Here is a 115,343-nt window from a genome sequence, read left to right on the forward strand (position 1 = left end):
AAACGAAAAGGGATTATCCACTGTTTTGCTTGCTGAAAATGCCGAAGGATATCAGAATCTCCTGTCCCTATCCAGTAAAATCAAAGGTGAACACGAAAGAGTTACAGCCGATACATTGAAGACCCATGGCAGCCATTTAACGGCCATTGTTAACTTTCAAAGCTTGGTTGCTCATCTATCCAATAAAGAGTCCCGTTTAAGCGAGCGTTTAGAGAGGATAAGCAGGGAGATCAGTCATACTTTTTTAGGGGTGTCTTATGACGGAGAAAATATCGAGGCAGTAAAGAATATTATTAAATTATCTGAGGAAACAGCGATTCCGAACGTAGTCAGTGAACCTGTCAAGTCACTGGAAGCAAAAGATTACTTGTCATTGAAGGTGTTAGATGCAATAAAAAATCAGACTACGCTGGATTCCGATGAGCAGCCGGGGGAGAGGCCTTTCTTCTTTTTACAGGAGCCGCGCAATGTAGTTGGAAAATACAAGCAGATCAGTTTGGGTGACGCACTGGATAGCACTGTGAGAATTGCTGAATCGATCGATTTGAATTTAAGCTGGGAAAGTGTCCTTCCGCGATTTGATACACCAGACGGGAAAACATCCCCCCATTACCTTAGAGAAATAGTTTATTCTCATTTAGAAAAGAAATTGCCCGGCCATTCTGAAATATATGACCATCGAATCGAGAAAGAACTCGACGTGATCATCAAAATGGGCTTTGCTGATTATTTTCTGATCGTTTGGGATCTGATGAAGTACGCACACAGTAAGGCGATCGTGACAGGAGCGGGCAGAGGTTCGGCTGCGGGGTCCCTGGTTTCTTATGTTCTGAACATCACTGATGTCGATCCTGTGGCTTATGACTTGCTTTTTGACCGATTCCTGAACGAAGAGAGATACACGATGCCAGATATCGATTTAGACTTTCCAGATGATAAACGAGACAGTATCTTAAAATACGTCTTGCGCAAGTATGGCAGAGAACATGTCGCCCAGATAGCCACCTTTGGAACCTTTGCTGCCAAAATGGCGGTACGGGACACCGGCCGAGTCTTTGGTTTGTCAGCGGATGAGCTGAAAAAGTGGTCCGATGCCATTCCAAGTTCGCTGGGGATCACCCTGAAGAAAGCATATAGAGAGTCCGAAACACTGCGGAATCTGGTAAATGTGAGCGATGCTCATAAAGCATTATTTAAAACAGCTCTCAACCTAGAAGGATTACCCAGACACGTCTCCACTCATGCTGCCGGGGTCGTCATTTCAAGAGACCCACTGGTTCAAACGGCGCCACTGATGGAGGGAAATGGCGCCATGCCTCTCACTCAGTATACGATGAATGATGTCGAAACAGTCGGTCTTTTAAAAATGGACTTTCTGGGACTTAAAAATCTGTCGATATTGGCGGATTGCCTGAAAAATGTACCGGAACTGAGAGGCTCTGTAAAAGATAAACTTGCGGCTATCCCTCTGGATGACCAGAAGACACTGGAATTATTCAGAAGGGGAGATACAAACGGTATTTTTCAATTTGAATCAAGAGGTATACGCAATGTGCTGAGGAAGCTGAAACCGACAGATTTTGAAGACATTGTGGCAGTCAACGCCTTGTACCGACCAGGTCCTATGGAACAAATCGATGTGTATATCAGAAGAAAAAATGGACAGGAAAAAATCGAATATATCCACGAGGATCTACAGGAAATACTTGAAGTCACAAATGGCGTCATGATTTATCAGGAGCAGGTCATGAAAGTGGCTTCTAAAATAGCGGGATACAGCTTGTCAGAAGCAGATATACTAAGACGGGCTATCTCTAAAAAAATCAAAACAGAGATAGATGCAGGCCGCAAGCAGTTTGTTGCAGGCGCCAAACGTCGAGGTTACAGCGAAGATAGCGCCAACCGTATTTATGCACATATCGAGCGTTTCGCTGATTATGGCTTTAATCGTTCACACGCAGTGTCTTATTCTAAACTGGCATTTCAGCTCGCTTATTTTAAAGCCAATTTCCCAGCCGCTTTTTTTGTTTCACTCATGCGGGCTTCAGCAAACAATAAAGATAAATTAAACACCTATCTTTTAGAGGCGAAGCAGAGGCATATTGAACTTGTTCATCCAGATATCAATCAAAGTGGTGATAATTTTAAAGCGGAGAACGGTAAGATCTGTTTCGGATTGAACGCGATCAAGGGTATGCGAAAAGATTTTGTTCAGCACATTTTATTTGTAAGAAGAAAACATGGTGGATTCAGGGATCTGCTTTCATTCATCAACCATATAGATAAAAGATGGAGAAAAGAGCAGTATGTCTTGCCTCTGATTTATGCAGGCAGTTTTGACAACCTCCAGTACAACCGTCGTACATTGGTTGAGTCGCTGGAATCGATACTCAACAGCGTGAATATGAGTAACGGGAATATCGAACTGTTTGAATCCCTTGCGCCCAAAATCCAGGTTAAAGAGGAATATACTTTGGAAGAACGACTGAAACAGGAGTTTGAAGTGACGGGCGTTTATCTTTCCGGACATCCGACGGATAAATTTATGGATACGAGAGACAGCAAGCAGATGATTTATATCACTGATTCTGTCCAGAATAAAAGTCAGACATATATTGTTTCTATTCAGGAAATAAAGAAAATTCAGACAAAGAGAGGCGAACCGATGGCGTTCCTGGAAGTGACTGATGCTTCTGGCGAAGCGACCTGTGTACTTTTTCCTGATATTTATCGAAGATACTCTAAAGTACTCCAGAAGAACAGGATATTTTCAGTCAAAGGGAAAGCTGAGTTCAAAAAAAATAAATGGAACATTCTCGTCTCTCAAATGCAGGATCCTGAAACCCTATCTAAAAGAGTTCAAAAGCATCTGTACTTGAGATTTGAAAAACTTGATCAGCAAAGAGAAGTTTTTAGTAAAATCTTAGAAATCCTGGAAAAAGATCAGGGAGATACCGAAGTGATCATTTATGATCAGTCGATGGACAGAAAAGAAAAACTGAAACCACGGTATAAATTTAACAGTCACACGACGAGTATCGATGCACTCAAAGGATTCCTGGGTGAAAACAATGTGATTTTTAAATAATTATAAAAATTTCGCTGTATATCCGTATTTTATAAGACAATCAGACGAAAAAGTGATAAGATAAGATATGGGTGTAATAAAAATGATGATTTAAAGTTTTCTTGAGTAAGGAGAAAAGTTTTCTTTGCTCAAGGTGTTTTACATATCTTTACCGGGTTATCGGGTAAGTGTGGAAAGAAAAATTGCATTGAAGGTGGATATAAGATGAAAAGAATTGGAGTTCTTACAAGTGGAGGAGATGCTCCGGGAATGAACGCTGCTATTCGAGCAGTTGTCCGAAAGGCACTTCATGAAGGCATGGAAGTTTATGGCGTGAATTATGGTTTTGCCGGACTTGTTGCTGGAGATATTAGAAAACTGACGAGAAGAGATGTAGGAGATATGATAGGACGCGGAGGAACATTCCTTTATTCCGCTCGTTACCCTCAATTTGCTACAGAAGAAGGTCAGCTAAAAGGCATCGAACAACTAAAACGTTTTGGCATCGAAGGGTTAGTAGTTATCGGTGGGGATGGATCATATCGTGGAGCTTATGCCCTGACTAAACACGGTTACCCTTGTGTGGGGGTGCCGGGTACGATCGATAACGATATTCCGGGCACAGATTATACGATCGGATTTGATACGAGTATCAATACGGTACTGGAAGCTCTGGACAGAATCAGGGATACCGCGACATCGCATATTCGTACGTTCGTTATTGAAGTCATGGGTAGAGATGCCGGAGACATTGCGTTATGGTCGGGTGTAGCCAGCGGGGCAGAACAAATCATCATTCCGGAGAAAGACTTCGACATTACAGAGGTTGCAGATAATATTCGAGAAGGTCGGGAAAAAGGTAAAAAACATTCGATCATCGTTCTGGCGGAAGGCGTCATGGACGGGCAGGAATTTGCTGAAAAACTGGATGCGATCGATAACTTCCACGTCAGAGTTACTGTTTTAGGCCATGTACAAAGGGGCGGCTCTCCAACGGCTAGAGATAGAGTGCTGGCTTCTCAGTTCGGTGCCAAGGCAGTCGAGGCACTTAAAGAAGGACGCGGCGGAGTTTGTGTTGGCTTAGACAGAGAAGAATATGTGGTCAGAGATATTGTCGAAACATTAGATAATATAAGACATAAACCTAACCTGGATCTGTATAAGCTGAATGAAGAAATTTCAAATTGATCAGCGCTTTACGCGTGTAAACTTTAAATCATCATTATATGGGTAAATTATATAAAAAATAAATTTATAGGAGAGTTAACGTATGAAAAAAACAAAAATTGTTTGTACCATAGGTCCGGCTAGTGAATCATTAGATACACTAGTGAAATTAATCGAAGCAGGGATGAATGTTGCACGCTTGAACTTCTCTCACGGCGACCACGCAGAGCACTTGGCTCGCATTGAAAACATCCGTAAAGCTTCTGAAAAAACAGGAAAAATGGTCGGGATCATGCTTGACACTAAAGGGCCTGAAATCAGAACCCACAATATGAAAGATGGTGCGATCACTTTAACCAAAGGAGATACGGTACGTATTTCCATGTCAGAAGTTGAAGGAACGAAAGAGAAATTCTCAGTCACTTATACAGATTTGATCAATGATGTAACCCCCGGTTCAAGCATCCTGCTTGACGATGGTCTGATCAACCTGCAGGTAACAGACCTTGAACACGATAAAGGTGAAATCGTGACTGTAGCTCAGAACACAGGTGTGCTGAAAAACAAAAAAGGTGTTAACGTACCTGGTGTCTCAGTTAACTTGCCTGGTCTGACAGAAAAAGACCGCTCAGATATCCAATTTGGTTTGGATAACAACGTTGACTTTATTGCAGCTTCTTTCGTGAGACGTCCTTCAGACGTTCTGGAAATCACTGAGATCCTCGAAAAACAGGATAAGATGCATGTTCAAATCATTCCTAAAATCGAAAACCAGGAAGGTGTCGACAACCTTGAAGAAATCCTGGCGATTGCTGACGGTTTGATGGTCGCCCGTGGTGATTTAGGTGTGGAGATCCCGACCGAGGACGTGCCGATTGTTCAGAAACGTATGATTTCTTTATGTAACAATGCCGGCAAGCCCGTTATCACAGCTACTCAAATGCTTGATTCCATGCAGGTCAATCCTCGTCCGACAAGAGCTGAAGCATCAGACGTTGCCAATGCTATATTTGACGGAACAGACGCGATCATGCTTTCTGGTGAAACAGCAGCTGGGGACTACCCTGTTGAATCAGTACAGACAATGTACAACATTGCGATGCGTACTGAATCTTCATTGGTCAATCAGGATGCTTTTGCTCTTAAAGCTTATGACCAGAACGACATGACAGAAGCCATCGGACAAGCTGTAGGTCACACAGCTAAGAATCTGAATATTCATACGATCGTTGCTGCAACTGAATCAGGACATACTGCACGTATGATTTCTAAATTCAGACCAAAGGCAGATATCCTGGCTGTGACATTCAGCGAAGAAACGGCAAGAGGTCTGGCTCTGCAATGGGGAGTACAGCCAACTGTATCAGAAAAACCTACATCCACGGATGATATGTTCAACTTGGCTACTCAAACAACAGTTGAAAAAGGCTTTGCTAAAGAAGGCGACCTGATCATCATTACTGCCGGCGTACCCGTTGGTGAACGCGGAACGACAAACGTTATGAAGATCCAGCTGATCGGCTCTAAATTGACAAGCGGACAAGGTGTCGGCTCTGAATCAGTTATCGGTAAAGCAATCGTGGCTGAAACAGCTGACGAAGCGATTGAGCGTGCGATCGAAGGCGGCATTTTAGTTGTGAAGAGCACAGATAAAGATTATCTTCCGGCAATCGAAAAATCTGCTGCAATCGTAGTAGAGCAGGGCGGATTGACATCACATGCAGCCGTGATCGGTATTGCTATGGGAATCCCTGTGATCGTTTCTGCTGAAAATGCAACAGAACTGATCGAACAAGATGAATTGATTACAGTAGATGCTCGTCGTGGTATTATCTACCGTGGCGCAACTACAGCAATCTGATCCATCTATTAAACTAGATAAATAAGTTATAAATGAGACAATGGTTGATAGAATTCGTAGGATTGATGTTCTTGAGCATCTTCGAAATGACATTCAATCATTGTCTCATTTTTTTGTTATACTTAAACACTTAAAAAAGGAGATAAACATGAATAAAGATCTGGCAACAGTCATAACAGCTATCGTTACAGATAAAAACGATAAAGAATCATTTGTACAAAAGAATGGCATCACCTATAAAGTTATATCAGGTGATGAGGTTTCCGTGGGGGATACATTAAAAGGATTTGTTTATGTCGACAAACAGGATCAGGCAGTCTTCACAACGGATCTTCCTGAAATCAATAAAGAAACTTTCGGCTGGGGAACAGTCGTAAAAGTGAATAGAAAACTGGGGGTCTTTGTAGATGTCGGCTGGCAGGACAAAGATGTCGTCGTGTCTATGGATGATCTGCCTGCTGAAGGCAGAATCTGGCCAAAAGAGGGAGACAAGCTTTACCTCTCGATAAAAGTGGATGACAAGAATCGTATCTGGGGAGATCTGGCGGACGAAGAAAAATTCTTCGAAGATTATGTAGAGGGCACCAAACAGATGCATAACCAGGATGTCACAGGTATCGTTTTTCATCTTAAAAAAAGCGGCACGTATGTCCTTACAGAAGATAAACACATTCTGTTCGTGCACCCAAGTGAACGCGACGAAGAACCAAGGCTTGGGCAAACCGTATCAGGCCGGATCATCGGGCTAAGAGAAGATGGAGTCTTATACGCTTCGATGCACCCTAGAGCACATGAAGTCATTGAAGAGGACGCACTTATGCTGCTTGAGATGCTTAAACGCTCTGAGGATGGTCGTATTCCTTTCCATAACAAAACGGAACCTGAGCTCATAAAAAAACAGTTTGGTATCAGCAAGGGGCAGTTTAAACGTGCCGTCGGCAGACTAATGAAAAAAGGATTGGTTTCTCAGGATGAAGAAGGAACAAAATTGATCAAGGATCCCGAAGACGAACAATAATTAGGTTGAGACTTTGGCGAGATTCTTTTATACTTATTCTAATGAGGAATAGAGATAAAAGAATCTAGATAAGAATCAATTTAATCTAAGGGAGTTCAGCATGAAAAAATTAGACTCTTCATTTAAAGTAATAAAAAAGAAATTGCATGAGGCAGGGTTCAAACTGACACCTCAAAGAGAGTTGACTGTTGAGGTGCTGCTTGAAAAGGAAAAAGATCACCTGAGTGCCGAAGAAGTGTACCTCTTGGTGAAGGCAAAAAATACCGGAATCGGTCTTGCTACTGTTTACCGCACGCTTGAGATCCTGACAGAACTCCAGATCATCAATAAGCTGACTTTTCAGGATGGGATCGCTCGCTATGATCTCAACATGAATGAGGACAAACATCAGCACCATCACTTATTGTGTCTGAAGTGCGGGAAGATAGAAGAAGTGAAAAATGATATGCTCCTGGAAATAGAGATGGAAATCGAGAAGGAATACCATTTTATAGTAAAAGATCACCGGCTTACGTTTCATGGCATATGCAATGAGTGTGCCAGTAATCAATTAAATTAATGAGGCTGATCGTATGATAAATCGCGAACCGTTCGATGACTACCTCGTGTTTCTGAAAATCGAAAAGGGCTTATCCGTTAATACCGTCAGCAGTTATCGAAGAGATATCGAACAGTACATCAGTTATCTCGATGGTAATGAAATTCAGTCGTGGAAGGAGATAGACCGCTATCTCCTTCTCGCTTTTTTCAGTGACCAGAAGAAAATGCTTAAAGCAGATAATACGATCATCCGAATGTTTTCAAGTATCAGAAAATTTCATCAGTACTTAAAGCAGGAAGGCTATACGCAGGAAGATCCGATGCTGTACGTAAAGACACCAAAGAAAGCAGACGCCTTACCTAAAATCGTATCCATGCAGCAGATCGATCAGCTGCTCCAGGCCCCGGATACTACTAAACCATTGGGGATAAGGGATCGGGCGATACTTGAAGTGATGTATGCGACGGGCCTGCGGATAACCGAATTGATCGAATTGACGACCAACGACATACACCTGTCAATGAAGCTCATTCAAATCGTCGGTAAAGGAAACAAGGAACGGCTTATCCCCATCGGTGACATGGGCTGCAAGTGGCTGGACTATTACATGACCACGAGCAGACCGAAACTGCTTGAAAAAGCGAAGCAGGAGACTGCTGTCATTTTTTTGAATTCTCGTGGAAGCCCTTTAAGCAGGCAGGGTGTCTGGAAAAACATTAAAAAACTTGCACTGAAAGCCGGGCTCAAGAAATCGATCACTCCACATACACTGAGACATTCATTTGCGACACATTTACTTGAGAATGGGGCGGATTTGAGAGTAGTGCAGGAACTCTTAGGTCATGCCAACGTTTCGACGACTCAGATCTACACACACATAACGAAGCACAGACTTAAAGATGTCTACACGACCTATCATCCACGGGCATAGGCATGATAATGAGTGTAATCTAAAAATATTATCATAAAAGCGCTAAACACCGCGTCATTCTTGCATTCTTAGGAAGAAACATATATTCTGAAAGTATGAGAAAATAAAAGGAGGAAGTTTTTTATGAATTTTGATCGTGTTCATTTGATCGTTTTAGATTCAGTAGGTATCGGTGAAGCTCCCGATGCTAAAGAGTTCGATGATGAAGGTGCCCATACTCTCGGCCATATCGCGGAAGAGGCAGGTTTGAACGTGCCGCACATGCAGTCCTTAGGTTTAGGTAACATCGCACCTTTAAAAGGGATCGACCCGGTCGATTCTACTAAAGGCTACTACACAAAACTGGAAGAAAAATCTGTTGGAAAAGATACCATGACAGGCCACTGGGAATTAATGGGTCTGCATATCAAAACCCCATTCAGAGTCTTTCCTGACGGTTTTCCGGATGACTTGATCAAGCAGATCGAAGAACATACGGGAAGAAAGGTCGTCGGCAACAAGCCTGCATCTGGTACGAAGATCATAGAGGAACTCGGTGAACACCAGATGGAAACCGGAGACCTGATCGTTTATACGTCTGCCGACCCTGTGCTGCAGATCGCCGCTCACGAAGATGTGATTCCTCTGGAAGAGCTGTATGAAATCTGTGAATATGTCAGAGACATCACCAAAGATGAACCTTACATGATCGGTCGTATCATTGCCCGTCCATACGTGGGCGAACCTGGAGATTTCACGCGTACTAGCAACCGTCACGACTATGCATTAAGTCCTTTCGGCGATACAGTGCTGGATTTCCTGAAAGAAGATGGCAAAGATGTCATCGCGGTCGGTAAAATCAATGATATCTTTAATGGTAAAGGCATCACTGAATCCGTTCGGACCAAATCCAACATGGATGGTGTAGATCAGCTGCTGAAGGTCATGAAGAAAGATTTCAATGGCGTGAGCTTCACTAACCTCGTTGATTTTGATGCATTATACGGACATCGCAGAAATGTTGAGGGCTATAGAGATGCATTGGAAGCTTTCGACTCCCGCTTACCGGAACTTTATGATGCACTGGAAGAAAATGATCTGCTGATCATTACAGCTGACCACGGAAATGACCCGACAGCTACCGGGACGGATCATACGAGAGAATATGTTCCTGTTATGATCTATTCTCCAAAATTTGAAAAGGGAGAAGAATTGCCTCAAGGCCTGTTTGCAGATATCAGTGCAACGATTGCTGAAAACTTCAATGTCAAGGATACCGGTTTCGGCGACAGCTTCCTGGGCAAATTAAAATAGACTGTTAAAAGGAGAAAAATGAATGACTGAAAAATATACTGAAGCAATTGAAAAAGCATCTTCATTCCTGAAATCCAAAGGGGTTGAAAAACCTGAAGTAGGACTGATCTTGGGTTCAGGTCTCGGAGAACTGGCAAACGAAGCGGAAAATGCTGTCGTTGTTCCTTATGAAGATATTCCTGAATTCCCTGTTTCCACTGTTGAAGGTCACGCCGGCCAGCTGGTTTACGGCGACCTCGGAGGGAAAAAAGTTCTGGCTATGCAAGGGCGTTTTCACTACTACGAAGGTTACTCCATGCAGGAAGTCACGTTCCCGGTCAGAGTAATGAAGGCTCTTGGAGTTGGCTCACTGGTCGTTACCAATGCTGCCGGCGGAGTAAACGAGGATTTTACCCCAGGCGACTTGATGATCATTACCGATCATATCAATATGATCGGTGTGAATCCGCTGCACGGACCAAACGAAAACGAACTGGGACCGAGATTTACGGACATGAGCAGTGCCTACAATAAAGAATATCAGCGTCTTATTGAAGAGGCTGCTTCTGAACAGGATATCAACGTTCAAAAAGGTGTGTACATGGGCTTGTCAGGTCCGACATATGAAACACCCGCTGAAGTCCGCATGGTGCGTACCCTCGGCGGAGATGCTGTCGGGATGTCCACTGTCCCTGAAGTGATCGTCGCTAATCATGCCGGCCTTAAAGTTGCAGGTATTTCCTGCATCACCAACTATGCGGCAGGCATGCAGGAAAACTTGAATCACGACGAAGTGGTAGAAGTTACGACACGCGTAAGAGAAACATTCAAATCATTAGTAAAATCAGTGATTTCGAAACTTTAGTACAGCTTGAGTTAAGAATATCGGGAGAAAGGGCGAAAGTTTAGAAGCTTTCGCTCTTTCTCTGTCTGCATATCAGTATCTGTTTGATTTTTGAGAGATAAGTAGGTATGATTATCATGAATGATTTTCTTTCGTTGTACACAACTAATTTAAAAAGAAATGTGGGAAATGATGAATAAACAGACATACAATAAACGATTGATGAGCAATATGAGTGTTAATGGTCAGAATCATTTAGTCATTGATGGTGTGGATACAGTGGATATCGTCAATAAATACGGTACGCCTGTCAATGTTTATGATATCTCTTTGATCAAGCAGAAAATCAGTGCATTTAAAGAAGCCTTTAAAAACTATGAAAATAAAACACAGGTCGCTTACGCAAGTAAAGCGTTCTCTTCACTCGCACTTTATGAAATGCTGGCTAAGGAGGATGTCTCTCTTGATGTAGTATCCGGAGGCGAACTCTTTCTGGCTCTAAAAGCCGGATTTCCAAAGGAACGCATTCATTTCCATGGAAACAATAAATCCTATGAAGAACTGGAAGCTGCTATTTCCGAGCAAATCGGCTGCATAGTGATCGATAATTTCTACGAGATCGGTATGATTAAAGAGCTTACAGACAAATGCGATACAAAAGTGGATGTTCTGATTCGTGTGACTCCCGGGGTCGAGGCCCACACGCATGAATATATCACGACAGGACAGGCAGATTCCAAGTTCGGTTTTGATTTGACTTCAGGTCAGGTCGAAACAGCTATCAAGCAGATCAAGTCCATTGAACGAATCAATATGATCGGTCTCCATGCCCATATCGGCTCTCAGATCTTTGAAGTCGATGGGTATCAGGTAGTTATTGAAAAGCTGATAAGCAAGGCTAAAGAATGGAAAAATGCCTATAACTTCGATTTAGACGTCCTCAATGTAGGTGGAGGATTCGGGATACGCTATACGGATGAAGATGCTCCCCTTCCGCTGGAGGAGTATGCAAAGGCTATTATGAGTGCTGTCAGAAAGCATGCTGAATTAAACGATATGGAACTGCCGGAGATCTGGATCGAACCGGGAAGAAGTATCGTCGGCGAAGCAGGTACGAGCCTGTACACCATTGGAACGCAAAAAACGATCCCTTCGATCAGAAAATATGTTTCTGTGGATGGAGGAATGGCAGATAATATCAGACCAGCCTTATATCAGGCTGAGTATACAGGCGTATTGGCAAACAGAGTCAACGAAGAGGAAGAGGAAAAAGTCTCCATTGCCGGTAAAGCTTGTGAAAGTGGGGATATGCTGATCTGGGATATCACCTTGCCTCAACCGGATCAGAATGATATCTTGGCTGTTTTCAGTACAGGTGCCTATGGCTATTCAATGGCCAGCAACTACAATCGCCTGCCTAGACCAGCGGTGGTATTTGTAGAAAACGGGAAAGACTTTTTAGCGATTCGGAGAGAAACAGTTCAGGATTACCTGAAACTGGAAAACAGTATTGAAAACTGGAAGTAAAATAGGAGGGCTCTTATGCTCATCAGATATAAAGCTGATTATCAGAAAATAACGATGGGATTACTGTCCTACGTTCCTGATTTAAAAGAGACAGCTCGTTTGACAAAAGAAATGGAATGGTATAATCAGGAAGACAACAGACAGCTTTTTTTATGGAAAAGTGAAGAAACTGGTGATTTAGCCGGTGTTATTGGTATAGAAGAGGATGAAGAAATCGTTCTCTTGAGACATATTGCGGTAAACCCTTCCTATCGTGAAGAAGGGATGGCGTACCGGATGCTGACGGCACTGTCAAAAATGTATGCTTCGAAACGGGTTGTGGGTACGCTTGAAACAGCCTCTATCGTTACGAAGTGGCAAAAAGGAACAGATCGTCAATAAACCAACAAAGTAGGAATCCGAATGAGCGAAAAATGGAAAGTAAACTTGGATATTTTTGAAGGTCCACTTGATTTGCTGCTTCATTTGATCAATAAACTGGAGATAGATATTTACGATATTCCCATTAAAGAAATAACAGAGCAGTATTTAAACTACATTCATGCCATGCAGATGCTCCGGCTGGATGTCGCAGGGGAATATCTTGTCATGGCGGCGACCCTGATGTCGATAAAGAGTCAGCTGCTGCTTCCAAGAAACGAATCGTGGGAAGATCAAGGCGAAGAGTATGCAGTTGAAGAAGACTCCATTGAAAATCTTCAGCAGAAACTTCTCGAATATCGCAAGATAAAATACGCATCGACGAAACTAAATGAGAACAGGAAAAATAGAGAACAGCACTATTCAAAACCTCACGAAGATTTGACACATTTTCAGCAGTTTATACCTATGCAAGCGGGAGAACTTGAGCTGAGAGATCTGATCGGAGCTTTTGGTGAAATGTGCAGAAGAAAAGAATGGCTCGAACCGGCTCCCAGTACCATCGATCTCGAAGAAGTCACCGTGGACGAGAAAATCGAATGGCTGGACAAACGTATGTTGAAGAGCAGCCAGGCCATTCCTTTCAGACTGCTGTTCACCAGACCGACTAAAAGAGAGTATGTCGTGACCTTTCTGGCCCTGCTGGAGATGATGAAAGACAATCGGATCATTATTAAGCAGTCTGAAAGCTTTGGTGAGATCTATTTATCTCGTGTACAGCAGGAAAAGAAAGGACTGAATGAGCAGGATGAATGAGATTGCTACATATGAGGCTTTATTATTTGTAGCCGGTGAAGAGGGGATGAGCCTGAAGGATCTGGCTCAGTTGACTAAATCGACTCCTGAGCACGTCAGGTTCTGCCTTGACCAGTTATCTGAACGATATATGAAAGATGAGAACAGTGGTCTGAAACTGATCGAAACAGCAGAAACTTATCGGCTGGTCACCAAAAAGGAAATGTCAGGCGTCATTGAACTGTATGCGCAGTCCCCGTTGACGAAGAAATTAAGCAAGGCTTCTGTTGAAACATTGGCAGTCATAGCTTATAAGCAGCCGATCACCCGTATGGAGATCGAAGATATCAGAGGCGTGCAATTATCTTCCAGCCTGCAGAAACTGAAATTAAGAAATCTGATTCATGAAGTAGGACGGGTGGAAGCACCAGGACGTCCGGTACTCTATGGTACGACCGACTATTTTTTGGATTATTTTGGATTGAATGATTTAACAGAATTGCCGGAACTTGAAGTCGAGGAAAAAATGGAAAACCAGCGTTTATTTGAGGAAGAATTAGAATTTTAAAGGAGATTATTATGGAACGTCTACAAAAAGTTATGGCACATGCAGGAATCGCTTCTCGCAGGGGTTCAGAAAAATTGATCAAAGAAGGCCGTGTACAAGTGAACGGCAAAGTTGTCACCGAGATGGGGCTGAATGTAAGTCATGCTGATACAATAGCAGTAGACGGTGTTCCGATCACAAAAGAAGAAAAACTGTATTTTATTTTGAATAAACCTAGAGGCGTTATTTCCAGTGCTGATGATCCTAAAGGCAGAAAAACAGTTGTCGACTTTTTCTCTCACATCGATCAGCGTATATATCCTGTGGGTCGTCTGGATTATGACACGACCGGTGTGCTTTTGTTAACAAATGATGGGGAATTGACCAATCAGCTGACTCATCCCAAGTATGGGATAGAAAAAACGTACATTGCCAAAGTCGAGGGACTCATCAACAAGTCTGCTATTTCAAAACTCGAAAAAGGCCTGAAGATCGATGACTATAAGACCCGTCCGGCCAAAGCTCGGATCCTGGATATCGATGCTAAAAAAAATAAAAGCATGGTCGAACTGACTATCCATGAGGGTAAAAATCATCAAGTCAAGAAAATGCTTAAAGCGGTGGGACATCCTGTCGAAAAGCTGAACCGTGACCGGTATGGCTTCCTGACAACTGAAGGGCTGCAGTCGGGTGAATGGCGCGAACTGAAAACTTTTGAAGTGAATAAACTGAAACAACTTGTAAAAGAAAACTCTTAAAAGCGAATATATTGGCGGAAACAAGTCGCATTCGTTATAATAGTTGTAGATGATCTTTGCTGAACAGATAAGATACTAGCAATGACTAAAGTATGAATTAGAGGAGTGTCTAAACGTGACCGAAGAGACTAATCAAGACAACAAAAAGAAATTGCTAGTAGTTGATGATGAAGACAGAATCAGAAGACTACTAAAAATGTATTTAGAAAAAGCTGATTACAGCATTGAAGAAGCTGAGAATGGACAGAAAGCTTTGGATATGGCACTTGAAAACGATTATGATCTGATCCTTTTGGATGTCATGATGCCTGAAATGGACGGGCTTGAAGTTGCGGAAGAAATCAGAAAAGAAAAAGAAACCCCGATCATGATGCTGACGGCCAAAGGAGAAGAATTAAACCGTATTCAGGGTTTCGAAGCTGGCGTGGATGATTATATCGTCAAGCCTTTCAGTCCAAGAGAAATCGTTCTGCGCGTGGCTGCAATTATCAAACGGACAAAAAGCGAGTCGCCCAGTGGAGCAAACGGAGATGTTTCAGACACATTGACACTTCCTCATTTAGAAATCGATAATGATTCTAGAAGGGTCACAGCAGACGGAAAAGCTGTGAACCTGACACCTAAAGAGTATGATCTTCTTCATTACCTGATGTCTTCACCGGATCAGATATTCGGACGTGAACAGTTACTGCGAGAAGTGTGGAAGTATGAATTCTTTGGTGATTTGAGGACCGTGGACACACATATCAAGCGTCTGAGAGAAAAACTGAAAAAAGAATCGGAAGTCGCATCTAAAATGATTGAAACAGTTTGGGGATTGGGTTATAAACTGAATTCATATCCAGACGAAGAGGAGTAATCGTATGAAGATAAATGTAGTGGCAATCAGGATCTGGCTCATTACGTTTGGGATTACGTTATTGTCTTTCGTCTTCACCACTGTGTTTTACGGTGTTTTCTATTCTCAAGAGATCAAAGAAAACTATATGGATGAATATGAACAGATCATAGAAAATGTGGAACGCCTGGCAATTGCGGATCCGCATTTTTTATTGGAAAATATTGAGCCCATCAATGATTTTCATTCACAAGTCAATTTTGCCTTGTTACTAGAGGATACTTACACCCCAAACGACGATGAGTGGGTTTTACCATTTGATGAACAGGAACAGGAAATGATCGCAGACGAACCAAGTATCATGGATGTTATTGATTCCAGTGAACACGTTCATATGCGTTCAGATCAAAATAACGCATACGACGCAAATATCCCTTATGTCTTCCACATACAGCCCACGGTCATCGATGGCGAAGAGGCACTACTTTATTCCTGGGCAAACTTGTCTTTTCTCGTAACATTAGAAAGACGAATCAGTTACCTGTTGACCGGACTGATTCTTGCCCATCTTTTTGCGGCTTTCTATTACTATGTCTATCTTAAACGACATGTTTCAGAGCCGATCAATGCAATGACCAATATCGCTTTCGATTTTGCCCGTGATGATTTCAGCCATCAGTTGCCGATCTCCGGACGGGACGACTTGTCTGAACTTGCGATGGCGATGAATAAGATGGGACATTCTCTTGAAACGAACCGGATGGTCGTGAAACAGGAAAAAGAATTATTATCACATATTCTGGACAATATCGAGACCGGGATCCTCTATTACGATTCGGATAAAACTCTTTTATTATCCAATCCTGTCGGGGATGTATTCCTGACACAATATCAGATCGAAGAATCTAATTTTTCGGATCAGGATGAATTCGTCGATGTGGAAGAAAAACTGGATGAGGTCATTAGAATGAAAACACCGGTCGAATTTACCATTGAGATGGAAGAAACATATTATGTCGTAACCGTTCTGCCTTTACTGGAAAGAGAGAGCAACGATCTTAGAGGGCTAGTCGTTTCTGCAAAAGATTTGACCAAGGAACACCGTCTGGATAGGATGAGAGTCGATTTCATCAATAACATTTCTCATGAATTACGTACGCCTTTAGTCATGGTCCAGGGCTATAGTGAAGCCATACTCGATGATGTAGCAGAAAGCACTGAAGAGAAAAAAGAAATGGCCCAGATCATTCGAGACGAATCTCAGCGTATGAACCGGATGGTGAATGAGATGCTGGATCTGTCACGGATGGAAGCCGGCTATATCGAGCTTCAGAAGACTGAAGTCAATATGAACAGCTATCTGCGCAATCTTCTGTTCCGGTTCGATAACATGGCGAGTGATGCAGAAGTCTCGCTCCAGATGGAAGCACCGAAAGAAACGATCCACCAGATGCTGGACAAAGATAAAATGGACCAGGTCTTTGTGAACCTGATCAATAATGCGATCAGACATACCAGCATGACAGAGAAAGCCGAAAAAATCGTCACTCTGCAGCTGCTTAAAGAAGAAGAACTGGAGGAAGTGGTGATGATCGTTAAAGATACCGGGACAGGAATACCGGAAGGTGATCTGCCGTACATTTTTGACCGGTTTTTCAAAGCGGATAAATCCCGTAACAATTATTCGTCAAACGCCAAGGGGACAGGTATCGGTCTGTCACTAGTCAAGAACATTGTTGAAGCTCATGGCGGCTTTATTGAAGTGGAATCAGAATTTAAACAGGGGTCTGCCTTTATTATTCACATCCCTATGACTGATGAAGAATAAACAGCAGAGCGTCAGGCATGTGAATTTTAACACTTGACTCTTCCTGGTATTCCATTATAATAAGTATTGAAAATAAAATATTTTGATTCATCTTCAGGGGCAGGGCGAAAATCCCTACCGGTGGTATAGTCCACGAGCGAGTAAAATTGCTGAACTGGTGTAATTCCAGTACCGACAGTATAGTCTGGATAAAGAAGATGGAGCTTTTTGACTGAATATAAATCTGTCTACAGCTCTGTTTGTCTCCTGAAATATGGAGACAAACAGAGTTTTTTGTTTTCTTCATTTTTCTGGAAGCAGCAGCGGGACAGTGGTATTCAGAGAAGTTCACCCTCAGTAGGATGAATCCTTTTAGGAGGATTTATTATGTCAAACAGTAAGACGAAAAAATTAGTAGGTATCGCCGTGTTAGCATCATTAGCCTGGGTGATTTCTATGTTAGCTTTTCCGGTACTGCCGGGTTCCCCCTTTTTAAAAGTGGATTTCAGTGATTTAGCTGTACTATTCGGCATGTATGTCTATGGACCTGCAGCCGGTATAACGATTGCGTTTATACGCTCACTCTTATCTTATGCACAAAAGGGTGGAGAGATGGGATTCCCTATCGGTGATACGGCAGCTTTTATCGCATCCGTGTCATTTACACTCCCGATCTATATGATCCTGGTAAAATACGGTTCATCCCTGAAAAATAAAATAGCAGGAATTTTCTCATCGACGTTATCCTTGACAGTCATGATGTCGGTGCTGAACTGGCTAGTTATTGCACCTGCCTATATGGCTGTCATGGGATTCGATGTCGGTCCTATGCGTACGTATTTACTGTTAGCCGTGGTTCCCTTTAATCTGATCAAAGGTGTACTGGTGGGACTTGTCTTTTACGTCGCATTCAGTAAAATGAAACCTTGGCTGGATAAAACGAAGAAAAAATTCAAAAAAAAGCGAGCGCCTGGAATGGTCGCTAATGAAACACGTTAAGCTGAATTGACCTTTATAAAAGCGAAGGACCTTATCTGGTAAAATCAAGATAGGGTCCTTCGTTTTTTTGTTTCGGCAAAAGCTATAATTCGTGCGAAGTGAACCATGATTTAATGATATAATGGGGCTAATACACAAGTAGGAACAGGGAGGTGGAACACGAGTGAATGCTGATTTTTTTGCCGGATTCATAGTAAGTCTATTTAACGAAAAAACATCGGTGACGACTAAACAGCTAAGTCTGATTGCTGCTGGCAAGCGCACGCCCTCTGTTTTGTTCAATGTTGAAAAAAACAATCTCTATACGCTGTTTGGTCTTTTCCCGGAGGTTTCTTTGAAGGGATGGGAGCGGGTCGGGCAGACTCTGTTAGACTACAGGCTAGTTAAGTCGACCGAAGACGCTCTGTCTCTGACGGAAAAAGGGTTTAAAGCCAGAGAATCATTTATCACTGATTTCCCGGTGAATAACGGACTTGAACAACTGCGATACTCTACAACTAAGCCTCTCTACTGGAATCGTATGATTTTTACGACCCAAGTTTTTTCAGAGTACAGTTATAAGAATAAACAGTATGTTCCTTACCTCTCATCACTAGAAGATCAGCGTAACATGAAAAAGTGGCTGGTGGAACAGGGGAGGCCAATGGATGAGCTGGCTCAAGAATGGTTTAGGGAACTGAAAGCCTTGTTTCAGTCGTTGCCGGCAAAGGAAGCAGATTTTATCGCTGGGCATTTTTCCGGTCATCATGTCAGTGGCAGTACCAGCCGCCAGCTCCAAGAACGCTACGGATTAAGCAAAGAACACTATACTGTTTTTATTGATCAGCTCAGCTACAAGATAGTTCAGCATGATAATAAGCGGTTCCCTCTGCTTTTATCTCTCTGGAACAGGACGCATCTGGATTGTGATGAAGGATTGAGTCACAGTGCAAGATTATCCAGACGAATGCTTGAAAGAGGAAAAGGGATAGATGAAGTTGCCGTGGAAAGAAAGTTGAAAGCCAATACGATCAGAGAACACATCCTTGAATGTGTTCTGATCACCGATTGGCCGCATTTTAAGCAGTATATCCGGCCTGATCATTATACTGCCTGTCATACTTTAATTGGAGCAGATCCGGCAGTAAGCTATGCTGAAGCAAAAAATGAAATCACTGATCTAGATTTCTTTACTTTTCGTTTGATTGAAATAGAAAGGATGCGACGTCATGGATGACTTACTTGAAAAACAGATGTATGACATGCTCGAATCCAAGTTCGGTTTTTCTTCGTTCAGACCTGGCCAGAAAGAGGCGATCAAAGCAGCCCTGACTGGAAGAGATTCGCTTGTGATGCTGCCAACAGGCACTGGGAAATCCCTCTGTTATCAGCTGCCGTCATATTTCATGACCGGTGCTACTCTTATAGTGTCTCCCCTGCTTTCTCTGATGGAAGATCAAGTCGAAACGATGAAAAAGAATGGGGAAAAGTCGGTCGTTGCTCTCAACAGTTTTATGTCTCAGAAAGAAAAAAAGCTGGTCATGAATTCATTAAATACCTATAAATTTATTTTCATGTCCCCGGAAATGCTGCAGCAGGAAAGAGTTCTGACCCGATTGAAGCAGGTGTCTATTTCACTGCTTGTGGTGGATGAAGCCCACTGTATTTCCCAGTGGGGAATGGATTTCCGCCCTGATTATTTGAGACTTGGAGATTTGAAAAACCAGCTGTCCAGCCCTTTGACGATGGCTTTGACAGCGACTGCAGTGGAAGCCGTCAGACAGGAGATCATCCGAAATTTAAATTTGAATGGAGATGTCAAAGAGGTGATCTATTCCGTCAATCGTCCGACAATACAGTTAAGGGTTGAACAATGTGTGGGAGATAAAGACAGCAAGCTCTTTCATGCGATCAACACATTCGGACGATCAGGTATCATCTACTTCTCCAGTAAAAAAATCGCTGATAAGGTCGCAACACGCATACGGGAAACAACTGGTTTTAGTGCTGAAAGCTATCACAGTGACATTGAAGCAAAAGACAAGAAAAAAATCCAGGCGCAATTTCTGACGAATGAACTGGATATCATCTGTGCAACGAGTGCCTTCGGGATGGGGATCGACAAGCCGGATATCCGTTATGTGATCCATTATCATATGCCCGCAAACCCCGAAATGTATCTGCAGGAAATCGGACGTGCCAGCCGTGACCAACAAGGCGGGATCGCGCTGCTCTTATATGAGGCAGGAGATGAACATCTTCAGAACAGGTTGCAGGAAGAATCCTTGCCGGAGGAAGAAGAACTGAGGTATGCTTACAGACATCCAAAAGCCCTGGAAGCGTTGAAGGATGACAGCAAATCCAGACTTGCCCGTTACTTTGTCAGCCGGAAAACAGCAATCAATGAGGCGCTGGAACGCATCGAAGAACGAAAACGGTATAAAAAGCAGCAGCTGAGAATAATGGTTCAGTATGCATCCACAGAAAGTTGCAAACGGGAAATGCTTTTGAACTATTTTAACGAAGAGCTGCAAGAGCGACAGAACGCCTGTTGTTCGAGTTGTGAATCGAAATTACCCCTACCGTACAATAAGCAGCGGGCTCCTATCCATAAGAAACTGGAGGGGGAACAGACTTGGGAAGTGATTTTGAACAAATTATTTAATTTTAATTTGCAGCCTAAAAAGTAGCCGTATCTATGCTATAATAAATATCGAATCGTATGAGAGGAGTCACATTATGGGGAAAAAAGATCGTCGATCCATGGAAGAGCTTTGGTCAAAACGCTTTGACGAAGAAACTGAAATGAATCAGGAAGAGCCGCTGTCAAGAAAAGCTAAACGCGAAAGAGAAAAAGGTATTTCTCCTATATTAACTGTTACCCTGATATTTATGGCATTACTTATCATTCTGCCGACGTCTGCGTATCTCTGGTGGTCAAGCAGAGACGGCTTGTCGGAAGAACCGGCAAGTCCTTCAGTCGAGCAGGTGGCTGAAAACAGTCAGGATGAAGAAACAGCAGATGCACAAGATGCTGGAGAGAGAAATAACGAAGGAACAGAATCCGACGGTAATTTTTCTGCAGATTCAGCATCAGAGGAAACAGCAGATGCTGATAATGAATCCGGTGAAACATCGGGTGAAACCGCCTCTGGAACGGAGGACGCCTCAGCTGCTGAAACAGTTACAGATGAAAGTGGTATAGAAGCTGACGCCGAAGAAAACATACAGGAACAGGAACAGGCAAACGGCAATGAAGCATCCAATACAGAAAACAGTGCTGAAACAGCTTCTGAATCAGCTGTCGACCCAGCGTCAGAACCCGTACAAGATGCCGACTACTATACTGTTGAAGCTGGAGACAACATGTACCGTATTGCACTTAATCATGGTATGAGCACTCAGGAATTGATGCAGCTGAATGGTGTTCAGGATGAAACAGTGTATGTAGGACAAAAACTGCGCGTTAACTAATTAGATAATGAAAGTGTGGATAAAATGGAAAATAAATCATTAACCATTGCTATAGACGGACCGGCTTCATCAGGCAAAAGTACAGTAGCTAAACGGATCGCTGCTGACTTAGGTCTGATTTATGTGGACACAGGTGCGATGTATCGTGCATTGACATTTGAAGCGTTGAAAAACAATGTGAATATAAAGGACCAGAATGCTCTGGTCGACTTGCTGGATAAAACAGTGATCACGTTTGAACCGGATGAGAAAGGCCAGTCTGTATTTTCAAACGGCGTGGATGTCACGTATGACATTAGAGATAATAACGTCACCAACACGGTCTCAGTCGTTGCCGCACACTCCAAAGTCCGACACTTGATGGTCAAACGTCAGCAGGACATGGCTCAGGATAACGGGGTCGTTATGGATGGCCGCGATATCGGCACAGTGGTATTGCCGAATGCCGACCTGAAAATTTTTTTAGTGGCCAGTGTCAAGGAACGTGCTGAACGCCGTCACAAAGAAAACAAGGAAAAAGGGATATTTTCTGATCTTGATCAATTGAAGAAAGACATTGCTGAAAGAGATTATAAAGACTCCACGCGCGACTCGTCTCCTTTGAAGCAGGCAGCTGATGCTGTCAGGATCGATACGACAAAAATGACGATCGAAGAAGTGGTCAATACAATAAAAAGTCTGATAAAAAAAGCTTGATTTTAAGGATTTGCACAAGATAGTATGTTTTAGTGGAAATTATTTTATATATTCGGTACAATTAAAGATGTAGGAATTATTGGTTTTGGGAGGCAAATATTATGACAGAAGAAAATAGAAACGAAGTAGAGAACACAGAGGTGACAGAAGAGGAAGCAGTCGAAACTGCAAATGAGCAGGTACAGGTGAATACACCTGGCGACACCTCTCCGCAAGATGTCATGGCTGAAAATGAAGAAGCAGACGTTCAGCCTGCAGTTGAAACGGATAATGCTGCATCTGAATCAATGTCAGACGTGATGAACGCTGTTGACGATATCACTCCTGGTGATCTTGTCAAAGGTGAAGTCCTGACTATTGATAAGGATAAGCAGGTCATTGTCGGTTTAGAAGGTGGACAGGAAGGTGTTATTCCACCGCGTGAGCTGGCAACTGAACGTTTTGATCATCCTTCTGATGTTGTCTCTATTGGAGATACAATTGATGTAGTTGTTTTAAGAGATGTTAAAGATAAAGAACAAGGCAGCTTCATTTTATCTAAAAAACGCGTCGACCAGCGTAAAGTCTGGGAAGAGCTTCAGCAGAAATACGATAACGATGAAATCATCGAAGCAACGGTTTCACGTGTCGTTAAGGGCGGTCTGACCGTTGATTTAGGCGTAAGAGGTTTCGTACCCGCTTCACAGATCGATACGCACTTTGTCAGTGACTTGAATCAGTTTGAAGGCAACACCTATAACTTCAAGATCATTGAAATCGATCCTAAAGAACGCCAGCTCATTCTTTCCCGTAAAGTCCTTCTTGAAAAAGAGCAGGCTGCCGAAAGAGAAGAAGCTCTTGAGAATCTTGAAGAAGGGTCAGTTGTCGAAGGTGAAGTGGTTCGCCTGACTAATTTCGGTGCTTTCGTAAATGTCGGAGGCGTTGACGGCCTGGTTCACATTTCTGAAATCGCTCATGAGCGTATCGATTCCCCTAAAGATAAATTATCTAAAGGCGATAAGGTAAACGTTAAGGTGCTTAAAGTAGATAAAGAACAGGAACGTGTTTCACTATCTATTAAAGAAACGTTACCTGGACCTTGGGACAATCTTGAAGAAGAAATGCCGGCAGGTACAGTAACTAAAGGAACGGTCAAGCGTGTCACAGATTTTGGTGCGTTCGTTGAAGTTAAACCGGGAGTTGAAGGTCTTGTTCACATTTCTGAAATGGCACACAAACATGTGGAAACCCCACATGAGGTGGTAGCTAAAGATGAAGAGATAGAAGTGAAGGTCTTGAGTGTCAATCCTGAAGAAGAACGTATTTCTCTAAGTATCAAAGCGCTGGAAGAAAATACGGAAGAACCAGCAGAAACTAAAAAACCAAAAGAAACGTCAAATAAACAGGCAAAAAATAAACCTGAAATCAAGCAGCCATCATTGCGTGATGACGAAGACGAAGGTGCATTCACATTAGGTGATCAGATCGGCGATCAGCTTTCAGGCTTCGTGGCTGATGATGACGAAGAGTAATAAATAAAAGGGTATATTTTACCGCACCCAACTGTATTTAGGTATGATGCCTAGTTCAGTTGGGTGTCCTGTTTTTACTGAGTATTTAAGAATTGAGAAAGAAGGTGTTTGAGTAGTGAAACCAACTGTAGCAATCGTAGGTAGACCAAATGTAGGGAAATCTACGATTTTTAACCGCGTTGTAGGGGAACGGATATCTATCGTAGAAGATACCTCCGGCGTAACGAGAGATCGGATTTATGCCGATGCCGAATGGCTCGGTCGCGACTTTGCTTTAATAGACACTGGCGGCATCACTTTGGAAGACGAGCCGCTGAACGTCGAAATCAGACAGCAGGCACAAATCGCCATAGAAGAAGCTGATGTGATCATCATGATGACAAGCGTTAAAGAAGGCGTCACATATGAAGACCAGCAGATTGCGCCGATCTTATTTAAGTCAGGCAAACCTGTCATTCTGGCAGTCAATAAAGCAGATAATCCTGAACTGAGAAACGATGTGTACGAGTTTTATTCTTTAGGCCTTGGAGATCCGTATCCCATATCAGGGTCTCATGGTCTGGGACTTGGAGATGTTCTGGATGAAGTCATCAAGCACTTCCCGACTGACAATGAAAGTGATTACGATGAATCAACGATCAAGTTCAGTGTGATCGGACGTCCGAATGTAGGAAAATCAAGTCTGGTCAATGCCATAATCGGTGAGGAACGTGTGATCGTTTCCAACATTGCAGGAACGACACGTGAAGCTGTCGACACACGTTTTCAGACTAAAGAAGGCCGGGACTTTGTTGTCATAGATACTGCCGGAATGCGTAAAAAAGGCAAGATCTATGAAACGACTGAAAAGTACAGCGTTTTAAGAGCCCTTAGAGCCATTGAACGTTCCGATGTCGTCTTATGTGTCATCAATGCCGAAGAAGGTATCAGAGAGCAGGATAAGCGTGTATTCGGCTACGCACACGAAGCCGGTAAAGGGATCATACTTGTTGTGAATAAATGGGATACCGTTGAAAAAGAAACAAATACCATGAAAGAATTCGAACAGGATGTCAGAGATGAATTCCAGTATCTCAGTTATGCACCCATCGTGTTTGTTTCCGCACTGACGAAGAAACGTCTGCATTTGTTGCCTGAACGAATCGAAGAAGTATTCATGAACCGGAATCTGCGTATACAGTCATCGATCCTCAACGATGTGGTAATGGACGCTGTAGCGACCAATCCGACACCGACAGATAAAGGCCGACGTCTGAAAATCTACTATACGACACAGGTGTCTGTGTCACCGCCTACATTCATTATTTTCGTCAATGATCCGGATCTGCTCCATTTCTCCTATGCACGCTTCCTGGAAAACAGATTCAGAGATACGTTTAATTTTGAAGGAACACCCATTCGGATCATTCCTCGCAGACGAAAATAGAAAGAATAGAAAATCCTTAAAAGTCAACTATATTTTCTTCTGTAATTTAGCTATAATTTTAAGAGAATGGGATAAAAGCATTGCAGTATCAAGGATTCTATGGTATCTTTTTAAATGAAATGTCATAACAGACTATTTCACCCAAGTGCATTTTTTATAAAAGAGAGTGCAGTAAGATCGCACGTTAATTCATTAAATTGGCATGCATCGATCTTCTTTTGAGGAGGTGAAAGATAACGATGGCAAATAAAGCAGAATTAATCGAAAAAGTAGCATCTTCAGCTGACCTTACTAAAAAGGATGCAACAGCTGCAGTAGAAGCAGTTTTCGAATCAATCAAAGATACATTAGCTGACGGTGAAAAAGTACAAATCATTGGTTTTGGTAACTTTGAAGTACGCGACCGCGCAGCACGTAAAGGACGTAATCCTCAAACTGGGGAAGAAATCCAGATCCCTGCAACTAAAGTTCCAGCATTCAAAGCTGGTAAAGCTTTAAAAGATGCAGTTAAATCATAAAAGTACCATACTTTTTAATTGTCGAGATCAGCTGATCTCGACTTTTTTTTGTATAAAATCACAGGTGCAGTGCATGTGTTTTCAAGGTCATGTAAACGGTAGACGAGGAAAGATGGTCGAGGCTCAGACTTATGAGGCATTTGTCGGTGTTACTCAGTGAATTCTAAGGGACTTTTTTTAAAAGAGAAATTAATTGACAATTAAATAAGATGTACGTAGTCTTAATATTGAAGAAGATCAAACACTATCTGAAAGGATGATGAATGGACAATGTCCTCCAATCGAAAAGAGGAAATTAAGAACGAGGCAAAAGAGAGAAACGTCAGGTTTTTGAGGTTAATGTTTACGGATATAGACGGGGTCATTAAGAATGTCGAAGTCCCTATCAGTCAGCTGGATAAAGTCATGGACAACGAAATGGCGTTTGACGGTTCTTCCATAGACGGTTTTGTGGAAATCGATCAAAGTGATATGAAACTGCATCCGGATCTGGATACATGGCTGATTTTCCCTTGGGAACTCGATTCAAGTGACGGCCGTATTGCCCGTTTTATCTGTGATGTTTATATGCCTACCGGCGAACCCTTTGATGGGGATCCACGAAGCAATTTGAAACGTGTCTTGAATGAAATGGAACATATGGGATTCACTGAGTTCAATTTAGGACCGGAACCCGAATTCTTCCTGTTTAAATTAGACGAACACGGTAATCCAAGCAAAAATCTGAATGACCATGGCGGATATTTTGACCTGGCGCCAACTGATTTGGCAGAAAACTGCCGCAGAGACATCGTTTTGGAACTTGAGGCACTGGGTTTTGAAATCGAGGCCAGTCATCACGAAGCCGCACCGGGACAGCATGAGATCGACTGGAAATATGCAGATGCCGTAGAAGCCTGTGATAATATCCAGACGTTCAAGCTGATCGTCAAAACGGTTGCCAGAAAACACGGCCTCCATGCCACGTTCATGCCCAAACCGATTGAAGAAATCAGCGGCTCGGGCATGCATTTCAATATGTCTTTATTCAAAGACGGAAAGAATGCCTTTTTCGATGAAAGCAATGAAGATGGTCTGAGTACGACGGCCTATCAGTTTATTGCAGGTCTATTGGATCATGCCCAAGCCTATACAGCTATATGCAACCCGATCATCAACTCGTATAAACGTCTCACGCCCGGATTTGAGGCGCCTGTGTACGTTGCCTGGTCTGGAACGAATAGAACCCCTCTGATCCGCGTACCGGCCTCTAGAGGACAATCTACACGGGTTGAGCTCCGAAGTGTTGATCCGACAGCCAATCCTTATTTAGCTCTGGCTGTGCTCTTGAAAGCAGGGATGAAAGGGATAGCGGAAGCTAAGAGTGCCCCTAGTCCAGTGAATCAGAATATTTATAACATGAATCAGTTTGAACGGGATGAAAATCAGATCCAGTCACTGCCTAAGACACTTGTTGAAGCACTTGAAGCTTTGAAAGGGGACGAGACCATCAAAGATGCCATTGGTCATCATATCTTTGAACGTTTTGTGGCTGCCAAAGAAGCAGACTGGAGAAAATATTCCACAGCTGTTTCTCAGTATGAAATGGACCGTTATTTCAAACTATATTAAGTGACTACAATATAAATGAAAATCAGCTCTCTGAAAGCAGTTTTCTATGCTGCTTTCAGAGGGTTTTTATTATTCGAAGATCGATCGAGAAAATCGATCGTTTTTTCTTGCACTCTAAAAACAAAAGTGGTATTATTCAAAAGTACTTATTAACAAAGGAATAATAAGCTTTAAAATAATATTGGTATATACGGGGAGAGATTATGATGAATGAAATAACTAGAGAGAAAATCGTTGCAGACGTTAAAAAGGAGAATGTCCGTTTTTTAAGACTGATGTTCACAGATATCCTTGGGATCATTAAAAATGTTGAAGTGCCGGTTAGTCAGATCGAGAAAGTACTGGATGGAAAAATGATGTTTGATGGATCCTCGATCGAAGGATTTGTCCGTATCCATGAATCAGATATGTATTTGAAACCGGATCTGGAAACCTGGCTTGTTTTTCCATGGGAAGTTGAAACAACAAAGAGTGGTCGAGTGGCACGATTGATCTGCGATATTGTAAATCCGGATGGTTCACCTTTCTCTGGTGACCCGCGCACAAACCTGAAGAGAATGATGAAGGAAGCCAAAGAAATGGGCTTTACTTCATTCAATCTCGGACCGGAACCTGAATTCTTCTTGTTCAAACTGAATGAAAATCATGAAATCACTGAAAACCTGAACGATCGAGGCGGCTATTTCGATCTGGCACCTACCGATTTAGCTGAAAACTGTCGTCGTGATATCGTGCTGGAACTGGAAGATTTAGGCTTTGAAATCGAAGCGAGTCATCATGAAGTCGCACCTGGCCAGCATGAGATCGACTGGAAGTATGCCGATGCGGTGGAGGCTTGTGATAATATCCAGACGTTCAAACTGATCGTCAAGACTGTCGCCCGTAAGTATGGTCTGCACGCGACCTTCATGGCGAAGCCTTTATTCGGTATCAACGGATCAGGGATGCACTGTAATATGTCATTGTTTAAAGGGGAGAAGAACGCATTTTATGATGAATCGGATGAAAGAGAGCTGAGCGACACAGCCTATCAATTTCTGGCGGGCCTGCTGCATCACGCACCGGCATATACAGCGATAACTAATCCAACGGTTAACTCATATAAGCGGCTTGTACCCGGTTATGAAGCACCTGTATATATCGCCTGGTCTGGAAGTAACCGTACACCGATGATCAGGATTCCGGCTTCAAGAGGTTTGTCTACAAGGCTGGAAGTACGTTCCGTCGATCCGACAGCTAATCCGTATCTGGCATTGGCAGTTATGCTGAAAGCAGGGCTTGATGGGGTGAAGAACGAATGGATGCCGCCAGAAGAAACCTGTGATAACATTTATGAAATGAATGACTATGAACTGGAAGAACATGGTATCAGGTCTCTGCCTACGAGTTTATATAGTGCCTTAAAAGTGCTGGAAAATGATGAGACTATCCAGTCAGCATTAGGCAATCACATTTACAAAAACTTTTACCAGTCAAAAATGGTGGAGTGGGATGCTTATAAAGCGTCTATCAGTCAATGGGAGAAAGACAACTATCTGCATTTATATTAAATAAAACTAAAAAACATGATCCTTTTTCTAGAGGATCATGTTTTTTAATTGCTAAGACCCGCTCTTAAGGATTACAATACAAAATATAATGATTAATTTTGGGGTGGTAGAATGAAACTATATACTGGTAGAGGAGACTACGGCAATACGAATCTGATAGGTGGTCAAACGGTCAAAAAAACAGATGAAAGAGTGGAGGCTTATGGCAGCATTGATGAACTGAATGCTCACGTTGGCATGCTTGCAAGTCTGGTCAATGACGAATGGTCCGAGTCCATGAATCATCATAAAGCATTCCTGAATCGTATTCAGCATAATCTGTTCGATATCGGCAGCATCCTCGCGGATAAAGGAAACAAGATGGGGATGGTGCTTGATCTTTCGGAAATCAAGGCTATCGAGCAGGAAATCGATGAACTGACAGAACACGTCAGTGAAATCAAGTATTTTATCTTACCGGGAGGAGCAAAGCAGTCCTCTCAGGCCCATGTTGCACGAACAGTGACACGCCGGGTAGAACGAACAGTTTTGAGGTTGAATGAAGAAGAACCTGTGGCGGAGCCTACCTTGATTTACCTTAACCGTTTGTCCGATTACTTTTTCGTATTAGCCAGATATCTGAATAAGCTTGCTGAAAAAGAAGAAGTGTATTACACAAAAACCGGGGAAGTCTTCCACAATGATGAACGTCCAAAAAAGAAAGACGAAAAGTAGTTAAACACAGGTTCGGATAAAAATCCGAAACCTGTGTTTAATTAGATAGAATGAGTAAACTCGACTAATAAGCGCTGCTTTCACATCAGATGTATATAAACAGAAAAGAGAGGATGAGATAAAAGTCTCATCCTCTCTTTTCTGTTATGATCAATGACGTTCTGGGAGGGATTCGAACCCCCGACCGTTCGCTTAGAAGGCGAATGCTCTATCCAGCTGAGCTACCAGAACAATTTTACCAACAGAATTTATTATATAGTGATTTTTTGAAAAAGTCAATAAGAATTTTTTGATCGTAAAAAAGTACTGTAAAGTCAGAATGTGAATCTATCGGCTCAAAAATGTTATATTATTCCAATCAGACCTGTTTTTCGCTATAATATGGAGGACTAGATAATTAAAGGAGAATGAGAAATGGATTGGTTTATTACTTTGCATCCGGTACTGCAGGCCTTGCTGGCCACAATATTTACCTGGGCAGTTACAGCACTTGGTGCATCTTTAGTCTTTTTAAAGAAAGACATGAACAAAAACACGTTGACTGCTATGCTTGGTTTTGCGGCCGGCGTCATGATTGCGGCCAGTTTCTGGTCACTGCTTGCTCCGGCCATTGAGCTGGCTGAAGCGACAGACGTTCCCGGCTGGATCCCGGCTGTTGTTGGATTCTTAGCGGGAGGTGTTTTTCTGTTCATCACAGATAAACTGCTGCCCCATCTGCATCCGAGTCTGAATGGTGACAATGGAAAAAAAGAAGGGATCGAAACAGATTTGCGTCGCAGTGTCCTTCTCGTTTTAGCTATCACCCTGCACAATATACCTGAAGGACTTGCCGTAGGGGTAGCATTTGGTGCTGCTGCTGCCGGGTTTCCGGCTTCTACGGTGGCCAGTGCTATTGCTCTGGCAGTAGGTATCGGTTTGCAGAACTTCCCAGAAGGCGCCTCGGTATCGCTTCCTTTACGCAGAGAAGGGTTCAGCCGTTTTAAAGCCTTTGCATACGGCCAGGCATCAGGGATCGTTGAACCGTTTGCCGGCGTCATGGGTGCGGCTCTGGTTTTGTCGATGCGTCCGCTCCTGCCGTATGCCTTATCGTTTGCCGCAGGCGCTATGATTTATGTTGTGGTTGAAGAACTGATTCCCGAAGCAAAAGTTGAACGGCATAATGATATCGGGACAATAGGGGCAATGATCGGTTTTACAGTCATGATGTTTCTAGACGTCGCTTTAGGCTGATAAACGGCTGCTTCAGTTGTTATAGTTGGTGACCGCTCATCAACTCTGTTAAAATTATAGTGAAGAACAGCAATTCATAGGAGGAATCAGAATGAAATTTTTAAAGGCTCAGCAGCAGATAGGCAATATGGTGTCGGATGTTGAAAGATTCATTCAAGAAGGAACTTACTCAAAGGATGAGCTGGTACTTATCTGTACAGAGGAACATCGATCGAACTGCGAAGCGATGGTCGAGATCGATGTGGAAACGGTCAACACAGATAACTTGGATACGGAGAATGCTCATCCGCTTGGAAAATATCATCTGGAAGAGAAAGACCTGACTGTATACGATGATATGATTGCCAGAGGCGGTTTTATCCTTTTAGCTAAAGATGCCTCTGCACCTTCACACCGGAATAACAAGAACTCTATGCTGAAGAGGAATCAGTCAGAGGAGACGGACGATTCCCATACAAAAGAAATAAAGAATACCTCTGATGGATCAGACATGTCTTCACCCGAAGATGTCACACCACCCGGATTTGGCGTGGATTTCAATCCAGCTCAGTCCGATGCCGAGACGCATGAAGACGTTTTTAACCCTGAAGATCCGGATCCTGATCATCACCGAAGATAAGCAAACTAGGGACTGCGTGCAGATTTTTCAAGTATGCAGTCTCTTTACTTTTTTACATTGAAATAAAGCGGAAAATTAGATATACTAGAAGTTGTAAGTACGAGAGTTACCCAAGTCCGGCTGAAGGGGACGGACTCGAAATCCGTTAGGCGGCTTTGTGCTGTGCGAGGGTTCGAATCCCTCACTCTCGGTATACAGTTGAAAGGAATGATGATATGGCTAAGAGAGACTGGTTTACGATACCGAATCTTCTATCTTATTTCAGGCTTATCCTCATTCCTTTTTTCGTTTATTATTATGTCATTGCGGAAACGCAGGCGGATTATATGCTGGCGACAGGGATCCTGCTGCTTTCAGGTATTACAGATGCGGCAGATGGTTTCATTGCCAGGAAATTCAATCAGGGCACAAAAATCGGACAGCTGCTTGATCCAATAGCAGATAAGCTGACACAGATCGCGGTCGTCAGCGTATTGATGCTGAAGTGGCGGGTCTTCATTTTTCTGTTCAGTTTATTCCTGATCAAAGAAACGTATATGACTGTTCAGAACATTCGATTATATCGGAAAAGTAAAAGACTTGACGGGGCAGAATGGTATGGGAAGATCGCTACCATCGTCTTTTATCTGACGATGTTTATTGCCGTCTTTTTCCCTAATTTATCAGATGTGACCGTGACATCGTTAGTTGTTCTTGCCAGTGCCTATCAGCTGCTTGCTTTTTTCTACTATGCCAGACTCTTTAATCATATGCATAAAGAATAAAAGGATCTGATAGTTATTTTTATCACCTCTCATTTATGGTAAAATAAAATGTGCTGATCCTCTGATAAGTGGAGCCAGTAACAGAACGGTTTAAAAATTTGTCAACATACAAAGGTGATAAAAAGATGACTATGAATCAAGATGAACTGAAAGCACTAACGATACTCTTAAAAGCATCTTCGAGCGTTGAGAAAGTTGTCAAAAGAGACATGTCTTCTTACGGGCTCAATGCGACAGAATTTACGGTGCTGGAACTCCTTTACAGTAAAGGAAGACAACCCATACAGAGAATCGGTCAGCAGGTCCTGCTTGCTTCAAGCAGCATCACTTATGTGATCGATCGTCTGGAAGAAAAGACATTTGTCAAGCGCGTCGCTGATGAAAGCGATAGACGGGTCACCTTCTGTGAACTAACTGCTGAAGGGGAACAGCTGATGAAGGAGATCTTTCCCAAACATGCAGACAAAATCGCTGAGATTTTTGAGTCCTGCACTACCGAAGAGGTTCTTGCCTTACAGTCTATACTGAAAAAAATAGGATATAAAGCGGCTGACTTATTGAAGTAAGTATCAGTCGCTTTTTCTTTTTTTGCGCATTTTCGATCCCGGACATGGGTTTAGTCGATAAACCCTTTTTTTTATGGTATAATGATTAAAGGTATATAAAAACTTTATGAAAGAATTGAGGGATGAAAGTGGCAAAAGTCGAAATAACCGCTGAAGTTCAAGAACTAGTGGAAACAGAACTTCGAAAAGGCGCCAGCAATTCCCGTATTGCTAATCTACTGGATTTGCCTTACAAAGAAGCAGTTGAAATCATAGATACGATCAAAGAGAATCTCCGACCAGATGTGGGGGATGAGATCATCTTTACTTTCCGGGAAGAACCGATGGAAGGTAAGATCGAAAAACTGTTGACGAACAGTGCGATAGTAAAGATCAACTGGACACATTCAGCTGAACGTATGCATGATTTGGTTGAAGAAAAGACGGTTGTTAATTTTAAAGATATCGAAGGATTCAAGAGTCAGATCAACGAAGAAGAACCAGAAGAATAAACCTTGCGATAAGCCATTACAGTGATGGCTTATTTTTTTGGAATCTTTTCTTGACAGGAGGTAAAATCTAAGTTAGTATTTTGAATGTCAAATAGTTTGATGTTCAAACAATATTTGAGACTTAAGATTTGGAGGGGTTGATGTGGATCAACGAATAGACGAAGTCAATGGATACTTAGTATCTATTTTCAATGATGTCCTTATGATCGAAGAACGAACATTACAAATGAGTCAATTCAAAGATGTCTCAATCAAAGAAATGCATACGATAGATGCGATCGGCATGTACCAGGAGCATACCACAAGTGAAGTCGCAAAAAAACTCGGGGTCACCGTGGGGACCTTGACTGTTTCTGTCAACAACTTGGTAAGAAAAGGGTACGTTAATCGGGTGAGAAGTGAAACAGACCGCCGAGTCGTTCAACTGGCTTTGACTAAGCGAGGGCGGCTGCTTTATCGGCTGCATGATAAATTCCATCGTGACATGGTCAAAGAAACGATCAATGAGATGGGTGAAAAAGAATCTGAAGTACTCATGCACGGGTTAAAAAATCTACATGGGTTCTTGGAGCGTACAAAGGAGCAGTTACCAGACTAATGAAAACCTTTGGAGTGACGATCCACTCAACAGGCAGATATGTTCCTGACAATGAGGTCTATAACGAGACACTGACTCATTGGATGGAGACGTCTGATGAATGGATCAGAAAAAGAACCGGAATCAGAAAAAGACACCTTTCAAAAGGAGAGGATACGAGCGATTTATGTATCCGCGCCAGTCAGGCTGCTCTTGCAAATCAAAAAGTAGATGCCAGTCAGATCGGTCTCGTCATCGTGGCAACCATGACACCTGACAGTCAGTCGCCGTCTGTTGCGAGTAAAGTCCAGGCAGCCATTAAAGCGGAGAATGCGGTCGCCTTTGACTTGAGTGCCGCCTGTTCAGGCTTTATATACGGTCTGTCTGCAGCAGAAAAAATGCTGCGACATATGGCCTGTCCCTATGCACTAGTGATCGGCGGAGAAGTCATGTCAAAAACACTGAATTGGAGCGATCGTAAAACATCGGTCCTGTTCGGAGACGGTGCAGGAGCTGTCCTTTTAAAAAGAGAAGTGGGTACAGAGGCTTTCATTGCTGAAGATCTACATACAGACGGTGAAAAAGGGAGTGCCCTGGTCTCAGGGGAACAGGAAGTGGCCAATCCCGTCTGTGCAAGAGATGATAAAAACGGCTATCTGACGATGGACGGCCGGGCTATTTTCAATTTTGTGACCAAATCGATTCCTAAAAGTATCACGCAAGCAGTGGAAAAAGGATCGACTGACCTTGAAGAAGTGGATTTTTTCCTGCTTCATCAAGCTAATGCAAGGATCATAGAAATCGTTGCAAAAAAATTAGGAAGACCACTGTCTAAATTTCCGATGAATATCGAAAATTACGGCAACACCTCTGCTGCCAGTTTACCTATCCTGCTGGACGAATCGATTGAAAACGGGACGATCAGACTGGGCAGCGGACAAAAAATCGTGTTAAGCGCGTTCGGCGGGGGATTGACCTGGGGAACGCTGTTAATAAAAATATAAAAATCAAACAACATAAATGGAGGAAATTAAAATGACAACATTCGAACAAATACAGGAAATCATCGTGGACCAGTTAGACAAAGAAGAAAGCGAAGTACAATTGGATACAAACTTCAGAGATGAACTTGAAGCAGACAGCCTGGACCTATTCCAGATCATCAACGATATCGAAGATGAATTCGACATCAAAATCGAATCTGAAGAAGGTTTGAACACTGTTAAAGATCTCGTTGAATACGTCGAAAAACAACAAGAAGCTTAATAATTCTGGAAGGAGCTCCTAGATGACTCAATCATTAATAGAACAGATAGGGATCGATTATCCTATCATACAAGGAGCCATGTCATGGGTAGCCACACCGAGTCTTGCAGCAGCCGTCTCGAATGCCGGTGGTTTAGGTATGCTGGGTTCAGGTCATGAGCCGAGTGAAGTGATACGAAAAGCAATCAAAGAAACGAAGGAAATGACAGATAAGCCTTTTGGCGTCAATGTCCTGCTCTTGTCTCCCTACGTGGATGATGTGGTGGATGTCGTGTGTGAGGAAAATATAAAAGTCGTCACTACAGGCGCTGGCACACCAGGTAAATACATGAAACGGTTCAAAGAAGCCGGAGTCACCGTTATTCCAGTCGTTGCTTCTGTCGCCTTAGCCCGCCGTATGGAAAAAGAAGGTGCGGATGCCATTATCTGTGAAGGAATGGAAGCCGGCGGTCATATCGGTAAACTGACAACCATGACTCTGGTTCCCCAAGTGGTCGATGCTGTAGATATTCCGGTCATCGTAGCTGGCGGAATCGCAGATGGACGCGGAATGGCAGCAGCGATGTTTCTTGGAGCTGCAGCCGTCCAGTTAGGCACCCGGTTTGTTGTGGCACATGAAAGTATCGCACATGATACATTCAAGCAGCGTATCATCAAAGCACGTGACATCGATACGGTCGTTACCGGACAGATCACCGGACATCCAGTCAGGGTTTTAAGGAATAAACTGACTAGAGAATACCTGAAAGTTGAAAAGGAAATGTCGAGTGATGAACATCCTGACTTCTCACGTCTGGAAGCATTAGCTAAAGGGGCATTGAGGAAAGCGGTGGTAGAAGGTGACAAGCACGGCGGATCCTTTATGGCCGGTCAAATTGCCGGACTAGTGAACAAAGAACAGAGCTGTCATGACATCATTCAGGAACTGATGAGTGAATATGATGAACTGGTCAGCCATCCGAAAATTTTTTAAGTTAATACTTTGATATTCAAACTAATTAGAAATGAGCTCATCAGCATGAATTTGACTAACAGAACAGGAGCGATAGCTTGAAAACAGCATTTTTATTCAGCGGACAAGGTGCACAATACAATGAGATGGGGAAAGACTTCTATGAGGAGTACAGTGAAGTCAGAGAAATCTTTGATTCAGCAAGTAAACAGCTGGATACGGACTTAGCTGAAATATGCTTCAACAGTGATGCCCGACTTAGTGAAACACCTTATACACAGCCGGCTATATTGACTGTCAGCTATGCGATCGAACATATCCTGAAAAAGTCTCTGGACATCATGCCGGATGCTGTCGCGGGATTGAGTTTAGGGGAGTATACCGCACTTGTATCATCGGGCGCTTTAAGTTTCGAAGAAGCGGTGCTGCTGGTGCACCAGCGCGGATCCTTGATGGAGAAAGCTGTCCCGACTGGAGAAGGGGCAATGGCCGCCATCCTTGGTCTCGAAGCTGAGACGCTGATTAAGATATGTGACGAAGTATCGAAAGAGTCCTATGTGGCCATCGCCAACTTCAATACACCAGACCAGCTGGTAATATCCGGCAAGGCTAAAGGTGTCAAGAAAGCCATGGCAAAAGCAGTGGATAGTGGCGCGAAAAGAGCCATCCCACTTAATGTGAGCGGACCTTTTCATACTGAACTTTTGGAACCGGCAGGACGGGCATTTAAAAAAAGTCTCGAAAAAGTCGATTTTAAAGCATTCACTGTCCCTGTGTATTCCAATGTGACGGCAGATCTTTATCCGGATACTGAAGCGATCAGTCCCCTTCTAACCCGACAGATCTCATCACCGGTGAAGTTCGAACAGATGGTCAGCCAGATGATTTCTGATGGGGTAACGACCTTTATCGAAGTGGGACCGGGGAAAACGCTGCGTTCATTTGTTAAAAGCATCGATAAAAGCGTAACAGTCAAGAACATAGAAAAAGTCAAACAAATAGAGACGATCAGAAAAGTAATACAGTCTTAAAGGAGTCGAGTATGGACAATAAAAAAGTTGTCATTGTAACAGGGAGTTCAAGAGGCATAGGCAAGGCGATCGCGTCCTCGTTTTTAAAACAGGGACATACGGTCATCGTCAATGGTCGCAGCGAATTCAGCGCTGAACTGATGGACTATTTTAACGGTCTCGGCGGCAAGGTCCATCCGATCGTCGGTGACATCAGCGACGAGTCGTTTGTCAAACAGATGATCAAAGAAACGAAAAAGACATTCAAGAGAATCGATGTCCTTGTGAATAATGCCGGACGCACCAAAGACAATCTGCTTATCCGCATGACAGAAGAGGATTTTGATTCTACGCTGACCGTCAACCTGAAAGGGACCTTCTTTACCGCAAGAGAAGCGGCAAAAATCATGCTGAAACAGCGTTCAGGACATATCATCAATATTTCAAGTGTTGTCGGTACAGTCGGCAATGTCGGCCAGGCGAATTATGCAGCAAGTAAGGCGGGGGTCATCGGCTTCACTAAATCTATTGCAAAAGAACTCGCCCCACGCGGCGTCGTGGCCAATGCGATCGCACCTGGATTTATCGAATCGGACATGACTGAAAGCTTAACAGATGATGTCAAGGAACAGGCTTTACAGTCCATCCCACTTAAACGATTGGGTGAAGCAGAAGAAGTTGCGGATTTAGTGAACTTTTTAAGCGACCAGAAATACATCACCGGTCAAGTTTTGCATGTTGACGGTGGAATGGTCATGAACGGTTAAATCTAGGAGGATATAAATGGAAAGAGTTGTCGTTACTGGGCTAGGGGCTATTACGCCACTAGGAAACTCAGCTGAAGAATTTTGGACAGGATTAAAGACAGGCAGAAACGGTATTGTGCCATTGACTAAATTTGACGGGGAAGCGATCAATGTCAGTGTCGGCGGTGAAGTGAAAGACTTTGTGGCCAAGGAATTAATGGACAGAAAACTGGCCAAACGTATGGATCCCTTTTCACAGTATGGCGTCGCAGCGGCCCTTGAAGCCATGAGAGATAGTGGATTGAACGAGTATGCCTTTGATGCTGACCGCTTAGGTGTCATCGTCGGATCAGGTATCGGTGGCCTGCAGGCTATGCAGAGTCAGATCATTAAAATGCATAAAAAGGGACTGGATAGAGTTGAACCTCTTTTTGTGCCTAAAGCCATCGGAAACATGGTCGCCGGAAACATTTCTATAGCAACAGGTGCCAAAGGGCCTAATTTATCTATCGTGACGGCATGTGCTTCAGGGAATAACTCCATTGGAGAAGCTTTCAGACAGATCAAACACGGTTATGCAGATTATATGCTGGCCGGCGGATCCGAGGCGAGCATGAACGAGATCGGCATGTCAGGATTTGCCGCATTGAACGCCTTATCGACAAGCAATGATCCTGATGCCGCATCAATGCCATTTGATAAAAATCGTCATGGATTCGTTATGGGAGAAGGCGCAGGGGTCATCGTCCTTGAAAGTCTGACATCTGCCAAAGAGCGGGGAGCGCATATTTATGCCGAGATCGTCGGCTATGGTGCCACTGGAGACAGTTTCCATATGACTGCACCGACACCAGACGGCGAAGGAGCCGCCAAAGCGATGAAGCTGGCAATGAAAGAAGCTGGAATCGATCCAGAAGATGTCGGCTACATCAATGCTCACGGCACATCCACACCGGCTAATGATTCTGCAGAAACGAGTGCGATCAAGTTAGCTCTTGGAGAAGCAGCATCCAAAGCGGTAGCTGTATCCAGTACGAAAAGCATGACGGGTCACTTGCTGGGTGGAGCAGGTGCAATAGAGGCTATTGCCACTGTGATGTCTCTGCAGGAAAGCATCTTGCCTCCAACTATCAATACAAAAGAACTGGATGAAAACTGTGATCTGGATTACATTCTTGGCGAAGCCCGTGAAAAAGATTATCAGTTTGCCTTAAACAACTCTCTTGGTTTTGGCGGACACAACGCTGTGACCTGCTTTAAAAAATGGAGTGACGCTGAATGAATAACGAAGAAATCAAAGAACTGATCCATCTGATCGATCAGTCGAGCCTGACGCATTTTGAATTTGAGAATGCATCGGCCTCATTGACGCTCAGCAAGCGTGAATCCGGATCTGACAGTCAGAAAATCGAATCATCCAGATCCGATGATCAGTCTGCATTCACTAAACCAGAAAGCCCTAAGCAGCAATCAAATAGAGTGGAAGTAGAAGCTGATTCAGTTGATGCAGTGAATGCGGAAGACGAACACTTTCATCTGATCAACTCACCGATCGTCGGTACGAGTTACCGGTCCAGTTCACCGGACTCTCCACCTTTTATCAAAGTTGGGGATACCGTTGAAGAAGGACAGACTATTCTGATCATAGAAGCCATGAAAGTGATGAACGAGATCAAAAGTGATGTCCAGGGGACGGTAGAAGAAATACTTGTCGAAGACGGACAGGCGATCGAATTTGATCAGACCCTCGTAAAAATCAAAGCGAAGTAAAAAGGAGAATATAATGACAACAATGAATATTGCGGAGATTCAGGAACTGATCCCGAATCGTTATCCCATCTATTATATCGACAAAGTGACAGAACTGATCCCTGGAGAACATGTGACGGCAATTAAAAATGTCACGATCAACGAAGAATTTTTCCAAGGCCATTTCCCTGGAGAACCTGTCATGCCGGGCGTATTGATCGTAGAAAGTTTGGCTCAAGCCGGATCGATCCCTTTGCTGAAACTGGATCGGTTCAAATCTCAGACAGCTTATCTGGGCGGACTGAACAAAGTCAAGTTTAGAAAAAAAGTACAGCCGGGTGATGTCCTGGAACTGAAAGTGGACATCGTTAAGCTGAAAGACTATGCTGGTATTGGAAAAGGCGTGGCATACGTGGACGGCAAGAAAGTATGTGAAGCAGAACTGACATTCATTATCGGAAGATGATCTATTAGACGCTTAAAAATGTATAAGGAAGGTATGTGCATGTTTCAAAAAATACTTATAGCCAATCGAGGAGAAATCGCTGTCCGGATCATTCGGGCATGTCAGGAACTAAATATAAAAACGGTGGCTGTATACTCAACGGCGGATAAGGATGCTCTTCATATGCAGCTGGCAGATGAAGCAGTATGCATAGGCCCTTCTAAAGCAAACGAATCCTACTTGAATATACATAATATTCTAAGTGCAGCGGTTTTGACTGGCGCCGAAGCGATCCATCCGGGATTTGGTTTTCTTTCGGAGAACAGTACGTTTGCGGCCATGTGTGAAGAGGTCAACGTGGCGTTCATCGGTCCAAAAAAAGAAGTCATCGATCAGATGGGCAACAAATCCAACGCTCGGGATATGATGAAAAAAGCGGATGTACCGGTCGTTCCGGGAAGCGACCATGCAATCACCGATTTTAAAGATGTCAAGGCAATGGTCGATGAAATCGGGATGCCTGTCATTATCAAAGCTGTGGCTGGAGGCGGCGGGAAAGGGATGCGTATGGTCTTTGATGAAAAAGATCTTGAAGCAAAGTTCCTCCAGGCTCAGTCAGAATCGAAAGCGGCCTTTGATGATGACCGAATGTATGTCGAACGAATCATCACACCAGCGAAACATATCGAAGTACAGATATTAGCTGATCACTATGGTCATGTCATCCACCTCGGCGAACGTGACTGTTCTCTACAGCGTAATCACCAGAAAATACTGGAAGAAGCACCAAGTCCGACGTTATCTGAAGAAACCCGCGAGCGAATCTGTCAGAGTGCTGTAGAAGCAGCTGTAACAGTGGGGTATGAAAATGCCGGAACAATCGAATTCCTTGTGGATACGGATGAAAATTTTTATTTTATGGAAATGAACACCCGGATTCAAGTAGAACATCCAATCACTGAGATGATCACGGCTGTAGATATCGTGAAAGAGCAGATCAGGATCGCATCCGGCGAACGTCTTTCCATCTCACAAGAAGATGTGACGTTAACGGGACATGCGATAGAATGCCGGATCAACGCTGAAAATCCATTGTTCAATTTCGCGCCGTCGCCAGGCAGTATAGACTTTCTGAACATCCCCTCTGGCGGCTTAGGTCTGCGTGTGGATACAGCAATGTTTGCCGGATCTGTGATCCCGCCGCATTATGATGCGATGGTAGCCAAAGTCATCACCCACGGAAACACAAGGGATGAAGCAGTCAATAAGATGAACCGCGCCCTGAATGAAATGGTGATCGAAGGGATCCAGACAAATCTGGATTTTCATATCGATCTGCTTCGTGATGAGCACTTTAGAGACGGTCGATACACCACGGATACACTTTCAGGAGTCATTATTCCCGACTGGCTGAAACGCAAGGAGGCTAATGGATGAGGTTATTCAAGAAGCGGCCTTATATATCCCTGCAGAAGACTGAGGCACAGAATGGTCCGCAGGTGCCGGATGGGATGTTTGAAAAATGCCCAAACTGTCAGAAGCCGATTTACGTTAAATCCTTAGGTAAAGCGCGACGGTGCCCGAATTGTCAGTATACTTTCCGGATCAGTGCACAGGAAAGACTAGCCATTACCGTGGACACTTATTCATTCAATGAATGGGATGAAGAAGTCACGACAGACAATCCGCTTGAGTTCCCGGACTATGAAAATAAAATAGTCAAGACCCAGATCAGAACGGGTCTGCGTGAAGCAGTCATGACGGGAGAAGCGCGTATAGGTGGACATGAAACGGCTATCGGTATCATGGATTCACATTTCATAATGGGAAGCATGGGGCAGGCTGTCGGTGAGAAAATCACCCGCTTGTTTGAACGAGCGGCTGAAAAAGATCTGCCGGTCGTGCTTTTTACTGCTTCAGGCGGCGCCCGCATGCAGGAAGGGATATTCTCACTGATGCAGATGGCCAAGACAAGTGCAGCGATAAAACGCTTCTCTGACAAAGGGCTGTTTTACCTGACAATACTTACTGATCCGACCACGGGCGGTGTGACCGCGAGCTTCGCCATGGAGGGCGATATTATTCTGGCTGAACCAGGCGCCCTTGTGGGATTTGCCGGCAAGCGTGTCATCGAACAGACAATCAAAGCTTCTTTGCCGGATGATTTTCAACTGGCAGAAACCGTTATGAAAAACGGGTTTATCGATCAGATCATCGAAAGAGAAAAACTTAAGCAAGTCATCGCCGAGCTTATCGCTATGCATACCTACCCAAAAGAAAAAGAAGGTGATCTTGATGAGTAAGGCAATGGACATCGTCAATCAGGCACGTAAAACGGACCGGCTCAGCATGAAGGATATAACGACTGGATTAGTTGAAGGCTTTATTGAACTGCATGGTGACCGACTCTATAAAGATGATGAAGCGATCATCGGCGGTATTGGCAGGATCAACGGCATGCCAGTCACGGTCATCGGAAATGAGAAAGGGAAGGACGTCAATGAAAGTGTCAGACGTAATTTCGGTTCTCCGCATCCCGAAGGATACCGCAAGTCTTTGAGGCTGATGAAGCAGGCCGAAAAATTCGATCGTCCCATCGTAAACTTCATCAATACATCCGGTGCTTACTGTGGCGTTGAAGCTGAAGAACGGGGGCAGGGCGAAGCCATTGCCCACAACCTTTTTGAAATGAGCAGCCTGAGCGTTCCAGTCCTCTCTATCATCATGGGAGAAGGCGGCAGTGGCGGGGCACTCGCTTTAGCCCTGGCAGATGAAGTGTGGATGATGGAATTTTCTATCTATTCCATCCTATCTCCGGAAGGATTTGCTTCTATCCTGTGGAAAGATGCCAAACGATCATCTGAAGCAGCGGGTTTGATGAAGCTGACGTCTTATGATTTAAAAGAACTCGGGATCGTTGAAAAAGTCATCAATGAAAAAAACAAAAATCAGTGGATCGATAAGCAACTGCTGATGAAACAGATAAAAAATGATATCACAGAAAAACTGAATGACCTTAAAGCACTGCCAGTAGAGGAATTACTTGAAAACAGATACCAGAGGTTCAGACACTTCTAAGCAATGGGAAAGCATCCTCCTGTTGCTTTTTTTCGTCTCTTCAAGAATAAGGTATGATACACTAGTGAAGAGGTGAGAGATAACATGGGAGAACAGATAGAATTTCCGAAAAATTTCAATATGTACATGTCACAAGTCATGGAGCACTTAAGGCAGGGAAGTGTTGTAGAGGCTATTGACTTTATGAAAAAAGCCTACACTATTGAAGACGAAGACAGCTTGAATGTCCTGCTGGTTTCATCCCTTTTACAGGCGGGAGAGTATAAAGAAGCACTTCAGTTTGCCGATGAGAAGAAGAGGTTTTATACTTCGGATGAAAAAAGACTGCTTATTTATGTTGAGGTGCTGCTGGAAAACAACCAGATCCTTCAGGCTGAGAAACATATAAAAAACAAGCTGAAGAGTCAGGCAGCCAAGTATACCGATTCCTGGGATCGCCTGGACAGCCAGCTTACTGAAATAAAAAAGGTACAGGAAGATAACAAGCGCAAAGAAGAAGAAAGCATAGTTAGACAGCTTTATTCCTTAGCGTCGCTGAATACACTTGAACAGTTTGCTGCGATGAAAGGTCTCTATACTTTGCCTAATGACAGACTGAAACAGCTCGCTCCCCAACTGCTGGTCAATCCTTATGTTCATCCGCTAGTCAGGGCGACGCTGTTTTCTCTGCTGGCAGAAAGAGAGGTGGATGGCACATACCAGTATCTCTGGTTCGATAAGATCAAAGATGTAAAACCTAAAGACACATTACCTGTAGAGCAAAATCCGACAGGTAAACTGTTAGCCGATGAACTGGATGACCGTCTGTTTCAAAATCCGTCGCTCTATCAGCTGGCGAAAAATGAAGTCGATACGCTCCTGCTCATGCTGTATCCGTTTGAGGATAAAGTCATCATACCTGGTGAAGAAAAAGCTTGGCTCAGTTCTATACTCATGACGATCGATCCGACTTTTGAAGCAGGAAAAAGGAAAGAAAATGAAAAATTCGGGCATATCTTACGCTGGGTCGAAAAAATCCACAGTGAATTGCTTAGATTTGAGTAACGACAGTTTACATCTGTGCTTAAATATTGTATGATATGTAAGTATGTTTAATTAATATGTTTAATAAAACGATCGTATCTGGAAGAGGTTTTCTCTGGATACATCCTTTTATAACGTTTAAAATAAAAACAATGTCGGAGGTTAATAGTAATGGAAACAAATTTTGAAAAAACCGGGCCAACTACTGGTCGTTTAGAATTTACAATTGATCAGGAAACTGTGAAAAACGGGTTGGACAAGACCTTTAAAAAAGTTCAGAAAAACCTTAATGTGCCTGGGTTCCGTAAAGGACGGGTCCCGCGCCGTATCTTCAATCAAATGTATGGTGAAGCAGCTTTATACGAAGACACATTAAATGATCTTCTGCCTGCTGCCTATTCTAAAGCTATCGATGAAGTTGACGCAGAACCAGTGGCTCAGCCAAACATCGATATCAAATCAGTAGGTAAAAACCAGGACTGGGAACTCGTTGCTGAATTGACACTGAAACCTGATGTTGAATTAGGTCAGTACAAAGACCTGGATGTTGTCAAACAAGACAGAGAAGTAACAGAAGAAGAAGTTGAAGAAAGCATCGAAAGACGTCGTCAAGGCATGGCAGAACTTGTCATCAAAGAAGACGCTGCAGAAGAAGGCGACACAGTCGTCATCGACTACGAAGGCTTTAAAGGCGAAGAAGCATTTGAAGGCGGCAAAGGTGAGAACCATTCACTAGAGCTGGGGTCAAATTCTTTCATTCCCGGATTTGAAGAGCAGTTAGTCGGCGTTAAAGCCGGCGACGAAAAAGAAGTCAATTTGACATTCCCTGAAGAGTATCATTCAGATGAATTAGCTGGACAGGAAGCTACTTTCAAAGTCAAAGTACATGAAGTCAAATCTAAAGAACTGCCTGACTTAGATGATGAATTCGTTAAAGACCTTGATGAAGATGTTGAAACTGTGGACGAGTTAAGAGAGAAAGTCCGCAAAGAGCTCAAAGAGCGTAAAGAAACAGCCGCCAATGATGCGCGCGACGATGAAGCAATCAGAAAAGCTGTAGAAAACGCAAAAATCGAAGAAATCCCACATGAAATGGCTCACGAAGAAGTGCACCGTCAAATGGAAATGTTCCTGAACAACCTGAAACAGCAAGGTATATCAGCTGATATGTACTACCAGATGACAGGCTCTACTGAAGCTGACCTGCACAAGCAGTTCGAAGGCGAAGCTGAATTCAACGTTCGCACAAACTTAGTGCTGGAAGCAATCGTTGAAGAAGAAAACCTTGAAGCAACAGACGAAGACATGGAAAAAGAAATTTCTGAATTAGCTGAACAATATAATATGGACGTTGAGCAAGTACGCAATGTTCTTTCTCCACAACTTTTAAATAGAGACATTTCATTGAAAAAAGCCATTGATTTAATTACATCAACAGCTAATGAAACTTTAGAATCTAAAGAAGATTCTGACTCTGAATAATTTTTTAAATAAAATGGGGGATGCTGATAAAGCATTCCCGTTTTTCTTAATAAGAACGAAAAATCAAGGAATAAACTGGAAACGAGGTGACCAAAACAATGTTTGATGATGAAGAACAAAACGGCAATATTTCATGTTCTTTTTGCGGAAAATCACAAGACCAAGTGAAGAAAATCGTCGCTGGTCCCGGAGTGTATATCTGTAATGAGTGTGTGGATCTCTGCCAGGAAATCATGGAAGAAGAGTTCAGTAAGCAATCGTTTGAAGGCGACATGACTGTACCCAAGCCATTCGAAATCAGAGAGATTTTAAATGAGTACATTATTGGTCAGGAGTCTGCCAAGAAAACGTTATCTGTAGCGGTATATAATCATTACAAGCGTATCAACAGCATGGTTGAAGCGGAGGATGATGACATCGAACTGCAGAAAAGCAATATTTGTCTGATCGGTCCAACTGGGTCCGGTAAGACCTATCTGGCTCAGACACTTGCACGTTTATTGAATGTGCCGTTTGCTATCGCAGATGCGACGAACCTGACGGAAGCTGGTTATGTCGGTGAAGATGTCGAAAATATCCTGCTGAAACTCCTGCAGTCTGCCGATTATGATGTGGAAAGAGCCCAGCACGGAATTATTTATGTGGATGAGATCGATAAAATAGCCCGTAAATCAGAAAACGTCTCGATCACACGTGACGTAAGTGGTGAAGGGGTCCAACAGGCGCTCTTGAAGATTTTAGAAGGCACGACAGCCAGCGTTCCTCCTCAAGGCGGACGTAAGCACCCGCATCAGGAACTGATCCAGATCGATACGACGAATATCCTGTTTATCGTCGGCGGCGCTTTTGACGGGATCGAAACGATCGTTAAAAACCGTTTAGGTGATAAAGTCATCGGTTTCGGAGCTTCAACTCAACGTAAGGACGCTGAAGATAAAGGCAGCATCATGCAGCAGATCATTCCAGAGGATCTCCTGAAATATGGACTGATCCCAGAGTTTATCGGCCGTCTGCCGATCACTGCTGTTCTTGATAAACTTGATGAAGACGATTTAGTTGAAATCCTGACTAAACCGAAGAATTCTCTCGTCAAGCAGTACAAGAAACTGCTTAAAATCGATGATGTCGAGTTGGAATTTGAAGAAGATGCCCTGCGCAGCATAGGCAGAAAAGCTATCGAACGAGACACCGGTGCACGTGGACTACGTTCCATCATAGAGAGCATCATGATGGATATCATGTTTGAAGTACCGAGCCGATCAGAAATCAAGAAAGTCCGCATTACAGAAGAAACAGTCGAAACGAAGAAACACCCTGTTTTCTATAACGAAGACGGAGAAATGGTCAGTTAAGTGACTAGCCTAGAATGAAAAATCCCTGCTTTTCCGATCTAACCGGAGAAGCAGGGATTTTTCATGGCTCAGCTGTAAAAATAGGATAAATCACTGGCTATGGTCGGGTACGCAAAGACAATATCCGACAGCTCGTCAGTTTTCACTTTTTTATTGATAAGTATACTGAAGTAGTTGATCAATTCATCTGCTTCGCTGTTCAGGCAGGTCGCTCCCACTAGCTGACCAGATCCGTTGTCCGTGATGATCTTGGCTTTGGATACTGGTTCGTTTTTCCGCTTGTAACTGAACCAGCTGGACGCATCGATTTCAGAAAGCTCATACTTGTTATCATCAGCTTGTGCCTCTGCCACCGTTACACCGACCTGAGCGAGCTTAGGGCTCGTAAAGACGATGGTGGGGATATTGGGGTAACTGAGTGGTTCATTCAGTCTGCCTGCTAAGAGCGAGACGATATAGCTCGCCTCCAGGCTTGAAACTGGGGTCAGTTTAGGCTGTTTTTTAGACAGCACATCGCCTAATGCATACATAGCAGCGTTACTTGTCTGAAGGTAGTCGTTTACCTTGATCCCTTTATCATCATAGTCGACTCCGGCTTTTTCCAAGTTCAGTTTATCGATGCTCGCTACCCGACCAGTCGTCCCAAAGACCAGGTCTGTGCGGAGTGAAAAGTTGTTGTCCCCGGTCAGCAGATACCCGTCCGCATCTTTACTGATCTCAGTAACATTAGTATCTAAATGGAAGGTGATGCCTTTGTCTTCCAGCTGATCCATAACTTCTTTCACAAAAGTCTGATCATACTCTTTAAGCGGCGTGGAGTTATACTGGATGACATGTACTTTTGCGCCGGCTGCAGAAGCGATTGCCGCAAATTCAAAGGCAATATAACCGGCGCCAATAAATGTGATGGTTTCCGGCATGTCAGGCAAAGACAGAAAGTCATCACTCGTGAGGAAATGTTCGTTTCCCGGTATATCCAAAATAAACGGATGCGCGCCTGTTGCAATAATGAAACGTTCAGCTTCCAGTACGTCTTCATTGACCTTGAGAGACGTTTCGTTTATGAATGAGGCCGTTCCCATATAGACATCTGCGCCGGCAGACTTCAGACTTTCTTTACTCTGTTCAGGTACAGGATCCGTGAACGTCTTTTTGAACGCCATCAGATCCGGCCAGTCGACTGAAGGTGCATCAGTGATTCCTTTTCCTTTCATCTGTGCCGCCATGGTCTGAGCCTCTACTGCAGAAACGAGCACCTTTTTCGGGTCACAGCCGCGATTTGGACACGTTCCTCCCCAAAGATCGTTTTCAATGACCGCTACCTTTTTTTGAGCAGAGGCGAGACCGGAAGCGGCGGCTTTACCAGCTACGCCACTGCCGATTACAACGATATCATATGTCTTTTTCACCTTATCATCTCCTTGATTGTAGTTGAATGAAGGGGCTCCATGAAAAGCTAGGTTAGTCTAAAAAGCGTCCGATGCACTGACCGGATAGTAAGTTGTGTCTAGTCTAGTGTCTTATATGAGTGACCTTTGTACAGAGACCTGATATGAAAAAGACACGAACTGTCATCATTTGATAAGGGAGAGTGATCTTTCTCTCGACTAACTCTTTTAAATTAAACCCTTATTTTTTGTTGACGGACGCATCATAAATGGATTCGACCGCTTTTCTCAACGCCTCATTGAATTCCTCATCGGACTGGTCGACACGCAGGTCCTGGGCTAAAGCTCTTGAAAAGCTGGCGATAACACCGTCATTATTTTTAAGTTTCTCGTTAGCTTCTTTCCGAGTATATCCGCCTGACAGGGCAACGACTCGAACCACACGAGGGTGTTCGGTGGCTTCCTTGTAGAGATTTGGTGTCTCTGGAAGGGTCAGTTTCAGCATGACTTTTTCATCTTCAGCCAATGTGTCGAGATGCTTCATGATCTCGTTTTTCAAGATGCTTTCGGCTTCTTCTTTTTCTTCACTGTGGATATTCACTTCCGGTTCAACGATAGGGACCAGGCCGGCATCGGTGATTTCTTTGGCAAATTTGAACTGCTGATCCACGATGTCTCTGATTCCTTCAGGGTTTGCTTCATGTATCACTGAACGCATTTTAGTTCCGAAGATATGGCGTTCGTTGGCACGATCAAGCATATCTTTCAGGTTCGGGATAGGTTTCATCATCTGAACACCCCTGGATTTTTCAGCCAGTCCGTTGTCTACCTTAAGGAAAGGGGCGATCCCTTTGTCTTCCGCCAGATAGTCAGCAGTGTATTTACCTTCAATTTTACTGTCCATGGTCTGCTTGAACAGGATGGCCCCCAATATATGTTCCGAGTCGAAGGCGAGGGCCGTTATGATACGCGTTCTCATTTCATGGACAAGGTCGAACATCTCATCTTCCGAAGAATAGGCATCTTCCATGACGCCGTATGCAGCCAGTGCTTTTGGTGTGCTGCCGCCACTCTGGTCCAAAGCTGCTATGAACCCTTTACCGTTTGACATATTATTGAATTGATTCTCTTTCATTTTATTCGCTCCTTTAATTTTTTTTGCATCTCTGCAATTGCTGAAAGAAAAATATCCTGATTTCAGTTTATCACTAGTCATAAAAAACGTGTAGTAAAGCACATTCAGCTATCATAAAACGGTGATAAATCCACGCGGAAATTTTATCCGTATCTGAACATATAATACTGCCAAACTAAGAAAGTATGGAGCAAGCTGTGAATTTATGACATTAATATGTAACAGAATACATATTTGTAATCGATATTTAATATTTATCTTTATGTTTTTTGAAAATGTGGTATACTAACAAGTGATTTATTAAACGATTCGAGGAGAGATGACAATGAATAGCAATAAAATAGATTATGCTGAAATAACAATAAGTGCAGTTTCTCCTACTCAATATCCGGAAGATGGCTTACCAGAAATCGTATTAGCAGGACGTTCCAACGTCGGAAAATCATCATTCATCAATACAATGGTCAATCGAAAAAAGCTTGCACGAACTTCCGGAAAACCCGGGAAAACTAGAACCCTGAATTTTTTCAATATTGAAAATGAACTCTTTTTTGTCGATGTTCCCGGTTATGGTTACGCTAAAGCGTCAAACGCAGAACAGGAAAAATGGGGACGGATGATGGAGGATTACTTCTCAACGCGTGAAGAACTGGTGCTTGGAATACTGCTCGTTGATTTCAGACACGAACCATCAGAACACGATGTCTTAATGTATGATTTTTACAAACATTATGATGTGCCGGTGTTTGTCGTGGCTACAAAATCAGATAAAATAAAAAAATCCAAATACAATAAGCATGAGAGTTTGATCAGGAAAACACTCAAGATCAGTTCTGAAGACCAATTCTTCACGTTTTCTTCATTTACAAGAGAAGGAAGACAAGAGGTCTGGGATGCTATTCTGGCATATATTTCAAAGGATGAGAAGGCATGAAACTGATTATGTATGGCGTGAACCGGGATACGGTTTCTGCTGATGACATTCACAAATATGGTCTAAACGAACCGATGCGGAGATGTCATTTGAATGACATCAGTCGATTTGATGGAGTGTCTGAGGTCGTGCTGCTCACGTCCGACAATAGAAATGAATATTATCTATATATCGATGAACAGAATTTCAGACATGGGGATCTGCTGAGGTATTTGTCTTCTCATACCGGTAAGTGTCTAGAGGAAATCATTTTGGAGACATACAGCAAATTCAATGATGATGTGGTAAAACATCTGCTCGGTTTGACAAGCGCTGCGAACAGAGAGGCAGAATCATTGAGTGTCCTTGAACAGGCATTTGATGAAAGCTGTCAAAACGGAACTGTCGGCGATGTCCTGACCGATCTCTTCAAGGAAGCGATCACATTTTCACTTTCGCTGTTTGACAAAAGAGCATTATACCCTCTGGTAAGCGGCTATGAAACAAAGACCATTAAGTCCATGGAACAGTATTATCCTATAAACGAAGATATGGATTTCCTCATTATTGGGAGCAATGAAAGTATCAACCAGATGTCCAAATACATTATAGGAAAAACACAAGCCTATATGACTTTTCTGGAAAAAAACGAAAAGTCCAAAGCAATGGTCGCCAACATAAAAAAGTGGATGGCGCTCACCGATCAGACTGTATGGGCAAAGGGCATTCAATCCGTCGATTTAAGCCAGCTGGTCTATCGTTTATCAAAGGCCGATATTGTTATCATAGGCCCGTCGATACAAAATGCCTGGCTTTCAAATGAGCTGCTGGATGATATGTCCGAAATGAGACCGACAGCAAAAAAACAGCTGATCATTGACCTATGTGGCTCGCAGGATGAAACACTTTTTTCTGACTATCCCAACCTCAGTTATATTCAAATCGATGATACCCTGGCAGAGGAATATTCTTTAGAAAAGATCGAAGAAGCAAAGGCCCAGTACGAGGAGTATTTGACTAGCCAGACGAACGATTTCATGGGAAAATTCAATCGCATAAACGAAGAGAAGGTCAGCGTATTACCTTTGAAAGAGCAGGCCAGTCATAATGTCAGCTACATTAAAAAAATTAGTTATAAAGTATAGGAAGAGTCCGTTGATGACTCTTCTTTTTTCGTAGTAAATCAAATTAGATATCACCTGTCATTTAGTGTAAAATGAATAGATGACAGATAAGTGTTTTTTTAGGAAGAAGGGATATAAGTGTCTATGTTTTTGGATCAAGTAAAAGTTAATGTGAAAGCTGGCAATGGCGGAGACGGCATGGTAGCTTTCAGACGTGAAAAATATGTACCTGACGGTGGCCCCGCAGGTGGTGACGGTGGCGAAGGTGGAGATGTCGTTTTCATCGTTGATGAAGGATTAAGAACGCTGATGGATTTCCGATACAATCGACATTTTAAAGCAGAACATGGAGAGAATGGTATGTCTAAAGGCATGCACGGTAGAGGAGCAAAAGATCTGTTCGTTAAAGTTCCTCCTGGTACGGTCGTTAAAGATGCCGTCACGGGAACGCTGTACGCGGATCTGACAGAACATGAACAGAAGGCAATCATAGCGAAAGGCGGACGTGGAGGCCGAGGTAATATCAGATTTGCTTCTCCAAGAAACCCTGCACCGGAAATAGCTGAAAACGGCGAACCCGGAGAAGAAAAAGAAATCGAATTAGAATTGAAGGTGTTGGCAGATGTTGGTCTGATCGGTTTCCCTTCTGTAGGAAAATCGACATTACTTTCAGTTGTATCTGCGGCGCGTCCAAAAATCGGTGCGTACCACTTCACGACCCTCGTTCCTAATCTTGGGATGGTGAAAACTGAAGACGGTCGAAGCTTCGTCCTCGCTGACATGCCTGGATTGATAGAAGGTGCTTCTCAAGGTGTCGGGCTGGGAATCGAATTTCTCCGTCATATCGAACGTACCCGTGTCCTTCTGCATGTCATCGATATGAGCGGTGTAGAAGGAAGAGATCCTGTTGAAGATTACTATACCATCAATCAGGAACTTGAAGAATACGATCTGAAACTGCGCGAAAGACCCCAGTTAGTGATCGCCAATAAAATGGACATGCCGGACTCTGAAGAGAATCTGGCAAACTTCAGAAAAGCACTTAAGAAAAACGATGAGGATATTGAAATCTTTGAAGTATCCGCACTGACTCAAACGGGGTTGAATGCCGTCATGTCTCGCACAGCCGAGCTGCTGGAAACAACACCCCAGTTCCCTCTATATGAAGAAGAGACCGAGAAAGAGGAAAGAGTCCTTTATAAATTCATACCTGAAAATAAAGAATATGCCATTACCAGGGAACCGGACGGGACATGGGTGATATCTGGTGACAAAGTGGAAAAACTTTATCAGATGACCAATTTCCAGTTCGATGAATCTGTGATGCGTTTTGCCCGTCAGCTTAGAGGAATGGGTATCGATCAGGCACTTAGAGATCGCGGAGCCCGCAATGGCGATACCGTAAGAATCGATAATTTTGAATTTGATTTTGTAGAATAAAGAGAGTAAAGGAATGTTTTATGGAATTATTATTTTTGGGCACAGGGTCAGGCGTTCCTGCCAAACATAGAAACCTGTCAAGTACAGTACTGAAATTGCTTGATGAAAGAAACAGCATGTGGCTGTTTGACTGTGGTGAATCCACTCAGCATCAGATTTTGAACACAACGGTCAAACCACGGAAAATCGAAAAGATATTCATCACCCATATGCATGGTGATCATATTTTTGGCTTGCCGGGCCTTTTAAGCAGCCGTGCGTTTCAAGGTGGAGACACTCCGTTAACGATATACGGACCTAAAGGGATAAAACAGTACGTGACCATGACATTAAAGCTGTCCCAGTCTCATTTAAGATATGGCATACGCTTTGTTGAGATCGAGAAGGACGGCTTGTTATTTGAAGATGAACAGTTTGTTGTTACAACTAAACGGTTGCATCATGGCATTCCTTCCTACGGTTACCGGATCGTCGAGAAGGACAGGGAAGGAGAACTTATAGCCGATAAATTACAGGCCATGGGTGTTCCTTTTGGTCCCTTGTTCGGCAGACTAAAAAAAGGTGAGACCATCGTTCTGGATAATGGGCAGGAGATCAGTGGAAAAGATTTTATAGGTCCTAAACAAAAAGGACGGATCGTCACTATTCTCGGTGATACTAAATACAGCGAACACAGCATAGAACTGGCAAAAAATGCAGATGTACTGGTACACGAAAGTACGTTTATGCATAAAGATAAAGAACTGGCGCACAGTTACAATCATTCGACTAATCTTGAAGCCGTAATGGTGGCTAAAAAAGCCGGTGCATCTAAACTGCTCCTGACGCATATCAGTGCCCGGTATCTTTACGCTGAAAGTAAACTGATGGAGAAAACCGCACAGGAGAAATTTTCAAATACCTTTGTCATGAATGACTTTACTGAAGTTTCTATTCCATTAAAGAAAGAAGAGGGATAAGATGTATTCAATAAAAAATAAAATAGTCTGGATAACAGGCGCTTCCTCAGGTATTGGCGAAGCCCTCGCCTATGGGTTAGCTGAAAAAGGCGCCATTCTCATACTTAGTGCCAGACGGGCAGAAGAACTGGAACGTGTGAAACAGTCCTGTGTAAGAAAATACGGGGCACAGGTGATTGTCTGTCCACTGGACGTTTCAGACCGAAGCGAGATCGACCGTGTGATGAACATCCTTTATTCCAAGCTGGATAAGATCGATGTGCTCATCAACAATGCAGGCTATGGACATACTGAGAACTTTATCGATTATGATTTTTCCAAGGTCGAAAATATGTTTAAAGTCAATGTCCTGGGTCTGATGTACATGTCTCAGCAGGTGGCCGCTAAAATGGTAGAGCATCGTTCAGGGCATATCATCAATATTGCCTCGATCGCGGGTAAAATCGCCACACCTAAATCAGCTGTCTACTCGTCTTCGAAATTTGCAGTGATCGGTTTCAGTGATGCCTTAAGACTGGAACTCAAACAGCATAATATTAAAGTGACGACGATAAATCCGGGGCCTGTGGACACTGCTTTCTTTGATACCTTCGATCCGGAGGGCAGTTATCTTGAAAGAGTTGAGCCGTTTGTCCTGACCCCGGAGAAAGTAGCTGAAAAGACGATAGCTGTCATAGGGACGAATAAGAGAGAAGTCAATATACCGAAAATGCTGGAGGCGTCTTCAAAATTCTATTCTCTCTTTCCTGTGCTTGGTGATTTTTTTGTCGAACACGTCTTTGACAAAAAATGATATATATATCAATGTAACATCCGAATGATATGTGTTATTCTATTAATATAAAGTGGTGTATTGGAGGAGAATAAAATGAAAAAACAATGGAGTATGGTTGGTGCTATCATATTGTTTTTAGGGATCGCTTTTTTATCTGTATTAAATGTTGATCCTGTACCTGTCAATTTCGGATTTGCTGAAGTGGAATGGCCGTTGATTATCATTATTTTCGCATCGGTGTTACTGGGGGCATTAATCGCTACTTTACTGTCGACGTACCGGGCATTCAAGGACCAGCGTGAACAAAAACATCAGAAATCAGCTGAAAAATCAGATGCCGGACCTAGTTCAAGAGCAGGTATGATGCGATCAGAGAAGAGCAGCAAGGATAGATCGAATGATGAAAAGTCTGATTCAGATACCAAGTCGCAGAACGATGACATATTGTAAGACAGTAAATTATGGTAGGGGGAAAAAGCATGAACGAAAACAAAATTGCTATTTTAACTGATTCGGGTTCAGATGTACCTCAGGAGATCAAAGAAAAATATGATGTGAAAGTCATTCCTTTGAAAATCATCTTCAGCGATGGGGAATATATCGATAAAAAAACCATCACTGCACAGGAAGTGTACGATCGCATGGAAGAGGAAATTCCAAAAACATCTTTGCCTGATGGTGAAATGATCAAGGAAATGTTTGATGAAATAAAAGCGGAAGGCTATGAAAAAGTGGTCGCTGTGACGATCTCCAGTGGGTTAAGCGGTACGAATAATATGGTAAGAGTTGTTGCGGAACAATACAAAGGTTTAGACATCTTCGTGCTGGACACCAAAAATATAGGTATCGGTTCTGGTTTTTCTGTCGCTGAAGCGGCCATACAGGCCAACAGTGGTGTGGACTGGGAAACGCTGAAAACGAACCTTAAAGAAGGTGTGGATAAAGCTAAAATCTTTTTCCATGTCCCGACACTGGAATATCTGCAGAAAGGTGGAAGAATCGGACTGGTTCAGTCTGTTGTCGGAAGCTTGATGAATCTTAAACCTATTATTACATGTAATGATGAAGGAATCTATCATACTGTAGCTAAAGTAAGAGGGAAATCAAAATCAGTGAAGAAAACACTTGAACTCGTTCAGGAGTTTGCTGAAGGGTCTCAAAAATATAATTTAGCTATTGCGTATGGCGGCGAGTCTGCACGCAAAGAAGCTGAATCGATCAGAGAAGAAATGAAAGAGATATTACCACACTATGAACGTTTCTACTATGACCAGGTAAGCCCTGCCCTAGGCGTCCATACAGGTCCTGGACTTATCGGGATAGGGGTACAGATCCTCGACTGATCTTCCCAAAATGAAATGAAGTCAAGACACAATGAAGTCTATTCTTTCTTGTGTCTTTTTTTTTGTTATAATAAAGGTCTGTGAGTAAGACGAGGAGTGACAGAATGCAAAATAAAGTGACTATATGGAAACTGAATGAAGAAACAGCTGAAGTGAGGCGGGATCAGCTGGCCGCTGAACTGGGCAAATCCAGGACTTTTGCAGAGTTATGTTTGAAAAGAGGTTTGGACACGAAAGAAGCCGTCGACAGTTTTATTACACCCAGTCTGGATTTGATTGGAGATCCGTTTTTATTTCACGATATGGAAAAAGCAGTGGAACGTATTATGGCTGCCGTATCCGGTAGTGAAAAAATAACGATTTACGGCGATTATGATGCAGATGGTGTAACGAGTACGGCCATCCTCTACGAAGCCATAGAACTGCTCGGCGGACAGGTCGATTATTTTATTCCCAATCGATTCAAAGAAGGCTACGGTCCGAATATCGAAGCGTTCGATCTGCTTATCGATAGCGGCACCCAACTGATCGTGACGGTCGACAATGGTGTTTCCGGGCACGAGGCAATTTCACATGCACGGTCCAGAGGGGTGGATGTCATTGTGAGTGACCACCATGAATGTCCAGAAGTGCTTCCGGAAGCATATGCGATCATACATCCAAGACATCCTGAGAAACACTATTCGACACCAGATCTGTCCGGAGCCGGTGTCAGTATGAAACTGGCTCATGCACTGCTCGGGGAGAACCCGACAGAATTTCTCGAATTAGCTGCTATCGGGACCATTGCGGATCTGGTCTCTTTGACAGGAGAAAACAGAGCCATTGCTTATTACGGTCTGAATGTGCTGAAGCAGACACAGCGCCTTGGACTGATAGCTTTAATGCAATCTGGAAACATCAAACCTGAAGCAGTGAATGAAGAAACAGTAGGGTTTCAGCTTGCCCCTCCAATCAATGCGGTGGGACGGCTAGGGGATGCCTCGGTGGTAGTAGACTTACTGACCACCTTTGATGAAGAAAAGGCATTTAAGCTGAGTAAAGAAATCTTGTCAAAAAATGACGAGCGGAAAGCTATCGTGGAAACGATCACTAAAGAGGCGCTGATCATGGCTGAAGAGAAAAAAGACCAGGCAATGATGGTCCTGGCTCAGAAAAATTGGCATGAGGGTGTTTTAGGTATCGTTGCAAGCAAGATTACCGAAAAATTCCACAAGCCGGTGCTCGTTTTGACAATCAATGAAGCTGAAGATAAGGTCAAAGGTTCAGGCCGGAGTATAGATGGGTTCAATCTTTATGAGTGCGTCAACGCATTCAGGGATAAACTTCAGAGCTTCGGCGGCCACGAGATGGCTTGTGGACTGAGCCTCGACCGGAGCTATCTGTCAGAATTTTCAGTAGAAGTTAATAGAAAAGCTGAAGCATTGTCAGATTCACTTAAAAGCGAAAAAATCTTTCGGATTGAAACGGCGATCGAATGGACCGAGATCGATACTCAAGTCGTTGAAGAAATCAATCTGCTCAGACCATTTGGACAGGATAATCCGAAACCGCTTGTGAAAATCGCCGCAGTTCATCCTGAAAACACGAAAAAAATAGGTGCCAACCAGACCCATTTCAAAGCTACATTGCAGAGAGACGACAAACAATTGGATATGATCGCCTTTAATCGTGCGCAGTGGTCCGATATCCTAAAATCTTCACCAGAAATAGACATTATCGGATATTTATCTATCAATGAGTGGAACGGTTTCAGAAAAGTACAGCTGCAGGCTCTTGACTATAAATCCCGAGAACCTCTGGTCATCGATCAGCGAAAAAGCGTGATACAGGAGGAAATGTTCAAAACATCGAATGTCCATTTCATCTTTTTCCAGAAAGCCGTTGCCAGAAAATGGATACCCCGGATCGATGCAGAGTCCACACATCAGGTAGCGGCCAGGGAAACAGAACTAAAAGCACTTCCTTCCGGTATACCGGTCATTATCGTAGATACTCCAGAAAATGTGGAAGATTTTAAAACGATATATGAGACTTATCAGGCGCATCCGCTCTACCTATATTTTCATTCGCCTCATGAGTATTATCTGAAAGGGATGCCGAAAAAACATCATTTTCAGAAACTATACAAATGGCTGATGAAAAAACAGGAGGTCGTGCTGTCTAAAGACACGAAACAAATGGTACGAAACATGAATTTAGATAAAGACACATTAAAATTCATGTTAATGGTGTTTTTAGAGAATGAATTTGTTACAATGGAAGATGGGAAGTTAAGTTTAGTGTCGAATCCTAGTAAAAAACAATTGGAAGATACGCTGACTTATAAAAAAAGACTGAAACAGATAGAAGCTGAAGAAGTTCTTGTCTACAGTTCTTTTAAAGAGTTGCTTGCTTACCTTAAAAAATAGAGATGAACGATTCAAACGATGGAGGAAGACAAATGGATTTTAAGAAATATATTGCTGATGTTCCTGATTTTCCGGAAAAAGGTATCGTGTTTAGAGATATTTCGCCATTAATGGCAGATGGGGAAGCATATAAAGCCGCTACTGACAAAATTGTCGAATACGCTAAGGACAAAGGTGTTGAAATGATCGTTGGACCTGAAGCGAGAGGCTTCATCGTCGGCTGCCCTGTTGCTTACGAAATGCAGATAGGCTTTTCACCCTGCAGAAAAAAAGGGAAACTGCCAAGAGAAACGATCGAAGTAAGCTACGGTCTTGAGTATGGATCAGATATTCTGCAGCTGCATAAAGATTCGATCAAACCTGGCCAGAAAGTATTGATTACAGATGATTTGTTAGCTACTGGCGGAACGATCGCTGCAACGATCAAACTTGTAGAGAAACTGGGCGGCATAGTTGTCGGCGCAGCATTCTTCATCGAACTGGAAGAGCTGAAAGGCCGCGACAAAATCAAGGGTTACGATATTTTCACGTTGATGAAATATTAATAAGCATTCTGACATTTTCAGGTAAAGACCACGCTAGTGGTCTTTACCTGTTTTTTTATAGGGGTACAGTAAGGATGAATAACCTTTTGATAGGCGCTTACGGTAAAAGTCTGAACCGAAAAAGCTTTTGCTTTTCAGCTGATTCGGTAAGTACGATTTGGAATACGGAAAGAACTTACCGAAGTGGACCTCTATTTGACACTTTGAAATTTATCCTTCCAACCTACTTACCGAATTGAGCCTTCTTTCGGTAAGTAGGTTAATGTCAAATAAACCTATCGACCGAATAACACCCTCATTCGACAGTTAGAAAGAAATCGAAACGGCTTACCTGCCGAAGTTTGCTTTATTCGTCACTTAGGAAAGCGAGACCTGAACCTAATCGTCTAATGCAGCGGGAGCGATCAAGAGTGGCTGAGTGGAAATAGCTTGAACAGCCCTGCAGGATATGCAGGCTGTCTAAGGTATAAACGGTAAAGCACCGACTTATGATAAAGTTGACGACGAACTGGTTTTCAAGTCACCTTTCCGAGAGGAATCGATAGTGAAACACGAAAGAGGCCGGGACAGAAATGTCCCGGCCTCTTTCGTGTCATATGATATATTTCTTTAAAAAATGTGACTTCTGTATAATGAAACAACTTTTCCGAGTATTTTAACATCATTAAGTATAATAGGATCCATCGTTTCATTTTCTGGTTGTAATCTGATATGGCCGTCTTCTTTATAGAATCGTTTGCAGGTAGCCTCATCTTCATCCGTCATAGCAATGACGATATCACCGTTATTGGCAGCTTCCTGTTTTCTTACAATGACCTGATCACCATCTAAGATTCCGACATCCATCATACTGTCGCCGCGAATGGTCAGCATAAATAGATTCCCTTTTTCAATCTCGAGATCATTGGGGATAGGGAAGTAATCCGTTGCTTCCTCAATTGCCAGGATAGGCTCCCCAGCTGTAACGATCCCCAGTAGAGGGATTTTATCCTCGTCCAGGTCGATACCCAGTTTATCCAGTCCTAAAGGAGTAAATTCGATGGCTCGCGGTTTAGAAGGGTCACGCAGGATAAAGCCGTTTTTTTCAAGTCTGGCCAGGTGTCCGTGCACTGTAGAGGTAGATGATAGTGCTGTTGCTTCACCGATCTCCCGAACAGTAGGTGGATAACCTTTCTTTTTTACTTGCTTATAGATGAAATTCAGAATCTCCAGCTGTTTCTCACCTTTACGCCCTCTTGTCGTCATACTAAAACCCTCTCTGTTATTTGTTCAGTATATGGAACAACCGTTCTATATTTTACTAAAGTATAGCATAGTATATACTTCGAATCAAACGAATGTTCGAAAAACAGACACTGATCAACACCCGCATGAGTGAAATCGTTGGTTGTCTCTTAATTTGATAAATAAATGAGAATTTTGTCTATAACTATCACTTTTTTGTCAACAATGGTATGATAGATAATGTGAGAAATAAATGACTTAAATGGTGTAAGGAGGATAACATGCTTGAGAAACAAAAGCTCGACCGCATCAATGAATTAGTAAGAAAAGAGCGCAATGACGGCTTGACTGATGAAGAAAAGCAGGAACAAAAAGGTTTGAGAGAAGAGTACATCAAAGCGTTCCGTTCCGGAATGAGAAACCATATAGAAGGTATGAAAATAGTGGATCCTGACGGTAACGATGTGACACCTGATAAAGTTAAGGAAATTCAGAGGGATAAAGGTCTTCACGATCGCAACTAAGTCCTCTATCTTTCATTTCAATTGGTAGGGTTCACATTGAAATGAAAGCGTAATGATAGTACACTAAACAAGGTAATTTTAAATTCTAAACAAACGGAAGGAATGAAGTTCATTGTTCGATAAAACTGATCAGATGGCGGTCGATACGATTCGCACATTAAGTATCGATGGCGTACAGAAAGCAAATTCAGGGCACCCGGGGTTACCTATGGGAGCTGCACCAATGGCGTATACATTGTGGACGCGTCACTTAAATGTCAATCCCAAAAATCCAAGATGGTTCGACCGTGACCGTTTCGTATTGAGTGCAGGACATGGTTCTATGATGCTGTACAGTTTACTGCATTTATCCGGATACGATGTCAGCATCGATGATCTTAAAAATTTCCGTCAGCTGGATGGCAATACACCAGGACACCCTGAAGTACATGTCACAGATGGCGTGGAAGCAACGACTGGACCGCTTGGACAAGGGGTCGCTAACGCTGTAGGTATGGCAATGGCAGAAGCACACTTGTCAGCAACGTACAACAAAGAAGGACACTCTATCGTAGACCACTATACGTATGCGCTATGTGGAGACGGCGACCTTCAGGAAGGCGTATCACAAGAAGCAGCGTCTCTTGCCGGACACCTTAAATTAGGTAAACTGGTCATGTTGTACGATTCCAATGACATTCAGCTGGACGGTCCAACATCTAAAGCGTTCACTGAAGATGTCGGCAAACGTTTTGAAGCGTATGGCTGGGAACATATCTTAGTTGAAGATGGCAACGATCTTGATGCTATCGACAAAGCGATCACAAAAGCAAAAGAATCAGCAGACAAACCAACCTTGATCGAAATCAAAACAGTTATCGGTTTCGGAGCGCCTAACGCTGGAACACACAATGTCCACGGTGCACCTTTGGGACCTGAAGGCGTTGAAGCAGCTAAAAAAGCTTACGGATGGGAAGGCGAAGATTTCTACGTACCTGAAGAAGTATCAAAACGCTTTAAAGAGCACATGATCGATAAAGGCGAAAAACTTGAATCCGAATGGAACAAAAAACTTGAAGACTATCGCAATACCCATTCAGATCTAGCTGCCCAGTTTGAAGATTCATTGTCTGGTAAATTACCAGAGAACTGGGATAAAGAGCTGCCAGTCTTTTCAGAAGGAGACGGAGCTGCCGCTACACGTTCAACAAGTGGTCAAGTACTGAACGCGATCGCTAAAGCTGTTCCTAACTTATGGGGCGGATCTGCTGACCTGTCTGGATCTAACAAAACAACCATCGACGGTGTGGAAGAGTTCCAGGCCGGACAATATGAAGGACGCAACATCTGGTACGGTGTACGTGAATTTGCCATGGCTGCTGCCTTAAATGGTATCATGCTGCACGGAGGGACTAAATCTTACGTTTCAACATTCTTCGTATTTACTGACTACTTGAGACCGGCTGTCCGTTTAGCTGCCTTATCAGAAATCCCAGCTATTTATGTCATGACACATGACTCTATTGCTGTAGGTGAAGATGGTCCGACACACGAGCCTGTCGAACAGCTGTCAAGTTTCCGTGGTATGCATAACCTGACTGTTCTGAGACCGGCAGATGGCAACGAAGTAGCGGCTGCCTGGGAAGTTGCATTGACTTCACAAAGCAGACCCACAATGCTTGTGTTGACACGTCAGAACCTTCCAGTCCTTTCCGGTTCCAAAGAACTGGCGAGAGAGAACGTGAAAAAAGGTGCCTATGTTCTGTCACCAGCTGACAAAGAAACACCGGACGGTATACTGATCGCGACAGGATCTGAAGTTTCATTGGCAATGGACGCGCAAAAAGAGTTGAAAGCTCAAGGCAAAGATGTATCAGTCGTCTCCATGCCAAGTTTCGACTTGTTCGAAGATCAGTCTGATGAATATAAAGAGTCAGTTCTTCCAAGTGCTGTGAAAAATCGTTTAGCAATCGAAATGGGTTCATCATTCGGCTGGCATAAATATGTCAAAGATGCCGGTAAAGTGATGGCTATCGATAAATTCGGTGCCAGCGGTAACGGCGAAGCAGTTGTTGAAGCGTATGGCTTTACACCTGAGAACGTTGTGAACACTTATCTTTCATTAAACAGCTAATCTGTTCAAATACTGATCGATAATTTGAGGAACTTCCTTTCAATGGCTTAATTGAAAGGAAGTTTTTTTAGTCACCATCTCGCTGATTATTCTTATTATATCCACGAAATTGAGTTTATAGGTTTATTTTTCCACGTTAATTGTGTAAAATAGTTCAGTGAGCAGTTTTATTGAAAGGTATAAAACAGGCGAGAGGAGTGAAAAATTATGGAATTATGGTTAGCAATATTATTAATTATACTGGCATTGATCGGTGGACTTGCTGGTGGATTCTTCATTGCAAGAAAATATATGATGGACTACTTTGAGAAAAATCCTCCTATTGATGAGAACATGCTGCGCATGATGATGATGCAGATGGGTCAGAAACCTTCTGAAAGAAAAATCAACCAGATGATGAGCCAGATGAAGACGCAACAGAAAAGTAAGAGTGCAAAAAAGAAAAAGAAATAGTGTGGAATTGACGGACAGACAGCCTGTCCGTTCAACTTTGACACAATATGACATATTGTCACATTGAGAAAATGTCAAAGGAAAATGTAAATCGTGGGAGATTAGAATTATGGATATATTTAAACGATTAGGATGGTTTTTCAAGCAAGAGAAAAAGTCCTATTTAATAGGGGTCGCAGGCTTATTAATCGTCGCTGTGCTGCAGCTGATACCGCCCCGGATCATCGGGATCGTGGTAGATGAGATCGAGACAGACGTCTTGACTGAACAATCACTGCTTCAGTGGCTGCTTGTTTTAGCATCTACAGCTGTGCTGCAATATTTATTGCGCTACATGTGGCGTGTGAATATATGGGGAAATGCCGCCAAGCTGGAACAGATCGTCAGAAAGCAGTTATACGATCATTTTACAAATATGGATAATACATTTTTTCAGAAGTACAGAGCCGGCGATTTGATGGCTCATGCCACAAACGACTTACGGGGTTTGCGTATGGTGGCAGGTGGGGGTGTCCTGACCATGGCGGATGCCATCAGCGTAGGGCTGACCACCCTCCTGGCGATGCTGTTCGTCGTCGACTGGCGTCTGACGCTGATCGCCGTCATTCCATTGCCCTTTCTGGCGCTGACTTCACGGGTTTTAGGTCAGCGGCTGCATCTGCGGTTTAGAGATGCACAAGCTGCCTTTTCTCAATTGAATGATAAAGTGCAAGAGAGTATTCAGGGGATAAAAGTTATGAAAACCTTTGGACAGGAAAAGGAAGATGTAGAGAAATTCGAAAATCAGACGGATAATGTCGTTATGAAAAATAAATCAGTCTACAAAATCGATTCGCTTTTTGATCCGGCCATCACACTGATCATGGGGATTTCCTATGTCCTGACAATTATAGTCGGGGGATTACTGATTATGGGAGACGAAATTTCTATCGGAGATTTTGTCACGTTCATCAATTATATCGGTATGCTGGTCTGGCCGATGTTCGCTATCGGGCGTCTGTTCAACATCATTGAACGCGGATCGGCAAGCTACGACCGTATCGAGAATCTCTTGAGAGAAGACAGTGCGATCAGTGAAAGACAAGGAGCGATCGACGAACCCATTTCAGGGAGACTTGCCTTCGATATCGAAGTATTCAGTTATCCGGATGACGAAATGGTCGCTCTGCATCATGTGTCATTCGATATCGAACAGGGCCAGACTTTAGGAATAGTCGGTAAAACCGGTGCCGGTAAAACGTCGATCATGAAACTGCTTCTGCGTGAATACGATAACTACAAAGGAACGATCCGTTATGGTGGTTACGATATCAAGGACTATACGCTCGACGCCCTTTTGAAACAGATCGGTTATGTGCCGCAGGATAACTATCTCTTCTCGACAACGATCAGAGAAAACATCCGTTTCGCTGATCCGACGCTGTCGCAGGAGGCTGTCGAGGCAGCTGCTAAACTGGCAGATATTCATGACGATATTATGGAACTTCCAAACGGGTATGATACTGAAGTAGGGGAACGAGGCGTGTCGCTTTCCGGCGGTCAGAAGCAGCGTATCTCTATTGCCCGTGCGATCCTCATCAGCCCTGAGCTCATGATTCTGGATGATTCCTTATCCGCTGTAGATGCCAAAACGGAGGAGTCGATTTTATCTGGACTGAAAGAGATCAGGGAAGGTCAGACAACGATCATTGCCGCTCACAGGATCAGTTCCGTCATGCACGCTGAAGAAATCATCGTTATCGAAGACGGTACGATCATCGAAAGAGGGACGCACAGCGAACTGCTTGATCAGGGTGGCTGGTATAGTGAAATGTATGCACAGCAGCAGCTGGAACGTAAACTGGAAGGGGTGGATGACTAATGATGGAACAGAAAGAATTATCAGTTAGACGATCCATACCTTTCAAAGAGCAGATGCATATCTTGAAACGCATCATGACATTCGGCCGGCCTTATAAGAAACAGTTTGCCATTGCGATTTTTTTCAGTATTGCTCTGGCTATTTCAACGGCTGCTTTACCGCGTATCATTCAACTGTTCATCGATAATCACTTGACTACAGGTGACTTGTCACTTGAAATCATTCTGATGTTTGCAGGACTGCACTTTGGCGTCACACTCGTAAGGATGACTGTCTGGTATCTGGAACTGTATCTTTTCAATATGGCTTCAGAGAAAACGGTCCAGAACATACGGAATCAGCTGTTTGAAAAGCTGCATACACTTGGGATGCGTTTCTTTGACCAGACTTCAACGGGCTGGCTCATTACGCGGGTCACCAATGACACGGAAGCGATGAAAGATTTCTGGAATGTCTTTTTGAATATCATGCAGGGTGTCTTCGGTGTTGTCATTTCATTGGGGGCCATGTTCCTTCTGGATGTGACGGTCACCTTTTGGATACTGATCTTTGCACCAGTATTGCTTATTGTGATACGCGTGTATCAGGTCTACAGCTCCAAAACCTACAGCGAAATGAAATCGAAACTGAGTTTGCTGAATACGAAACTGGCTGAGACCATCAATGGCATTTCGATCATTCAGCAGTTCCGTCAGGAGAAACGTCTTCAGAAGGAATTCGAAGAGACAAACAAGTCCTACTTTGATTCGCGTTTTTCAATGACGAAGATCAATGCCCTGCTTTTGAGTCCAGTCATCAATCTGCTGTACACATTATCCGTCGTCGTTATCCTGACGATATTCGGTCTAGAGGCTTTGACAGGACCGGTCGAAGTCGGTATTATTTATGCGTTCACGACTTACGCCAATAACTTTTTCCGACCGCTGACGCGGCTGATGGACAGCATGAGTCTGTTCCAGGACGGTATCGTTTCAAGCAGCCGGATCTTGACAGTTATGGATAATGAACAATATGCGCCGGCTCAGCTGGATAAGGAAGACGCACATATCGAAGAAGGCAAGATCGAGTTTAAAAATGTATCCTTCTCTTATGATGGCAAGAACAACGTATTGAAAAATATTTCCTTCACAGTTAACCCAGGTGAGACCATTGCTCTGGTCGGCCATACCGGGAGCGGGAAATCATCTATCATTAATGTGCTGATGCGTTTTTATGATTTCCAGGAAGGCGAAGTCCTTATCGACGGCAGATCGATCAAAGATTTCCCAATGCGGGAACTTCGTCAGCGTACAGGGCTCGTCCTTCAGGATTCCTTCCTTTTCTACGGGACGATCAAAGACAATATTCGGTTGCTGAATGAATCGATCACCGATAGAGAGATCATTGAGGCGGCCCGCTTCGTTCAGGCAGATAAATTTATCGAAGAACTCCCGGGACAGTATGACGCGAAAGTGGTTGAGCGGGGAGCCAGTTTCTCAAGCGGTCAGAAGCAGCTGATTTCATTTGCCAGCACGATCGTCAGAGATCCGAAGATCCTTATACTGGATGAAGCGACAGCCAATATTGATACAGAAACCGAGGCACTCATTCAGGAAGGTCTGCAGCGAATGAGAAAAGGGCGGACAACGGTTGCGATCGCTCACAGACTGTCGACGATCAGAGATGCCGACCAGATTTTAGTACTGGATAACGGGCACATCATTGAACGCGGCACGCACGATGAACTTATCGATCGCGGGGGACAATACAAAGATATGTACGAACTTCAAAACCTTGGGCTGCAGACACAATAAACGAAATAAAGTGAAAAGCAGCGGGATTTCATCTGAGGATGAATATTCCGCTGCTTTTTTAAAATTTTGCGAGTCAAATAGCGAGGTCAGCTATATTTCCTCGTTGAGCTTGTCATTATGCGCTGAAAATGTCAAAGTCATGGTCAAAAAAATAATGAGCTGGTCATGCAGAGAGAGGGTAGAGAGGGTCACGGTCAAATCAAAGAAGATACGCTAGGTGAAATCGATGTTTTAAGAAGGAGGTGTCCACTCGTGGTGAGCATTCTCAGTGAGTACGACATTTTGATTCCCAAACTGTTCACTCAGCAAGACTGCTGTAGATGAGTACGACATTCGGAGAAGAAAAGTGTCCACTCATGGTCCAGATGCATAGCGAGTAAGACATCCGACGGTGAAAAATGTCCACTGGGGAGTGAAGCCGTTAGTGAGTGCAACATTTTGAGAAGAAAAGTGCTCACTCACCCACAAGAAATTATATGAGTGATACATTTCGGATGAAATACTGCTGACTCACATCGAGAAAAAGGCGTGAGTGAACAATACCGTCGTAAATAGAAGGAAACACTGGGGTTAAGCACAATTACCGTTTCATTATTTCAGTATAAATGAACGTCTATAATGAAACAGGCTGACGCAGAAGCGCCAGCCTGTTCTGATCTTATTCAATTAAAACACGAAATCATTTATAGCATTCTAGTTATGATCGAGTTCGTCAAAAGCCTGCTGGATTTTTTCTGAGTAATAAGCATTTGTGTCTTTGACGCCTTCGACTTTGCGTTCGACATAAAAGGGTTCACCGATACGCACAACAGCTCTTTTACGTTTGATCAGGTCGCTGAAAGTGAGTGGGCCACTGTATACAGCAGGGACGATCGGCTTCTTGCTGAATTTGGCAATGGTCACTGCGCCGCCTTTCAATTCGGTCGAATGCCGAGTTCCGCTTGGGAAGATAAGCAGGCCTAAATCTGTTTCTTTCAGAGATTTGACAGGTGTTTTAATGGCGCTTGGGCCGGGATTGTCTCTGTCGACTGGAAAAGCATTCATATGTGTAATGATCCAGCTGAAAATCGGGTTCTTGAATAATTCTTTTTTAGCCATGACACTGAATTGCTTGGGTGTCGTCGCCAGTACAAGATATATCGGATCGATCCACGAACGGTGAGGAGCGATTAAAATGTAATTTTCATCCTGCGGGAGATTCTCTTTACCAATAATTTTAGGTTTTCCGTTTAGTATCCATGCCAATACGAGTCCGATACTTCGTACAACTGAGAAAAACATAATCGTCACTTCCTTTTCATACTTCTTCTAATAGTATGCGACAGGTTTGACGAATTAGCAAGATTTTTTTAGTACTTTATTGCATTTATCCGATTTGTGTTGTATACTTAATGGCGGTGCATAGCGCACTGATTTCACACCTTGATCGATGTCTTGAATGGTGCTCTGTATGCCATGGAGTGTTCAGGCAGATGACGTCAGGGGAGGAAAATACAAAAACCAAATGGAGGAATGACAAATGGCAGTAGTATCAATGAAACAATTATTAGAATCAGGGGTACATTTCGGACACCAGACTAGACGCTGGAACCCCAAAATGAAACCTTACATCTTTACAGAAAGAAATGGTATTTACATCATCGACTTGCAGAAAACTGTTAAGCTGATCGACAAAGCTTACAACTATGTACGCGAAGTTGCAGAAGATGGCGGAACTGTTCTTTTTGTAGGAACTAAAAAACAAGCTCAAGACGCAATCAAAGAAGAAGCAGTAAGAGCTGGCGCTTTCTACATCAACCACCGTTGGTTGGGTGGAACGTTGACTAACTGGGACACGATTCAAAGACGTATCCGTCGCTTGAAAGAACTGGAAAAAATGGAAGAAGACGGAACATTCGAAGTCTTACCTAAAAAAGAAGTCGGTCTATTGATCAAAGAACGTGACCGCTTAGACAAATTCTTAGGCGGGATCAAAGATATGCCTGGCAAACCAGATGTCTTGTTCGTCGTAGACCCACGCAAAGAGCACATTGCAGTTAAAGAAGCTCAAAAACTGAACATTCCTATCGTTGCGATGGTAGATACAAACTGTGATCCAGATGATATCGATGTAATCATCCCTTCAAACGACGATGCTATCCGTGCGGTTAAATTATTAACTAAAACAATGGCAGACGCTGTTATCGAAGGTAACCAGGGAGAAGAAGGCTTTGAAGAAGAAGCTAAATCTGATTCTTTAGATGAAATCGTTGAAGTTGTAGAAGGCGACAACGAATAATTTAAAACTTACGGGTTAGAATCATAATCTACTGAGGAGGAAGAAAAATAGTGGTAAATATTAAAGCAGCTCAAGTAAAAGAATTACGTGATAAAACAGGCGTAGGTATGATGGATGCGAAAAAAGCATTAGTAGAAACTGATGGTGATATGGACGCAGCTGTTGACTACCTGAGAGAAAAAGGCGTTTCTAAAGCAGCTAAAAAAGCAGACCGTATTGCGGCTGAAGGCTTGGCAAACATTCACGTTGAAGGTAATGTTGCGGCAATCGCTGAAATCAACTCTGAAACAGACTTCGTTTCTAAAAACGACAAATTCCAGAACCTTGTTAAAGGTATCACTAAAACAGTAGCACAGAACAATCCTGCTTCTGTTGAAGATGCTTTGCAACTTGAAATGAATGGCGAAACGATCCAGGACACGATCACTGAAGCAACAACAACGATCGGTGAGAAAATCACCTTCCGTCGTTTTGCAGTAGTTGAAAAAACAGACAATGATGTGTTTGGTGACTACGAACACATGGGTGGACGTATCACTGTGCTGACTGTACTAGAAGGCGCTGACGAAGAAGTGGCACGTAACGTTGCTATGCACGTTGCAGCGATCAACCCTAAATACATCACACGTGAAGATGTGGCTCAAGAAGACAGAGACCACGAATTAAGCGTGTTGACTGAACAAGCTAAAAATGAAGGCAAACCAGCAAACATCGTTGAGAAAATGGTTCAGGGACGTTTGAACAAATGGTTAGCTGAAGTAAGCTTGGTGGATCAGCCTTACGTTAAAAACCCAGACTTGACTGTGGGAGAATACTTGAAAGAGAATAACTCTTCAATCAAGTCATTCATCCGCTACGAAGTCGGAGAAGGCATTGAAAAACGTTCTGAAGATTTCGCTGCTGAAGTTCAAAGTCAATTAGGTAAAAAATAAGAAGAGTAAAGCAGGGATAGTCGACTATCCCTGCTTTTTTTAGAGTAATAACCGTACGATTGTAAGATTTATTAATGACGCTACCTGTTAATTATGGTAAAATTGTTGTGTATGAATGATGGAGGGAAAGATTTTATGGATGAGCCGAAATACAAACGCATTATATTGAAACTAAGTGGTGAAGCACTTGCTGGTGATACCGGATTCGGTATACAGCCACCAACCATTCACGAAATTTGTCAGGAAATTAAAGAGGTACATGAACTGGGGATCGAGATCGCTATCGTTGTAGGTGGCGGTAATATCTGGCGTGGTCATGTCGGTGCAGAAATGGGCATGGAACGTGCGCAGGCAGATTATATGGGAATGATCGCGACGATCATGAACGGACTGGCACTGCAGGATTCACTTGAGAACATCGGTGTACCTACACGTGTGCAGACTTCGATCGAAATGCGTCAGGTTGCAGAACCGTACATCAGAAGAAAAGCAATCAGACACCTGGAAAAAGGCAGAGTCGTCATTTTTGCCGGAGGAACAGGCAGTCCTTATTTCTCAACGGATACCACTGCGGCACTTAGAGCAGCCGAAATGCAGGCTGATGTCATCATGATGGCTAAAAACAATGTGGACGGTGTTTATTCTGCAGATCCGAACATTGACGTAGATGCAGTCAAGTACGAAGAACTGACTTATCTGGACATTATAAATAAATCTCTGCAGGTCATGGATACCACGGCTTCATCATTAAGTATGGACAATGATATCCCTCTAGTCGTATTCAAATTGAATGAAAAAGGAAATATCAAGCGCGTTGTTCTAGGTGATACGATCGGGACAACTGTTAGGAGGAAAAAGTAATGACACAGGAAATTTTAAAAGAGACACAGGCGCGTATGAAGCAATCCGAGCAGGCTTATGTGAGAGAGTTAGGTTCGATCAGAGCCGGACGTGCGAATCCAAGTTTGCTGAATCGTGTGAATGTTGAGTATTACGGGGCTCCGACGCCCCTGAACCAGCTGGCACAGATCTCTGTACCTGAACCGCGTGTGCTTTTGATCACACCTTATGATAAAAGTGCTTTAGGTAACATTGAAAAAGCGATCAACCAGTCGGACATTGGTATTCCACCTTCAAATGACGGGAATGTCATCAGACTGGTCGTTCCTGCCCTGACTGAAGAGCGTCGCAGAGACATCGCCAAGCAAGTGGGTAAAGAAGCTGAGAATGCAAAGATTGCTGTACGTAATATTCGTCGTGATGCAATGGATTCTCTTAAAAAAGCTGAAAAATCCGGGGACTTGACTGAAGATGACTTGCGTCAGTATGAAGAAGAAGTTCAGAAACTGACAGATGCAAGTGTTAAAGCCATAGACAAGTTATCCTCAGAAAAAGAAAAAGAAATCATCGAAGGTTAAAAAAGTAAGGAGAGTAGCACAGGGAAACTTATCAGAATGCCCTTTTCAGGTGTCATTCTCTAAGTTTGTGAGCTTACTCTCCTTTTTCTTCATATTGATCATAGTTTATCGATGATGTATTTATTGACCAGACGGGTAACTGCGGTAGTTATAACTATACTGATCACGTATTTACTTAAACGTTTCATGCGGGGCTCCTCCCTTGATAATCTTTATTAAATGATAATAAGTCTACATACAGTATAGCAAACAAGCCCTTTCTGATAAACTATTAGGATCGGGGCACGTGATTCTTATAGATAATTTAATGGTAATTCCTGCTTTTTTTTACTACAATAGAAGAGATGTCACAGACTTTAGGAGGTAGGGTGCAGTTAATCTATGCACCGATTATTATGAGTGAACAAGAACACAATATTCCGGATCACGTCGCAGTCATCATGGATGGCAATGGTCGATGGGCCCAGAATCAGGGGAAACCCAGAAAGTTTGGACATGAAGAAGGTATGGAAGCGATACGGAGAGTCACGATGCGTGCGAGTGAACGAGGAGTCAAGGTCCTCACATTGTATGCTTTTTCGACAGAAAACTGGAAAAGACCTCCTCAGGAAGTTCATTTTCTCATGCAGCTGCCGATCCGCTTTTTTGACCGTTTTGTACCTGAACTTCAGAGAAAAAATGTCAAAGTGAATATGATAGGCTTTGAAGAGAAAGTTCCTCATTCCACTAAGAAAGCGATCAGCCGGGCAATGGATCAGACAAAAAACAATACCGGAATGGTGCTGAACTTTGCCTTCAATTACGGTGGACGGGCTGAAATCGTCGAAGCGACACAGGCTCTGTGCCAAAAGGTCTTGAATAAGGAAATCGCCTGCAGTGACATTTCTGAAGCCCGTATCGAAGAACATTTATTTACCCAGTCGATCACGCCATACCAGAATGTCGACTTGCTCATCAGAAGCAGTGGTGAACAGAGATTGAGTAATTTCCTGCTTTGGCAGAACGCATACAGTGAATTTTATTTCACTGAATTACTGTGGCCAGATTTCAATGCAGAGATTTTTGATCAGGCTATTCTGGAATATCAGAAAAGACAAAGACGATACGGAGCACTTTAACATACAGAAAGCTGAGGATTGCATATGTTTACTAGAGTCATTACAGCTCTCATTGCTGTAGCACTGTTTGTACCACTGATTTGGATAGGATCGTGGCCACTGGTTATCGGAATGACCTTACTGGCTGTCATTGGTCTTTCAGAATTTCTTGATATGAAAAAAATAAAAATGTCTTCAACCCCTGCGGTGCTTTCTTTGGTCGGCGTAGCCCTTATGGTCCTCTCTGTTTATTTCCCGATCCTCTTTGCAGTGGAAGTCTTCTCGCGGATCATCATCCTAACAATGGTGCTGCTCTTTATATATTCACTTGCTTTTCAGGAAACGACCACGAAAGATATCGGAGAGATGATCCTGATGATGATTTATATCGGGATAGGCTTTTATGCTTTCGTCTCGCTGAGAATGAATAACGTGTCTCTGCTTATTCTGATCTTGCTGGATATTTGGGCCACGGACTCCGGAGCCTACCTGATCGGTCGGAAAATAGGTAAAACCAAGCTGGCTCCAGCGATTTCTCCCAATAAAACGGTGGAAGGCGCACTGGGCGGTACGGTATTGGCATCAGCGCTGGTATTCGGTTTTCTGCTGTACTTTCCGCAGTCAGAGTCTCTCTTTGCGACCTTCTTACTGATGGTCGTCATATCCATTACAGGTCAAGTTGGGGATCTGCTTGAATCCAAGATAAAAAGAGAGTACGATACAAAAGATTCCGGCACGATCTTACCCGGTCATGGAGGCATACTCGATCGCTTCGACAGTTTGCTCCTTGTTTTAAATGTGTTGTTTATTCTAGGCGTAGTATGATCTATAAAGGAGTTTTGATATGATTCAAAATATTTTAGCATTTATATTGGTTTTTGGAATCATCGTAGTGGTGCATGAGTTCGGACACTTTTATTTTGCCAAACGAGCCGGCATTCTGGTGCGGGAATTTGCGATCGGATTCGGACCTAAACTGTTTTATCACAGAAAAGGAGAAACGACCTATACTGTACGCATGCTGCCAGTCGGCGGGTATGTGCGGATGGCAGGATATGAAGAAGAAGCCGATTTGAGACCTGGGATGGCCGTTCAGCTATCTCTGGACTCAAATGACAATGTGAAAAAAATAGATATTCAGGGGTCTGAGGAGACTGTTGATTCTATACCTGTTGAAGTCTCATCTTTTGACTTTGATGAAAAAATGTATCTGACCGGACGCGTCGGGATGGATACAGAAGAAACCACCTTCAATGTCAACCGGGATGCTCTGCTGGTTGAAAAAGACGGTACTTTACTGCAAATCGCTCCTAAAGACCGCCAGTTTCAGAGTGCCTCACTGCCGAACCGCATGCTGACGAACTTTGCCGGCCCTCTAAACAACTTTATATTAGCCATATTGGCCTTCACACTTCTTGCTTTCGTGCAGGGTGGCGTACGCTCGGATGAAGCGCGATTCGGAAACGTGGAAGAAAACACGCCGGCGGCTGAAGCTGGGGTCGAAACAGGCGACCGCGTCTTGTCGATCGACGGCCAGGACGTCGATTCCTGGAACGAAATGGTCCTGATCATTCAGGATAATCCGAATGAGGAACTCACCTTTACACTGGAAACCGAAGAAGGTGATGTCTATGAAGAGACGATCGTGCCTTCAGGCGTAGAAGTTGAAGGGGACACCATTGGAAGAATCGGTGTAGAAGCCTACATGGAAAACGACTTCGGGGCCAAGCTGACTTATGGCTTCACTGAGACCTTCTTTATCATCAGCCAGATCTTTACGCTGCTTGCTTCCTTCTTTACCGGAGGCTTCAGTGTCGATCAGCTCGGCGGTCCTGTTGCGATTTATGCCACGACGGAACAGGTCGTCCAGGCTGGAACGATCGGTCTGATCAGCTGGCTGGGCTTTTTAAGTGTCAATTTAGGTATAATGAATCTTCTGCCGATACCGGCTTTAGACGGCGGCAAGTTGTTACTCAATATCATCGAAGGCGTACGTAAAAAGCCTTTGAGTCAGGAAAAAGAGGGGTATATCACACTAGTGGGCGTATTGTTCCTGCTTATCCTCATGCTGCTTGTCACATGGAACGATATACAAACATTCTTTTTAAATTAATCATTGAAGGAGTTATCAGTTTATAATGAAGCAGTCAAAATTATTTGCACCGACGTTAAGAGATGTTCCAAATGATGCTGAAGTCATCAGTCATCAGTTACTATTACGGGCGGGGTATATCCGTCAGCTGTCCTCCGGCATCTACAGTTATCTGCCGCTGGCTAACCGTGTGCTGGAAAAAATTAAAACGATCATTCGGGAAGAGCTCGACGCCATCGACGGTTCTGAAATGCTGCTGCCGGCTTTACTGCCTGCAGACTTATGGAAGGAATCTGGACGTTATGAGACGTATGGCGAAGACCTGATCAAATTAAAGGACAGACATGACAGAGATTTCATTCTGGGTCCGACCCATGAAGAGACCTTTGCCAAACTGATCAGCGAAGAGATCAAGTCGTACAAAAAACTCCCGCTGCTTTTATATCAGTTCCAGACAAAGTACCGCGATGAAAAGCGCCCGCGCTTTGGTCTGATGCGAGGAAGGGAATTCATCATGAAGGATGCCTATACCTTCCACGACAGCTATGAAAGCCTTGCTGATTCATACGATGCGATAGCTCAGGCGTATACCAATTCATTCAACAGACTCGGCTTGGATTTCCGTGCGATTATCGGTGATGCGGGAGCGATGGGCGGAAGAGATTCGATTGAATTCATGGCTTTGGCTGACGCCGGTGAAGACACCGTCGTTTATTCCGATTCAACCGATTATGCTGCGAATCTGGAAATGGCTGCCAGTTACTACAAAAAGTCACCCAAAACAGATGTCCAGCTGGAACTTAAAGAAGTGGATACACCGGATACAAAAACGATCGAAGACGTTTCTGATTACCTGAAAGTGGCTAAGGATAAGATCTTTAAAAGTGTGTTGTATATGGCTGATAAGGAAACGCCTGTTTTAGCCATCGTCCCTGGGGACCAGGAAGTCAATGAGGTCAAACTGCGCATTGCTCTCGATGCTGAAGAAGTCGAACCGGCTACCGAAGAAGACATCGAAAGTAAATTTAAAACATATCCTGGCTACGTCGGACCTGTAGGCTTGGTTAAAGATGTTAAGATCGTTGCGGATCTTCATGTACAGGACATCGTCAATGGCGTCACAGGAGCTAATAAAGCAGACAAGCACTATACGAACGTCAACACGGACAGAGATTTCACGGTAGATACTTATGCGGACATCCGTGTAGTTAAAGAAGGCGATCCGGCTCCCGACAACAAAGGGACGCTGCGTTTCACAAAAGGAATCGAGATCGGACATATCTTTAAACTTGGGACACGTTACAGCGATGCGATGAATGCGACTGTCCTGGATAATAATGGCAGACAGACATCAGTCATTATGGGAAGCTACGGTATCGGCGTGAGCCGTCTGCTGTCTGCGATCGCCGAACAGTATGCGGATGATAAAGGTCTTGTATGGCCCGCTGCGGTTGCGCCGTTTGATGTGCATGTCATCCCTGTTCAGGTCAAGAAAGCAGAACAGATGGACTTAGCCCGCAGGCTGTATCAAGAGTTCGAAGATCGCGGCTATTCTGTACTGATCGATGACCGCAAAGAGCGTCCGGGCGTTAAGTTTACGGATGCTGAACTGATCGGGATCCCGGTACAGATCACTGTAGGTAAAAAAGCCTCAGAAGGTATCGTTGAAGTGACGATCAGAAAAACTGGGGAGATGGTCGAAACAAAAGTGGATGATCTATTCCATACTGTTGAGATCCTGACTTCCAATATGGACCAGAAATAAGCAAGAAGAGAACTGAGGCATTTTATGTCTCAGTTCTCTATGCTATTACCTTAAGACGAGCGAAGACTTTAGAAAGAAGGATTGAATGTGAGCTTAAGTAAACAGGAATTATTTCAAACCCTCTTGAAACAAATCGGTTTTTCTCCTTCTCCAGAGGAAGCGGAGTGGCTTAGAGAAGGGGAAGTTGAATCCGTTACCGTATATAAAAAAGAGAGAAAATGGCACATTACCTTAAAATTGATGAACATTTTACCTTTTTCTCTCTTTTTGTCTCTGAAAAATGCATTAAAAGCTTCTTTTGACGTTTTGTCGGAGATCGAATTGACCATTCAGACAGAAGATCCGGTGGTCACTGAAGAAAAGGTTCAGCATTACTGGAAATATGCCTGTCACCTGAGTGGGGTGGACTCCCCTATCTGTAACCGGACGTTGGCGGAGAACTATCCGACGCAAGACGGCAATCACTGGGTCTTACTGATCGATCAGGAACTGGCCAAAGAAAAATATGAAACGGACTTTCTGCCTAAGATTTCACAGAGCTACCACCAGCTCGGGTTCCCGAAGCAGTTTAAAATCCTGCCTGTAGTCGATTCCCATGCTCACGAGGAGAAAGTAGAGAAATTCAAGCTCCAGAAAGAAGAAGACGACCAGATCATGGCACAGGAATACACGCGTTTAGTAGAAAAAGCTGAAAAGAAAAAAGAAGAAAATAAAGAGACCAAAGCAGAAGGTCCGATAAAACTGGGAAGACCGATCCCGGCTAATGAAGAAATCAAACAGATGATAGCGATCGAAGAGGAAGAGCGTCGCGTCACTCTCGAAGGATATGTCTTTGATTCGGAAGTCAGAGAACTGCGCTCAGGACGCAAACTGCTTATTTTCAAGATAACAGACTATTCTTCGTCGTTCTCATGCAAACGATTTTCCAACAACGAACAGGACGAAGCCATGTTCGAACGGATCAAACCCGGAACATGGGTGAAAGTCAGGGGAAGCATTCAGGAAGATACCTTTATGCGAGATCTGGTTATGAATGTTCAGGACATCACTCAGACTTTTCATGCGAGCCGAAAAGATACATATCCGGAAGATAAAAAACGGGTAGAACTGCATGCACACACGAATATGAGTCAGATGGATGCCACACCTAGTGCCACGGATCTTGTCAAGCAGGCGGCTGAATGGGGACATAAAGCCATTGCGATAACAGATCATGCTGTCGCCCAGTCGTATCCTGAAGCCCATGCAGCCGGCAGCAAGAATAATGTCAAGATCATTTATGGCGTGGAAGCCAATCTTGTGGATGATGGCGTACCCATTGCCTATAACGAATCAGACGATGACCTGCATGAAGCCACCTATGTCGTGTTTGACGTGGAGACCACAGGCCTGTCAGCCATCTATGACAATATTATCGAGCTGGCCGCTGTGAAGATGCATAAAGGGAATGTGGTGGAAGAATTCCAGGAATTCATCGATCCCGGTCACCGTTTATCGAATACGACCATCAATCTGACAGGGATCACGGATGAAATGGTCCGTGGATCGAAGTCGGAAAAAGACGTATTGGAACAGTTCAGGGCCTTTTCAGAAGGCAGTATCCTCGTTGCCCATAACGCGACCTTTGATATGGGCTTTTTGAACACCGCTTATAAAAAGCATGATATGCCGATGTCTGAACTGCCGGTCATCGATACCCTTGAATTTTCGCGCTTCATCAATCCGTCCTTCAAGAGTCACCGTCTGAACACATTGGCCAAAAAGTTCAAAGTGAATCTGGAACAGCACCACCGGGCCATTTATGATTCGCAGACCACGGGACAGCTGCTCTGGATCTTTGTAAAGATGGCGAACAAAGAGTATAACATTGAACGCCACAGTGAACTGAACCAATATATGGGCGGGGGAGATGCCTATAAAAAGTCACGCCCCAGTCATGTGACGATCTGGGCGAAGGATCAGGCCGGACTCAAAAACCTGTTCAAACTCATTTCCGGGTCGCTCGTCGATTATTTCTACCGGATCCCTCGCGTACCGCGCTCCTTTTTGGACAAATACAGAGAAGGTCTGATCGTGGGGTCCGGCTGTGCTCAGGGCGAAGTGTTTGAGGCTATGATGCAGCGTGGATATGAAGAGGCCAAAAAGAAAGCTGATTATTATGACTACCTTGAAATCATGCCTAAAGAAGCGTACTTGAATCTCATCAACCGCGAACTGGTCAGAAATAAAGATGATCTGGAAGACATCATTACAAATATCGTGAAGTTGGGTAAGGAACTGGACAAGAAGGTCATTGCGACCGGAAACGTGCACTTCGTGAATCCGGAAGACGGTGTCTACCGGGATATCCTGCTGGAAACACAGAATAAATCGCATGTCAGCCAGCATAAGAATCCGCCGGTCTATTTCCGGACCACGGATGAAATGATGGAAAGTCTGGCCTTTTTAGGCGAAGAAACAGCTGAAGAAGTGGTGATCACCAATCCGAATGCCCTTGTCGACAGTGTCGCAGATGACATCACTCCTGTAAAACAGGACCTGTACACACCAAAAATGGAAGGGTCCGAAGAAGAGATCCGTAAAATGAGTTACGATAAAGCGCATGAGCTGTACGGTGAGTCTTTACCTGAGATCATTGAAGCCAGGATCGAAAAAGAACTCGACAGTATCATCGGAAACGGGTTCTCGGTCATCTATCTGATTTCTCAGAAGCTGGTGCATAAAAGTGTGGAGGATGGCTATCTGGTTGGTTCCAGGGGGTCAGTCGGTTCCAGCCTTGTCGCTACGTTGACTGGGATAACAGAAGTCAATCCCATGCCGCCGCATTACCGCTGTACCGAGTGTAAGCACTCCGAATTCTTTACGAACGGCGAATACGGCTCCGGTTTTGATCTGCCAGAAAAGGCCTGCCCGAAATGTGAGACGTCTTTATACAGAGACGGTCAGGATATTCCCTTTGAAACGTTCCTGGGCTTCAATGGCGATAAAGTCCCCGATATCGATCTGAACTTCTCGGGTGAATACCAGGCGAGAGCCCACTTGTATACGAAAGAACTGTTTGGTGAAGAGTATGTTTACCGTGCCGGAACGATCGGTACTATCGCAGACCGGACAGCATTCGGGTTCGTCAAAGGCTACGAACGCGATCATCAGCTGAATTACCGTTCGGCAGAGGTCGACCGTCTCTCCAAAGGACTGACAGGCGTCAAACGAACGACCGGCCAGCATCCGGGGGGGATCATCGTTATTCCTGATTACATGGATGTCTATGATTTTTCCCCTATCCAGTATCCGGCCGATGATCAGGAAGCCGAGTGGAAAACGACCCACTTCGACTTTCACTCGATCCACGACAACGTTCTGAAACTGGATATCCTGGGTCACGATGATCCCAGCATGATCCGCATGCTCCAGGACTTATCAGGGATAGATCCTCTGGACATCCCTGTCAATGACCCGGATGTCATGAAACTCTTCAGTGGCACAGAGGTTTTAGGCGTCACAGAAGAGCAGATTTATTCGAAAACCGGAACGCTGGGTGTGCCTGAATTCGGTACCCGCTTCGTCCGGCAGATGCTGGAACAGACGAAACCGACCACCTTTGCAGAATTGCTTCAGATTTCAGGACTGTCCCACGGTACCGACGTTTGGCTCGGGAATGCGGAAGAACTGATCAGACAGCACAACATCCCCTTGTCAGAAGTTATCGGCTGTCGTGATGATATTATGATCTATCTGCAGCACAAGGGACTGGAAGACGGTCTGGCCTTTCAGATCATGGAATACGTCAGAAAGGGTCGCGGGATCCCTGACGACTGGCAGAAAGAAATGCGCAATAACGACGTACCGGAATGGTATATCGCTTCCTGTCTGAAGATCAAGTATATGTTCCCTAAAGCCCACGCGGCTGCGTATATCCTTATGGCCCTGCGCGTCGCTTACTTTAAAGTCCATCATCCGCTTTATTATTACGCCGCTTACTTTTCTATCCGCGCGAGCGACTTCGATCTGGAAGCCATGGCCAAAGGAAAGGAAAGCATCAAGGCGCGTATGAAAGAAATAACGGATAAGGGGATGGATGCCTCGACGAAAGAGAAGAACCTGCTGACGGTGCTTGAAATAGCGAATGAAATGGTAGAACGCGGTTTCTCATTCAAGATGGTCGATATCGATGAATCAGATGCCAAAGACTTTCTGATCCAGGATGATGCCCTGCTGGCACCGTTTCGAGCAGTGCCTTCACTTGGAGGAAGTGTAGCCAATGCGATCGTCGAAGCCAGAAAAGACGGCCCATTCTTATCTAAAGAAGACTTATCCAGAAGAGGGAAAGTGTCTAAGACTGTTATGGAATATCTGGATACAAATCAGGCGCTCGCTGGGCTGCCGGATGAAAATCAATTATCCTTATTTGATTTGTAAAGAGAAAGTGTCTAAGTTGCGACAGCGTTGTATCTGTGGTACACTGTTAAGGAATCGAGCGAGATAGACTGAGGAAAGAGTGAGCGAATCCGCTCACTCTTTTTCACAGCCTTTATTAAACAATGAAAATAACCGGACAATATGTCTGAGAGGAGTGAAGACGTCATTGAATACAGTGGAAAAAGTGAAAGAATTGTCCCAGCCTGTGGCAGCAGACCTTGGGTATGAACTGGTCGATGTCGAATATGTAAAAGAAGGTAAGAACTGGTTCTTGCGTTTATACATCGATAAGGCAAACGGCGTAGATCTGGATGATTGTGCTCTGTTCAGTGAAAAAATCGGAGAAAAACTGGATGCGATCGAACCGGATCCTATCCCTCACGCTTATTATCTGGAGGTATCTTCTCCAGGGGCTGAAAGACCGCTTCGTTCAGATGAAGAAATGAAAAATGCAGTCGGTCAGTATATCCATGTCAAGTTACATGGCGAAATAAACGGTCAAAATGCCTATGAAGGCACACTCAAAGAGTGGTACGATGATTATATCGTCCTGACCGTCAAAGACAAGACCAGACGTAAAGATTTGGAGATCGAAAAGAAACACATCGCTAAGGCTCGATTAGCTATCGAATTTTAAATTCTCAATACGTCTAGAAATGAGTAAAAGGAGTAAAAATATGAGTAAAGAATTAATATCTGCTCTTGAAACTTTAGAAAAAGAAAAGGGTATTTCTAAAGAGGTTGTTATCGATGCGCTGGAAGCTGCACTTGTATCAGCGTATAAACGCAACTACGGAACATCTCAGAACGTTGAAGTCGATTTCAATGATAAAAAAGGGTCGATCACGGTTTATCAAGTCAAGGAAGTCGTTGAAGATGTATATGACTCACAACTTGAAATCAGCCTGGAAGAAGCGCGTGAGCGTAAAAAAGCGTATGAAGTCGGAGATAAAATCAAATTCGAAGTCACTCCTAAGAACTTCGGGCGCATTGCTGCTCAGACAGCTAAGCAGGTCATCATGCAGCGCATGCGAGAAGCAGAACGTTCGATTATCTACAATGAGTACATCCAGTATGAAGATGATCTGATGACGGGGACAGTAGAAAGACAAGACAACAAATTTATCTACATCAATTTAGGTAAAGTCGAAGCTGTGCTTTCCAAGCGCGATCAGATTGAAAACGAAACCTATGACACGCATGACCGTATCAAAGTGTATGTAAGCAAAGTGGAGAATTCAACTAAGGGCCCTCAGGTGTTTGTCAGCCGCACACATCCTAATCTTATCAAGCGATTGTTTGAACAGGAGGTGCCGGAGATATATGATGGTATCGTTGAAATCGTATCGATCGCCCGCGAAGCCGGCGACCGTTCCAAGATCGCTGTCTTCTCACGGGATGAGAACGTTGACCCGGTCGGCACATGTGTCGGTCCCAGAGGGTCACGTGTACAGGCTATCGTGAATGAACTGAATGGCGAAAACATGGATATCGTTGAATGGGACAAAGACCCTTCAGTATACATCAAGAATGCTTTGAATCCTGCTCAGGTCGTTGATGTTCAGTTTGACGAAGACCAGCACTCCTGTGTCATCGTTGTTCCGGATTACCAGCTTTCACTAGCTATCGGCAAGCGTGGTCAAAATGTGCGTCTGGCAGCGAAACTGACCGGCTTCAAGATCGATATCAAGTCTGAATCTGACATGGCTGCTCTGGCAGAAGAGTCAGAGGATCTGAAGGACGATTCCTTCTTTGAAGCATTGAATGAAAACGATGCGGATGCAGCAAATGACCTCGAAGCGATTTCAGAGGCCTCTTCACTGTTTGAGGAAGACGATTCAACAGATGTGGAAGCCTTTAACGATGACAGCGTATCAGATGATGCCGATTCAACAGTGTTAGCTGAGGACAGTAATGAGATGGACAGACAGCCTGGAGAACCAGTCATGGAAACTGACTTTCAGACGGGCGAACTGAATCCAAACGATACTGAAGACTTGATCGAATTCGCAGAAGAAAGAGACGGTATGGGCGAAGAAGAAGGCTATGAAGCGTCAATGGAAGAAGTGGAAGAAGCGACTTTCTCAGAAGACGACGAGGCGACACCGACAAGTGGCGGACAAGGCGAGCCGCCGTTTACTGATAACGAGGAACGACGATTCCCGGAAAATCAGGAAACGACCTTCTCGGATGATGAAAATATTGGAAAATAAAACAATGTTGAATAAGGTGAGGGATTATGCAGAAGCGTAAGATACCTATGAGGAGATGTGTTGTCTCCGGCGAAATGAAACCAAAGAAAGACATGGTTCGTATCGTTAGAAATAAAGAAGGCGAGGTCTCGATCGATCCGACAGGCAAGAAAAACGGACGCGGCGCTTATGTCTCTTTAGACACGGACCTCGTGAAAAAAGCAAAAAAGAAAAAGATGCTGGACCAGGCATTGAATGCCCAGGTCGCTGACTCTTTTTACGATGAACTGATTGAATACATTGAGTATAAGCAAGCAAGAATGGAAATTGAAAATGAACAATAAAGAACGAGCTTTGAATCTGTTAGGATTGGCTCAACGTGCGGGCAAGCTGATATCCGGCGAAGCGCTCGTTCTGCAATCCGTAAGATCGAACAAGGCGAAGATTGTCTGTCTCGCGTCTGACGCAAGCGACAATACGTCAAAACAATTTTTGAATAAGTGTGAGTATTATGATGTGCCTCTCGTGACAGCTTTTACACGGGATCAGATTTCTCACGCTTTGGGGAAGGACCGGACAGTATGTGCCCTCATGGATGATGGTTTTATGCATTCCCTTCAAAAATTGCTCTAATTAAGAACGGGAAGGTGATTAAATGGGCAAAAAGAGAGTCTATGAATTCGCGAAAGAAAATAATGTAGCAAGCAAAGATGTACTGGATAAAGCAAAAAAATTGGGGATCGATTACAGCAGTCATATGTCTTCCATGGAAGATAATGAGGTCAGCAAGCTGAAAACGGCATTGAGCCAGAAAGAAGCTCCAAAAGCTAAACCAGCTAAACAAGAGAGCCAGCCTAAAAGGCATCAAGAAGCAAGTCAAAACAAACCCGCTGGTAAACGTGATGCTCGTCCAAATAAGAACAAGCGTCAAAACAGTCAGTCAAAACCTGCTGACCGATCTAAGCAAGGATCGCAGAACAACCAGCCAAACAAAAAAAATGAGAAAAATTCTCAACACAGTAAAGGACAAAAGAATATAAATAAGAAAAAAACAGCATCTCAGCCAAAAAACAGCACCAGAAAACCTGCAGCAAGCAAAAGCCAGACGCCCGAATTGCCTAAACGTACAACTGACGAAAAACAGAAACAGTCATTCGAAAACAAACGCAGACGTAATTCAAGACAGCACAGAGGTATCCACGGTGGACCTGCCGGAGCAAGAAGACGCAAGGGCAAGAAGAATCAGAAGCCGCAGACACCTGTGACGCCGCGTAAGCATAAAGAGCTGCCGGAAGTCCTGGAATATACAGACGGCATGACTATTGCTGAACTAGCGAAAAAACTCCACCGTGAGCCAGCTGAAATCGTGAAAAAACTGTTCATGATGGGTGTTATGGCTACTCAGAACCAGTCGCTGGACAGTGAAACGATCGAATTACTGGCAGCTGAATACGGCATCGATACAGAAGAAAAAGTTCAGATCGATCTGACAGACTTTGATACCTTCTTCGATCAGGAACCGAACGAAGAAAATATGGTCACGCGTCCACCGACCGTTACGATCATGGGGCACGTCGACCATGGTAAAACGACCCTGCTGGACAGCCTGCGTGAAACGAAAGTCACTGAAGGCGAGGCTGGCGGAATCACTCAGCATATCGGTGCCTATCAGGTCAAAGAAAACGGCAAGACGATCACATTCCTGGATACACCTGGACACGCCGCGTTCACAACGATGCGTGCCCGTGGTGCAGACGTTACGGATATCGCGATCATCGTTGTAGCTGCAGATGACGGCGTTATGCCTCAGACAGTTGAAGCGATCAATCACGCTAAAGCTGCTGAAGTACCGATCATCGTTGCCGTCAATAAGGTAGACAAGCCGGGTGCTAATCCTGACCGTGTCATGCAGGAACTGACTGAATACGGACTGATCCCTGAAGCATGGGGCGGAGACACGATCTTTGTTCAGATCTCAGCTTTATTCAACCAGAACCTGGATGAACTGCTTGAAATGATCCTGCTTGTAGCTGAAGTTGAAGAACTGAAAGCTGATCCTAAACGTTTAGCTATTGGTTCCGTCATCGAAGCGCGATTAGACAAGTCTCAAGGGTCTATTGCTACCCTTCTTGTACAGGAAGGTACACTGCGTCAAGGAGACCCTATCGTTGTAGGCAATACCTTTGGTAGAGTCAGAACGATGACCAATGATAAAGGACGCCGTGTAAAAGAAGCCGGACCGTCAACCCCTGTCGAGATCACAGGATTGAATGGTACACCTCATGCCGGAGACCGTTTCGTTGTCTTTGAAGATGAGAAGACTGCAAGACAGGTCGGCGAATCAAGAGCGGCAGCTGCAACTGAAGCGCAACGCTCAACAACGAACAAAGTAACACTGGAGAACCTGTTCGACAGTCTGGAAGAAGGCGAACTGAAGTCAGTTAATGTCATCATCAAAGCTGACGTCCAAGGTTCAGCTGAAGCATTGGCGGCTAGTCTTGAGAAGATCGAAGTTGAAGGCGTGAAGATCGACATTATCCACACAGGCGTCGGTGCGATCAATGAAAGTGATGTCACACTGGCATCAGCCAGTTCAGCGATCATTATCGGATTCAATGTACGTCCGACGGTTCAGGCTAAAGAGAGTGCCAGCCGTGAAGAAGTCGACATCAGAACCCACCGTGTCATCTATAATGCTATCGATGAAATCGAAGCAGCCATGACAGGGATGCTCGATCCGGAATATGAAGAAAAAGTTACCGGTCAGGCAACCGTCCGTGAGACGTATGACGTATCTAAAGTCGGCACGATCGCGGGATGTTTTGTTACTGATGGTGTCCTGAAACGCAGCAGTTCCATTCGTCTGATCAGAAATGGCGTCGTTAAACATGAAGGCGAACTTTCAAGTCTGAAACGTTTCAAAGATGATGCGAAAGAAGTCAGAAACGGATACGAATGTGGCTTGACGATCGAAGGGTATAACGACATTGAAGTTGACGATGTCATTGAGGCCTTCGAAATGGTGGAAATCAAAAAATAAGACGAATATCTTAAGGATAGGTGAATAGTATGCCTAACTATAGAGTAGGTAGAGTATCACAGGAAATACAGAAAGAAGTCACTGACATCCTGCGCAAGCGGGTCCGTGATCCGCGTGTCGAAGGCGTGACAGTGACAGGGGTTGATGTGACAGGTGACCTGCAGCAGGCAACGATCTACTACAGCACGCTTTCTGACGATAAAGCCAGTGTCAAACAGACACAGACCGGTCTGGAAAAAGCGACAGGTCTGATCAGAAAAGAACTGGGCAGCAGACTGTCTCTGTATAAAACACCTGAACTGACCTTTGCCCGCGACGAATCTGTTGCATACGGCAGCAAAATCGATCAGCTATTGAACAAAATAAAAGAAGAGCAAGACGAATAAGTCTATAAGTAAGATTTGAAGTCGTTTTTCTTAGCAAAAGAAAAGAGGAGAATCTTTGTTTAGTGAACATTGATTCTCTTTTCTTTTGTAAAATTTTAATAAGGAATAGATTGAGGAGGATACGATGGAAGGATTATTACCTATATGGAAAGAAAGAGGTATGACGAGTCACGATTGTGTTTTTAAACTAAGAAAAATACTTAAAATGAAGAAAATCGGCCATTCCGGCACGCTTGATCCGGATGTTGACGGTGTTTTGCCTGTAGCGATCGGCAAAGCAACCAAAGTCATCGAATACATGATGGATTCTAAAAAAATCTATACCGGTGAGATCACGCTTGGGTTTTCCACGACGACAGAAGACCGTTCTGGAGAGATCGTCGAACAGAAACCTGTGAAAAGCACGATTGATGAAAAGGATATTGACAAAGTATTGTCCGAATTCAATGGGATCATAACACAGACCCCTCCGATGTATTCCGCAGTGAAGATAAACGGCAAACGACTATATGAATATGCCAGAGAAGGGAAAGTCATTGACAGACCTTCCAGAGAAGTGATGATCCATTCTTTCGAACGGACTTCAGATATTACGAGAAACGAAGAAAAAGGGACACTTTCTTTTTCTTTTCATGTTGTCTGTGGTAAAGGGACGTACGTAAGAACACTGGCTGTCGATGTGGGAAGAAAACTGAGCAGTCCGTCGCATATGTCTGACCTGACCCGGGAAGCAAGCAGCGGATTTGACCGAAAAGACGCACTGACGCTCTCTCAGATCCAGGTACTGGTCGATGAAGGCAGCATTGAGGACTACGTTTTCCCGCTTGAACGAGCGCTGGAGCATATGCCAAAGTATGATCTATCTAAAGAGGAATACCTTCTGGTAAAAAATGGGAGTCGGCTTGAACGGCAAACGTATATGAAAAATCAGGAAGATGAGATCGTCTTTTATTATTCGGATAAGGCTGTGGCTATTTACAAGGTACATCCGACAAAGAAAGACCTTATAAAACCGGCAAAAGTTTTGCGAAATGATTGGGTGGTGTAAGGATGGATATCAGAAGAATTCATCATCCCTATAAAAAAGAAGAAATAGCAGAAGAAGAAATTGTTCTCGTCTTGGGCTTTTTTGATGGTGTGCACAGGGGCCATCAGGCTGTTATCAGCAAAGGTGTAGAGATAGCAAAAGAAAAAGGACTGAAATGTGCTGTCATGACATTCAATCGTCATCCGGCTTTTGTTTACCGCAGTTTTGACCCGGACAAACATACGTATCTTACTCCTCTTGACCGTAAAGAAGATATCATCAGAAGTTTAGATGTCGATATTCTTTACGAAGTGGACTTCACTGCACGCTTTGGACGACTGTCTCCTCAGGAGTTTGTCGATCAGTATATCGTCGGGTGGCATGCGAAAGTCGTCGTCGCCGGCTTTGACTATACTTACGGTAAAGCGGCAGAAGCGAACATGAACACCATGGCGAAATATGCTAAAGGGCGCTTTGAAATAGTTAAAGTAGACAAGAAAGTCGATGCAAAGGATAAAATCAGTTCTACACGTATCCGCCGATATATCAGTGAAGGTAAAATAAATCAGGCTAACGAACTGCTTGGATATATCTACGAAACAAGCGGGTTTGTGATACATGGCGATGCCAGAGGAAGAGATCTGGGTTATCCGACTGCGAACATCTATCCGCATCCCTACGTCATGGTCCCTAAACGCGGTGTCTATGCCGTTAAATTATGGGTAGACGGAAAATGGCGGGACGGGATGGCCTCCATCGGCTATAATCCTACATTCGGTCATCGGCCGAGTTACTCCATAGAAGTGCATATTTTTGATTTCAGTGAAGATATCTACGGTGAAGATGTCAAAGTGAAGTGGGTCGATTATCTGAGAGAGGAAGTAAAGTTCAATTCTGTAGAAGAACTGATCCAAAGACTGGATCAGGATGAACTGGATGCTAAAGAAAGTTTATCAAAGGTCAAAATAAATCAGATTTAATTGTTGACAGGTAACATTAGATTTGTTAAATTATAGATGTGTTAGCACTCGATAACTTCGAGTGCTAATTTAATGACAGCTCACAGAAACAAAGCACAGCGAATCATTGCTGGGTTTTGCTAGTCTCTAATGATGCAGGATGCATCAAGGAGTGATTACACATGTTAACAAAGAGACAATTAATTATTCTAGATGCTCTCATTCGACTGTATACATCGACGGGTCAGCCGATCGGGTCAAAAACCATTCTGATTGCTACGGCAATCGATGCAAGTTCAGCCACGATCAGAAATGAGCTGAGTCAGCTTGAAAAGCTGGGATTCATCCAGAAGACGCATTCGTCATCAGGAAGGATCCCCTCGCTCAAGGGCTATCGTTTCTATATCGATAACCTCATGCAGCCTCAGGAAGTCGCGGAGGATAAGCTTAAGGTCATCAGTGATGTATTAGGTGCCCATGTGAAACAGATGGATGACATCATGTATCAGTCGGCCCAGCTGTTATCTGATTTAACGCATTACACAGCTATCGTCCTGGGACCTAAAGCCGAAACAAGTCGTCTTACAGGTTTCAGACTGCTCGCTTTAAATGATAACCATGTGATGGCGATCATTCAGACGGACAAGGGAACGATCGAAAATAAAGTCTTTCGTATGCCCAAGACGATCAATGAATCAGATCTGGTCAAAGTAACGAATATTTTCAATCAGCATTTAGTCGGTCATACGTTAACGGACGTAACACAAAAATTACAGCGTGATATTCCTCTACTGATCAGGAAGTATGCATCAAATGCCGCAGAAATGTTCTTGTCGATCGAATCAGTTTTCAAAGAATCCGCTGAATCGAGACATCACATTTCCGGGAAACTGAACATTCTCGACTTTTCTGAAAACATTGACACCCAAAAACTGAAATCCTTGTATACGATGCTCGACAGCAGTGGCGATTTATATGCGCTGGTCGATCAGGTCAATGATGATTTCGTTGTCAAAATCGGCGAGGAAATCGATCATGACTTACTGAAAGACTTCAGTCTGGTTACCACGACTTACAATGTAAGCAGCTACGGAAAAGGTGTCATCGCGGTACTTGGACCAACGAGTATGGCTTATGATGAAACGTTCGGTGTGCTGGATGTATTTAGAAAACAGCTGACACACACATTACTGGAGTATTATTTAGAATAATCAGGAAATGAGGAAGAGTTGTGAAAGATAATAAAGAGAAGCACAAGCAGACAGAGGAAACGCCTCAGGAAGATGTAACTGAAGAAGAGTCTGTGATCATTGAAGAAGAAACAGCAGACACTGATTCAGCCGAAGATTCTGAACAAAGCGAACTGGCTAAGGTTCATCAAGAACTGGATGAAGTGACTGACCGTTACCTTAGACTTCAGGCAGAACTCGCGAATATACGTAAGCGCCAGGAGCGTGAACGTCAGGATCTCCGTCGTTTCAGTTCTCAGTCACTGGCAAAGGAACTGATTCCTGTTCTGGATAATCTGGAAAGAGCCTTGACGATAGAAGCCGACACTGAAGCGGGAGAGAGCCTGAAAAAAGGAATCGAAATGGTGCACAACAGTTTCCTCCAGGCTTTTGAAAAAGAAGGCATCGAAGTGATCGATCCTTTAGGCGAACCGTTCGATCCTAATTTTCATGAAGCCTATACGCAAGTCCCGGCTAACAAAGGTCAGGAAAGCAACGAAATCGCTCAAGTATTTGAAAAAGGGTATAAACTGCATGAACGTGTCTTACGTGCTGCAAAAGTATCTGTAACATTATAAAAATCAAAGTAAAGGTGAGATAAACTATGGGAAAAATCATTGGTATCGACTTAGGAACAACAAATTCAGCAGTTGCCGTTTTAGAAGGCGGAGAAGCTAAAATCATCCCTAACAAAGAAGGGAACCGTACAACACCTTCTGTCGTTTCATTTAAAAACGGCGAAGTACAAGTTGGTGAGGTCGCTAAACGTCAGGCGATCACTAACCCGAATACGGTAAGCTCGATCAAACGTCACATGGGTGAAGACTACAAAGTTGAAGCAGAAGGCAAGAGCTATTCACCACAGCAGATCTCAGCATTTATTTTACAGCACATCAAAGATTATGCTGAAGATTATCTAGGTGAAACAGTAACAAATGCGGTCATCACAGTACCAGCATACTTCAACGATTCACAGCGTCAGGCAACTAAAGATGCAGGGAAAATCGCCGGTCTTGAAGTCGACCGTATCGTGAACGAACCAACGGCTGCATCACTGGCTTATGGTCTGGATAAAGTGGAAAAAGATGAAAAAATCCTGGTCTTTGACTTAGGCGGCGGAACATTCGACGTTTCTATTTTAGAATTAGGCGACGGTGTCTTTGAAGTTATGGCTACTGCCGGTGACAACCACCTCGGTGGAGATGACTTTGACGAGAAGATCATCGATTATCTTGTCGCTGAATTCAAAAAAGAAAACGGCGTCGATTTATCTAAAGATAAAATGGCCGTTCAGCGTTTGAAAGATGCTGCTGAGAAAGCGAAAAAAGACTTATCAGGTGTTTCTCAAACACAAATCAGCCTGCCGTTCATTTCTGCTGGAGATGCCGGTCCATTGCATCTGGAAATCACTCTGACACGTGCTAAATTTGATGAAATCACAGACAGCCTGGTTGAACGCACGAAACAACCGGTGCGTCAAGCATTGAAAGATGCCGGTTTATCAAAATCTGACATCGACGAAGTAATCCTTGTTGGTGGATCCACACGAATCCCGGCAGTCGTTGATGTAGTGAAGAAAGAAACAGGAAAAGAACCTAACCGTTCAGTCAATCCTGATGAAGTTGTAGCGATGGGTGCTGCGATCCAGGGCGGCGTTATCTCAGGTGATGTTAAAGATATCGTCCTGCTTGACGTTACACCGTTATCATTAGGTATCGAAACGATGGGTGGCGTATTTACTAAACTGATCGACAGAAACACAACGATCCCTACAAGCAAGTCACAAGTCTTCTCAACAGCTGCTGACAATCAGCCAGCCGTAGATGTACATGTGCTTCAAGGGGAACGTCCAATGGCTAAAGACAACAAAACACTTGGACGCTTCCAGTTGACGGACATCCCACCAGCACCACGCGGCGTTCCTCAAATCGAAGTATCCTTCGACATCGACAAAAACGGTATCGTCAACGTGTCTGCGAAAGACTTAGGTACAGGTAAAGAACAGAAGATCACGATCAAATCTTCTTCTGGCCTATCTGATGAAGATATCGAACGCATGGTCAAAGAAGCGGAAGAAAATGCTGAAGCAGACAAGAAACGTAAAGAAGAAGTAGAATTACGCAACGAAGCTGATCAGTTAGTCTTCCAAATCGACAAAACCTTGAAAGAACTGGAAGGTAAAGTTGACGAAGCCGATGTCAAAAAAGCGGAAGAAGCGCGCGACGAACTGAAAGCAGCGCTGGAAAGTGACGACACTGAAGAAATCAAAACGAAACGTGACGCATTAAACGAAATCGTTCAGGAAATGTCAGTGAAGTTGTATGAACAGGCAGCTGCTGCTCAACAGCAAGCTGAAGGCGCTCAAGCTGGAGAGACAGCTGATGCAGGATCTTCAGATGATGTCGTAGATGCAGACTTCGAAGAAGTAGACGACGAAGAAAAATAAATTTTATAGTTAACAAAAAGGGGAAAGCACTTTTGCTAAGTTTTCAACAAGTGCTTTCTTTCTTTTTGGTATCCATCTGGTTTTTGATTAAGCACTGAAAAGAGATGGCATACCGATTTGATCACAACGATGGAGGAATACTATGGCTGAGAAAGAAGATTTTTATGACCTGCTTGGTGTGTCGAGAGATGCGTCGCAAGAAGAAATAAAAAAAGCATACCGCAAGCTTTCAAAAAAATATCATCCGGATATCAATAAAGAAGCAAATGCCGAAGAGAAGTTCAAGAAGATTTCAGCAGCGTATGAAGTGTTGAGTGACGAACAGAAACGTGCAGCTTATGACCAGTATGGACATGCGTCTACGGATCCGAACTTTGGAGCCGGGGGCGGTTTCGGCGGTGGCTTCGGAGGCGGCGGCTTCGGCGGAGGCGGCGGTTTCGAAGACATCTTCGAGCAGTTCTTCGGAGGCGGCGGCAGACGCAGGAATCCGAATGCACCGCGCCAGGGAGAAGACCTGCAGTATGTGATGGATCTGGAATTTGAAGAAGCGATCTTCGGAAAAGAAACAACGATCCGCTATAACCGTGAAGAAGAATGTGATAACTGTAACGGCAGTGGCGCAAAACCCGGCACAAGTCCGCAGACCTGTTCAACCTGTCATGGTGCCGGACAAGTGAATGCTGAAAGAAACACACCATTCGGTCGTGTGATGACACAGCAAGTCTGTCCGACATGTCATGGAACAGGCAAAGAAATAAAAGAAAAATGTCCGGTCTGTCACGGTGATGGACACACGAAACAACAGCATTCTGTTAAAGTGACGGTACCTGCTGGTGTGGAAGACGGTAATCAGATGCGTCTTCAGAATCAGGGGGATGCAGGCGAAAATGGCGGACCTTACGGCGATCTTTACGTCATTTTCAGAGTGAAAGCATCGAAAACATTCGAACGCAGAGGGTCAGAGATCTACTATGAACTGCCGATCAACATGGTTCAGGCTACGCTGGGTGACGAACTGGAAGTACCGACCGTACATGGCAAAGTCAAGTTTAAAATACCGGCTGGAACCCAGCCTGGCACGACTTTCCGTTTAAGAGGGAAAGGGGCGCCACGTCTTCGAGGAACCGGAAACGGGGATCAGCACATTAAAGTGAAGGTCGTCGTACCGGACAAGCTGACTCAAGATCAGGCTGAACATTTAAGAAAATTCGCTGAAGCCAGTGATTACGATAACGTCGTTGAACAGGGAGACAGCTCCTTTTTTTCGAAAGTAAAAGACGCCTTTAAAGACAAACGCTGAGATTCAGGAAAAGCGAAACAAGGTAAATAACATGTTATTTGAAAAGAAGAGGCCACTCTCAGCAATTTTGAGAGTGTTCCCCTTCTTTTTGTCTTAGTGAAAGTAATTGTACTCTGCCTTAATCGTTGGTATAATAGGATGGAATGTTTTAGAGGAATGAGGAAACAGAGAAATGGATAAAAAACAAGCGAGAGCACGACAGAAACAAATCAGAAACTTTTCTATCATCGCACATATCGACCATGGGAAATCGACCCTTGCTGACCGTATTCTTCAGCTGACACATACCGTTGCTGACCGAGAAATGCAGGAACAGTTACTTGATTCTATGGACTTGGAACGTGAACGCGGGATCACGATCAAATTGAATACAGTTGAAGTGGTTTATAAAGCCAAAAATGGTGAAACCTACATCCTGCACCTTATCGATACACCGGGACATGTGGACTTTACGTATGAAGTATCCAGAAGTCTGGCCGCCTGTGAAGGGGCCGTCTTAGTCGTCGATGCAGCTCAAGGCGTGGAAGCGCAGACGTTAGCCAACGTTTATTTAGCTTTGGATAATGATCTGGAGATCCTTCCAGTCATCAATAAAATCGACTTGCCCGCTGCCGATCCGGAACGTGTGCGTAAAGAAGTTGAAGACGTTGTCGGACTTGATGCCAGTGAAGCCGTATTGACGAGTGCCAAGACCGGGATCGGTATCGAAGAGATCCTGGAACAGATCGTCGAGAAAGTTCCCGCACCTGAAGGGGACATCGACAATCCGCTGAAAGCTCTTATTTTTGACTCAGCTTACGATCCTTACAGAGGCGTCGTATTAAGCATCCGTCTGATGGATGGGACACTGAAAAAAGGTGACACGATCAAGCTGATGAGTAATGGCAAGACCTTTGAAGTGACAGAAGTCGGGGTATTCTCGCCTAAACCGATCGAGCGGGATTATCTGATGGTCGGTGACGTCGGGTATGTCACAGCGAATATCAAGACCGTTCGTGAAACCCGTGTCGGTGATACGGTCACTTTAGCCAACAATCCGACTGAAAAAGCACTCCCGGGTTACCGTCACATGAATCCGATGGTATTCTGCGGCATGTATCCGACTGACTCTTCAAAATATGAAGACTTAAGAGAAGCTTTGGAACGCCTGCAGCTGAATGATGCAGCCCTGCAGTATGAAGCAGAAACATCTCAGGCCTTAGGTTTCGGTTTCCGCTGTGGTTTCTTAGGTATGCTGCATATGGATGTCGTCCAGGAACGACTGGAACGTGAATTCAACTTGGACCTGATCACGACCGCGCCTTCTGTTATTTACAAGATCAATAAGACTGACGGTGAAACGATCATGGTTTCCAACCCGTCAGAAATGCCGGAGCCTCAAGAAATTGAGACGATCGAAGAACCATATGTCAAGGCCACGATCACTGTGCCCAATGATTACGTTGGGGCAGTCATGGAGATTTCTCAGCGCAAGCGTGGAGAATTCCTGACAATGGAATACTTGGATGATGTCCGTGTCAATGTCGTTTATAATATCCCGCTTTCAGAAATCGTGTATGACTTCTTTGACCGTCTGAAATCAAGCACCAAAGGCTATGCCTCACTCGATTACAGCGAAGCCGGATACCGTCAGAGCAATCTTGTGAAGATGGATATCCTGATCCATGGAGAAAGAGTGGATGCACTGAGTTTTATCGTGCATAAAGACTTCTCCTATGACCGCGGACGCTCAGTCGTTGAACAGTTGAAGAAAACTATTCCACGACAGCAGTTCGAGATCCCTATCCAGGCGACTATCGGACAGAGCATCGTTGCCCGTTCGACCGTCAAAGCTTACCGTAAAGACGTTACAGCCAAGCTATACGGTGGGGACGTCACACGTCGCCAGAAACTTCTGAAGAAACAAAAAGCCGGTAAGAAACGCATGAAGAACGTCGGGAATGTAGAGATCCCGCAGGAAGCCTTCATGGCTGTTCTTGACCTGGATGAAGAATAAACATTGATATACCAACGTTTTTAATAAGTGACAAACCTTAAAAATAGGAAACTTCCATCATTTTGCCATCATAAGACGGCAGATGATGGAAGTTTTTTGCTATTTCATCAGATTTTCAAATAAATCAACGGTTTCTTTTTTAGTCTTCTTAGTGAGGTGGGAATAGGTATCCATTGTCGTTGCTATTTTAGAATGACCCAGACGCTCCTGGATAGCTTTTATCTTTGCTCCGCTTTCAAGTAGGAGAGAGGCATGCGTGTGACGGAATGAATGGAAATTAAAATCAATCCCCATTTCCTTTTTCGTTTTTTCCGCATGCCATTTAATTGAATTAGGTGTAACCAGGCTGCCGTTCTCTTTGGTGCAGATATACTCACTATCGATGTAGTGCTGGCCATAGAATAACTTATTTTCTAATTGACGTTTGCGATGTGTTCGTAAAGCAGAAATCAATTCATTTCCAATACCGATGGTTCGATATGATGATTGAGTCTTGGGTGTGCCGACAGTGACTTCTTTCTTTTTCATGATGATGATGCGCTCTACTGTGAGTGTCTGTTCATCATAATCTATATCGCTCCATCTTAATCCAGACACTTCACCACGCCTTAAACCTGTATAGAAAGCAATCATCATTGGGATATAGAAGGGACTAGCTTGACCAACAATGTCTTTCATTCGTTTGAAATCGGCTACTTTTAATATTTTGAGATCCTCTTTGGTGGATTTATTCCGTTCATCATATTTTGGCATAGTGATGAAACGTGTTGGATCCTGTTTAACATATTGGTAAGGAAAGACAGCACGTCTGAACCCACCATTTAGGACCGTTTTAATAATAGACAGTGTTTTTTTAGACAAGCCTTTCTCGAAATTCTTATCTATGACCTTCTGAACGGTAGATGGTTGAATGCCTCTTAATCGATATCCACCGATGTACGGATAGATATGCTTATCAAGTATATTTCGATAATTCTCCTGAGTATTATATTTTAAATTCCTCATAACGTAATCTTCAAACCAGTATTCAAAGTAGTCATGAACACTTAGATTAGATTCCTCAACAATAGATCCCGACTTATCATATTCATTTAGAGCTTTTCTTAATGCATCTAAAGCTTCAGCTTTTGTATCTCCACCAGCTCGTTCGATAACTTGACGCTTCCCGTTAATAGGAGCAGCATCAAAAAAATAATACCATCGATTGCCTCTTTTTCTGACAGATCCTTTCATGATTTATCATTCCTTTTATAAATAGTATGTGCAATTTGAATATGCAGCTGATTTTCTTGTTCATCGAGAAAAATATCTTTTGTATCATCAAAATCGATATCAGGGTAGAGGAGACCAACAGACTTTAATTTTTTCCAATCATTCATGGTTGTTTCCTGATCGTTATACCTTCTTATTTTCAGATGGATATAGTCCTCATAGTAATAAGCAAATAGAGACATCTCGTGATCAATATCAAAAGTTCGGATGTCATAAGCGCCGGTGGATTCCGTATTTTTAAAAACAAAATCCGATTCATAGGTAGTCATTTCAATAACAAACATGGTTTTCACTCCATTTCTCGTACTTTTTAAATATAAATACGAATGTATGTTCCTTTTTGATTAAAAATAAAAACCTAGAAAGGCTTTATTTTTACTAATAGGGAATAATTATTTCATATGGTATAATATAACTAAACAAAGGAGGCCTGGCAGCATGAAAACTCTTAAAGCTATAAAAAAACCGATAACAGTAAAAGCAGAACAAACTGATGAGCATAAAGACATTCAGACATTGGAAGGGACCATGCATGCTAATCCTGGAGACTATATTATAACTGGTCCTGGCGGAGAACAATGGCCTGTTAAAAAAGAGATATTTGAAAAGACATATGAGATTATTGAAGACAAAGGTTAGACTATTTTGGTCTAACCTTTGTTTTTTTTGCGATTTGTTCAAATCTTTTTTCATAAGCTTGATGAATATAATCATTTGGAGTTTTAACGAAGTCATCCCATTTAACTAATACGCAGTAACGATCATCCTCTGACCATGAACATTTGTCATTTGGAATGAAATAGTTATAACTAAACTCTTTAACCACTGTAGAATCATTAATTACGAGCATATTATGTTCTTCGCCACAAGTTGAACAAGTACGCTTACCACTGAAAATTTTACTATAAACTTCGGGCAATACAACACCTAAAATACCACTCTTATTGTGATTAGCTGTATTACTTAAAGAAGCTTGAAGTTCTTTCTTAATGTAATATTGATTCTCTAAAAAGTTGTTTTCCGAGCCATGTTCTCCTATGAGATGAATTGTCACAGTAGAGTCATACAAATAGTCGCTTCTGATTTTAGCCATAATATAGTCTTCGTCAAATGAATTGATAGGTTCATTTAAAGATTTATCAATCATATCGACATTTAATTCTTCTTGAATGTGCTCTTTATAATCCATATTTTTACTTTTGAAAGATATGAAACATTTATGTTTATCAACCATATTCTCAACCTTTCTTTTTGTAATCTTTATTCAAACTAGCCCAGTTAACATTCTCTTGAGAAATAATGGTTTCAATTCTTTCTACAAAAAATGAAAAATTACTATCCTCTTCAGAATATACGCCGGATTCATTCAAATACATAAATTTCTCTTGTTTCAATGTTTCGCAAATGCTTCTGTATCTGATCCAATTTTCACTATACTTGTTTAAAGATATAAGTCCTTCAGAAATGGCAATGACTGCCCCTAGAGTAGCTATTAAATATTGAGTTCCCTGACTAGGGAGATTAGTAAAAGAGAGGATAGGAATAAGGGCTGATGTGATAATTGTAATACCTTTGTATATCTTATATTTTCTTTGGGTTTTTATACTTTTTGAATCATACCAATTTATTTGATCGTTTACTCTATCCTCAATATAGTCGTTTTCCTGATTTTTAATATCTGTTTTATGATTTTCTTCAAGTACCAAACTATATCCCAACTCTCTATTTAACTTAAGCAAGTGTAAAACTACTTTTTATGCAGATTATAAAATTTTCCTCTACAACAATACCTCTGACAATTCCATCATTTTCAATAACTTATGCATTAATATAACTTACTTTAACTTCCCCAGCGCCACATCGTTATCAAAAGAATTAAAGTTAAACACTACTTTTCCAATGACTTTTATACTGTCCAACTCGTCGAGAGTTAACTCTTTTTTAAAATCAAAATAGGAGGAAGTAGATTTGAGTATGAAAGTGTCGTTGCTTTTAGTTACTCGAACAGTCATTTCTTTTTCAGAGGTTAGACCATTGGACTCAATCGTAATGAAATCGCCGTCCTGTAATGTACTCCAGAAGTCAGGCTTAATGTTAGTGTCAACTGCTATGAGTGATCCATTTGAAAAGTAAGGATTATCATCGGTTGTTGTTACTTCCAAAAGTATTAAATCATCTATGTTCAATTTAGGTGTATTGATAATTAAGTGCATATTGGGCCTCCTGATTACCAAAATAGCTCCGAATTTTTATCATAACTATAATAGCTCTGCTTTTTTTCGATCGAAATCTTCTTGATCAATTATACCGGCATCTAATAATTCCTTATATTCTTTCAATTCTTCTACTACACTCTTTTCGTTCGGCTTTTTGTCCGGGCTAATTTTTTCTTCTTCGTATGCTGCTATCATATCTAAGTAACTTAAAGTTTCTTGCGCATCCTCAGCTAGCTTTTTATAATCTTTTGAGTCTTTTTTCATTTTTTTCTTTACTAACGGTATGATTATAGAGGGGTTATCAGGATTATTTACAGAGATAACTATTTTCATCTCCGTAACAAAATTTTTACTTTTCTTCTTTCCAGTTAGTCCCCCAAGGATCATCCCAACACCACTGAAAAGTACTCCACCCACAACTGCACGACCTAAGCTCACGCCGCCTTTAGTAACAGATTCACCATCTTCGATTAATTCATAAGAAAGTAACTCGGAATACTTAAATGTTTTGTTCGATGTTTTAACCGTAGTCCATTGTTTTGAGTCGTCATCAATAATCAAGTGTTTTGTGCGTTTAGTAGGTCTGAATTTATTCTTTTCTCCGATAACAAACGCCTCAACAGTTTGTTTGTTGTACTTTTCAAAGAAAACTTTTTCTTCAACACTTAACGTCTCTTCATTTTTTATTTTCTTTTTTATGTTGCTATTTTTTTCAGATTCATCTAATGCAACTTTAGCTTTATCTTTTAAATCGTTAGCTTTACCTTTTAACTCATCTAAAAAACCCATCAATCTTCATCCTTTCTTTTACAACAATATTTCCGACAATTCCAACGGCACCCCATATTCATTCAATAATTCGATTGTGGTTTCTGGCAACTTCCCTTGTTCTTCTATATATAAGTTCATACACATAACAGCCGCAAACTTATTGGCTTCTTGTTCCATTTTAGATCGAGAAAGATAATTTAAAGTATAATAGCTACTGATTTCATCGTGTTCTAAGGCATGATGTAGTTCGTGAGCCGCAACAAAATACTTTTCTGGACTATCTTCTAAATCCGCTTTCAAATAAATAGTAGGAGTATCGAAGCTTTTCATATAAAGCCCCAACGACTTGTTTTCGCTTTTGAAAGGTGAGTATTCGAGTTCGATGCCTTTCATTTCAATTATTTTGAATGGATCCATTGTTTTATACTCTGACATAATTTCCTCTAACAGTTCAGTTATTCTTTCATTCATTAGTATCACGAACTTTTTTCTTTTGGAGTTTCCTCCATAGAGACGCCCGCAATACCTGACGAACATCCTCCCTTTCTTCCTCGTTCAGTTCTTCTCCACCAAAGGTCATTTTTGCATTTTCATCTAAAATTTTCTCTATCTCTATAACATCTTCTTGGGTTGCCCAGGAGGGAATATCGCTTCCTAAAATATAATCTGTAGAAACTTGGAAATGATCGGACAGCTTTTTTATTATTTCAATATCTGGCTCATTTCTGTTGTTTTCAAAATGGGAATATGCTGCTCTAGACACTCCAATTGATTTAGCTACATCTTCTTGGGTTTGTTGTTTTGTTTTTCTTAAAGACTTTAATCTTTCACCTATCAAGATGGTCACCGCCTTAGGGATATGATAACAAAGAAACGATACAAAAAGTATCTAAAAAGAAAAAAGATACAAAAAATATCACTTAACGCTTTACGATACATTTTGTATCGTGTAGTATGTGTTTATAAGATACAAATTGTATCAAACAAAAAGAAAGGAGTGCTGATATGGAAAAGCGAAATAACTTAGTTAATGAACGGAATAAATTAAATCTAACCCAAAAAGAAGTAGCTGAAAGAATTGGTATATCAGAGGTTATGGTAAGGAAGTTAGAAGCGGGGAACAGAAATCCTAGTTCGGAGACAGCAAAAAAGATTGCGATTTTTTATAAAAAAGAGTTAGATTATTTATTTCCTGATATTTTTTTAATTAACTTTGATACAAAACATACCAAAAGTTAACCTTGAAGATATTTTATAAGAAATCGTTACGTACTATCTACAAACCAAATACGAAATCGAAGGAGGCAGTCAAATGAATTCACGAGTAATCAATCAGGAGTTAAGAGAAGCAACAGAACGTAAGGGAATCACACAAGTTAAATTAGCCAGGGGTACTTTTAGGGCAAAAACGACATTAAATGGGTACTTCAGAGGGGAACCTACACCAGTAGATGCTATGAAGGACATAGCTAATTACATGAACGATTCACTATTCAGTCAGGAAATGTCATTTAGAGTATTCAAACAGATCCCACCTATGCAGTCAGATGTGTTTCAGGACAGTCCGCATACATTAGACATGATCGAGTTATTCGAAACAGGTGAAAGACAAATAAGAAAGAATAAAGCAATGATGGCGCTGGCTAAAAGAGAAGCAGCAATGACTGAAGAGGATAAAGAAGCAATTAATGATTATGTGATGAACTATCTAGATGAAATATTTATTGAAACGCGATGTGTTGAGTCGATATTGGAAAGAATAAATTTGTCTTTAATGGATGCAGTCATTAAAAGAACTCCGTACTGGAGAAAACAAAACTATTTGAGAGGGGAATAAATAAATGCTGGCAATGATGACACAAACGCAAACAATCGAATCAAGAGAAGTAGCACGTATGGTTGAAAAAGAACACAGAGATTTATTGAGAGACATTAGGAAATACAGTGAATATTTAGCCGAGAGCAAAATTGCGCTGGGGGATTTCTTTATTCAGACAACTTATACAGATGCTAATAATCAAGAACGTCCTTGTTACTTAATCACTAAACAAGGCTGTGAAATGGTAGCGAATAAGTTGACTGGCAAAAAAGGCGTGATCTTTACTGCAAGATATGTAAAAAAATTTAATCAAATGGAACAGAGTCAAAGCAGCTACATGATCGATGATCCAATCAAACGAGCAGAACGATGGATTGAAGAACAAAGACAAATGAAGTTCCTTGCTGAGCAAAACGAAGTGAAGGACCAGTTGATTGCTGAATACGAACCGAAGATCAGTTATTTAGACACCATCTTAGAATCAAAAGGCTTATTAGCCACTAGTCAGATAGCTGCAGACTATGGTATGACAGCTCAAGCGCTCAATAAGATTCTTCATGAAGACAGAGTGCAGCATAAAGTTGGCGGCCAATGGATCTTATACAAGAACCACATGAACAAAGGGTATACAAAATCTCAAACGATTAATATTACACGTACTGATGGCAGCCCTGATACAAAGATGAACACGAAATGGACTCAAAAAGGCCGATTATTTATTCATGAGATTTTAGAAGACAGAGGCATTGCAGCATTGATGGACATTGAGGAGTGATCACATGCCAGTAGAAACAGCACCAATAAAAAAGAAGCTTTATACGGTAAAAGAAGCTGCAGCAGCTTTGAATACAACGCCTGGAGAAGTTTACAAACAAATAAGAGAAGGTAATCTCCGGTTTATGCTTTTACCTAATTATAAAATTTCCGACAGGGAATTAGATGACTTTATTGAAAGAAACCAGACCACGAGGAAGGAGGTAGACAGATGACTGACGATGAAAAAGCAAAAATCATACTTGAAGGGTTAGAAACCTATCTGCAAATAGATTGGGCATTCGAGAAGTTTTACATCAAAGGAATAAAAATTGGATTGAAAAAGATAGAGAGGAAGGAAGCCAATGAGAAGAAGAAAAGTTGAAATAGCCCTGATCGCTATAGGATTGATATTAACTATTCTGGCCAGAGACTATGCAGTGAATCAACGTCTAGCGATGGGATTAACTCCAAGCTGGGGCGGAGAGTTCTTCATCATCCCATTAATAATGGTAGCTTACTTCACATTTAAAGCAGATTGGAGTGTTGAATGATGACAGGAATCGTTAAAAATGAAGTGCGCTATGTACTGATTAATCATGCCTTTGAGGACTGGAAACGAATCATGTCTAACGGATTAACAGCCAAGCAGGCAAGAGAAGATATTGAACGAGATTATAAACTGATGGAAAGAGAAAAAATCGTTTTACGCAACATGATATTGGAAGATCTAGAAACGAAAGTTGGGCAATGATATGAAACAACAAATAGAAGAGCGGATGAAGGAATCTGATCGTGATGAATATATGCTTCAGACTATTGGAGAAATGGAAGAGATTGCTGAAAAAGAAGGTCATCTTAAGATAGCTGAATGTTTTGTATGGGTCAATCAACTTTATAACCGTTTAGACGAAGCTCAAGCCAGGATTGAGGAATTGAAAGAAGACAGAGAATACTACGAAGAACGTTGCAGGGATGAAGGAATCTATTAAAAAAGACACCTCTGGCAAGGTGTCTAAGAAAAACTATCTATCAACATTATAACAGATTTTAGGAGGATTAACATGCAAACTATTGACACTAGAAGTATGACGCATAGGGACTGGTTGGAACAGCGAAGGTCAGGCATAGGTGGATCAGATGTCGCTACCATCTTGGGACTGAATAAATATAACTCTCCTTATCAGCTATGGCTCGATAAAACAGGACAAGTTGAAATTGACGATTCTGATGTAAGTGATGCTGCTCATTTTGGGAACATTTTGGAAGAAGTTGTCGCTAAGGAATTTACAGAACGCACGGGTAAAAAAGTTAGAAGAGCCAATAGAATGTTTTTACATCCGGACTATCCCTTCTTAACGGCAAATATAGACAGGGATATAGTAGGAGAGGATGCCATTCTGGAGTGTAAAACAGCTTCTATGTACCTGGCTGACCGCTGGGAAGGAGAAGAGATACCGGAACAATATATCTGTCAGGTACAGCATTACATGAATGTTCTAGATAGAGACTATGCTTATATCGCTGTTCTGATCGGAGGACAGAAATTTGTCTGGAAGAAGATTGAACGTGACCAAGAACTGATCGATATCATCCAGAAACAATTAGTTGAGTTTTGGGAAGTAAATGTTAAACAAATGATTCCTCCTGCGATTGATGGAAGTCAGTCAACCGAAGACTACATTAAGGAACGGTATGCAAAATCTGAGCCGGGAAAAGAAATAGCTCTTAAGAAAGATATTGATGACCTCTTAGATCAGAGAGAAGAACTACAAGAAACAAAGAAAGTAGTTGAGACCTCAATTAAAGAGATAGACAACATGATCAAAGTTCAACTAGGAGATCAAGAGGCAGAGGTAGGAATAGCTCCTCGCCACATTGTGACTTGGAGACCTATTGAAAGTACGCGAATTGATTCAAAACGAATTAAAAAAGAAGCGCCTGAACTGTTTGATAAATATAGCAAGGTGTCATCTTATAAAAAATTTACCATAAAGGAGATTAAATAATCATGGCGACTAATTCAAGTTTAAAAAATCAAATATCTAAATCCAACGGAAATAACCAGGTGAGTAATGCTAAGCAAATGACATTGAAGTCTTTATTAAGCTCTCCTGCTGTTCAAAAAAGATTTGAGGCAGTATTGGAAGAAAAAGCAAGCGGCTTTACTACTTCATTACTCAATATGGTTAATGGCGATCCTAACTTAGCCGAGGCTCAACCTATGAGTATCATAACGAGTGCAATGGTAGCTGCAACGCTCGATTTACCGATTGATAAAAATTTAGGATATGCCTATATCGTACCTTTTAGAGATTGGAAAAAGGGGAATGAGAAGGTTGCTCAATTTCAATTGGGGTATAAAGGCTACATTCAATTGGCTCAACGTAGTGGACAGTATATGGCTTTAAATGTAACTGAAGTGTATGAGGGAGAATTAAAATCTTGGAACAGACTGACAGAAGAATTTGAGTTCGATCCAGAAGGAAAAGAATCAGATGAAGTTATTGGATACGTGGCGTATTTCAGACTAGTCAATGGTTTTGAGAAGACGGTTTACTGGACGAAGCAACAAGTAGAGATGCACAGAGTCAAACATAATAAATCAAAGAATAAAGAACAGCTAACAGGTGTGTGGAAATCTGACTATGACGCAATGGCTCAAAAAACGGTCCTGAAGAGCATGTTATCCAAGTGGGGTATTCTATCTATCGAAATGCAAAAAGCTGTTACAACTGACGAAACAGTCCAAGAGATGGACGAAAAAGGCGAATTGAAGCAGGCAGAGATGATTGAAGACGACGAGCCTGTTAAACACATTGAGGAATCAAGCGATAAAGAATCAGAAGATGAACTGACTGAATTGTTTAAAGACGGAACTATAACACCAAGTGAGTAACGGGAGGAGGCTTAGCCTCCTTCTAAATATTAGGAAGGGGGATCAGCGTGAATAATGGTTATATTAAGTTTTATAGAAAAATAACTAAGTCATTTGTTTGGACTGATCCTTATACGTTTAAATTATGGACTCTTTGTCTACTTAAAGCAGCTCATAAAGATAATAAATTTCTATTTAATGGAGAAGAAATAACGGTGAACAGCGGTCAATTCGTCACCGGGCGCGCCGCTATAACAAAAGAACTTAATGAAGGAGCCAAGAGTGAACATCGCATGACAGAGGCAAGTGTATGGAGAAGGCTAAAAAAATTCGAAAAAGAAGAAATGTTGAACATCGATTCAACCACGAAATACAGCGTCATAACAATAAAAAACTGGCATGACTATCAAGTGAGTGAACAACAAGTGAACAGCGACCGAACAGCGACCGAACAGCGGGTGAACACAAACAAGAATGAAAAGAACTTAAAGAATGAAAAGAATTACATCAACAACAACACACCGGCTAGATTTTATGAATCGAATGGATATGGATCAATTGCTTCTCTAACCATTCAGAAGATTGATGGCTGGGTAGAGGATATATCTAAAACAGGTACATCTGAAGAAGAAGCTAACGAGATTATTATCAAAGCCATGGAATTTGGAGTCGTACACAACAAGCGGACCTGGAGCTATGTCAATCGTATCTTAGTCAATTGGGAGAACAGAGGTCTGAATACCTTAGAAAAGATAGAAGCTGCTGAAGCTGAAAGAAATGCTAAGCAAGAAACTAAACCAGCGAAAAAGAAAAGCTGGAATAAAAACACTCACACCAGATCCGAATCGTTACCGAAATGGGCGAGAGATGGTTACGAGCCCGTGAAAGATACACCACTATCAGCTGATGAAAAAGAAGAAATGCAGAGACGGATAGCTGAGTTTAGAGCGATGAAGCCAGGAAAAGGATGAGAGAAGCGAAAGGAGAAAGCCAATGATGTACCTGGTATTAGGAATCTATATTGGAACTTATATTGGGGTTGGAGTCATGTGTCTGATGCAGGCAGGAAAGGAAGATAGGGAATGAACAGCGAAGAGTTCACTAAAGTAGTTTTGAACGGCGCAAAAACAAAAAAGCAGCAGCTTGAAGTTATGAAAGAATTAATCAAACGAGGATATAAATGGGCATGCAGGGAAGAAAACACTGTTTATTTTTACTCAATGAAACCGAAAAAATATCGTGATTTCGGATGGGGGTATAGGGAAGAAGACGTAAATAAAAGTGCAGCTTTGCCGGCTTATCCAATCGAAATGGAAAACGATTTGATAGAAAATACTAGTCGTTATCCTTACGAAACAGCTCTACTAATTAAGAAAATGGAAGGAGCAGAAGAATGAATGAGAAAGAATGGAAAAAAGTAGTAGAAAGAGGGTCAGTAGTTCCGCCTTATTATGAACCTGCGCACTCAGCGCAAAGTGTGTATTGGACAGGTGAGATTGAAGGAGAGCATCACGAAGAGTATCTAGGTGAAATGCCTCAGACTTATTATGACAAAAGATACGTTGATTGGTTTTACTACACATTCACAGCGCTAGAACCAGATCCAGATGAGATAGGAATGTATATATACAGAAGAACAGATGAGGACGAAGGAGTATTTGAATTTGACGAGTGGTACTCAACATATATCGAAAACACCTCACATTGGAAGACTGAAAAAGAGTTTATGAAAGGAGCAGACGAATGAATAAACAAGATGAATTGATGGCTCTAGCAATAAGTAAATTAAATAAAATACTGCAGGGCGAAAAGGTAGAACGTGTGCAGATTGATGCAGAGGATAATATGGCATACGACGGGACATATAGCTTTGATGTACATGTCGTTTATAAACCACTTCCGTTTGAATATGAAAAAGCGGATGAGGAGGCAACGAAAAAATGAATAAACGAAAGAAGAAAAAAGCAGTCAAACAAGCATTGGATCATATAAAAAGTAATGAAATGACAAAACACGACTGGACAGTCTTAAACACGATTGGCAAACACGAGGTCAGGCGAGAGTATGGTGTCGATCCGCATACTGTAAGAGCGATGATATATTTAAAAAACACGGATCCGACCAGCGTTGGTCAAATAATCAGAAACATGAAAAGAGCATTAGAAGAAGCGATGGAAAACATTGGAGAAGCATTTATGAGAATGGCTGGAAAGTTAAGGGTGAGTGATGATGACTAAACGAAGCTACAGCGCATTGAAGGCAAAACGCAACGGTGAACGCTTTGAGCATCTTATTGATGTGACCTGTGCACATTACAGTCTAAGAGGATTAGCGCACATCCAGAAGACGCCGGAACCATTGAAGCCAATCAAGGCTATGAATCGATCGAAAGGATTGTATCAGGCAGTCTTTACAAAGAAGGCACAACCAGATTACACGGGCACTTTGCAAAACGGTCAATCGATTGTATTTGAAGCGAAACATACAGAATCAACTAATATCGCCTTCGACCGTATAAACGCAGCGCAAGAAAGAGATTTGAAGTTACATGACCATTTGGGAGCCAGAGCGCTAGTCGTAGTGAGTTTTGCAATGAAAAAATTCTATGCAGTACCATGGCCGTCCTGGGTATATTTGAAAGAAAACAGTGGTAAGAAATCAGTTAATCAAACCGATCTGGTTGATTATGAAATATCAACCGATAAAGGGCTATTGAATCTACTCGGGGGCATAGTTTAGGAGGCGCACATGGATACGTTCACTAATTTTATAAAAAGAGAACCGTACTTAAAAAGTAAGCTGAAAGAAGAAGTGGAAATTGATGGCGTGACACGGTATAAGAACGAGCATGTAGTCTATTTAAACGCTAAAGGTGAATTTGAGGGAAAAATAATCGGGTTTTACGAGGTAAGCGCCTTGGTTAGGGATCAAACGACAAGAGAAATAACGTGTGTTAACTTCAAAAACCTAATAGATCCTGATACAGACAAGCGATATAAAAAAGCTAAAAACAAATACGGTAGACACGGGATGAAACTAACACCGACAATTGAAAGGGTGAAAGTAAAATGATTAACAATGTCACAATAGTGGGGCGTTTAACTAGAGATGCAGAACTCAGATACACCGGATCCGGAATCGCAGTAGCGAGTTTTACAATTGCGGCAGAGAGACCATACACCAATGCACAAGGAGAAAGAGAAACAGACTTCATAAACTGCGTAGTCTGGAAGAAAACAGCCGAAGCCTTATCAAATTATACGAGAAAAGGATCGTTAGTTGGAATAACAGGACGAATCCAAACAAGGAACTATGAAGGTAATGACGGAAAGAGAGTTTACGTAACCGAAGTGGTAGCTGAAAACGTTAAGTTTTTAGAACCAAAGAAAACAAATGAGCATGGTTCAAACGCTCCGGAAGGTAATTATACACCGAAAAACAAAAATAGCTCACAGAGTGAAAATAAGGGTAATAACGGTTATCAGAATTATGATGAAGATCCATTCGAAAATAACAGAGACAGCATCGACATCTCAGATGATGATCTGCCGTTTTGAGGAGTGAATTAATGGATTTATTTAGAAAAGTAGTCGAAGGATTAACAATGATGATTATACTGGGGATGTTTTTTGGACTCTGCTTAGTCATATTAGGACTGATTCTTAGAGGAGTAATAAGCGTGTGGAGTTTTCTCCCAATTTAATATAAAAAAAGACACGTCACTCAAAAAAGCAGCAACGTGTCGACCTAATAAAATTATAACACAAGGAGTGACGTAATGTTCCCAGAAATAGACAACGAGAAGACAAAGGGAAACGTCCATCGCTTATTATCTCATTATCGTTCAATGGCAAGGCTAGCGGATGAAGAGTACACTCCAAAAATAACCGCTACCTTCTCATTGGAACTCAAAGGATCCGGCGGGAAACCGAGTGACCAGGTCGGGAATGCTGTTGCAAGGAAAGTAACGGCAGAAAGAGAGCTATGGAAGATCGGCAGAGCCATGAACAAGCTGAATGCTTATCATCGTCAACTGTTGCATGACAGGTACATAGATAAGCGAGAATTCACCGATGTGATGATTTACATGGATCTAGGGATGAGTAAAAGCACGTATTATAGAGAGCTAGAGAATTCTTTGATAGAATTTGCTGAGAGCTACGATAGTGGGCGTTTGTTGGTAGAAATTGAAGAAGATTGAGGGCAGCACAAGGTAAACCGATAAATTATAATAGTAGTATGGAAAAGTATAGAGCGAGAGAAAAACACCGACAGAAGGCCTCCTGGAAAAACGTTCCTCAGCTTCTATACAAAAAAACCTATTAAAGGGCTGTCCGATTGGGCGGCTCTTTTTTACATATTTTGCAAACTGCACATACCGATCATAGAGTTTCCTCCTTTCTCTTCTCTTGGTATGTGTAGTTTAGAGAATATCATACACGGAAAGAAAGGTGATGGAAAATGGCGAAACTGACAGTTAAACAGCAGCGCTTTGCGGATGAGTACATCATCAGTGGAAATGCGACAGAGGCGGCTAAAAAAGCTGGATACAGTAAGAAGACAGCTCGGTTCATAGGAAATGAAAACTTAACAAAACCTAACATAAAAACCTATATAGATGATCGCTTGAAAGAGTTAGAAGATAAACAAATAGCTAAGCAAGATGAAATCATGAAATACCTAACGTCTATTATGCGAGGAGAGCAGCAAGAACAAGTCCTGCGAGGTATGGGAGAAGGATTCCAGGAGATAGATGATATGGATGTGAGCGCAAAAGATCGGATAAAGGCGGCTGAACTGCTAGGTAAACGCTATGCACTGTGGACAGATAAAACGGAATTATCCGGAGCGGTCGGCATGGTCCAGATAATAGATGATATCCCTGAAGGTGAAGAGAATGCTGGCGACTAGATACAGTCTAACCGACATTATCGCACCTTCTTTTTATAGCATTCATCATTTCTTAAAAAATAAGATATACGATCATTACTGGCTGCAAGGTGGTCGTGGTTCTACCAAATCATCCTTTGCCTCTGTAGAGATTATAACAGGGATGATGAGTGATCCGGATGCCAATGCTGTTGTCCTGAGAAAAGTTAAAGAAACCCTCAGAGAATCTGTATATGAACAGATGTTGTGGGCGATAGACAAGCTAGGTGTTTCTCACTTATGGCATGCCTCGATTAGTCCAATGAATATAACCTATATTCCAACCGGTCAAAAGATCGTATTTAAAGGAGCTGACAACCCTAAGAAAGTTAAAGGTAGTAAATTTAGACGAGGATACGCCAAATTCATCTGGTATGAAGAAGTAGACGAGTTTTCAAGTATGGCTGACATCCGGAATATTAACCAAACGTTAATCAGAGGTGGTAATGATATCCAAGTCATCTATACATACAACCCACCTCAATCTCAAAACAACTGGGTCAATTCCGAGGTTGAATCTCAAAGGCATAGAAGCGATACGTTGGTACATTCCAGCACATACCTAACAGTTCCACCAGAATGGTTAGGTGAGCAGTTTATTAGTGATGCGGAGCATTTAAAAGAAACGAAACCGGAAAAGTATGAGCATGAGTACATGGGGATCGTAACCGGTACAGGTGCAGAGGTCTTTACTAACATTATAAATAGACGGATCAGCGATGATGAAATTAAACGATTCGACAAAATAAGGCGTGGTCTTGACTTTGGTTTTGCAGCAGATCCGCTCCACTACATGGAAAACTACTTGGATAAGGCACGACGGAAGCTATATATCTTCGCAGAAATCCATAAAACCGGCATGAAAAACAAAGCGGCTGTTGATGCGATTAAGAAAATCAATAAAATTAATGGCTGGATCACTGCGGATAGTGCTGAACCAAGAACCATAGCTGAATTCGAAGAGCTAGGATTACGTATCGACCCAGCCAAAAAAGGTCCTGGATCCGTTGAACATGGGATTAAGTTCCTGCAAGACTTGAATGAGATAATCATTGACCCGGAGCGCTGCCCGAATACCTATAGAGAGTTCTCAAGTTATGAAATCGAACGAGACTCCCACGGGAATTTAAAAGGCACGTATCCGGACAAGGATAATCATAGCATTGATACATGCAGATACAGTTTAGAGGATGAAATGAAGCCAAACGGCAAATGGCTATATTAGAGAGGTGATTGAATGGACAGTAAGTATTTATTAAGCGACAATCCCGCAACGATCGCTATGGCATTAAATAAAGCGATTGATGAGGATAATCAATCAAAAGCAAAAGAAAACGCAAAGACAGGCCAACGGTATTACGATTACAAGCATGATATTTTAGATAATCGCATCTTTTATATCGATGATAATGATGTGCTGCAAGAGGATAAAAATGCTTCAAATGTAAAAATACCTCATGCATTCTTCACTGAACAAGTCGATCAGAAAGTCCAGTATCTGTTATCCAATCCAGTTGAAATAGAATTGGAAGATGAACAGTTCAAGAAACGCCTTGAAGAGTATTACGATGAAGATTTCCAACTGTTCCTCCAGGAAGCACTGGAGGGGGCGTCTAAAAAAGGTCACGAATATGTTTTTGCCAAAACGAACGAATCAGACAGATTGTGCTTCCAAGTTTCTGATAGCATTAACACGTTTGTCGTCCATGATGATAACGGTAAGAACAAGCGCATAATCCGGTATTATAACAAAGATATTTTTAGAGAAGGCAAAGATATAACAGTGACAGTTGCTGAAGTGTGGGATGAGAAACAAGTCACCTTCTATGTCACAGATAAAAACAAACGATTTAAGTTTGACGAAACAAGAGAGTTGAATCCTCGTCCACACGTGATTGCTAAAGACGAAAAAGGGATGCTGCTTAAACGATCCATGGATACCTTACCATTTTATCGATTATCTAATAATAAAGCAGAGAAGACGGATTTAGAACCGATTAAAGCATTGATTGACGACTATGATCTGATGGCAGCATTCTTATCTAATAACCTTCAAGACTTCTCAGAAGCCATTTATGTTGTACGAGGTTTCCGAGGTGATGATTTAAGTAAGCTGAGACAGAATATCAAAGCTAAAAAGACGGTGAGTGTCGGATCTGATGGTGGAGTGGACGTGCAGACGGTAGCTATCCCGACTGAAGCGCGGAAAACCAAGCTGGAAATTGATAAAGATGCCATTTACAAGTTTGGTATGGCCTTTGATTCAACTCAGGTCGGTGATGGCAATATTACGAACGTTGTGATTAAATCGCGGTATGCGTTGTTAGATATGAAAGCCAATAAAGCAGAAGTAAGATTGAGAGCGATGCTGAAGTGGATCAATGAGATGATTGTGGCAGATATTAACAGGCGCTTTAATACATCGTATAAAGCTCAGGACATTAAAGTAAATATTGTAAGAGAAGCGATGGTCAACGAAAAGGACATCGTCGAAATTGAACGAATCGAAGCCGAAACTAAGCAGATTATTATTGAATCGATATTGGCTGTAGCTCCTAGGTTGGATGACGAAAATGTACTGAAGTTAATCTGCGAACAATTCGAACTGGACTGGGAAGAGGTACAGCTGCTCATTGAAGAACAGGGATACTCATCCGGTTTGCAAGATGATACTGATCCGCCAGAAGAGGGTGTAGAAAATGCAGCAGCTGGACAAGTGGCACAAGGAGCTTGAACAACTAAGTAACAGGTCCTATGAAGAACTGGATAATGAATTGTTTGACTTCTATAAAAAAGCACTCAAAGAGCTGAAAGTTGAGATTAAACAATACATTGATAATTATGATCAACTTTCTTTTTCTAAACGCTTAGCTGTCGATAGTCAGTTAGAGGTTGCCAAGCGAATCGATGAGATTTTATGGGCACTGGAATCAGTAAAGCAACCCTCTATAACAAAGCATATAAAAAACGAAGCAACACTTGGTTATCAAGGTGTTTTCTATGCACTTGAAGGCAGTGAGAACATTCAGCTTGATTTTAATAGACTAAGCGAAAGCTATATTGAACGATTAGTTGATAAAAAGATAGCCGGAAAGACTCTTTCCAAACGATTGTATGAGCAGCGCGATCAATTGGCAAAAACCGTCACTAACGAACTGCTGAATGCTACGACACATCGAAAAAGTTATGCTGATGTTGCTAAAAACGTTGGAGAGTTGACCGAAGCAAGCTATAAGCAAGCGCTCAGAATAGCAAGAACTGAAGGTGGAAGGGTCCAGTCAACGACTAAGCAGAAAGCCTACCAAGCAGCTGAAGCTAAAGGCGTTAGGATGCAAAAGCGTTGGCAAGCTACTCTGGATAAAAAAACACGACATCAACATCAGGAGTTAGATGGTCAAACAGTAGATATTAATGAAAAATTTATTTTTAACGGACATACCGCTGACGGCCCACGCTTATTTGGCGTAGCTGGTTTGGATATCAACTGCCGATGCACGACTATATCGATAGTTAATGGCCTATCTCCAAGTGTGAGAAAGGATAATGAGACCAAAAAGGTTATTAAATATAAAAATTATAAAGAATGGGCAGAAAAGAAAGGAGTGTAAGCCGTGCGGATAAAAAAATTTATTGTAAAGGCGCTTAATTGGATTGTGCTGAAGTTCTACCGTGTGAAGTAGGAAGGAAGTGATCGCTGTGAAAACAGCCTATCTCGTTTGTTATTGAACGTCATCAATAAGGAGTGGTAAATGATGGAAGTGCAGGACGTAAGCAACAGAGTCGCAAAAATTGAAGCTATTAAAGGTGATTATGAAGCAGCGCATGATATGGAAGATGAATTATATTCGGATGTGCTAGAACATATCGCTGCAGGCGGGAGAAACGGTCAAGCCTTAGTTAAAGAAGCGCTAAAAGCGAAAAGCATTAAATTCCCACGATATTCAGCATAATCGAACAGTCTACTTTGCAAAAACAGCTATTTTTTAAAATAGGAATACTTAACTAAGTCATAAGTCGAACTTATGGCTCTTTTTTATGTCCTGGAGAATGACTTGAAAAGTCTCATTACCGACTGTGAGCGGAATATCTCACAACTCTAACTGGTACCGACCAGAATAAAAAGGAATGGAGCTTGCAACATGGATATTGAAGAAATACTAAAGAAACACATCAACGAAGAGGGCAAATTCGACCAAATTGCTGCAGCAAAAGAGTTAAAAGAAACACAAGGGAAAGAATTTGTGCCGAAATCGGAGTTCAATTCAAAGAATGAAGAGTTGAAGAGTGCCAATGCAACGCTAGAAACGCTAAAAAAAGAAAATAAAGACGTCGAAGCATTGCAAACGAAGGTCCAAGAGCACGAAACAAAAGCTAAGGAGCTTCAAGAAGCATTGGTGAACGAACGAAAGACCTTTGCTGTTAAAGAAGCATTAACTAAAGAAGGCGTTTCTGATGTCGATTATATGCTTTATAAACTTGGAGAGTTAGAAGTCGATAAAGACGGAAACGTGAAAGAACTGGATAGTAAAGTAAAAGAGCTAAAAGAAGCCAATCCATCGTTTTTTAAAGCTGAGAAAGATAATGAGCAAGACAACAACCCTCCTGGGTATCAAGTTATCGATAATGGATTAGATACTGGGAAACAAACCGATCCGATCGAAGCGGCAACAGCAGATTTCGAAGCAGCTTTAGGTATTACTAACAACTAATAAAAGAAAAGAGGAATTTAAATGCCAAACGTATTAGAATATTCAAAAATCTTCCAACCATCACTCGACAAACAAGTGGTACAAGAATCTACTACAGGCTGGATGGAAGCAAATGACAACTTAATTAAATATAACGGCGGGAACGAAGTGAAACTCCCTAACATTTTGATGGATGGTCTGGCTGACTACGACCGCACAAATGGCTTCGTCGGTGGAGACGTCACACTGGAATGGAAAACCTACTCTCTTACTCAAGAC

At 42.7% G+C, this 115,343-nt stretch carries 121 protein-coding genes, 2 tRNA genes, 1 pseudogene and 1 riboswitch (2 of these 125 running past the window's edge); of the genes and pseudogenes, 111 read left to right on the forward strand and 13 right to left on the reverse strand.

Annotation, left to right across the window (positions count from 1 at the left end):
* The 26 genes from dnaE to BM049_RS01260 form a co-directional block, all read left to right on the forward strand.
* A protein-coding gene (dnaE, locus tag BM049_RS01135) for a DNA polymerase III subunit alpha (RefSeq protein WP_091527980.1) crosses the window boundary here: on the forward strand, positions 1-3,088 show its 3' portion. Its footprint begins 221 nt before the window's first position; 3,088 of the gene's 3,309 nt are visible here — the last part of the coding sequence; its start codon lies off the left edge, out of view; its stop codon occupies positions 3,086-3,088.
* Between the two features lie 204 nt (positions 3,089-3,292).
* A complete protein-coding gene (gene pfkA / locus BM049_RS01140; protein ID WP_091527982.1) occupies positions 3,293-4,255 on the forward strand; it encodes a 6-phosphofructokinase in 963 nt (320 codons plus the stop codon).
* Between the two features lie 82 nt (positions 4,256-4,337).
* Complete coding sequence (pyk, locus tag BM049_RS01145; protein WP_091527983.1) at positions 4,338-6,095, forward strand: pyruvate kinase; 1,758 nt, start codon at positions 4,338-4,340, stop codon at positions 6,093-6,095.
* A gap of 148 nt (positions 6,096-6,243) precedes the next feature.
* Positions 6,244-7,113, forward strand: a complete 870-nt coding sequence (locus tag BM049_RS01150; protein ID WP_091527985.1) for a S1-like domain-containing RNA-binding protein — start codon at positions 6,244-6,246, stop codon at positions 7,111-7,113.
* Between the two features lie 100 nt (positions 7,114-7,213).
* The gene (fur, locus tag BM049_RS01155; RefSeq protein ID WP_091527987.1) at positions 7,214-7,672 is read left to right on the forward strand and encodes a ferric iron uptake transcriptional regulator; all 459 of its coding nucleotides are present in this window, start codon (positions 7,214-7,216) and stop codon (positions 7,670-7,672) included.
* Positions 7,673-7,685: 13 nt separating this feature from the next.
* Positions 7,686-8,585 carry a site-specific tyrosine recombinase XerD gene (gene xerD / locus BM049_RS01160; protein ID WP_091527988.1) on the forward strand — a complete coding sequence of 300 codons (900 nt, stop codon included), beginning with the start codon at positions 7,686-7,688 and terminating at the stop codon, positions 8,583-8,585.
* 123 nt (positions 8,586-8,708) lie between these two features.
* On the forward strand, positions 8,709-9,878 hold the full coding sequence (gene deoB, locus BM049_RS01165; protein WP_091527990.1) for a phosphopentomutase: 1,170 nt from the start codon (positions 8,709-8,711) through the stop codon (positions 9,876-9,878).
* A 22-nt stretch (positions 9,879-9,900) separates the two neighbouring features.
* Positions 9,901-10,722 carry a purine-nucleoside phosphorylase gene (locus BM049_RS01170; protein ID WP_091527991.1) on the forward strand — a complete coding sequence of 274 codons (822 nt, stop codon included), beginning with the start codon at positions 9,901-9,903 and terminating at the stop codon, positions 10,720-10,722.
* A gap of 168 nt (positions 10,723-10,890) precedes the next feature.
* Positions 10,891-12,228 (forward strand): diaminopimelate decarboxylase, encoded by a 1,338-nt coding sequence (gene lysA / locus BM049_RS01175; protein WP_425426024.1) that lies wholly within the window; start codon positions 10,891-10,893, stop codon positions 12,226-12,228.
* Positions 12,229-12,243: 15 nt separating this feature from the next.
* Positions 12,244-12,609 (forward strand): GNAT family N-acetyltransferase, encoded by a 366-nt coding sequence (locus BM049_RS01180; protein ID WP_091527993.1) that lies wholly within the window; start codon positions 12,244-12,246, stop codon positions 12,607-12,609.
* A 21-nt stretch (positions 12,610-12,630) separates the two neighbouring features.
* Positions 12,631-13,404 (forward strand): segregation and condensation protein A, encoded by a 774-nt coding sequence (locus BM049_RS01185; protein ID WP_091527994.1) that lies wholly within the window; start codon positions 12,631-12,633, stop codon positions 13,402-13,404.
* Complete coding sequence (gene scpB / locus BM049_RS01190) at positions 13,388-13,951, forward strand: SMC-Scp complex subunit ScpB (protein WP_245751808.1); 564 nt, start codon at positions 13,388-13,390, stop codon at positions 13,949-13,951. The genes BM049_RS01185 and scpB overlap by 17 nt, the downstream gene beginning before the upstream one ends.
* Before the next feature lie 11 nt (positions 13,952-13,962).
* Positions 13,963-14,688 (forward strand): pseudouridine synthase, encoded by a 726-nt coding sequence (locus BM049_RS01195; protein ID WP_091527997.1) that lies wholly within the window; start codon positions 13,963-13,965, stop codon positions 14,686-14,688.
* A gap of 115 nt (positions 14,689-14,803) precedes the next feature.
* Positions 14,804-15,547 (forward strand): response regulator transcription factor, encoded by a 744-nt coding sequence (locus BM049_RS01200; protein WP_281242172.1) that lies wholly within the window; start codon positions 14,804-14,806, stop codon positions 15,545-15,547.
* A gap of 4 nt (positions 15,548-15,551) precedes the next feature.
* Complete coding sequence (locus BM049_RS01205) at positions 15,552-17,354, forward strand: HAMP domain-containing sensor histidine kinase (protein ID WP_091527999.1); 1,803 nt, start codon at positions 15,552-15,554, stop codon at positions 17,352-17,354.
* Between the two features lie 85 nt (positions 17,355-17,439).
* Positions 17,440-17,557: riboswitch (FMN riboswitch) on the forward strand.
* A 163-nt stretch (positions 17,558-17,720) separates the two neighbouring features.
* On the forward strand, positions 17,721-18,332 hold the full coding sequence (locus BM049_RS01210) for an ECF transporter S component (RefSeq protein WP_425426025.1): 612 nt from the start codon (positions 17,721-17,723) through the stop codon (positions 18,330-18,332).
* Positions 18,333-18,495: 163 nt separating this feature from the next.
* Positions 18,496-19,548, forward strand: coding sequence for a helix-turn-helix domain-containing protein (locus BM049_RS01215; RefSeq protein ID WP_091528003.1), 1,053 nt, complete (start codon positions 18,496-18,498; stop codon positions 19,546-19,548).
* A complete protein-coding gene (locus tag BM049_RS01220; RefSeq protein WP_091528004.1) occupies positions 19,541-21,001 on the forward strand; it encodes a RecQ family ATP-dependent DNA helicase in 1,461 nt (486 codons plus the stop codon). Before BM049_RS01215 ends, BM049_RS01220 begins: the two co-directional genes overlap by 8 nt.
* Before the next feature lie 49 nt (positions 21,002-21,050).
* On the forward strand, positions 21,051-21,785 hold the full coding sequence (locus tag BM049_RS01225; RefSeq protein ID WP_091528006.1) for a LysM peptidoglycan-binding domain-containing protein: 735 nt from the start codon (positions 21,051-21,053) through the stop codon (positions 21,783-21,785).
* Between the two features lie 24 nt (positions 21,786-21,809).
* Complete coding sequence (cmk, locus tag BM049_RS01230; protein ID WP_091528007.1) at positions 21,810-22,481, forward strand: (d)CMP kinase; 672 nt, start codon at positions 21,810-21,812, stop codon at positions 22,479-22,481.
* 101 nt (positions 22,482-22,582) lie between these two features.
* Positions 22,583-23,992, forward strand: a complete 1,410-nt coding sequence (rpsA, locus tag BM049_RS01235) for a 30S ribosomal protein S1 (protein ID WP_425426026.1) — start codon at positions 22,583-22,585, stop codon at positions 23,990-23,992.
* A gap of 115 nt (positions 23,993-24,107) precedes the next feature.
* The gene (gene der / locus BM049_RS01240) at positions 24,108-25,418 is read left to right on the forward strand and encodes a ribosome biogenesis GTPase Der (RefSeq protein WP_091528009.1); all 1,311 of its coding nucleotides are present in this window, start codon (positions 24,108-24,110) and stop codon (positions 25,416-25,418) included.
* Between the two features lie 239 nt (positions 25,419-25,657).
* Entirely contained in the window at positions 25,658-25,936 is a 279-nt protein-coding gene (locus BM049_RS01245) for an HU family DNA-binding protein (RefSeq protein WP_091528010.1), read from the forward strand.
* A 270-nt stretch (positions 25,937-26,206) separates the two neighbouring features.
* Entirely contained in the window at positions 26,207-27,547 is a 1,341-nt protein-coding gene (glnA, locus tag BM049_RS01250; protein WP_091528012.1) for a type I glutamate--ammonia ligase, read from the forward strand.
* 200 nt (positions 27,548-27,747) lie between these two features.
* A complete protein-coding gene (gene glnA / locus BM049_RS01255; protein WP_218147175.1) occupies positions 27,748-29,097 on the forward strand; it encodes a type I glutamate--ammonia ligase in 1,350 nt (449 codons plus the stop codon).
* A gap of 111 nt (positions 29,098-29,208) precedes the next feature.
* Positions 29,209-29,811: a cob(I)yrinic acid a,c-diamide adenosyltransferase gene (locus BM049_RS01260; RefSeq protein ID WP_091528015.1), complete on the forward strand. Its 603-nt coding sequence runs from the start codon at positions 29,209-29,211 to the stop codon at positions 29,809-29,811.
* Between the two features lie 157 nt (positions 29,812-29,968).
* Here BM049_RS01260 and BM049_RS01265 read toward each other — a convergent pair.
* A tRNA-Arg gene (locus BM049_RS01265) sits at positions 29,969-30,042 on the reverse strand.
* A gap of 183 nt (positions 30,043-30,225) precedes the next feature.
* Between BM049_RS01265 and BM049_RS01270 the strand changes: the two genes are divergently transcribed.
* From BM049_RS01270 to clpX, 21 genes are all read left to right on the forward strand, one after another.
* The gene (locus BM049_RS01270; protein ID WP_091528017.1) at positions 30,226-31,041 is read left to right on the forward strand and encodes a ZIP family metal transporter; all 816 of its coding nucleotides are present in this window, start codon (positions 30,226-30,228) and stop codon (positions 31,039-31,041) included.
* Positions 31,042-31,132: 91 nt separating this feature from the next.
* Positions 31,133-31,660 carry a hypothetical protein gene (locus BM049_RS01275; RefSeq protein ID WP_091528019.1) on the forward strand — a complete coding sequence of 176 codons (528 nt, stop codon included), beginning with the start codon at positions 31,133-31,135 and terminating at the stop codon, positions 31,658-31,660.
* Positions 31,661-31,760: 100 nt separating this feature from the next.
* Positions 31,761-31,851, forward strand: a tRNA-Ser gene (locus BM049_RS01280).
* 24 nt (positions 31,852-31,875) lie between these two features.
* Entirely contained in the window at positions 31,876-32,424 is a 549-nt protein-coding gene (locus BM049_RS01285) for a CDP-alcohol phosphatidyltransferase family protein (RefSeq protein WP_091528020.1), read from the forward strand.
* 125 nt (positions 32,425-32,549) lie between these two features.
* On the forward strand, positions 32,550-32,990 hold the full coding sequence (locus BM049_RS01290) for a MarR family winged helix-turn-helix transcriptional regulator (protein WP_218147169.1): 441 nt from the start codon (positions 32,550-32,552) through the stop codon (positions 32,988-32,990).
* 122 nt (positions 32,991-33,112) lie between these two features.
* The gene (locus BM049_RS01295; RefSeq protein ID WP_091528022.1) at positions 33,113-33,481 is read left to right on the forward strand and encodes a DUF2187 domain-containing protein; all 369 of its coding nucleotides are present in this window, start codon (positions 33,113-33,115) and stop codon (positions 33,479-33,481) included.
* A gap of 142 nt (positions 33,482-33,623) precedes the next feature.
* Entirely contained in the window at positions 33,624-34,079 is a 456-nt protein-coding gene (fabT, locus tag BM049_RS01300; RefSeq protein WP_177188545.1) for a fatty acid biosynthesis transcriptional regulator FabT, read from the forward strand.
* Positions 34,079-35,062: a beta-ketoacyl-ACP synthase III gene (locus BM049_RS01305; protein WP_091528024.1), complete on the forward strand. Its 984-nt coding sequence runs from the start codon at positions 34,079-34,081 to the stop codon at positions 35,060-35,062. Before fabT ends, BM049_RS01305 begins: the two co-directional genes overlap by 1 nt.
* Positions 35,063-35,093: 31 nt before the next feature.
* A complete protein-coding gene (locus BM049_RS01310) occupies positions 35,094-35,324 on the forward strand; it encodes an acyl carrier protein (protein WP_091528026.1) in 231 nt (76 codons plus the stop codon).
* Between the two features lie 22 nt (positions 35,325-35,346).
* On the forward strand, positions 35,347-36,297 hold the full coding sequence (fabK, locus tag BM049_RS01315) for an enoyl-[acyl-carrier-protein] reductase FabK (RefSeq protein WP_091528027.1): 951 nt from the start codon (positions 35,347-35,349) through the stop codon (positions 36,295-36,297).
* A 77-nt stretch (positions 36,298-36,374) separates the two neighbouring features.
* Entirely contained in the window at positions 36,375-37,307 is a 933-nt protein-coding gene (gene fabD / locus BM049_RS01320; RefSeq protein ID WP_091528029.1) for an ACP S-malonyltransferase, read from the forward strand.
* 11 nt (positions 37,308-37,318) lie between these two features.
* Positions 37,319-38,053, forward strand: coding sequence for a 3-oxoacyl-[acyl-carrier-protein] reductase (gene fabG / locus BM049_RS01325; RefSeq protein WP_091528030.1), 735 nt, complete (start codon positions 37,319-37,321; stop codon positions 38,051-38,053).
* A 16-nt stretch (positions 38,054-38,069) separates the two neighbouring features.
* Positions 38,070-39,314: a beta-ketoacyl-ACP synthase II gene (gene fabF, locus BM049_RS01330; RefSeq protein WP_091528031.1), complete on the forward strand. Its 1,245-nt coding sequence runs from the start codon at positions 38,070-38,072 to the stop codon at positions 39,312-39,314.
* Positions 39,311-39,802, forward strand: a complete 492-nt coding sequence (accB, locus tag BM049_RS01335; protein WP_091528033.1) for an acetyl-CoA carboxylase biotin carboxyl carrier protein — start codon at positions 39,311-39,313, stop codon at positions 39,800-39,802. The genes fabF and accB overlap by 4 nt, the downstream gene beginning before the upstream one ends.
* A gap of 22 nt (positions 39,803-39,824) precedes the next feature.
* Positions 39,825-40,247: a 3-hydroxyacyl-ACP dehydratase FabZ gene (fabZ, locus tag BM049_RS01340; RefSeq protein WP_177188553.1), complete on the forward strand. Its 423-nt coding sequence runs from the start codon at positions 39,825-39,827 to the stop codon at positions 40,245-40,247.
* 39 nt (positions 40,248-40,286) lie between these two features.
* A complete protein-coding gene (gene accC, locus BM049_RS01345) occupies positions 40,287-41,663 on the forward strand; it encodes an acetyl-CoA carboxylase biotin carboxylase subunit (RefSeq protein ID WP_091528037.1) in 1,377 nt (458 codons plus the stop codon).
* On the forward strand, positions 41,660-42,529 hold the full coding sequence (gene accD, locus BM049_RS01350) for an acetyl-CoA carboxylase, carboxyltransferase subunit beta (protein WP_091528038.1): 870 nt from the start codon (positions 41,660-41,662) through the stop codon (positions 42,527-42,529). The genes accC and accD overlap by 4 nt, the downstream gene beginning before the upstream one ends.
* Entirely contained in the window at positions 42,519-43,304 is a 786-nt protein-coding gene (locus tag BM049_RS01355) for an acetyl-CoA carboxylase carboxyltransferase subunit alpha (protein ID WP_245751809.1), read from the forward strand. The genes accD and BM049_RS01355 overlap by 11 nt, the downstream gene beginning before the upstream one ends.
* Before the next feature lie 84 nt (positions 43,305-43,388).
* Complete coding sequence (locus BM049_RS01360) at positions 43,389-44,348, forward strand: hypothetical protein (protein WP_091528041.1); 960 nt, start codon at positions 43,389-43,391, stop codon at positions 44,346-44,348.
* A 150-nt stretch (positions 44,349-44,498) separates the two neighbouring features.
* Positions 44,499-45,809, forward strand: coding sequence for a trigger factor (gene tig / locus BM049_RS01365; RefSeq protein ID WP_091528043.1), 1,311 nt, complete (start codon positions 44,499-44,501; stop codon positions 45,807-45,809).
* 98 nt (positions 45,810-45,907) lie between these two features.
* Positions 45,908-47,161, forward strand: a complete 1,254-nt coding sequence (gene clpX, locus BM049_RS01370; RefSeq protein ID WP_091528044.1) for an ATP-dependent Clp protease ATP-binding subunit ClpX — start codon at positions 45,908-45,910, stop codon at positions 47,159-47,161.
* 68 nt (positions 47,162-47,229) lie between these two features.
* Here clpX and BM049_RS01375 read toward each other — a convergent pair whose 3' ends face one another.
* Positions 47,230-48,570: a dihydrolipoyl dehydrogenase family protein gene (locus BM049_RS01375; RefSeq protein ID WP_091528046.1), complete on the reverse strand. Its 1,341-nt coding sequence runs from the start codon at positions 48,568-48,570 to the stop codon at positions 47,230-47,232.
* A gap of 220 nt (positions 48,571-48,790) precedes the next feature.
* Positions 48,791-49,684 carry a fructose bisphosphate aldolase gene (locus tag BM049_RS01380; protein ID WP_091528047.1) on the reverse strand — a complete coding sequence of 298 codons (894 nt, stop codon included), beginning with the start codon at positions 49,682-49,684 and terminating at the stop codon, positions 48,791-48,793.
* 319 nt (positions 49,685-50,003) lie between these two features.
* On the opposite strand from BM049_RS01380, the gene yihA reads away from it, so the two are divergent.
* The 9 genes from yihA (at position 50,004) to BM049_RS01425 (ending at position 59,194) form a co-directional block, all read left to right on the forward strand.
* Entirely contained in the window at positions 50,004-50,618 is a 615-nt protein-coding gene (yihA, locus tag BM049_RS01385; RefSeq protein WP_091528049.1) for a ribosome biogenesis GTP-binding protein YihA/YsxC, read from the forward strand.
* On the forward strand, positions 50,615-51,742 hold the full coding sequence (locus BM049_RS01390) for a Rossmann-fold NAD(P)-binding domain-containing protein (protein ID WP_091528050.1): 1,128 nt from the start codon (positions 50,615-50,617) through the stop codon (positions 51,740-51,742). Before yihA ends, BM049_RS01390 begins: the two co-directional genes overlap by 4 nt.
* A 123-nt stretch (positions 51,743-51,865) precedes the next feature.
* Positions 51,866-53,161, forward strand: a complete 1,296-nt coding sequence (gene obgE / locus BM049_RS01395; protein ID WP_091528052.1) for a GTPase ObgE — start codon at positions 51,866-51,868, stop codon at positions 53,159-53,161.
* A gap of 20 nt (positions 53,162-53,181) precedes the next feature.
* Entirely contained in the window at positions 53,182-54,120 is a 939-nt protein-coding gene (gene rnz / locus BM049_RS01400; protein ID WP_091528054.1) for a ribonuclease Z, read from the forward strand.
* Between the two features lies 1 nt (position 54,121).
* Positions 54,122-54,913 carry an SDR family NAD(P)-dependent oxidoreductase gene (locus tag BM049_RS01405; protein ID WP_091528055.1) on the forward strand — a complete coding sequence of 264 codons (792 nt, stop codon included), beginning with the start codon at positions 54,122-54,124 and terminating at the stop codon, positions 54,911-54,913.
* Positions 54,914-54,988: 75 nt separating this feature from the next.
* The gene (locus BM049_RS01410) at positions 54,989-55,345 is read left to right on the forward strand and encodes a LapA family protein (protein ID WP_091528057.1); all 357 of its coding nucleotides are present in this window, start codon (positions 54,989-54,991) and stop codon (positions 55,343-55,345) included.
* A 29-nt stretch (positions 55,346-55,374) separates the two neighbouring features.
* Positions 55,375-56,238, forward strand: coding sequence for a DegV family protein (locus tag BM049_RS01415; protein ID WP_091528058.1), 864 nt, complete (start codon positions 55,375-55,377; stop codon positions 56,236-56,238).
* Between the two features lie 104 nt (positions 56,239-56,342).
* The gene (gene recJ, locus BM049_RS01420; RefSeq protein WP_091528060.1) at positions 56,343-58,649 is read left to right on the forward strand and encodes a single-stranded-DNA-specific exonuclease RecJ; all 2,307 of its coding nucleotides are present in this window, start codon (positions 56,343-56,345) and stop codon (positions 58,647-58,649) included.
* A 32-nt stretch (positions 58,650-58,681) separates the two neighbouring features.
* Positions 58,682-59,194 (forward strand): adenine phosphoribosyltransferase, encoded by a 513-nt coding sequence (locus BM049_RS01425; RefSeq protein WP_091528061.1) that lies wholly within the window; start codon positions 58,682-58,684, stop codon positions 59,192-59,194.
* A gap of 609 nt (positions 59,195-59,803) precedes the next feature.
* Here BM049_RS01425 and lexA read toward each other — a convergent pair.
* Positions 59,804-60,439: a transcriptional repressor LexA gene (gene lexA / locus BM049_RS01430; RefSeq protein ID WP_091528063.1), complete on the reverse strand. Its 636-nt coding sequence runs from the start codon at positions 60,437-60,439 to the stop codon at positions 59,804-59,806.
* A 260-nt stretch (positions 60,440-60,699) separates the two neighbouring features.
* On the opposite strand from lexA, the gene BM049_RS01435 reads away from it, so the two are divergent.
* The 5 genes from BM049_RS01435 to BM049_RS01455 all read left to right on the forward strand — a co-directional run bounded on the left by BM049_RS01435 (position 60,700) and on the right by BM049_RS01455 (position 67,162).
* Positions 60,700-60,942, forward strand: coding sequence for a DUF896 family protein (locus BM049_RS01435; RefSeq protein WP_091528065.1), 243 nt, complete (start codon positions 60,700-60,702; stop codon positions 60,940-60,942).
* A 112-nt stretch (positions 60,943-61,054) separates the two neighbouring features.
* Entirely contained in the window at positions 61,055-63,055 is a 2,001-nt protein-coding gene (gene tkt / locus BM049_RS01440) for a transketolase (RefSeq protein ID WP_091528067.1), read from the forward strand.
* 207 nt (positions 63,056-63,262) lie between these two features.
* Positions 63,263-63,508, forward strand: coding sequence for a YneF family protein (locus tag BM049_RS01445; RefSeq protein WP_091528068.1), 246 nt, complete (start codon positions 63,263-63,265; stop codon positions 63,506-63,508).
* 109 nt (positions 63,509-63,617) lie between these two features.
* A complete protein-coding gene (locus tag BM049_RS01450; RefSeq protein WP_091528070.1) occupies positions 63,618-65,369 on the forward strand; it encodes an ABC transporter ATP-binding protein in 1,752 nt (583 codons plus the stop codon).
* Positions 65,369-67,162 (forward strand): ABC transporter ATP-binding protein, encoded by a 1,794-nt coding sequence (locus tag BM049_RS01455; protein WP_177188546.1) that lies wholly within the window; start codon positions 65,369-65,371, stop codon positions 67,160-67,162. Before BM049_RS01450 ends, BM049_RS01455 begins: the two co-directional genes overlap by 1 nt.
* A 693-nt stretch (positions 67,163-67,855) precedes the next feature.
* Here the strand turns inward: BM049_RS01455 and BM049_RS01460 are convergent.
* On the reverse strand, positions 67,856-68,443 hold the full coding sequence (locus BM049_RS01460; RefSeq protein WP_091528071.1) for a lysophospholipid acyltransferase family protein: 588 nt from the start codon (positions 68,441-68,443) through the stop codon (positions 67,856-67,858).
* A 238-nt stretch (positions 68,444-68,681) separates the two neighbouring features.
* Between BM049_RS01460 and rpsB the strand changes: the two genes are divergently transcribed.
* From rpsB to lepA, 22 genes and pseudogenes are all read left to right on the forward strand, one after another.
* Positions 68,682-69,440: a 30S ribosomal protein S2 gene (gene rpsB / locus BM049_RS01465; protein WP_091528073.1), complete on the forward strand. Its 759-nt coding sequence runs from the start codon at positions 68,682-68,684 to the stop codon at positions 69,438-69,440.
* 50 nt (positions 69,441-69,490) lie between these two features.
* The gene (tsf, locus tag BM049_RS01470) at positions 69,491-70,372 is read left to right on the forward strand and encodes a translation elongation factor Ts (RefSeq protein WP_091528075.1); all 882 of its coding nucleotides are present in this window, start codon (positions 69,491-69,493) and stop codon (positions 70,370-70,372) included.
* Positions 70,373-70,507: 135 nt separating this feature from the next.
* Positions 70,508-71,233 carry a UMP kinase gene (gene pyrH / locus BM049_RS01475; protein ID WP_091528076.1) on the forward strand — a complete coding sequence of 242 codons (726 nt, stop codon included), beginning with the start codon at positions 70,508-70,510 and terminating at the stop codon, positions 71,231-71,233.
* Complete coding sequence (gene frr / locus BM049_RS01480) at positions 71,233-71,790, forward strand: ribosome recycling factor (RefSeq protein WP_091528078.1); 558 nt, start codon at positions 71,233-71,235, stop codon at positions 71,788-71,790. The genes pyrH and frr overlap by 1 nt, the downstream gene beginning before the upstream one ends.
* Before the next feature lie 368 nt (positions 71,791-72,158).
* Positions 72,159-72,908 (forward strand): undecaprenyl pyrophosphate synthase, encoded by a 750-nt coding sequence (locus BM049_RS01485; RefSeq protein ID WP_342741345.1) that lies wholly within the window; start codon positions 72,159-72,161, stop codon positions 72,906-72,908.
* A 24-nt stretch (positions 72,909-72,932) separates the two neighbouring features.
* Entirely contained in the window at positions 72,933-73,712 is a 780-nt protein-coding gene (locus tag BM049_RS01490; protein WP_091528080.1) for a phosphatidate cytidylyltransferase, read from the forward strand.
* Positions 73,713-73,734: 22 nt separating this feature from the next.
* On the forward strand, positions 73,735-75,000 hold the full coding sequence (gene rseP / locus BM049_RS01495; protein WP_177188554.1) for an RIP metalloprotease RseP: 1,266 nt from the start codon (positions 73,735-73,737) through the stop codon (positions 74,998-75,000).
* Between the two features lie 25 nt (positions 75,001-75,025).
* Complete coding sequence (locus BM049_RS01500) at positions 75,026-76,744, forward strand: proline--tRNA ligase (protein WP_091528083.1); 1,719 nt, start codon at positions 75,026-75,028, stop codon at positions 76,742-76,744.
* An 87-nt stretch (positions 76,745-76,831) separates the two neighbouring features.
* A complete protein-coding gene (locus BM049_RS01505) occupies positions 76,832-81,163 on the forward strand; it encodes a PolC-type DNA polymerase III (protein ID WP_091528084.1) in 4,332 nt (1,443 codons plus the stop codon).
* Between the two features lie 166 nt (positions 81,164-81,329).
* On the forward strand, positions 81,330-81,800 hold the full coding sequence (gene rimP / locus BM049_RS01510; protein ID WP_091528086.1) for a ribosome maturation factor RimP: 471 nt from the start codon (positions 81,330-81,332) through the stop codon (positions 81,798-81,800).
* A 40-nt stretch (positions 81,801-81,840) separates the two neighbouring features.
* Positions 81,841-82,869 (forward strand): annotated as a pseudogene (nusA, locus tag BM049_RS01515) (transcription termination factor NusA); the annotation flags it as partial.
* Positions 82,870-83,402: 533 nt separating this feature from the next.
* Entirely contained in the window at positions 83,403-83,699 is a 297-nt protein-coding gene (rnpM, locus tag BM049_RS01520; RefSeq protein WP_091528089.1) for an RNase P modulator RnpM, read from the forward strand.
* Entirely contained in the window at positions 83,689-83,988 is a 300-nt protein-coding gene (locus tag BM049_RS01525; protein ID WP_091528091.1) for a YlxQ-related RNA-binding protein, read from the forward strand. Before rnpM ends, BM049_RS01525 begins: the two co-directional genes overlap by 11 nt.
* A 22-nt stretch (positions 83,989-84,010) precedes the next feature.
* Positions 84,011-86,395, forward strand: a complete 2,385-nt coding sequence (infB, locus tag BM049_RS01530; RefSeq protein ID WP_091528092.1) for a translation initiation factor IF-2 — start codon at positions 84,011-84,013, stop codon at positions 86,393-86,395.
* Between the two features lie 29 nt (positions 86,396-86,424).
* Complete coding sequence (gene rbfA / locus BM049_RS01535; RefSeq protein WP_091528094.1) at positions 86,425-86,781, forward strand: 30S ribosome-binding factor RbfA; 357 nt, start codon at positions 86,425-86,427, stop codon at positions 86,779-86,781.
* A 124-nt stretch (positions 86,782-86,905) separates the two neighbouring features.
* Positions 86,906-87,829: a tRNA pseudouridine(55) synthase TruB gene (gene truB / locus BM049_RS01540; protein ID WP_091528096.1), complete on the forward strand. Its 924-nt coding sequence runs from the start codon at positions 86,906-86,908 to the stop codon at positions 87,827-87,829.
* A gap of 2 nt (positions 87,830-87,831) precedes the next feature.
* A complete protein-coding gene (gene ribF, locus BM049_RS01545; protein ID WP_091528097.1) occupies positions 87,832-88,788 on the forward strand; it encodes a riboflavin biosynthesis protein RibF in 957 nt (318 codons plus the stop codon).
* Between the two features lie 161 nt (positions 88,789-88,949).
* Positions 88,950-89,978 (forward strand): heat-inducible transcriptional repressor HrcA, encoded by a 1,029-nt coding sequence (hrcA, locus tag BM049_RS01550; RefSeq protein ID WP_091528099.1) that lies wholly within the window; start codon positions 88,950-88,952, stop codon positions 89,976-89,978.
* A gap of 20 nt (positions 89,979-89,998) precedes the next feature.
* Positions 89,999-90,574, forward strand: a complete 576-nt coding sequence (grpE, locus tag BM049_RS01555; protein WP_091528101.1) for a nucleotide exchange factor GrpE — start codon at positions 89,999-90,001, stop codon at positions 90,572-90,574.
* Positions 90,575-90,600: 26 nt separating this feature from the next.
* Positions 90,601-92,442 (forward strand): molecular chaperone DnaK, encoded by a 1,842-nt coding sequence (gene dnaK, locus BM049_RS01560; protein ID WP_091528103.1) that lies wholly within the window; start codon positions 90,601-90,603, stop codon positions 92,440-92,442.
* Between the two features lie 142 nt (positions 92,443-92,584).
* The gene (dnaJ, locus tag BM049_RS01565; RefSeq protein ID WP_091528104.1) at positions 92,585-93,742 is read left to right on the forward strand and encodes a molecular chaperone DnaJ; all 1,158 of its coding nucleotides are present in this window, start codon (positions 92,585-92,587) and stop codon (positions 93,740-93,742) included.
* A gap of 172 nt (positions 93,743-93,914) precedes the next feature.
* Positions 93,915-95,738 (forward strand): translation elongation factor 4, encoded by a 1,824-nt coding sequence (gene lepA / locus BM049_RS01570; protein ID WP_091528106.1) that lies wholly within the window; start codon positions 93,915-93,917, stop codon positions 95,736-95,738.
* Positions 95,739-95,837: 99 nt separating this feature from the next.
* Here the strand turns inward: lepA and BM049_RS01575 are convergent, their stop codons facing one another.
* A complete protein-coding gene (locus BM049_RS01575) occupies positions 95,838-96,971 on the reverse strand; it encodes a site-specific integrase (RefSeq protein ID WP_091528108.1) in 1,134 nt (377 codons plus the stop codon).
* Positions 96,968-97,294: a hypothetical protein gene (locus BM049_RS01580; protein WP_091528109.1), complete on the reverse strand. Its 327-nt coding sequence runs from the start codon at positions 97,292-97,294 to the stop codon at positions 96,968-96,970. The genes BM049_RS01575 and BM049_RS01580 overlap by 4 nt, the downstream gene beginning before the upstream one ends.
* 154 nt (positions 97,295-97,448) lie before the next feature.
* Here BM049_RS01580 and BM049_RS01585 point away from each other — a divergent pair, with 154 nt between their 5' ends.
* Positions 97,449-97,649, forward strand: a complete 201-nt coding sequence (locus BM049_RS01585) for a PGDYG domain-containing protein (RefSeq protein WP_091528111.1) — start codon at positions 97,449-97,451, stop codon at positions 97,647-97,649.
* A 1-nt stretch (position 97,650) separates the two neighbouring features.
* Here the strand turns inward: BM049_RS01585 and BM049_RS01590 are convergent, their stop codons facing one another.
* The 6 genes from BM049_RS01590 to BM049_RS01615 form a co-directional block, all read right to left on the reverse strand.
* A complete protein-coding gene (locus BM049_RS01590; protein WP_091528112.1) occupies positions 97,651-98,244 on the reverse strand; it encodes a TIR domain-containing protein in 594 nt (197 codons plus the stop codon).
* Between the two features lie 4 nt (positions 98,245-98,248).
* Entirely contained in the window at positions 98,249-98,749 is a 501-nt protein-coding gene (locus tag BM049_RS01595) for a DUF4231 domain-containing protein (protein WP_091528114.1), read from the reverse strand.
* 96 nt (positions 98,750-98,845) lie between these two features.
* Complete coding sequence (locus tag BM049_RS01600; protein WP_091528115.1) at positions 98,846-99,223, reverse strand: S24/S26 family peptidase; 378 nt, start codon at positions 99,221-99,223, stop codon at positions 98,846-98,848.
* A 45-nt stretch (positions 99,224-99,268) separates the two neighbouring features.
* The gene (locus BM049_RS01605) at positions 99,269-100,015 is read right to left on the reverse strand and encodes an SHOCT domain-containing protein (RefSeq protein WP_091528117.1); all 747 of its coding nucleotides are present in this window, start codon (positions 100,013-100,015) and stop codon (positions 99,269-99,271) included.
* Between the two features lie 18 nt (positions 100,016-100,033).
* Positions 100,034-100,432, reverse strand: coding sequence for an ImmA/IrrE family metallo-endopeptidase (locus BM049_RS01610; RefSeq protein ID WP_177188547.1), 399 nt, complete (start codon positions 100,430-100,432; stop codon positions 100,034-100,036).
* A 28-nt stretch (positions 100,433-100,460) separates the two neighbouring features.
* Complete coding sequence (locus BM049_RS01615; RefSeq protein WP_091528120.1) at positions 100,461-100,844, reverse strand: helix-turn-helix domain-containing protein; 384 nt, start codon at positions 100,842-100,844, stop codon at positions 100,461-100,463.
* Positions 100,845-101,002: 158 nt separating this feature from the next.
* On the opposite strand from BM049_RS01615, the gene BM049_RS01620 reads away from it, so the two are divergent.
* The 27 genes from BM049_RS01620 to BM049_RS01745 form a co-directional block, all read left to right on the forward strand.
* Positions 101,003-101,236, forward strand: coding sequence for a helix-turn-helix transcriptional regulator (locus BM049_RS01620; protein ID WP_091528121.1), 234 nt, complete (start codon positions 101,003-101,005; stop codon positions 101,234-101,236).
* Positions 101,237-101,309: 73 nt separating this feature from the next.
* The gene (locus BM049_RS01625; RefSeq protein ID WP_091528123.1) at positions 101,310-101,834 is read left to right on the forward strand and encodes a helix-turn-helix domain-containing protein; all 525 of its coding nucleotides are present in this window, start codon (positions 101,310-101,312) and stop codon (positions 101,832-101,834) included.
* Positions 101,835-101,838: 4 nt separating this feature from the next.
* Positions 101,839-102,591 carry a phage regulatory protein/antirepressor Ant gene (locus tag BM049_RS01630; RefSeq protein ID WP_091528124.1) on the forward strand — a complete coding sequence of 251 codons (753 nt, stop codon included), beginning with the start codon at positions 101,839-101,841 and terminating at the stop codon, positions 102,589-102,591.
* Between the two features lie 4 nt (positions 102,592-102,595).
* Entirely contained in the window at positions 102,596-102,805 is a 210-nt protein-coding gene (locus BM049_RS01635) for a helix-turn-helix domain-containing protein (RefSeq protein WP_091528126.1), read from the forward strand.
* Positions 102,802-102,954 carry a hypothetical protein gene (locus BM049_RS11775; protein WP_177165438.1) on the forward strand — a complete coding sequence of 51 codons (153 nt, stop codon included), beginning with the start codon at positions 102,802-102,804 and terminating at the stop codon, positions 102,952-102,954. The genes BM049_RS01635 and BM049_RS11775 overlap by 4 nt, the downstream gene beginning before the upstream one ends.
* Positions 102,935-103,123 carry a hypothetical protein gene (locus BM049_RS01640; protein ID WP_091487010.1) on the forward strand — a complete coding sequence of 63 codons (189 nt, stop codon included), beginning with the start codon at positions 102,935-102,937 and terminating at the stop codon, positions 103,121-103,123. The genes BM049_RS11775 and BM049_RS01640 overlap by 20 nt, the downstream gene beginning before the upstream one ends.
* A complete protein-coding gene (locus tag BM049_RS01645; protein WP_143079440.1) occupies positions 103,120-103,323 on the forward strand; it encodes a hypothetical protein in 204 nt (67 codons plus the stop codon). Before BM049_RS01640 ends, BM049_RS01645 begins: the two co-directional genes overlap by 4 nt.
* 1 nt (position 103,324) lies before the next feature.
* The gene (locus BM049_RS01650; protein WP_091528129.1) at positions 103,325-103,561 is read left to right on the forward strand and encodes a hypothetical protein; all 237 of its coding nucleotides are present in this window, start codon (positions 103,325-103,327) and stop codon (positions 103,559-103,561) included.
* Between the two features lie 72 nt (positions 103,562-103,633).
* Entirely contained in the window at positions 103,634-104,578 is a 945-nt protein-coding gene (locus tag BM049_RS01655) for a YqaJ viral recombinase family nuclease (protein WP_091528131.1), read from the forward strand.
* Positions 104,579-104,580: 2 nt separating this feature from the next.
* Positions 104,581-105,468, forward strand: a complete 888-nt coding sequence (locus BM049_RS01660) for a recombinase RecT (protein ID WP_091528132.1) — start codon at positions 104,581-104,583, stop codon at positions 105,466-105,468.
* Positions 105,469-105,515: 47 nt separating this feature from the next.
* Complete coding sequence (locus tag BM049_RS01665) at positions 105,516-106,418, forward strand: DnaD domain-containing protein (protein WP_091528134.1); 903 nt, start codon at positions 105,516-105,518, stop codon at positions 106,416-106,418.
* Positions 106,419-106,443: 25 nt separating this feature from the next.
* Positions 106,444-106,533 carry a DUF3789 domain-containing protein gene (locus BM049_RS12160; RefSeq protein ID WP_425426028.1) on the forward strand — a complete coding sequence of 30 codons (90 nt, stop codon included), beginning with the start codon at positions 106,444-106,446 and terminating at the stop codon, positions 106,531-106,533.
* Positions 106,530-106,844 (forward strand): hypothetical protein, encoded by a 315-nt coding sequence (locus BM049_RS01675; protein WP_091528137.1) that lies wholly within the window; start codon positions 106,530-106,532, stop codon positions 106,842-106,844. Before BM049_RS12160 ends, BM049_RS01675 begins: the two co-directional genes overlap by 4 nt.
* Positions 106,841-107,194 carry a hypothetical protein gene (locus tag BM049_RS01680; RefSeq protein WP_091528138.1) on the forward strand — a complete coding sequence of 118 codons (354 nt, stop codon included), beginning with the start codon at positions 106,841-106,843 and terminating at the stop codon, positions 107,192-107,194. The genes BM049_RS01675 and BM049_RS01680 overlap by 4 nt, the downstream gene beginning before the upstream one ends.
* Positions 107,191-107,391, forward strand: a complete 201-nt coding sequence (locus BM049_RS01685; RefSeq protein WP_091528140.1) for a hypothetical protein — start codon at positions 107,191-107,193, stop codon at positions 107,389-107,391. Before BM049_RS01680 ends, BM049_RS01685 begins: the two co-directional genes overlap by 4 nt.
* Positions 107,388-107,684 (forward strand): hypothetical protein, encoded by a 297-nt coding sequence (locus BM049_RS01690; protein ID WP_091528141.1) that lies wholly within the window; start codon positions 107,388-107,390, stop codon positions 107,682-107,684. Before BM049_RS01685 ends, BM049_RS01690 begins: the two co-directional genes overlap by 4 nt.
* Entirely contained in the window at positions 107,674-108,186 is a 513-nt protein-coding gene (locus BM049_RS01695; protein WP_091528143.1) for a Holliday junction resolvase RecU, read from the forward strand. The genes BM049_RS01690 and BM049_RS01695 overlap by 11 nt, the downstream gene beginning before the upstream one ends.
* A 9-nt stretch (positions 108,187-108,195) precedes the next feature.
* Complete coding sequence (locus tag BM049_RS01700) at positions 108,196-108,519, forward strand: hypothetical protein (RefSeq protein ID WP_091528144.1); 324 nt, start codon at positions 108,196-108,198, stop codon at positions 108,517-108,519.
* Positions 108,516-109,004, forward strand: a complete 489-nt coding sequence (ssb, locus tag BM049_RS01705; protein WP_091528146.1) for a single-stranded DNA-binding protein — start codon at positions 108,516-108,518, stop codon at positions 109,002-109,004. Before BM049_RS01700 ends, ssb begins: the two co-directional genes overlap by 4 nt.
* A gap of 221 nt (positions 109,005-109,225) precedes the next feature.
* Complete coding sequence (locus tag BM049_RS01710; RefSeq protein WP_091528147.1) at positions 109,226-109,648, forward strand: ArpU family phage packaging/lysis transcriptional regulator; 423 nt, start codon at positions 109,226-109,228, stop codon at positions 109,646-109,648.
* Positions 109,649-109,908: 260 nt separating this feature from the next.
* The gene (locus tag BM049_RS01715) at positions 109,909-110,358 is read left to right on the forward strand and encodes a terminase small subunit (protein WP_091528149.1); all 450 of its coding nucleotides are present in this window, start codon (positions 109,909-109,911) and stop codon (positions 110,356-110,358) included.
* Positions 110,345-111,601 (forward strand): PBSX family phage terminase large subunit, encoded by a 1,257-nt coding sequence (locus BM049_RS01720; RefSeq protein ID WP_091528150.1) that lies wholly within the window; start codon positions 110,345-110,347, stop codon positions 111,599-111,601. Before BM049_RS01715 ends, BM049_RS01720 begins: the two co-directional genes overlap by 14 nt.
* Positions 111,602-111,613: 12 nt before the next feature.
* Positions 111,614-113,110 (forward strand): phage portal protein, encoded by a 1,497-nt coding sequence (locus BM049_RS01725; RefSeq protein ID WP_091528152.1) that lies wholly within the window; start codon positions 111,614-111,616, stop codon positions 113,108-113,110.
* Positions 113,076-113,984 (forward strand): phage head morphogenesis protein, encoded by a 909-nt coding sequence (locus tag BM049_RS01730; protein WP_091528153.1) that lies wholly within the window; start codon positions 113,076-113,078, stop codon positions 113,982-113,984. The genes BM049_RS01725 and BM049_RS01730 overlap by 35 nt, the downstream gene beginning before the upstream one ends.
* Positions 113,985-114,125: 141 nt before the next feature.
* Positions 114,126-114,326, forward strand: a complete 201-nt coding sequence (locus BM049_RS01735) for a hypothetical protein (protein WP_218147171.1) — start codon at positions 114,126-114,128, stop codon at positions 114,324-114,326.
* Positions 114,327-114,515: 189 nt separating this feature from the next.
* Complete coding sequence (locus BM049_RS01740; RefSeq protein ID WP_091528157.1) at positions 114,516-115,085, forward strand: phage scaffolding protein; 570 nt, start codon at positions 114,516-114,518, stop codon at positions 115,083-115,085.
* A 21-nt stretch (positions 115,086-115,106) separates the two neighbouring features.
* Positions 115,107-115,343 carry the beginning of a hypothetical protein gene (locus tag BM049_RS01745; protein ID WP_091528158.1) on the forward strand. 675 nt of this gene lie beyond the right edge of the window, so only the first 237 of its 912 coding nucleotides appear in the window; its start codon is at positions 115,107-115,109; the stop codon falls past the right edge of the window.

Source organism: Alkalibacterium subtropicum (assembly GCF_900112455.1).
Lineage (GTDB): Bacteria > Bacillota > Bacilli > Lactobacillales > Carnobacteriaceae_A > Alkalibacterium > Alkalibacterium subtropicum.

Bases quoted from the DNA above. Each gene is read 5' to 3' on its own strand.
- BM049_RS01590 (WP_091528112.1), bottom strand. From the start codon at position 98,244: ATGGTTGATAAACATAAATGTTTCATATCTTTCAAAAGTAAAAATATG.
- BM049_RS01675 (WP_091528137.1), top strand. From the start codon at position 106,530: ATGAACAGCGAAGAGTTCACTAAAGTAGTTTTGAACGGCGCAAAAACA.
- BM049_RS01270 (WP_091528017.1), top strand. From the start codon at position 30,226: ATGGATTGGTTTATTACTTTGCATCCGGTACTGCAGGCCTTGCTGGCC.
- clpX (WP_091528044.1), top strand. From the start codon at position 45,908: ATGTTTGATGATGAAGAACAAAACGGCAATATTTCATGTTCTTTTTGC.
- BM049_RS01655 (WP_091528131.1), top strand. From the start codon at position 103,634: ATGCAAACTATTGACACTAGAAGTATGACGCATAGGGACTGGTTGGAA.
- BM049_RS01600 (WP_091528115.1), bottom strand. From the start codon at position 99,223: ATGCACTTAATTATCAATACACCTAAATTGAACATAGATGATTTAATA.
- BM049_RS01500 (WP_091528083.1), top strand. From the start codon at position 75,026: ATGAAGCAGTCAAAATTATTTGCACCGACGTTAAGAGATGTTCCAAAT.
- BM049_RS01460 (WP_091528071.1), bottom strand. From the start codon at position 68,443: ATGTTTTTCTCAGTTGTACGAAGTATCGGACTCGTATTGGCATGGATA.
- BM049_RS01310 (WP_091528026.1), top strand. From the start codon at position 35,094: ATGACAACATTCGAACAAATACAGGAAATCATCGTGGACCAGTTAGAC.
- fabF (WP_091528031.1), top strand. From the start codon at position 38,070: ATGGAAAGAGTTGTCGTTACTGGGCTAGGGGCTATTACGCCACTAGGA.
- BM049_RS01390 (WP_091528050.1), top strand. From the start codon at position 50,615: ATGAAACTGATTATGTATGGCGTGAACCGGGATACGGTTTCTGCTGAT.
- BM049_RS01730 (WP_091528153.1), top strand. From the start codon at position 113,076: ATGCAGCAGCTGGACAAGTGGCACAAGGAGCTTGAACAACTAAGTAAC.
- hrcA (WP_091528099.1), top strand. From the start codon at position 88,950: ATGTTAACAAAGAGACAATTAATTATTCTAGATGCTCTCATTCGACTG.
- BM049_RS01150 (WP_091527985.1), top strand. From the start codon at position 6,244: ATGAATAAAGATCTGGCAACAGTCATAACAGCTATCGTTACAGATAAA.
- rnpM (WP_091528089.1), top strand. From the start codon at position 83,403: ATGCAGAAGCGTAAGATACCTATGAGGAGATGTGTTGTCTCCGGCGAA.
- BM049_RS01405 (WP_091528055.1), top strand. From the start codon at position 54,122: ATGTATTCAATAAAAAATAAAATAGTCTGGATAACAGGCGCTTCCTCA.
- BM049_RS01245 (WP_091528010.1), top strand. From the start codon at position 25,658: ATGGCAAATAAAGCAGAATTAATCGAAAAAGTAGCATCTTCAGCTGAC.
- BM049_RS01610 (WP_177188547.1), bottom strand. From the start codon at position 100,432: ATGTCAGAGTATAAAACAATGGATCCATTCAAAATAATTGAAATGAAA.
- pyrH (WP_091528076.1), top strand. From the start codon at position 70,508: ATGGATGAGCCGAAATACAAACGCATTATATTGAAACTAAGTGGTGAA.
- dnaJ (WP_091528104.1), top strand. From the start codon at position 92,585: ATGGCTGAGAAAGAAGATTTTTATGACCTGCTTGGTGTGTCGAGAGAT.
- BM049_RS01260 (WP_091528015.1), top strand. From the start codon at position 29,209: ATGAAACTATATACTGGTAGAGGAGACTACGGCAATACGAATCTGATA.
- BM049_RS01650 (WP_091528129.1), top strand. From the start codon at position 103,325: ATGAAACAACAAATAGAAGAGCGGATGAAGGAATCTGATCGTGATGAA.
- BM049_RS01445 (WP_091528068.1), top strand. From the start codon at position 63,263: ATGGAATTATGGTTAGCAATATTATTAATTATACTGGCATTGATCGGT.
- BM049_RS11775 (WP_177165438.1), top strand. From the start codon at position 102,802: ATGACTGACGATGAAAAAGCAAAAATCATACTTGAAGGGTTAGAAACC.
- BM049_RS01690 (WP_091528141.1), top strand. From the start codon at position 107,388: ATGAATAAACGAAAGAAGAAAAAAGCAGTCAAACAAGCATTGGATCAT.
- fur (WP_091527987.1), top strand. From the start codon at position 7,214: ATGAAAAAATTAGACTCTTCATTTAAAGTAATAAAAAAGAAATTGCAT.
- BM049_RS01660 (WP_091528132.1), top strand. From the start codon at position 104,581: ATGGCGACTAATTCAAGTTTAAAAAATCAAATATCTAAATCCAACGGA.
- BM049_RS01575 (WP_091528108.1), bottom strand. From the start codon at position 96,971: ATGAAAGGATCTGTCAGAAAAAGAGGCAATCGATGGTATTATTTTTTT.
- lexA (WP_091528063.1), bottom strand. From the start codon at position 60,439: ATGACGACAAGAGGGCGTAAAGGTGAGAAACAGCTGGAGATTCTGAAT.
- BM049_RS01645 (WP_143079440.1), top strand. From the start codon at position 103,120: ATGATGACAGGAATCGTTAAAAATGAAGTGCGCTATGTACTGATTAAT.
- pfkA (WP_091527982.1), top strand. From the start codon at position 3,293: ATGAAAAGAATTGGAGTTCTTACAAGTGGAGGAGATGCTCCGGGAATG.
- rpsB (WP_091528073.1), top strand. From the start codon at position 68,682: ATGGCAGTAGTATCAATGAAACAATTATTAGAATCAGGGGTACATTTC.
- rbfA (WP_091528094.1), top strand. From the start codon at position 86,425: ATGCCTAACTATAGAGTAGGTAGAGTATCACAGGAAATACAGAAAGAA.
- deoB (WP_091527990.1), top strand. From the start codon at position 8,709: ATGAATTTTGATCGTGTTCATTTGATCGTTTTAGATTCAGTAGGTATC.
- BM049_RS01450 (WP_091528070.1), top strand. From the start codon at position 63,618: ATGGATATATTTAAACGATTAGGATGGTTTTTCAAGCAAGAGAAAAAG.
- BM049_RS01630 (WP_091528124.1), top strand. From the start codon at position 101,839: ATGCTGGCAATGATGACACAAACGCAAACAATCGAATCAAGAGAAGTA.
- frr (WP_091528078.1), top strand. From the start codon at position 71,233: ATGACACAGGAAATTTTAAAAGAGACACAGGCGCGTATGAAGCAATCC.
- scpB (WP_245751808.1), top strand. From the start codon at position 13,388: ATGAGCAGGATGAATGAGATTGCTACATATGAGGCTTTATTATTTGTA.
- BM049_RS01700 (WP_091528144.1), top strand. From the start codon at position 108,196: ATGGATACGTTCACTAATTTTATAAAAAGAGAACCGTACTTAAAAAGT.
- BM049_RS01580 (WP_091528109.1), bottom strand. From the start codon at position 97,294: ATGTTTGTTATTGAAATGACTACCTATGAATCGGATTTTGTTTTTAAA.
- BM049_RS01695 (WP_091528143.1), top strand. From the start codon at position 107,674: ATGATGACTAAACGAAGCTACAGCGCATTGAAGGCAAAACGCAACGGT.
- BM049_RS01210 (WP_425426025.1), top strand. From the start codon at position 17,721: ATGTCAAACAGTAAGACGAAAAAATTAGTAGGTATCGCCGTGTTAGCA.
- BM049_RS01640 (WP_091487010.1), top strand. From the start codon at position 102,935: ATGAGAAGAAGAAAAGTTGAAATAGCCCTGATCGCTATAGGATTGATA.
- BM049_RS01170 (WP_091527991.1), top strand. From the start codon at position 9,901: ATGACTGAAAAATATACTGAAGCAATTGAAAAAGCATCTTCATTCCTG.
- BM049_RS01455 (WP_177188546.1), top strand. From the start codon at position 65,369: ATGATGGAACAGAAAGAATTATCAGTTAGACGATCCATACCTTTCAAA.
- obgE (WP_091528052.1), top strand. From the start codon at position 51,866: ATGTTTTTGGATCAAGTAAAAGTTAATGTGAAAGCTGGCAATGGCGGA.
- BM049_RS01180 (WP_091527993.1), top strand. From the start codon at position 12,244: ATGCTCATCAGATATAAAGCTGATTATCAGAAAATAACGATGGGATTA.
- BM049_RS01585 (WP_091528111.1), top strand. From the start codon at position 97,449: ATGAAAACTCTTAAAGCTATAAAAAAACCGATAACAGTAAAAGCAGAA.
- truB (WP_091528096.1), top strand. From the start codon at position 86,906: ATGGAAGGATTATTACCTATATGGAAAGAAAGAGGTATGACGAGTCAC.
- BM049_RS01285 (WP_091528020.1), top strand. From the start codon at position 31,876: ATGGCTAAGAGAGACTGGTTTACGATACCGAATCTTCTATCTTATTTC.
- yihA (WP_091528049.1), top strand. From the start codon at position 50,004: ATGACAATGAATAGCAATAAAATAGATTATGCTGAAATAACAATAAGT.
- BM049_RS01425 (WP_091528061.1), top strand. From the start codon at position 58,682: ATGGATTTTAAGAAATATATTGCTGATGTTCCTGATTTTCCGGAAAAA.
- dnaK (WP_091528103.1), top strand. From the start codon at position 90,601: ATGGGAAAAATCATTGGTATCGACTTAGGAACAACAAATTCAGCAGTT.
- BM049_RS01380 (WP_091528047.1), bottom strand. From the start codon at position 49,684: ATGAAAGAGAATCAATTCAATAATATGTCAAACGGTAAAGGGTTCATA.
- BM049_RS01710 (WP_091528147.1), top strand. From the start codon at position 109,226: ATGTTCCCAGAAATAGACAACGAGAAGACAAAGGGAAACGTCCATCGC.
- BM049_RS01415 (WP_091528058.1), top strand. From the start codon at position 55,375: ATGAACGAAAACAAAATTGCTATTTTAACTGATTCGGGTTCAGATGTA.
- ssb (WP_091528146.1), top strand. From the start codon at position 108,516: ATGATTAACAATGTCACAATAGTGGGGCGTTTAACTAGAGATGCAGAA.
- BM049_RS01680 (WP_091528138.1), top strand. From the start codon at position 106,841: ATGAATGAGAAAGAATGGAAAAAAGTAGTAGAAAGAGGGTCAGTAGTT.
- BM049_RS01275 (WP_091528019.1), top strand. From the start codon at position 31,133: ATGAAATTTTTAAAGGCTCAGCAGCAGATAGGCAATATGGTGTCGGAT.
- accB (WP_091528033.1), top strand. From the start codon at position 39,311: ATGAATAACGAAGAAATCAAAGAACTGATCCATCTGATCGATCAGTCG.
- fabZ (WP_177188553.1), top strand. From the start codon at position 39,825: ATGAATATTGCGGAGATTCAGGAACTGATCCCGAATCGTTATCCCATC.
- BM049_RS01740 (WP_091528157.1), top strand. From the start codon at position 114,516: ATGGATATTGAAGAAATACTAAAGAAACACATCAACGAAGAGGGCAAA.
- lysA (WP_425426024.1), top strand. From the start codon at position 10,891: ATGATGAATAAACAGACATACAATAAACGATTGATGAGCAATATGAGT.
- rpsA (WP_425426026.1), top strand. From the start codon at position 22,583: ATGACAGAAGAAAATAGAAACGAAGTAGAGAACACAGAGGTGACAGAA.
- recJ (WP_091528060.1), top strand. From the start codon at position 56,343: ATGCAAAATAAAGTGACTATATGGAAACTGAATGAAGAAACAGCTGAA.
- BM049_RS01435 (WP_091528065.1), top strand. From the start codon at position 60,700: ATGCTTGAGAAACAAAAGCTCGACCGCATCAATGAATTAGTAAGAAAA.
- BM049_RS01720 (WP_091528150.1), top strand. From the start codon at position 110,345: ATGCTGGCGACTAGATACAGTCTAACCGACATTATCGCACCTTCTTTT.
- BM049_RS01360 (WP_091528041.1), top strand. From the start codon at position 43,389: ATGGGAGAACAGATAGAATTTCCGAAAAATTTCAATATGTACATGTCA.
- BM049_RS01625 (WP_091528123.1), top strand. From the start codon at position 101,310: ATGAATTCACGAGTAATCAATCAGGAGTTAAGAGAAGCAACAGAACGT.
- BM049_RS01735 (WP_218147171.1), top strand. From the start codon at position 114,126: ATGATGGAAGTGCAGGACGTAAGCAACAGAGTCGCAAAAATTGAAGCT.
- xerD (WP_091527988.1), top strand. From the start codon at position 7,686: ATGATAAATCGCGAACCGTTCGATGACTACCTCGTGTTTCTGAAAATC.
- fabG (WP_091528030.1), top strand. From the start codon at position 37,319: ATGGACAATAAAAAAGTTGTCATTGTAACAGGGAGTTCAAGAGGCATA.
- BM049_RS12160 (WP_425426028.1), top strand. From the start codon at position 106,444: ATGTACCTGGTATTAGGAATCTATATTGGAACTTATATTGGGGTTGGA.
- infB (WP_091528092.1), top strand. From the start codon at position 84,011: ATGGGCAAAAAGAGAGTCTATGAATTCGCGAAAGAAAATAATGTAGCA.
- BM049_RS01225 (WP_091528006.1), top strand. From the start codon at position 21,051: ATGGGGAAAAAAGATCGTCGATCCATGGAAGAGCTTTGGTCAAAACGC.
- BM049_RS01290 (WP_218147169.1), top strand. From the start codon at position 32,550: ATGACTATGAATCAAGATGAACTGAAAGCACTAACGATACTCTTAAAA.
- BM049_RS01185 (WP_091527994.1), top strand. From the start codon at position 12,631: ATGAGCGAAAAATGGAAAGTAAACTTGGATATTTTTGAAGGTCCACTT.
- tig (WP_091528043.1), top strand. From the start codon at position 44,499: ATGGAAACAAATTTTGAAAAAACCGGGCCAACTACTGGTCGTTTAGAA.
- BM049_RS01620 (WP_091528121.1), top strand. From the start codon at position 101,003: ATGGAAAAGCGAAATAACTTAGTTAATGAACGGAATAAATTAAATCTA.
- BM049_RS01205 (WP_091527999.1), top strand. From the start codon at position 15,552: ATGAAGATAAATGTAGTGGCAATCAGGATCTGGCTCATTACGTTTGGG.
- BM049_RS01195 (WP_091527997.1), top strand. From the start codon at position 13,963: ATGGAACGTCTACAAAAAGTTATGGCACATGCAGGAATCGCTTCTCGC.
- BM049_RS01635 (WP_091528126.1), top strand. From the start codon at position 102,596: ATGCCAGTAGAAACAGCACCAATAAAAAAGAAGCTTTATACGGTAAAA.
- lepA (WP_091528106.1), top strand. From the start codon at position 93,915: ATGGATAAAAAACAAGCGAGAGCACGACAGAAACAAATCAGAAACTTT.
- BM049_RS01525 (WP_091528091.1), top strand. From the start codon at position 83,689: ATGAACAATAAAGAACGAGCTTTGAATCTGTTAGGATTGGCTCAACGT.
- ribF (WP_091528097.1), top strand. From the start codon at position 87,832: ATGGATATCAGAAGAATTCATCATCCCTATAAAAAAGAAGAAATAGCA.
- pyk (WP_091527983.1), top strand. From the start codon at position 4,338: ATGAAAAAAACAAAAATTGTTTGTACCATAGGTCCGGCTAGTGAATCA.
- fabK (WP_091528027.1), top strand. From the start codon at position 35,347: ATGACTCAATCATTAATAGAACAGATAGGGATCGATTATCCTATCATA.
- BM049_RS01715 (WP_091528149.1), top strand. From the start codon at position 109,909: ATGGCGAAACTGACAGTTAAACAGCAGCGCTTTGCGGATGAGTACATC.
- cmk (WP_091528007.1), top strand. From the start codon at position 21,810: ATGGAAAATAAATCATTAACCATTGCTATAGACGGACCGGCTTCATCA.
- BM049_RS01685 (WP_091528140.1), top strand. From the start codon at position 107,191: ATGAATAAACAAGATGAATTGATGGCTCTAGCAATAAGTAAATTAAAT.
- BM049_RS01220 (WP_091528004.1), top strand. From the start codon at position 19,541: ATGGATGACTTACTTGAAAAACAGATGTATGACATGCTCGAATCCAAG.
- glnA (WP_091528012.1), top strand. From the start codon at position 26,207: ATGTCCTCCAATCGAAAAGAGGAAATTAAGAACGAGGCAAAAGAGAGA.
- accC (WP_091528037.1), top strand. From the start codon at position 40,287: ATGTTTCAAAAAATACTTATAGCCAATCGAGGAGAAATCGCTGTCCGG.
- BM049_RS01725 (WP_091528152.1), top strand. From the start codon at position 111,614: ATGGACAGTAAGTATTTATTAAGCGACAATCCCGCAACGATCGCTATG.
- BM049_RS01410 (WP_091528057.1), top strand. From the start codon at position 54,989: ATGAAAAAACAATGGAGTATGGTTGGTGCTATCATATTGTTTTTAGGG.
- BM049_RS01295 (WP_091528022.1), top strand. From the start codon at position 33,113: ATGAAAGTGGCAAAAGTCGAAATAACCGCTGAAGTTCAAGAACTAGTG.
- accD (WP_091528038.1), top strand. From the start codon at position 41,660: ATGAGGTTATTCAAGAAGCGGCCTTATATATCCCTGCAGAAGACTGAG.
- BM049_RS01605 (WP_091528117.1), bottom strand. From the start codon at position 100,015: ATGGGTTTTTTAGATGAGTTAAAAGGTAAAGCTAACGATTTAAAAGAT.
- rnz (WP_091528054.1), top strand. From the start codon at position 53,182: ATGGAATTATTATTTTTGGGCACAGGGTCAGGCGTTCCTGCCAAACAT.
- BM049_RS01490 (WP_091528080.1), top strand. From the start codon at position 72,933: ATGTTTACTAGAGTCATTACAGCTCTCATTGCTGTAGCACTGTTTGTA.
- BM049_RS01305 (WP_091528024.1), top strand. From the start codon at position 34,079: ATGAAAACCTTTGGAGTGACGATCCACTCAACAGGCAGATATGTTCCT.